This is a genomic window from Tamaricihabitans halophyticus (genome assembly GCF_004340875.1).
Classification (GTDB): Bacteria; Actinomycetota; Actinomycetes; order Mycobacteriales; family Pseudonocardiaceae; genus Tamaricihabitans; species Tamaricihabitans halophyticus.
In genome coordinates, this window is record NZ_SLXQ01000013.1 from 55,802 (window position 1) to 141,836 (window position 86,035).

Consider the following 86,035-nt stretch of genomic DNA (forward strand, 5'->3'; position numbering starts at 1 on the left):
CGGAACCGGGCGCGCATCGGGATCGCGTAGCTCCGGGCTCCAGCGAAGTCGATCTCGTTCGTCATCGGGCGTCTCCTCGGCCAGCAGCTCGTGCCATGAGCTTCCCATGCGCGCGGCCACCGTGGAGTGGATCAGTTGTGCGCCGGAATGTCGGTGGTCTCGGCCACGGCGCGCTCCTCCGCGACGGGATGGTCAGGTTTCCGTGGTTTGAGGAACAGCGCGGCGAGGACAGCCAGTCCCAGTGCGATACCGGCACTCAGGTAGGAAACGGTGGCCAGCCCGGCGGTGAAGGCACTTTCGGCCGCGCTGCGCAACGGTTCCGCCTGCGCGGCGGGCAGTGCGTCGGCCGCCGCCGCGGCTGACGGCATGCCCTGCTCGGCAGGCTCGGCCACCGAGCTGGGCATGCCCTACGAACAGCGCGATGAAGGTGGCGGGCTGGATCCCGTAGTTGGCCGCGCTTTTGATCGCGTAGACCGTCGGCAGGATCGCCAACAGCGAGAGCACGACGCTCGTCAGGTTCAGCCGTCCGGGAGCGGGATCACGGTACTCCGGGAGCAGGAACGGGCCGGCGAGGAGCACCAGTGTCATCACGGGCACGCCGAGCAGGAACACCGAGCCCCACCAGAACGATTCCAGCATGATGCCGCCAACCACTGGGCCGAGCGCGAGGCCGGCCATCAGCGTGGAGGACCAGATCGCGATCGCCAGCGCGCGCTGTTTGGTGTCCAGGAAGAGGTTCCGGATCAAGGCCAGGGTGGAGGGCATCACGGTGGCGCCGGCAACACCGAGTAGTGCCCTCGTGGCGATCAGCATCTCGGCGCTGGTGGAGAAAGTCGCGGCCACCGAAGCCACGGCGAACGCGGCGGCGCCGATCATCAGCAGCCGGCGGCGGCCGATCCGGTCGCCGAGGGCGCCCATGGTGACCAGGAAGCCGGCGATCATAAAGCCATAGATGTCCAGAATCCACAGCTGCTGGGTACTGCCGGCGCCGAGATCAGCGGTGATCACCGGGATCGCCAGGAACAGCATGGTGATATCGATGACCAGCAGTAGGCAGGGAAGCCCGAGAACGGCTAAGCCGAGCCATTCTCGGGCTCTTGCCCGTGGTGGGGCGGCAGCGTCTGCGGCTGGGTGCATGGGGTACTCCAAAGGAAACGTTCGCGGTGTCTGCTGTGGACTCCTCGACGGTCTACGGCTCGTACGGGTGTGCGGCACGGGCTACCCGCAGCGCGTTGGCCCACCAGCTCAGCTGGTCCAAAAAGGTTTTGGCCGCGCTTTCCAGTGACTCATCTGCGGCGGTTTCGCCGTGCTCGTCGAAGCGCTCCCAGAAATTGTCGAAGCTGATCGCCTGCCGGATGGTGGTCGCGTGCACTTCGGTGAACACCTGGCGTAGCTGCTCGACCGCGAACAGGCGGCCACCGATCCCGCCGTAGGACACGAAGCCGACGGGTTGGCATTGCACTCGTGGAAGTACCAGTCGATGGCCGTCTTCAGTGGCGCCGGGGAGCCGCGGTTGTACACTGGGGTGACCACGATGTCGGCGCCGGCGAGTCGCGGTTGTAGCGCCTTGACCGGCTCCGGCAGTGGTGCGTGCTCATCGTCACCGGCCAGAATCTCGAGTAGAGCGGCCTCGTTCAGAGCCAGCCGCGCAGGATGAGTAGCGCGGTGCCGGGATCGAAACCGGCGAGGCTGAGCCACAGCACGCTGCCGTAGTAGAGCGATGGCAGATAGACCAGGCAGACCTGCACGCCGAGTGCGATGAGCGCGGCGCGGCGAGCGATGTCCGCTGCGCCGGCGTGTGCTGCCGGTCCGCCACTATATGGCGAAGTATATCGATACAGGCGGTTGGGTGAGTTTGTGAAGTTCGACTCCGGTGCTCCGTGGCCGGGCTATACCGGTCGTACGGGCTGACGCAGGATGGTTTTCAGTTTTGCCGGCGCCGTGCGGCGTGGGTCGCTGAGGTAGATCTCGTGGTGGTCGCCGTTGAAGGTCAGGCCGTTGTCCGGGAGATAGGAGTTGTGCAATCGGTCCAGTGTCGGTGTTTCCTCGTCGTAGGAGCCGATATGCAGGATCTGTACGCAGGTTCCTTCGGTGATGGTGCGCAGTTGAACGTTGTCGAGCGCGGGATTGTCTTTCTTCGCGCGCGCGTTGTCGATCGCGGTTCGGACCATGTCTTCGGTGATCCAGTCCGGTTGGCTGAGCAACATGGTCCACTCCCACTGGTCCTTGCGGCGACTGTGGAACACCGTTGGGTCGTCCGCTCGCCATAGACCTTCGAGTGGGGCGACCACGAAGTCCCTGCCCAGGGTCTTCTTGCTGGCGAACTTGAGCGTGTAGGCAACGCCGTAGAGGGCTTCGACCGCGTTCGTGTAGGTGGCAGCGGTGTTCGGATTGCCGCGCCCATCGATCGCGAGGTACTGGAACTCGGGCACGTCGATGACCGTGAAGTCCTTCGAAGGGGGCGCGTAGAGCTCCTTGTGCGCCTTCTTGATGTCGTACTTGTCCATTGTGGATTCCTTGTTGAACGTGTCCAATGTGGCTTCGGTCCAGTTGATGTCGGCGACCAGCATGGCTTCGCTGTAGTCGAAGATCGCCGAGGCTGCTGGTGGTAGCGGTTGCTGAGCGACGCGGGTGGCGCGGACTTCGGTGAGTTGCTGGCGTAGCGCGCCGAGGCGGTTGGCGAGTCCGTGTGCGACTTCCGTGGCCGGCAGGATTGGGCTGTTCGCCATCGCGATGAGTACCCGTGCTCGCGCCGGGGTCAGGGCGGTGAGCGCGTCCCGGGTGGCCGTGGCGCAGAGTTCGCGCCCGGAACTGGTCACGGCGAATACCGCGCGGGATTTCTTGCCGGCGGGCGTACTGGTGGCTTCGATGAGCCCGCGTTTGGCCAGTTTGTCGAGTACGTAGTAGATCGAGGAGAAGCCGAGGGCCGTCCACGCGCGTACTCCGCGCTGCTCGATCACTCGCTCGAGGTCGTAGCCGTGCCGCGGTTGTTCGATGAGTAGCCCGAGCACGGTCATCTCGCCATCGGTCAGCTCTGCGGGCATCTGTTCATTCTAGCACTAGAATACTCGTGCGCCGGATTTTCTCCCCAGAGTGGATGGAACCGAGTGGCCGATCCGTGCGTCGAAGGTGAACGCAAGCGTTTTCCCCACGGGCCGATTTGGGCTGGTAGCTTGCGTAATGGCGGGGTCACGGTCTGTCACCCCTGCGGGGGATAGGAGGTAGGGCGGCTATGCCTGAAGGCGACGGCAGTGGTTTGCAGAACGTGTGGGACACGATCGGCGATTTTGTTGATCGGGTCAAAGATGGTTTCGGGCAGCCGGGCCCGGTCGGCGGGAAGTACGAGTACAGCGAAGAGCAGCTCGTCGCCATCGTTGCCAAACTCGACGAGCTGATCGACGCAATCTCGGACAGCGACGAGGACGTGCGAACTATGACGGCGATTCTGCCGCCCGGTGAGGACCCGGTTAGTAAGCGTGTTGCGCCGGAGATGAACCGTAACGGTGAAGACTATCGGCGTTCGCTGGATGAACAGGTGCGGTATGCGTGGCAACTTCGTGCCGCGTATCAGGGCGCGTTGAATGACTATCGGGGTGTGGAGTCCGACAACGCAGACACCATGCGTCAGGCTTCGCAGTCATCCGATGAGGAGATTTGAGCATGCGATCCCGGGCATGGCATGCCGTCGTACTGCTGAGCGCGGCTGCCGTGCTGCTCGCTGGGTGTGCGCAGCCGGAGGACGGTGAGGCCGTTCCAGCGGGTGGGACTCCCGCAGCGACCGAATCGAGTAGTGGGGAGTCGTCTCCGGGCGGGAATGAAGTGTTGCCGCATAGTGGTGCGCCCGCAGTGACGGATCCGATTGATGCGAGTCGGTTTGTCGGTGAGCCGTGTGAGTCGTTGACGTCGGATCAGGTCGGCCGTCTGGGACTGCCCGTTGAGGGAGATGAAAGTCCGGCGCCGTATGGGCGAAAATGTAGATGGTCTGATCCCGCTAAGGCGGCAAGCGCGTCTGTTGGGTTCCTCGATGATCTTCCGGACGGGATTAGTTCATTGTATGCCTCGCGGGAGCAGAATGAGGTATTCGAAGAACTTGAGCCGATTCAGGGGCATCCCGTGGTGGCGTTCGATTCGATTGACGTTCGGGATCGAGGATCTTGTGGGGTGGCACTGGGACTTAGTGATGAGTTGATGGCCCAGGTTGCGGTGAATACCTCGCGGGACAAGCGGGAGACGTCGGATCCGTGTGAGGCCGCGCATCGGGTGGCGACGATGGCGGTGGAAACGATGAAAAGGGGTTCGTGATGGCTGAAGAGATTCGCGGGGAGGCCACGGTTTCGGCGTCCGCGCTTTATCAGATGATGCACAGTGGTCCCGGCGTGGAGTCATTGGTGGCAGCGGGGGATTCCGCGACGCGGCAGAGCGAAGCACAGGCGCGGATCAACCGGTTGGCGAAGGAAGCCGCGGATCTGATCAGGGCAGGCTGGCAGGGGGACGCCGCGGACAACGCCCAACAGGCTGCCCACCCGCTGGAACTGGGCGCCATGGAAAGTTCCGAGGCGCTGATGAAGGCGCAAAAAGCGCATCAGACCCAGGGCGAGTCGTTCCTCGCTTCGCGCGACCGGATGGAGCCGGTGCCCGACAGCCCACCGGAAACCGGAGTCTGGGACTCGATGACCCCGTGGGACACGGACACCGAAAAAGCCGTATCGGAATACAACGAGAAGTCGCGGCGCAACGGCGAGATCTACCAGGCTTACGACACCGACAGCGGTTCCAATGTGCGGTCGATGCCACAGCAGTACCCGAAATTCCCCGAATTCAACGGCGAGATCGCCGTCCGGGACAACAAGTCCGGCCCGCAGGGGCAGACCGTCGCGCCACCCCCGGAAACCACTAGCCCCGGCACCACTACGACAGCCGGGTTCTCTAGCAGCCCGTCCGGCGGCACCCCCGGTGGGAGCCCGCCGGTGACGAGTGGGCCAGGTGCGCTGCCCACTGGTGGCGCGCCGAATGTGACCGGTGGTTCAGGGCCAAGCGGGCCACCGGTGACGAGTGGTCCTGGCCCGGGTGCGCCGGGTTCGGTGACGGGCGTGGGCCCGACGCAGGGCGCGAATCCCGCCGCTGCCGGCTACAACCCCAGCACGTCCCCCGGTGGCGGGCGAGTGCCCGGTATGGGTATGGCCCCGTTGATGGGCGGCGCCGCTGCCGGCATGGGTGGCGACACCGCGCGCGGTGGCCGCGCCTTCGGTGCGCGTGGCGGAGTCGCCGGTAGCCCAGGCAGCAGCGCAGCCGGGCGGTTGACCGGTGGAGGCGGCCCCGGGACGGGTGGCACGCCCGGCGCGGGCCCGAAGACCGGTGCCGGCCCCGGTGGTATGGCCGCGGCGGAGTCGGCGGCCAAAACCGGTGCGGCCGGTTCGAGCGGTCGGGGTGGTATGGCCGGTGGCCCCATGGCCGGCGGGCAGCGCGGCAGGGGTTCCGAGGACGAGGAGCACGAGCGCAAGACCTGGCTGATCGAGCCGGACAAGGAAGGCACCTTCGGCACGGACGAAATGACCGCACCACCGGTGATCGGCGAGGACCCCAACGCGCCGCGATGAGTATGCCGGAGGACAGTTCGTTGGCCGCGGTGCGGGAGCAATGGCAGGCACACGCCCGCCACGCGGCGTCCCGGCACGCCGAGATCGAGCAGTGCATGCATCGGCTGTGGCAACACGGCCCCGCCCGCGAAGCGCTACTCGGTGAAGGCGCTCGGGAAAAGCTGCTGAACCTGGCTACCGGAAACGCCCTCCACACCGAGGCGTTGACCGCGATGGGACGCGGCGATCTGGAAACCGGAAACGAACACCTCGAACGAGCCAAGGAATACCTGCGCGAGGCCGAACTGGACCGATAACAACCCCACTGGCCGCTGCCGAACCGCGATCGCTAGCTTTGAAACAGTGGTTCCACTGATTCGTGGCATTGTTGGATGAACGCGTCCGCACGCAGGGTTGGTTGGGCATCGCGCAACTGCACGATATCGATATCCAGGCCACCATGATCGCCGCTGAGCGGCCGGGTCACGAACTCCCGCTGCTCGTAACTACTGGTGATCTTGGTGCGCTGGCTCAGGACGGAATAGCCGAGCCCGCGTGCGACTAGGGCGCGAACCATTTCGAAACTGGTGGTGCGGAAGCGGACGGTCGGCTCGAGTCCCTCCGCGACGAAAAGACTCCGGAAGTACTCACCACCGGGCGGTAGATCAAACAGGATCATGGGTTCTGGCTGCAACTCCCGCAACGACAGTGCCGACCGTACGGTGAGCCGGTGGTCAGCGGGTAACAGCACATACGGCGGACTGTGCACCAGCCGGGTACGCACCAACTCCGCGCTGACCGCGAACAGCTCCGAGTCATAGTGATACAGCACGGCAAGATCCAGTTCGCCGCTGCGTAGCTGCTCTCGCAAGTACCCCTGCGAGCCCTCGACGAACGTCAGATCGACATCGGGATGCCGCTCGGCGAACGCCGCGATCACCGGTGGCAGCACGATGGGGGACAGCGTGCTGTAACAGCCGATCACCAAGCTGCCGGACATCGACTCGTGTGCTTCCCGTGCCGCGTTCTGCAGATCCGTCACCCCGGACAGCAATCGCCGCGCGTCGGCGAGCACGCGACGTCCGACTGGCGTGACGACAACCCCACGGGGTCGGCGCAGAAACAGCTGCACGCCAAGGTTTCGCTCCAGGATGGTGACCGTCGCCGATGTCGCATCGCCCTCGACCTCATACAGGACCGTGACGGAAGGCGTGTCTGATTCCCCTTCGCCATTGGAGAGCAACGCGCCGAGCAGGCTGACGCCAACGGCTACGAGAGCGACTGCCCCAAGGATCGGCAGATACTTGGGGCGGTATATCCGCAGTCGATCACTGACGGTCGGGTCGTTTCGATCCATGTCGGCCCCGTGCCCATTGGACGCCCAGGAAGTCGTCCGGATCATGGCCGGGATCGACGTCGTTCGGCGGTGTGCGGTGAACCAGAACGCTCAGTGCGGTGGTGGTGACGAGTGCGGCGAGCACGAACGCGACCCATTGGACTGTGGTCGCCGCGTTGACTGCGCCCATGGCTAGCCTCGCAAGGCTCCGGCGGCTCGCACCTCGCGGGCTGATGACAAGTACTCGCGCCGAGGCAGTCGGACGTTACTAGTCGACCTTGCGAGTTGATCGCTGCCGGCGAATTACACCAATGTGTTGCTGCAATTCTGCTGTACGTGCCCTGTTGGCGGGTGGGGAGCTGAATGCCCTGCTGCAGGTCAGGAGCTGCTTGTGGGCCCGGTGAGACTCGAACTCACACTGGCATGGACCTAAACCATGTGCCTCTGCCAATTGGGCTACGGGCCCGGCGCGACATCGCGCGAACGGCATTGAGTTTAGCTGGCCACCTCTGAGCTACGCGGAGCAGGCATCCCGGGCGACTGTGTGGTCGATTTCGCGGTGATCTACGGTAGGGCTGCGTCAGTAAGGACGCCTTTGCGAGGAGGACACGTGGCCCGCGACCCTGACACTATTCAGCGCGAGATCGAGCAGGCACGCGATTCGCTCGCCGCCACCGTGGACGAGCTGAGCGTGAAGGCCAACCCGAAGCGCCTTGCTGATGGCGCCAAGACCGCGGCGCGCACCAAGCTGGACGACCCCAAGGTGCGCTACCCGCTGATCGGCGGCGGCGTCTTGATCGCGCTGCTGCTCCTGCGCAAACTGCTGCGCTGACTGCCCACTCGGCCTTCAGCGCGCGCCATGCGCATTCGTGCCCGAGCACATCGTGATCCGCTGTGCTCGGGCCATACAGACCAATGAGGGGAGTCGCCCCTCGTTCAGCGGCTAGGGATTCGCCGCGTTTGCCTCGGCCGTAAGATCACCCTTCTGGGTCTCAAGGGCCGATGCGATGCCGTTCGCCGGCGGTTCGGTAGACGCCTGTTCCGGAACCGCCTCGGCCGTTTCCGCGCCGTTCACGGCCCCGTCCGCCTCATTCGCCGGCGTCTCGCCCGCCTCAGCTACCGCTGCGTCACTCTGGCTGACATCCGCGCCGTCCGGCTGCTCACCAAGCCCGTTGCCCGGCTCGGCATAGTCCGTCTCGGCGTAATCAGTCTCGGTGGCATCCGTACGCCCGATCCGGGCGTTGATGTACGCGGTGGTGAACTCGAGCGCGTCACCATTGAGCAGGTGCACCGCCGTGCGGCCCTCCTCGTTCGGCGCGACCTTCTCGATCAACTGGTCGGCCCGGTCCCGCGCGGCGATAATGCCCGGCGCTTGACCAGTCAGCTCCTGCCCCCCGCCAGTAACCGTCACCTTCCAATCGCCGCCGTCCGATGACACATAGTTCACGGTGATTGGTTCCACTGTCATCCAACCCCTCCCAGGCCATGCATATCCACAATGGTGCGACCCCACGGCGGGTTCTGCATGACGCGGTTAACCTGATCGTGCTGAGTGTCGCCTCCATCCGTACCTACCGCATCCGATAATCGATACAGATTCGTTCAGTTGTGGAACAACTCACGTTAACTGAGACGACAGGGCGCGCCAAGGTATCGGAGTTCGCCGGGGCGACTACGCTCCGTTGTTCTCCTGGGCAGGGTGGCTTCCCTGGACGGGCTCGACGTTCTCGTCCGAGCTCGCGACGAGCGGGCGCAATCCGTACCAGGCCAGTCGCATAACGTACTCGGCGGCATCCTCCGCGGTCACGCCCTCGGTCCGGACGTACCACCGGGACAGTCGTTCGCAGGCGCCCACGATGATCTCGGCGATCGCGTCCAGCGTCTGGCCGGGCACATGCGGCACGAACGTTTCCAGAAGCGCCCGGTCAAGCGTGGTCTGCTCGGTGCGGATCTCCTCGATCGCTTCTGCCGCCGCGCTACCGGCGAGCGCGCCTTCGTTGTTCAGTACCAGCTGCCAGGACAGTCGGTGTTCATCGGCGTAGCGAAAGAACGCGGTGAATCCACTGCGCAGCGCCATCTCCGGATCGGTGATCCCGGCGGCGGCATTTGCCACGCAGTCGAAAAGCTCCGCCTTGGCGCGCCGGATGCAGGCGACCAGCAGTCCCTCTTTGGAGCCGAAGTACTCGTAGATCATCGGTTTGGAGACGCCGACGCGCGCGGCGATGTCGTCCATCGAGGAAGCCACGAAACCCTGCTCGACGAACACTTCCTCGGCAATGGTGAGCATCTGTTGCTCGCGCTCGGCCCGTGGCATCCGCTTCTTGCGCGGCGCGCTCGTCGTCATGCGCCCAGTCTACCCGATCCCTACCGGAAGTAACCTACTCGTAGTAAGGTAATCGGTGAAAAGCCCGACGGCTACCGCTGAGTCGCAGTTGACCAGCTGGAACGCGAGGAGGACCGGCGTAATGAGCAAGCGGGAAACGGCTAAGGTCGTCATCGTTGGAACCGGGTTTTCCGGGCTCGGCATGGCCATCGCGCTCAAGAAGGACGGCCAGCACGACTTCGTGATTCTGGAGAAGGCAACCGATATCGGCGGTACCTGGCGGGACAACACCTATCCAGGGTGCGCATGTGATGTTCAGTCGCATATGTACTCGTTCTCCTTCGAGCAGAATCCGGAGTGGTCACGGTCGTTCTCGCCGCAGCAGGAGATCTGGGACTACATGCGGCGCGTCGTGGACAAGTACGACCTGCGCCGGCACATCCGCTTCGGCGTCGAGATGACCGGTGCGCGCTGGGACGAATCAGCTGGGCAGTGGCAGGTAGAGACCACATCCGGTGCCGAGTTCATCGGTCAGTTCCTGGTGTCCGGCGTCGGGGCACTGCATATTCCGAAGACGCCGGAGCTGCCGGGGTTGTCCGAGTTCTCCGGCCCGGTCTTTCATTCCGCGAACTGGGATCACGACGTTGACCTGCGCGGCAAGCGAGTCGCGGTGATCGGTACCGGCGCGAGTTCGATCCAGTTCGTCCCGCAGATCGCGCCGGACGTGCGCGAACTGCACCTGTTCCAGCGGACGCCGTCGTGGATCATGCCCAAACCGGATCACGAGATTCCGGAACGGATGAAGCGGATGTTCCGCTCGGTGCCGGGCGCACAGCGGGTCTACCGCAACCTGTTGTACTGGTTCCTCGAGTCGCGCGCGATCGGCTTCAACGGCCATCCGAAGCTGCAGAAACTCGGCGAGCAGGTCGCCAAGCGGCATCTGGCCAAGCAGGTCCCGGACCGGGCGATGCGGCGGGCGTTGACCCCGGACTACACCATGGGCTGTAAGCGGGTGCTGATCTCCAATGATTTCTACCCGGCGCTGAACAGAGACAACGTCGAGCTGGTCACCACCGGGATTCGCGAGGTGCGGCCGAACGGCGTGGTGAGCGCGGACGGCACGGAGCGCGAGGTGGACGCGATCATCCTGGGTACGGGCTTCCATGTCACCGATGCGTTCGACTACCTGGACATCACCGGCCTGGACGGACGGAAGCTCACCAAGCAGTGGCAGCAGGAGGGCATGCAGACCCATCTCGGGATCAACGTCGCGGGTTTCCCGAACCTGTTCTTCCTGCTCGGGCCGAACACCGGGCTGGGGCACAACTCGGTGGTCTTCATGATCGAAGCGCAGATTCGCTATGTGGCACAGGCACTCCGGCTGGTCGAGCGGCACCGGGCGCAAGCGCTTGATGTGCGTGAACGAGTGCAGGCAGGCTTCAACGAGGAGATCCAGCACAAGCTGATCAAGGGCGTATGGAGCCAGGGCGGCTGCACGAGCTGGTACCTGGACGCGATGGGGGTGAACCGCACCGTATGGCCGGGGTTCACCTGGCGGTACTGGCAGCGCACCCGCCGAATCAACGCCGCGGACTTCGAACTGCTCGGCGCCGCGTAACTGGGCGAAAGCGGCGCCGGGGGCTGGTTAGTCGTTCGCGGCGTGCGCGGCGGCAGGGGTGGCGAGATTACGAAGCTTGGCGATCAGCTGCACGGTCTCCAGCCCGCACAATTGGGCGAGGTTTTCCAGGGCGGCGATATCCAGCAGCACCTCGGTGTCCCCCCGAACGGGGTCCACCTGGGCCAGCCGGCCCTTGGCCCAGCGGTGCAGCGGCCACAGCTCCGGCTGTTGGTCCTGGACGATGATGGTGAGGTCGAGTCGAACCCGGTCGACGGGCGAGTCGCTGAACATCCGCTCGTGCACCCTGGCAAGCAGGTCGTGCGGCAGCTCGTCCAACGCGAGGCAAATCTCCACTAGCCGAGTGACCGAGCACTGTCGGGTGCCCAGCTCATAGGTCGCGAGCGTTTGCAGCGAGATATCGCTCTGTAGGTGCTGGTTGAGCTCCTTACGGGTCCAGCCCCTGCGCTTGCGCAGCTTGCGGATTTCTTCACCAAGAATCCGCTGGTAGGTCACCACGTCCATCTGCACGGCTCGTCGCCCTTCGGCCGGTCGTTCCACTGTGCGCTGAGCATCGGCCGGATGGGCCGGTGCCTGCTTGTGTAAGGAATGGCCGAGGTCCGATCCGATTACGCGGAACTGGTCAGCGAATTTTCGAGATTCTTGTGTACCGTCGCGGCCCCCGGCTGGCGCCGTACCGTCGCGGGCGGCGGTTTTCCCAGCTTGGCGGGGTTGTGCGCCACCCCAACGAGCGCGTGAAACGTGAGAAGTACTCGCTAACGGCAAGCCGAGGAGTGTTCTACATTACTCTACTCGCGTTCCGCCGTCTGGGGGAACGGTTTCGCGCGAGGGTGACCTAGCCAGGTCGCCAAGTGCGGCCACGACACACCTGTGTACCCACTGTGACCGCGTTCGGAAGAGAAAACGTTGGTGAGGGTGCGGTGGCCGGGCTACACCTGACCGCAATCTTTAGGGATCTTGCGGTCACTGAGCGCAGGATCGTGCCGGCCCGCCAGGGCCACGCAAGCGTTCGCGAGTTAGTTGACGCAGGGGACGCCGTCGGCGGTGATCTTGCCGGGGCCGCCGTTCGTCTCGCTGCTGTCCGACTCCTCCGGCGCCTGCGCGGGAGCCAGCCCGTTGAGGTCCAGCTGCTTCGCCCCGCTCAGTTGATCTGGGCCCTGGTAATCGGTACCGAGCAACACTGAGACGTGCCCGCTCGGCACGTTCGGGTCCGGCTCGGCGGTGGCCGGGCTGCCCAGCTGGCCAACTACCTGCTCGGCGTTGGCTTCCTCGCCGGGTGGATGGCGCACCACCGTGCTGGTGCGGGACTCCGCGTTCCCGGTGATACCGGTGCCGAAACCGTCGCTGGTGAGCGCCTCGGACACGGTGGCGGCGAGCGCGGTTTCCCCCGAGGCGTTGAAGACGTCCACCGTGATCGCGGAGTTGTCCGCGTCGGAATCCGACTGGCCGCCGCCGTTGTTGTCCGGTTTCGGTTCGCCAGTGAGCCCGCTGACGAACTCCTGCACCCGAGCCGGATCGACTTCCAGCGCTACCCCGTCCTCGGGCGTGTAGAGCTCCATGTTCTCGATCGGAATGGTGTCGAACTCGATCTGCCCACCGGTCAGGCCACGCATCCGCTGGGCGAAGCCCAGGATGTCCCAGCCCTGGTCGAGCACGACCGATTTCTTCATCGCCTCGATCAGCTCGTTCAGCTTGCCCTGGTCGGCCAGCGTGCCCGCGGACAGGATGCGTTGCGCCAGACCGGCCATGAATACCTGCTGGCGCACGATCCGGTCCAGATCGCCGCGCGGCAGGCCGTGCCGCTGCCGAACGAACGACAGTGCCTTCGCGCCGGAGATCGTCTGCACACCGGCCTGGAAGTTCGCCCCGGAGTACTCCTCCTGGACGGGCTCATTGAGACAGACCTCGACGCCGCCAACGGCCTTGGTGATCTCGCTGAAGCCGAGCAGGTTCACCTCGGCGTAGTGGTCGATGGTGGTCCCGGTGAGCTGCTCCACGGTCCCGATGAGGTTCTTCGCGCCCTCCTGGTTGCTGCGCACCTCGAGTTCCGAGGAGTCGGCGACACCCTCCTGCTGCAGTTCGTTTCGCGCGGTTGCCTTGGCCCGCGCATACGCGGAGTTGAGTTTGTGCTGGCCGTAGCCGGGGATGTCCACATAGGTGTCCCTCGGCAACGAGATCGCGGTGGCCTTGCTTCCGTCGTTCGGAATGTGTACGAGGATCAGGGTGTCGGTGTTCGTCTCGCCATCGGACACCCCGGCGCGCAGCTCGCGCAGAACCTTCTCCGGCAGCGGGTTGCCCTGTGCGTCGGTACGGCTGTCCATCCCGACGAGCAGGATGTCGATCGCGCCGTCGGCGGGCATCTCGCCGCCGCCCTCGGAGCCGATCACATCGGCCAGGGTCATTCCGTCGGTCAGGCCGTTCAGCGTGGCCCATGCGTAGCCGGTCACCGTCATGATCAGTGCCGAAACAAGCGCTAACGCGATCTTCGCGCCGCGAATGGGCCCCATTCCGCTACGTTTGCGCTTTTTGCCCGGTGGCGGGCGCCGGCCCCCGCCACCGCCCGTGGGCGGATCCGGCTCAACCGGGCGGACCGTCGCGCGCTGCTGCCGGTTCGGCTGCACCGGCCGGCCACCCGGCTGGGTCGGCGCGTCGGCGCCGCGTGGCGGATCCAGCCTGCCGCGCATCGCGCCCCGGGAACCCGGGTACTGGTTTGGGCTGCGCCGGGCGTCGTAGGGAGGGAGCTCACGACCGCGAGGTCCCTGCGGGCGTCCTGGCCCGTTGGGCCGGTACGGCCTGCGGGGTGGACCGTTCTCCACTCCCCGTCCTCCTCACCGCGTCTAGCCGGGTAGCGCGTGGCGGTAGCCAGCGCACGCTCAGTAGACGCACGGCCGTGCCGTGCGGTTGTCGTAGCGTGACACACGCTTTTGTGGCTGGGCCGGATGGCACCCTGATCGGTGTGGCGTATCCCGCATTCGCTTCACCTGACCGGAGCAGCTGCGCGAGTCCGCATACGGACCGTGTTTACCGTGATCGCGATGGCGGCTGCCAGTGCCAGAAGCCCCGGCATCCCGTGCACGGCGACCGTGGTGGCCCGTTCGACGGTGGTGTCGCCGGCCATCAGCATCGGCGGCAGGCAGGCGAGCGCGGTGAGTAGCCAGGTGCCCAGCCGGTCGGCGCGATAGCCGCGTACGGCGTGCAGCAAGAACCAGCCGAGCACCAGGTGAAGCACATTGGTCAGCGGTTGCGTGCTCAGTTCGGTCAGCGGCTCCGGCAGTACCACTTCGTTCAGCCCAGCGAGCGCGAAACCGAAAACGCCGAGCAGTCCGAAACCCACCCCAAGCACGGTGGCCAGCCTGGCGAACATCGAATCCACCGAGGGCACTGACCAACCGAACGCCCAGCGGAACCCGTCGCCGCGTTCGCTGCACCAGAAGGCGAGCAGCGCCGGTATCGCAAGCAGGGCGAGCGCGGTGAGCTGACGAGGCTGCAGCAGCCAGGACAGCCCGCCTAGCGCCGCGGCCGGCGCTTCCGGCAGGTGCACGGCGGCCACCGCGAGAATCACCACGGCGAGCAGCCCCAGATACAGCGTCATCGGCGTGGCGCGGGTAAACGAGATCACCCGCCAGACCGGAGTGGTACCGCTGAGCCGGGTCAGCGGGCCACGGAGCAGCAGCAGAACACCGAGCTGCGCGAGTCCAAGAAACAGCAGGGCGCTCGCCGAAACGCCAAGGGGCGGCACGAACTCGGTGGTCGGCAGCAGTGTGCTCGACTGTCCACTTGCGCGGATCAGCAGTGCGAGGCCGAGGCCGCCAACCAGGACGGCGCCGAGCAACGCCGGTCGGGGCAGCCGTTGGATCGCGCCGTCCGCGTAGCCAAACCCGAGTTGTTGGGCCAGCAGGGCAAGGGCCAGCCCAGCGAGGATGCCGCGCGACCCGTCCGCGGATACGCCCAGCCACCCGGCGAGCGGGCCGAACAGCAGCACGACGCCGGCCAGCACGAGCGGCACGGTCAGTGGCGCACGGGCATGCAGCCACGCCATCAGTGGAGTCGCCATCACGGTGAGCAGATAGCAGCCGAGTAACCAGAGTGGTTGCGCGGTGATCGCGGTCAGCCGTTCGGTCGTTGCCGCATCCACCCCGAGTAGCTCGAGCGAAACCGGCACCACCACCAGTGCGAGGATCAATGCGAGTACCGGCCGCAGCAGCCAGCTCATCCGGCCGGTCAGGTAGTGCAGGAAACCGCCACCGGTCGCATACACCGCCCGCCAACTGTGCAGATTCGCATGCCCGCCGGCGAAGAAGAACACCACGGCCAGCTGGCACAGCCAGGTCAGCGGCCACCACCACGTTGACCCGCCGCCCCGCCAGTTCGCAAAGATCACCACGGTCGTACCGAGCACGATGCCGACAAGACTGGCCACCCTGAGCAGCGCGAGGTAGCGATCGGCACTGGCCTGCTGGGCCGGGCTGAACTGCTGGGTGGGGATGGGCTGTTGGGCGGGGATGGACGGCACGTCAGCAGGCGGCCTGGAGGCCCGTGCGGGTTTTGCCGCGGTGCGCCCGCCGGAGCGGCCCCATGCGCCCAGCCGGACACCCAACAGCAGGCCAACCACGAGCAGGCCGAATACCCATGGTCCGATTGGTTCGCCGGTCGGTGGCCCCCAGCGCTGATGCCAGGAGTTGAGCACCATCCCCGCGGTGTACAGCGAGGCGACGGTATGACACAGCCGTTTGGTATCGCGCGGGTTGTCCTCGCAGCGGTAGTGCATATCGGTGGACAGCTGGGCGTCCAGCCGGTACCGCAGCTCCCCGCCCAGCGGTTCGCCCTTGGCCTGCGCATAGCGCAGTAGGTCATAACCGAGGTCGTGCGCCTGGCAGCCGACCCGGTAGTCCCAGCGGGTGTTGTCGTCGCCCCATGGCGCGGAGCAACCACCACCTACGTGCACGCCACGCTGGGTGCCGTCCGGCGCGGTCGCATGGGCGTAGCGGACCCCGGTTACCGCGCTGAAGTCGGCCGGCAGCGAGGCGAGTGGATCCACGTCCACCCGGGGATCCAGTAGCCGGTTCACGGTTTCCGCCGCCGCCACCACATCGGGGTCGCGAGGTGCCGTATCGGGCGGTGCTGTCGATCGGGAACTGACCAGACCGAAGCCCACCACGGTGATCGTGACCAGCGCCAACCACAGCACACGGGGCAGCGGCCGAGGTCGTCCCGGCCGTCTGCGTCGCGTGCCGTCCAATGTCGGCAGCTCAGCTGTACCTACGGTCATACGGTCGCCTGTGGAGCGTCGTGGAGTGTCAGCCCTTGCGTGGTACTGCGGCAAATCTACGTGCATCAGGCGGGTCTTGGGGGATCTCCGCGGCACGCGCCGCGAATGTCCGTTCCGGGTTTTCGGTGTTATTGGCGTTTTCGGCGCTTGTTGTCGCCGGGCTCCGTACGGTCGCACCGATCACCGGAACGCCGGGTCGGTCGACGGGCGGTCGGTATTGGGCGTGTACCGGTCAGCCGCACCGATGATGGCGCCGCGAGCGAACCCGCCCAGGGCAGCGGCCCGGACAGTCGTTCGGTTGGCTGACCCTTGCTCGGGTGAAAATGGTCGTTTCGGCAGCTCTGAGTGATGTCTACGGTCGGCTGTGTCACCTGTTTGTCCAGTTGACTAGCTGGCCAGTACTACCGGGGCTGTAACTCTATGGACGTTCGTCGTATCGAGGTGACCGCTCGCCGAGCAACAGCGCAGTCACGTCGGAAATACCCCAAGAATGAGATTCGAACCGCGGTTGAGGATTGACCGCAATGGGTAGTGGATTCCTTACGGATCCAGGGATACGGGTAGTCGGGGAGAACTGATGGGCATGCTGAGCGGCAAAGCCGTGGTGGTGACCGGCGCGGGGCGGGGACTTGGCCGCGCGTTCGCCCTCCATGCCGCGCAGGCTGGCGCGCACGTCGTCGTGAACGACGTGGACGGCGAGCTCGCCGAGGAGACCGCGGAGAGCATCGTCGCGCAGGACGGTACCGCGGTGGTCAGTGATCACAGTGTTGCCGATCCAGGGCAGGCGCGTGCGATCATGCGGCTGTGCCATGACGAGTTCGGCCGGTTGGACGGTTTGGTGAACAATGCCGGGCTGAACTACGAGGCGGTGTCCTGGCTGGATGATCCGGCGCGGATGCGCGATGTGGTCGAAGTGAACGTGCTCGGGGTGATGTACTGCGGGGTCGCCGCGGCGGAGCTGATGGCCACTTCGGGTGGCGGCAGCATCGTGAACATCTCGTCTGGAGCGTCACTCGGACAACGCAAGCTCGCCACGTACGCGGCGACCAAGGGCGCGGTGTCCTCATTGACCTACTCCTGGGCGCTAGACATGGAGGAGATCGGGATCCGGGTGAACGCGGTGTGCCCGCTCGCGCATACCCGGATGGTGTGGGCTTCGGAACGGTCGTTGCGCAATTGCCCACCGGAGCGCACTCCGGCGCGGATTGCCCCGGTGGTTCTGTTCCTACTCAGTGAGCGGTCGGCGGGTATCACCGGGCAGGTCGTGCGGTGCAACGGTCCACAGTTGCACATTATGGGTCAGCCGCATCTGAAGGCGCCCATCCTGGAACGCGACGTCTGGGACTCGGATTCCGTTGAGCGCGCCTTCGACGAGGTGTTCAGCGGTCATCTCGAACCGTATGGCCTGGAGAAGCGGATGCCGCCGAAGCTGCGCAAGTGGACGGAGCCGTTGCGCAGCGCGTAACCCGGGGGGAGAGCGCGGGACGCTGGCAAGTCCACTGCCAGCGTCCCGCATTCCTTCGTTCTGTCTAGCTATGGATAGCTAGGTGCTATTCCGGATACTCGCCCTGAGTCTGCGCGTTGAACTCATCCATCTTGACCTGCTTGGCCGGGTTCGTGCGCGGATCGTTGATATCCAGGACATCCAGTCCTTCTTGGATATCCGACGAGTAGATGTGGCCGTTGTAGTAGTACGCCGACCACGACCCGGCGGTTGCCGGCTGGCCGTCCGGGTCAGCGAACGGGCCGCGTTCCCAGAACCCGATCTGCTCGGGATTGGCCGAGTCGGTGAAATCCCATACGGCCACGCCGCCCTGATACCAGGCCTGGACCATGATGTCCTTGCCCTTGACGGGAAGCAGTGAACCGTTGTGCGCCACGCAGTTCTCCGAATCCTGCTGTACCCGGTCGATCTTGAAGTAGCTGCGGAATTCCAGCTGTGGCCCGGATTCGCCTTCGGTGATGTCGTAGATCCCGTCGGCTCCCCGGTTGGCGCCGATATCGGCACCGCATGCCGGGGCGCCACCGCCGCCCAGTTCGTCCGTGAACACGACCTTGGTTCCGGCGTTGTTGAATGTCGCGGAGTGCCAGAACGCGAAACTCTCGTCATCCTGGACCTGCTCGATCACCTTGGGCTTGGTTCGGTCACTGATATCCATCAGGATCCCGTCACCCATACAAGCGCCGGCCGCGAGGTCCTTACTCGGGTACACCGTGATGTCGTGGCAGCCCGTGGTCTGCGTGGTGTAGTTGTCCGGGAACTCGCCAGGCGTGCCAGGATGCCCGCCTTCCGGGAACAGCACCGGCTCGTCGAGCACCGAGGCCGACTCGGGATCGTCAAGTGGCACCTGGACGATGGAGATCAAGTCGTGTGGCGGGGTGCAGTTGGTGAACTCCGGTGCCGGACTGTAGGAGGACACATAGAGGTAGGCGTTCTCACCCGCGTCATCGGGCACCAGGGTGTGGGTATGCGAGCCGCATTTCGTCTGCACCGACTGCAGGTAACGCGGGTTGTGCTTATCGCTGATGTCGAAGATCTTGATGCCCTCCCAGGCGCCTTCGGCATCACGTGGCACCGGTTCGCTGTCGCAGCTGTCGCTGCTGCGGGTGACATCAGTGGAAAGGAACAGCAGATCACCGGTGACCGATACGTCATTCTGCGAGCCTGAGCAGTGCACCTGGCTGGCGATCCGCGGCTTGCGCGGCTTGGAAATATCGTAGATGACGAAGCCGTCGTAGTTGCCCGCGATCGCGTAATCACCGGTGAAGGCGAGGTCGGTACCGAAAGCCGCGGTGTTGTCGAAGGGTTCCTGTTTCGGAATATTCGCAAGTTGTCGCATATTCGGGCTGCTGATCACGTCCGAAGTCGACGCGGTCTCCTCGGTTTGCTGCGCGGCCGCGGGCATTCCGGCGAGCGCCGCGGTCGCGCCGATCGCGAGCGCGCCCAAGGCGGCGACCAGTATGCGGCGAGCCCGGCGCGAGCGGTAACCGGCCGTTGTGGTCATGCCTTCCTCCCTGCTCGGTGATTACTTACCAATAGCAGGAACTATTCACAAACAAAACGTCCGTAAGGGTGGTTTCCGTACAAACGTTGCCTTGTGGTCGGTATCCGGAATGTGGTGAGCTGGCTGGGAAAGCTAAACCTGCTGGTGGGGAGGCCGTGTCATGATTCGCCGGGCCGTCGGTGGTCTCTGCCTGGTGAGCTGCGTAGCGCTTGGCCTCACCGGTTGTACCGGTGGGGAGGACGAAGCCGCGTCGGCAGCGAACTCCGCGCCGGTGCTCGCGCCGCGGGGACCTGGCGAGCCGGCCGGCACCCTGTCGCCAGGCGAAGCCGACCGCGATGCGCCCGCGGTCACCGAACACGATGTGGCGTATATGCGGAAGATGATCCCGCATCACCAGCAGGCCGTCGAGATGTCCGAACTCGCGCCCGAGCAGGCTGGCAGTGCGTCGGTGCGCGAGTTGGCCAGCCGGATCGGCGAGACTCAGGGGCCGGAGATCGAGGGCATGCGGATCTGGCTACGCCAGAACGGCGAGGACGCGCCGCCAGCAGACCAACACCATGACCACCAGGGGCACGATGCGCACGGTGACATGCCTGACATGCCTGACATGCCTGACATGCCCGGCATGGCCAGTCCGGATCAGCTCCGCGCACTGGCCAACGCCTCGGGCGCGGAATTCGACCGCCTCTTCCTGCGGCTGATGATCACCCATCACGAGGGCGCGCTGACCATGGCACGCGAACTACACCGTGCCGGCACGGACCCACAGGCGGCCGATCTCGCGCGCGACGTGATCGCGGTACAGACCAAAGAGATCCAGGTGATGAAACGGATGCTGGCCGAGTAATCCGCGCAACGGCGGCCGCACGGTTCAGGTGCTGGTCACCTGACCGAGTCCGGTTTCCGCCAGAATCGTCGCGATACTCGCGATTTCCGCCTCGTTCAGGGGTAGCAGCGGGGTGGCGGTATCCGCGCGGGGAATCACTCCGCGCGTGGCCAGCGCTGCCTTGAAACCACCGAGAGCGCCCGCGGTGAAACCGATCCGGCCGGTATCCGCCACCGAGATGATGTCGAACAACCTGTGCAGTCGCCGCTGCTCGGTGCTGGCGCCCGCGGTGTTGCCAGCGCGGGCCGCATCGTAGAGCCGAACGTAGCCGTGCGGGTCGACATTGCCGAGCCCCGGCACGATGCCGTCCGCGCCAAGCGCGACCGCGGCATCGGCGAACAGTTCGGAACCGGTGAGCACATCGAACCGCAGCCCTTCGGTGTGCCGCAGGATGTCGCGGAACGCGGCCAGATCGCCACTGGAATCCTTGACGGCACAGGCAAGCCCGGCGTGCGCGAGTTCGGCGATCACCGTGGGGCTTAGCCGGGTGCCGACCGCGCTGGGAATATCGTAGGCAACCACCGGGAGATCGATCGCTGCGTTCAGCTGGCGGAAATGCTCGATGATTTCGCTGTCGTGCGGCCGAATATAGAACGGCGCGGTCGTCACCACCGCGTCCGCGCCCAGCTTCTCCGCCTGCCGGGCCTGCTCGATCACCCGCCGGGTTCCGGTGTCCACCGCGCCGGCGACGACCGGCACCGAGCCGGCCGTGGCACCGATGACCACCTCGAGCGCGGTCTGCCGCTGGGCGCTGTCCAGCAGGGCGACCTCGCCGGTCGAGCCGCCGATGAACAGCGCGTGCACTCCGGCACCAAGCTGGAACTCGACGAGTTTCTCCAGCGCCTGCCGGTGCACCGCGCCATCCGCGTCGAAGGGTGTGACCAGTGGCGGAATCACACCGTGGAGCTGCGGAGCCGAAGGTTGGGACACGGGTCGTTCTTCCTCTCGGTTGTCAGGACTGCTTGTTCGCGGCGGGTTCGTGGTTCAGCGCGGGCGCATCCGATGGCACCCGCAGCGCCCGGCCAAGCCGGGCAGGCAGGTTGAGGCCGATGATCAGCGCGACCGTGATGGTGAGCGTGCTGGCCAGTAGCGTCAGCGCGTTGCCAAGCCCGATCTGCTCACCGACGGCCGCGCCGAGCAGTGGCGCGACCGCGCCGCCAAGCGCGCCGACGTTGTAGCTGAAGCCGAGCCCGGCGGCACGCAGTCGGGTGGGGAAGTGATCACCGATGTACTTCGGCAGCAGCCCCGAGATGCCCTGACTGGTCAACTGCATCGCGAACAGCAGGATCCAGAGCAGCAGGATGTTGTCCGAGGACAGCGCGAAGACGGGGAAGACGAACGCGAGCGAGACGACAAGCCCGAGCACGTATGCCCGGCGCGTGCCCAACCGGTCGCCGAGAATGCCAGCCAGGCAGCAGCCCGCCGCATAACCGAGTCCCGCCCAGGTCAGCGCGGTGGATACGGAACCCTCGTCGAAGCCCAGCTCCGTCTTCAGGTAGGTCGGCAGCAGCGACTGGATCGGCCAGGAGTACAGGAACGCGCAGAAGACGGTCACCATGATCGCGAACATCACCGGCCACAGCTTGCCGCTGAGCTGGACGGCGAACAGGCAGAAGGCAATGATCGCGATGATCACCAGAGCGATCCCGAATCCGCCGGCGTTATCGCTGAAGATCAGGCCAAGCCCGCCGGCGAGCACCACGGACAGCGCGACGTTCGGCCACCTGCGCTTGGCTGAGAACAGCGCGGAGGAGGTGGTGACTTCCTTGCGCGCACCGACATCCCGAACCCATTCCTCGGCCTCGGGCAGCGCCCGGCGCAGGTACAGGGTCAGCGCGATCGGCACCAGTCCGACGTAGAACAGCCAGCGCCAGCCAAGGCTCGGCACGATCACTTCGTACGCGAGGGCGGCGACCACGGTGCCGATCGGGTAAGCGGAAAGCAGGAAGCCGGTTGCCCGGTTCCGCATCGATGTGGGCCAGGACTCCATCACGTAGGTGGCGCTCGAGCCGTACTCGCCGGCCATGCCGATGCCCACGATCGCGCGGAAGATGAACAGCGACCAGTAGCCCCACGCGAACCCGCACAGCGCGCTACCCACGGAGAAGGCAAGGATCGACAGGATCATGGCTGGCTTGCGGCCGTACCTGTCGCCGATCGCCCCGAGGATCAGCCCGCCAAGCCATCTGGAGGCGAAGGCCGCCGAGATCAGCGTGGCCGCCTGGGTGAGCCCGAGATCGAACTCCTCGGCGATCTCGGTGAGCACCAAGGTGATCAGAATGAAGTCGAACCCATCCAGCAGGTAGCCGAGCCACGCGGCGAGAAACGCTTTGCGCTGACCGCGGGAAAGCCGCCAAAAGGACGTCGGCTGCTGAGGTAGCGACGCTGCCATCCGTAAACCTCCATCACATAGGACATCCTATGTCCTCGGGTACAGTAGACCCACCGACCGGAACCGGCAAGACCCGGTTCGTCAGGCATATACACCGAGCGGGTCGGAAAGGAGCAGGGCATGACCACGCTGACCGCGGCTGAGCTGCGCGGGATCTGGGCAAGCGCACTGTTGCCGCTTGATCAGTCGGACGAGATCGACTACGCACGATTGGATGCCGCGCTCGCCGTGCAACTCGCGTCCGGAGTGCAGGGCATCTATACGAACGGCACCGCGGGGGAATTCCACACGCTGACCGAGGCCGAATACGACCGGCTGCACGAGCTGGTGACAGGGCGCTGCGCGGACGCGGGGGTGCCGGTGCAACTGGGTGCCAGCCAGCCGAGTGGGCAGCTGTCTCTCGACCGGATCCGGCGTGCCGCCCGGTTGCGACCGGCGGCCATCCAGGTGATCTTGCCGGACTGGCTACCGCTGCACGCGGACGAGGTCCGCGCCGCGGTACACGGGATGGCCGAGGCTGCCGACGGGGTGCCATTGGTGCTCTACCAGCCGCCCTACGCGAAAACCCAGGTCGATCCGGTGCTGTACGGCCGGCTAGCCACCGAGGTTCCCGCCCTGATCGGGATCAAGGTGCCTGGCGGCGATGACGACTGGTACGCGCGGATGGCCGAGCATGCCGGCGGCCTCGCGATCTTCGTTGCCGGGCACACTCTGGCCAGCGGATACGCCAGGGGAGCGGTTGGTTCCTATGCGAACGTGGCCTGCCTGCATCCTGCCGGGGCGGCCCGCTGGTACGGCCTGATGCGTACGGATCTCTCGGCCGCGTTGGCTGCCGAGGGCCGGCTACGGGCCTTCTTCGACGAGCACATCGCGCCGCTGGCGGCCGAGGGGTACTGCGACCCCGCCTTGGACAAGACGCTGGCCGCGATCGGTGACTGGGCGCCGATCGGTACCCGGGTTCGCTGGCCGCATCGCTCGGTCGACCCCGCGGTGGTCACCGGATTGCGGGCCGCGGCGACCAAAGCCATCCCAGAGTTTGTGGGGCGCTGAGTTCCTGGAGCCCTGATCAGGCGGGCCCTGATCAGACGGGCTTTGATCAGACAGGTATTGGACGCGGCGAGACTAGACTGCGGACAAGCCGGCCGGCGGATGTCCGGCCACGCGGCGGTTGACGAGGAGGATGAGCTGGTGAGCCCGCAGGTGTCCGGGGCGAGGGCCAATCAGCTCGCCCTACAGGAAGCGATCAAGGAACTGATCGTGGATCGCGGCTTGGCTCCCGGCACGCTGCTGCCGACCGAAGCGGAACTGATGACCGAGCTCGGGGTGAGCCGGCATCCGCTGCGTGAAGCGATCAAGGCACTGGAAGCCATCGGGATCGTGGAGATCCGGCACGGTTATGGCACCTATGTCGGTTCGCTCTCGCTCTCGGCGCTGCAAGCGGGCCTTGCGTTTCGCAGTGCGCGTTCCATGAAGGGCGATCTACGGGAGATCCGGAACCTGCTCGAGGTTCGCGAGGTGCTTGAGGCCGGGCTGGTTTCCCGCGTCCTGCGGTCCTACCCGGAACTGGATCTCGAGCGCTTGGCGGCGGCCGTTGTCGAAATGGAGTCCGCCGCGCGGAGTGGTGAGTACGCGCCGGACGCGGACTGGCGGTTCCACGAGACGCTGTACCAGTCCCTTGGCAATACGCTGGTACTCGATCTGCTGCGCGTGTTCTGGACGGTATTCAACGACCTGGACGGTGAGCTGCCCCGCGGTGAGGGCACCCCGGAGGTCACCGCGCGCTGGCACCGGGACATCTACGAGGCGCTGCGCGCGCGGGATGAGCACGCCCTGCGCGCCGCGATGGACGAACACTTCCGCGGTATCCGTGAACGGGTAGCTGGCTCCGTCGATCCTTAAGCCTGAGCCGTTCCCCGTCGAACATCTATCTAGAATGCCCTTCTAATATTAGACTCTAGTGACCGTACGGCGAGTTTGTACGGTTGCGAAGGGTGTGGGGCATGGCCGACGGTGCCGAACGTGCCCGGCTACGCTACGCCTGGCGTGCCCTTTCCGTGGTGAGCATGGCAAGTACGCTGACCGCGCTCGGCAACAGCTCGCTGAATGTGGCATTGCCCGTGGTGGTACGGCATTTCGAGGCGAGTGCCACCGCCGCGAGCTGGATGTTGCTGTCTTTCATGCTGGCCAGCACCGTGCTGATCGTGGTGTTCGGGCGATTGGCCGATATGTTTGGCCGGCGCACGATGTATCTGTGTGGCCTGGCGATCTATACCGGATCCAGCCTGCTGCTGGGGTTCGCGCCAACCGAATGGGTGTTCATCGGGTTGCGGGTGGCGCAGGCAGCCGGGACCGCGATGTTGCTGGCGAACAGCGCGGCCATGCTCACCGACGCCTTTCCGGCCAGCCATCTGGGTCGCGGCATGGGAATCTATATCGCTTCCTTCTCCGTGGCGCAGCTCGTGGGGCCCACCCTCGGCGGGTTTCTCACCTACCGGTTCGGTTGGGAGTGGCTCTTCTGGTACAACGTGCCAATCGGGCTGCTCTGTTTGCTCTGGGGCGCGCTGACGTTGCGCGAGTCGGGAAAGCGTAACCGTTCTGGCGGGGTCGATGTAGCTGGCAACCTACTCGTGGTGCTCTGTCTTGGCAGCCTACTCTTTGGGCTCTCCCAGGTAGGCGATCGAGGTTGGTCCGATCCAGTGGTATTTGGCGGCATCGCCGCGTTCGCCGTGCTGCTCCCGCTGTTCATTCTGGTTGAGCGGCGAAGCGGGCACCCGGTAGTGGATCTCGACCTGTTCCGGGACCGACCATTCGCATTTGGACTGCTCGCGTCGTTCCTGAACGCGGTAGCCCGGTTCGCCGTCGTGCTCCTGATCGCGTTGTTCTACCAGGCCGCGTTCGGAGACAATCCGTTCGAAGCTGGGGTCAAGGTGCTACCGCTCGCGGTGGCCGCGCTGCTCACCTCGGTGTGCTCCGGCCCGCTCCACGCCATCATGCGGCCGCGTACGCTCACTGTCGTCGGCACGATCGTGTCCACCACGGGCCTTGCCGTGCTGCTCGTGGTGATCTCGCCGACGGTGCCGTACTGGTTGGTTGCCGGCTCGCTTGTGTTGATTGGCATTGGTTCCGGGATGTTCATGCCGGCGAACGCCACCGCCCTGCTGCACGAGATGCCGGGGGAACGCCTAGGCATCACCAATGCGCTACGCCTGATGTTGCAGAGCTGTGGCGTGGTGGTGGGTACGGCGCTGGCGTTGTCCGTGGTGACCAGTCCACTCCCGGCCGAGCTACGCCGGCATGTGCTGGCCGGTACGGTGTCCAATGTGTCCGATGAGGCGGTGCGGCAACTTGTTACTGGTTACCAGCTCGCCTTGCTGTGTATGACGGCAATCGGAGTGCTCGCGGTGCTCGCTTGCGTGTTCGCGCGGCAGCGGCGGCCGGCGCACGAGAAGGCGGGCTAGCTTTCAGAAAACGGCTCAGCCTCGACCGGGTGCTTCGTCGCCGAGGAATACATCGGCAAGGTGGCGAGTTCCGTAGTCCGGATGCGGATAGGCGCCGCCGGTGTACGGCGCGTAGAGCGCCTGCTGCTCATAGAGATAGAGCGTGATCGGATTGGACACGTTCTTGACGATGTAGCGCTGGATCTCGTGGATCGCCTGCTCTCGCTCGTCCGCGTCCAACATTGGTCGCTGCTCGTCAATCATCCGATCCAGTTTGGGATCCGCGATGCCATACCAGTTCCGTGCACCCTCCGAGTGCCACTCGGTGCTCAGGAACTCGTCCGAGGACAGCATGGGCGTCTGCAGCCCGAAACCCATCTCGTAGTTCTTCTTTGCCCAGCTCTCCGTGAAGTAGGTCGCGTAGTCCTGCACGTCAAGCTCCACGTTGATCCCGACCTTGGCCAGGTCCTGCTGTACCCACTGGGCCTCCCGCACCACGGTCTCGCCATAGCCGTCCGTGACGATCATTTCGGCGCTGAAACCGTTCGGGTAGCCGGCTTCGGCCAGCAGCGCGCGTGCTTGCCGTGGATCATAGGGCTGCAGCCGGTCCACCTCCTCCGGCGGCAGGCCGCCAAACAGTTTCGGGGTGACCGCGGCCGAGGAACTACCACCCGGCCGTAGTGAGTTCAGCATGTTCTCACGGTCGATCGCCAATGCGATGGCGCGTCGAACGCGAAGGTCGTCGAACGGTTCCTTCTCCTGGTTCAAGTAGATCCGAACCGGCGAGAACGACAGCTCAGCAGCCAGTCGTGGGCGGGGTGTCTGGTTGCGCAGTAGATCGACCATTCGTTTGTCGAAGGACAGCGTGCTCAGGTAGTCGATCCTGGCGGTACGTAGCGCGGCCGCAGCGGCTCCCTGGTCCGGCACGATCGCGACGTGGATCCCGTCCAGATGCGGTTTGTCTTTCTCATAGTAGTTCGGGTGCGCGGAAAGGACCCTTTCCCGGTTACGTTCCCATTTGTCGAGCACGAAGGCGCCCGTGCCAATCGCCTGGGTGCCGAGGTCGAACTCGCCTCGGGTCCCCTCACACGGGAGCATCCACATGAAATGGTTCGCCATGTTCGTATCGAACTCGGCCTGCCGTTGGGAAAGATTGAAGATCACCGTGTAGTCATCCGGTGTTTCGATACTGTCCACTGTACTGATGAGGTTGACCTGGTGGCCGGGAAGTTCCCGGATGCGGTCCATAGTGCACCGGACATCCGCCGAGGTGAACTCCCTGCCGTTGACCGGAGGTACGTCATGGAACCGCACGCCCTCGCGCAGGTTGAACGTCCACCGCGCACCGCCGTTGGACTGCTGCCAGCTCTCCGCGAGATCGCCCTCCAGCTCGTGACTCGCGTACGGGATATCCGGACCGGTCTTGAAGTCGACCAGTTTGCTGTACGTCGAGCCGATCGCGATATGCGTGTTGTATGAGGACTGTTCGTGCGGGTCAAGTGAGCGAGCATCGGATGGCACGGCGTACCGGTAGATTCCACCCGGTTGCGGCGGACCACTCAACTGCTTGACTTCCTTGCCAGCTTCGCTATCGACGCTGACCCCGGAGAAACAGGCGGAGGTGAGCAACCCGACTACGAGCAAGGGCACGGTCCGGCTGGCCAGACGGGCGCGTTTGCGATGTGACATCGGTGCTCCTCAACGGATCTGTTTGGGATCGAAGAAGTCGCGCAGCGCGTCGCCGAGCAGATTGAACGCGAGCACCGCCACGGCGAGCATCCCGCCGGGGAAGACCACCATCCACGGCGCGATCTCCATATAGCGCGAACCATCGCTCAGCATCAGCCCCCAGGAGGGAGTGGGTGGCGGGGTGCCGACGCCGAGGAAACTCAGCGCGGATTCGGCGATCATCACGATCGCCAGCATCAGGCTCATCACCACGAGCATCGGCGCAAGCAGGTTTGGCAACCCGTGCGTGCGCAGGATGCGCAGCACACCACAACCGTTCGCCCGCGCCGCGGTCACGTACAGCTCTTCTCTGATCTGGAGCATCTGGCCACGCGCGACCCGGTTGAACGAAGGGATGACAAGCAGGCTGAGCGCGATGATCGTATTGCGTACGCTCGGTCCGAGTAGTGCGGCGACGAACAGCAGCAGCACGATGCCGGGGATCGCCATCAGGGTGTCCATCACGCGCTGCAGTACCGAGTCAATCCAGCGCCCGCCGAAGTAGCCCGAGAAGATGCCAATCACGCTGCCGAGCACACCGCCGGTCGCCAGCGTCGCGAGCGCGACGAGCAACGAGGTACGGGCGCCATAGAGCACCCTGCTGAACACATCGCGGCCGAGATCATCGGTGCCCAGCCAGAACTCACCGCTTGGCGGCAGTTGGATCGCATCCCGGTGCTGGGCGACCGGGTCGTACGGGGCGATCAGTGGCGCGAACAAGGCGGCGAGCACGAAGATGATGATCACGCCGAGTGCGATCGAGCCGAACGGCTGAGTGCGCGCGAACCGAAGTAGCCCTCGACCGAACGAGGTGAGCCGCCCAGTGCCGGCCGGCCGGTGATCGAGTGTGCTCATCTTGCTCACCCCTAGGTTCGCGCATAACGGATACGTGGATCGATCACGCCATAGCAGACGTCCACGATCAGATTGATCAGTACGAACACCGCGCCATAGACCACGACACAGCCGAGCACCACTGGATAGTCGCGCATCTGGACGGACTCGAAGATCAGCATGCCCATGCCTGGGATGCCAAAGATCGACTCCAGGATTACCGTGCCGCCCAGAATGTGACCGACCTGCAGGCCGAGAATGGAAAACACCGGAACCACGGAGTTACGCATCGCGTGCTTGCCGATCACCCGAAGTTCCGAAGCGCCTTTCGCGCGAACCGTGCGGATGAAGTTCGAATGCAACACTTCGAGTAACGAGGAGCGGAGCATTCGGGCGATGCTGGCCATTGTCGACGTACCGAGAGCGAGCGCTGGCAGGGCGAGATGCACCAGATTGCTTGACAGATCCTCGGTTGGTCCCTGGTAGACCAGCGGTGGTGACCAGGTGAACAGTAGCGCCAGGTAGGTCACCATCAGCAGGCCGAGCCAGAAGTTCGGGATGGATATCCCGGCCACCGAGACCAACCGGAGGCTCTGGTCGAGCCAGCTGTTGCGCCGGACGGCGGAAAGGACGCCGAGCGGGATACCCGCGAGCACGCCGAACAGCACGGCCATCGCGCCCAGTTGCAGTGTTATTGGCAGGCGCTCGCCGATCAGTGTGGTTACCTGTTCACCATCCTGAAAGGACTGTCCGAAGTCCCCGCGTACCGCATCGGCGAGGAAGGTGCCGAGCTGGGTGAACAGCGGCTGGTTCAGGCCGAGCTCCGCGGCCAGCCTGTCGACCTGCTCCTCGGTCACCCCTGGCGCATCGGCGAGCTGCAGGCGAACGACGTCACCGGGAATCAGCCGCAGCGCGAGGAAGACGAAGACCGTGACAAGGAAGACGACCAGCAGACCATAGAGCAGCCGGCGGATCACGTACTCAGTCATGACTCAGTACCTCCGCCGCGTCGTGCAGATGGCAGCTCACCGTGCGCTCGCCCATTGTGGACTCGACAGGAAACTTGTTGGTACAGGGTTCGAACGCGGCAGGGCAGCGCGGATGGAACCGGCAGCCGGATGGCGGCGCGCTGGGGCTCGGCGCTTCGCCTCTGGCCATGATCCGGTCCCAGCGCGGCGGTCGATGCGGATCGGCGCTCGCGATCGCGGCCGCCAAGCTCCGCGTGTAGGGATGTTGCGGCTCGGCGAGTAGTTCGTCCGCGGGTCCGTGTTCGACGAACTGGCCGAGGTACATCACGCAGATCCGGTCCGAGATATAGCGCACCACGTTGAGGTCGTGCGCGATGAACAGGTAGGCGAGTCCGAGCTCGCCTTGTAGCTCGCGGAGCAGGTTGAGCACCTGCGCCTGCACCGAGACGTCCAGCGCGCTGACCGCCTCGTCGCACACCAGCAGCTCCGGCTCGGTGGTCAGTGCCCTTGCGATGCCGATTCGTTGGGCCTGTCCGCCGGAGAACTGGTGCGGGTACTTGTCCAGATCGGAGGCGGCAAGCCCGACTCGCTCGAGTAGTTCCGCCGCCGTGCGGCGCGCCGCCTTACCGGTGGAGATCCGGTGTGCTTCGAGTGGTTCGGTGACGACCTGCGCGATAGTCATCCGCGGATCGCACGCGCTGAAGGGGTCCTGAAAGATGATCTGGAGCTTGCGCCGCAATCGCTTCAGCTCGGCGGGACGCTGCCTGGTCAACTCCGTACCGGCAAAGTGGATCTGCCCACTGGTTGGGTCGAGCAGGCGCAGCACGAGGCGCGCCACGGTCGATTTGCCCGACCCTGATTCGCCAACCAGACCGAGGGTTTCGCCGCGGCCGATCCGGAACGTGACCCCGTCGACCGCGTGCACTTTGCCCACCGTGCGGTTGAGCAAGCCTTTGGTGATCGGGAAGTGCTTCACCAGGTCGCGGACCTCGAGAAGCGGTTCCGGCGTGGCCGAGTTGCTGATCGCGGACATCAGGCGAGCTCCTGTTCTGGCTCAGCACGGCGCGATTCGGTCGGTGCTGGCGCGCGCAGCCAGCACCGACTAGACCGACCACCGTCCAGCCGGACTACCGGCGGCGGTTGGGTGCAGTCCTGCCAAGCGTGCCGACAGCGTGGTTGGAACCGGCAGCCGGGCGGCATCTCGTGCAGTGCCGGAACCGCACCGCCGATCGCGCCAAGCGGCTGTGACTTGTCCGTCTCCGGCGTCGGGATGGCGGTCAGCAGCGCCTCGGTGTAGGGGTGTTGCGGATCGGTGAGCAACTTTCCCGCGGGCCCCTGCTCGACGACCTGACCGGCGTAGCACACCACCACCCAGTCGGCCATCTCCGCGACCACGCCCATGTCGTGCGTTACCAGCACCAGGGCCATCTGGTACTGCCGTTGCAGATCCCTGATCAGCTCGAGCACCTGAGCCTCGATGGTGACGTCGAGTGCGGTGGTCGGCTCGTCCGCGATCAACAGACGCGGCGCGCAGGCCAGTGCGATCGCGATCATGACCCGTTGCCGCTGGCCACCGGAGAGCTCGTGGGGGTAGGCGCGAAGTCTGGTTCGCGCGTCCGGAATGCCGACCTGGCCAAGCAGCTCGACGGCGCGGTCGCGTGCTTCGGTCTTGCTGATCTTGCGGTGCAACCGGATCGCCTCGACGATCTGGTCGCCGATGGAGTAGAGCGGATCGAGTGAGGTCATCGGGTCCTGGAAGATCATCGCGATGTCCTCGCCACGGATACCACGCATCCGTGATTTGTCCACGGCGGATAGATCCTGGCCGTCCCAGACGATCTGGCCGTTGGCGATCCGGCCGCCATCGAGTAGCTGGAGCACCGCGAGGGCCGTGACGCTCTTACCCGATCCGGACTCACCGACGATCGCTACGGTCTGCTCGGCGGAAACCTCGAATCCGATGTCGTTGACGGCTTCCACCGTGCCGCGTGCGGTATCGAACTCCACCCGGAGATCCGCGACTCGAAGCAGCGGAACGGTTTGCTCGTGTTCGGCATTCGGCCACATTGGCCAGTCCTCGCCATCGTATCGGTGCCGCGGTAGTTGAGCCCGCCGCACTTCCTCAGACGTCTGACTCCGAAGGGTGCTGCTGACTAGAATCTGACTCTAGAACTGAGTGCTACAGTGACGCCGCTCACGCATACTGTCAAGAGTTCGCCGGGAGTTACCTTGCCTGGCGTCGTGGGCGAAAGAGGCCTTCCTGGCCAACGGTGGCGAGCAGCGTGCCAGATTGATCAATCATGCGACCAAGGCCGAGGCCTCGGCTGCCATGCGCGGAAGGGTTCGTGGTGGCATACCACAACCAGTCGCGCAGGCGGGGGACGCCATGGAACCACATGGCATGATCGAGGCTGGCCGCATCGCCCTGTGCGGTGCCGGTTTCTCTGCGGTGCTCGCGGACAGCCGCGCGGAGCAGCGAGATATCCGATAGATGGGCCAGCAGCGCGTGGTGTAACAGCGGATCGTCCGGTAGCCGCGCGGTGGGCCGCAGCCAGACGCCGGTGGCGCCAGAGGTCGCTGCGCGCAGTTCGATCGGTTGGCCGGGGCGCGCGGTAGGACCGGTGTGGAACGGAAACTCCGAGGGGCCCTCGGTGGGGGCTGCCGGTTTCGGACACGTCGTACTTGTCGTCGGGAGGTGCGTCGTCTCGTGGAACGCGGCGAAAGCGCTGAACACGACCGTGCCGTCCTGGGTGGCCTCGGCGTGTCTGATCGTGGACGGTCCGTCCGAGCGGAATCGGTGCACCGTGTAGTGCACGGGCACCAGCGGATCGCCGGGACGCAGGAAGTACGCGTGCAGCGAGCGGATGGTCAGCGCCGGCGGCACCGTGCGACCGCAGGCAACCAGTGCCTGACCGAGCAGTTGGCCGCCGAACAGTCGCTGGGTCGGCACCGGCTGATTCGGTCCGGTGAAGCTGTCAGTGGCGGTTTGCCGGACGTCCAGCACCGCAAGCAGCTCGTCCAATGCCGACTGTTCGGTGGCTTCGGCCGTCACGGGATTGCGGCCGGATGGCCGAGTTCGCGCAGCAGATCGGCCGAGTAGGCGATCCGCCCAGTCATTTCGGTCGCGGGCCGATAGCACAGCTCGAGCGCGGCATCGGCCATCACCGATGGCGGTTCCGACTCCGGATCGTTCTCGGTAGTGAGCTGGTGGAACACGGTGCCAGGGGTTGGCACAACCCGGTTTGGCGCGAGCGAGTTCACCGCGATGTCGGCGTTCTGCAGCTCGGCGGCCAGTCCACTGGTGAACCGCTCCAGTGCGGCCTTGCACATACCGTAAACCGTCCCGCCGCGCATCGCCCGTGGTTGGTACGGCTGGCGGGGATGACAGGCGGCGATCGAGGAGATATTCAGGATCCAGCCGTGACCTCGGGTTCGCATCGTGGGGATGACCAGCTGCGCCAAGTGGGTTGGCGCGGTCACCTGTACTTCGAACATCAGGGCGAACCTGCGCGCGCTGAACTCGGTGATGGGCGTGAAGTAGGTGACCGCCGCGTTGTTCACCAGGATGTCGATGGTGCCATGGCGATCAAGCACGGACTCGATCAAGTCCTGCCGGTCCATGGCATGGGCAAGATCCGCGCGATGCGCGGAGGCCGTACCGCCAGCCGCCTCGATCCGCGCGACGGTATCGCCGATCGTGCCAGGTAGCCGAGCGTCGGTCGCGTCCACGGTACGTGCCGAGACGGCCACGGCCGCGCCAGCCGAGGCGAACCGCTCGGCAATCGCCGTTCCGATCCCTCTACTTGCGCCGGTTACCAGCGCGACCTTTCCGTCCAGCTGCCCCATTGCCGCTCCTTGCTCTCGCGCTTGCCGAAGAGTCCATAAAGGATGTATCGCATGCGTAATTACTAGAACAATATTCTAGTAAGGCGGTCGGCGGAAGTGCTGATCGCGCGGATCCGCAGGTTGACAGCGGGCAGCGGAAGGCGCCAAGCTATTTTAGAAAACTGTTCTAAAACTGGCTGTGCCGAGACCGAGCCGGGAGTGCGGGATGAGCGGTATCGTGGCGGGTCGAGTAGTCATCGTGACCGGGGCGGCGCGCGGCATTGGCCGAGCGCACGCGCTGGAGTTCGCCCGGCAGGGCGCCAAGGTGGTAGTGAATGATCTTGGCGCCGAGGTGGATGGCAGCGGATCCTCGGATGGTCCCGCTGGCGAGGTCGTCGAGCGGATTCGCGCCGAGGGAGGTACGGCGATCGCCAATGGCGCTGACGTCACGGATTTCACCGAGGCGAAGAGCCTGGTGGACACGGCGGTCGACGAGTTCGGCGAGCTGCATGTGCTGGTGAACAACGCCGGGATCCTGCGGGATCGCATGCTGGTCAACATGACCGAGCAGGAATGGGACTCGGTGGTCCGGGTGCACCTGCGCGGAACCTTCGCCCCGCTGCGGCACGCCGCGGCGTACTGGCGGGCGAAGTCGAAGGCTGGCAAGCAGGTGGACGCCCGGATCATCAACACCACCTCGTCTTCGGGGATCTATGCCAATCCAGGGCAGGGCAACTACGGCGCGGCAAAGGCGGGGATCGCCGGGTTGACCGTCATAGCCGCCCGCGAACTCGGCCGCTACGGGACCACCTGCAACGCGATCGCGCCAGGTGCGCTGACCAGGATGACGGAGGGGTTGCGGCCGGATCGGGTCAAACCGGAGGCTGGGGAGTTCGATCCGGCCGCGCCGGACAACATCGCCCCGCTGGTGGTCTGGCTGGCCAGCGCGGAGGCAAAGGAGATCACCGGCAGGGTCTTCAATGTGCGCGGCGGTTCGATTAGCGTGGCTGAGGGCTGGCGCGCGGGCCCCGGGGTAGACAAGGAAGCGCGATGGGATCCGGCCGAACTCGGCGCCGTCATACCGGATCTGGTGGCCAAGGCGGTTCCGAACGCGCGGACCAATGGCGTGCCTGAAGGATGGGACGAGTGATATGGCGTTGAACCACGCGGCCGTCGGTGTCGAATCACAACCGCACGAGCGGACCTGGACAAGTGCCGACACCCTGCTCTACGCCGTGGCCGTAGGTGCCGGCGCGGATGATCCGGTTGGCGAACTCCCGTTCACCACGGAGAACTCCGACGGAGTCGCACAGCAGGTGCTGCCCACCTTCGCGGTGCTCGCCGCGCAGGCGCCACATGGCCTGGAACTCGGCGATTTCGATCGCGCCCGGCTGGTGCACGCGGAGCAGGAGTTCGAGCTACATCAGCCGTTGCCGCCGGCTGGTGGCGTCCGTACTACCGCACGTATCACCGGAATCCATGACAAGGGCTCGGCAGCGGTGGTTGCCACCGAGTCCAGGGCCGTCGATCCGGACACCGGTGCGCCGATGATGACCAGCCGCAGTTCGGTCTTCATCCATGGTGAGGGCGGTTTCGGTGGTGACCGGGGGCCCCGGCGGGAATGGCCAGAACCCGAGCGGGCCGCCGATATCGAGGTCAGCTGCGTCACCCGACCGGAACAGGCGCTGCTCTACCGGCTTTGCGGGGATCGCAACCCGTTGCACTCCGACCCGAAGTTCGCCGCTCGTGCCGGGTTCGACCGGCCGATCCTGCACGGGCTGTGTACCTACGGGATCACCGGTCGCCTGCTGCTGCACGCGCTCGCCGATTCCGATCCGGCGCGCTTCGCTGGAATGTCCGGCCGGTTCTCCAATCCGGTGTTTCCTGGGGAGACCCTGCGGGTCTCGATCTGGCAGGACGGGGCGACCAGCCGGTTTCGTACCAGTAAGGCGGACGGCACCGTGGTGATCGACCGTGGCGAGGTCACGGTCCGGGAGCCGTGACCACACCGCCGGAAGGCTGGCGGCTGCCTTCGGTAACCGCGCCCGAAGGCTGGTTACGCGTGGACTGTCATCTCCATACCGCGTTCTCCGGGGATGCCGTCACCACCATCGCCGAACTCGGTACCCGTGCCGTGGCGGAGGGTATCGACGTGCTCTGTGTGACCGACCATCACACCCTGGACGGCGCCTACGTGGCACACCAGGAAATGGCCGGAGTACGCATCATCATCGGCGAGGAGATCCGCACGCACGCCGGCGAGATCATCGGATTGTTCCTCACCGAGCGGGTTCCGTATGTGCTGCCGCTCGCGGATGCCGTCCGCCGGGTCAAGGATCAGGGCGGAATCGTCTACGCGCCGCATCCGTTTGACCCGAACCGGCGTGGACTCGGCCGGTCCGGAATGGACGAACTATGCGCGGCGGGCGCGCTCGATGTGGTCGAAGTCTGCAACGCCAAGGTCGTGGACGAGCAGGACAATCAACGCGCCATGCACTACGCGGCGGCGCGCGAACTCGCCATGGCCGCCGGTTCCGATGCGCATGACCAGGCGGGCATCGGCGGCGCCTACCTGCTGATGCCCGATTTCGACGGGCCGGCGGACTTCCTTCGCAAGCTGGCGGATGCGCGCATCACTGGGGAGTATCGGCCACACGATCCACTTGCCCGCTAACCAGCCACGCGTTCAGTCCAGCAGATCCTCGATGCTCAGCGGGTCCAGCCGCCGGATCAGCGCGATCGCCGCGGCGATCACCTTGTTGGCCTCGCGCTTGGCGTTGCACACGGCTATCTCACGCGCGGCCTCACCGATGATCGAGGTGAGTACCGCGACGGTGACCCGGTCGACCGGGTTCGTGCCAGCTCCGAGCAGTACCGCGTTCTGTCGAACCCAGTCCCGGTTGCGGCGGCGCCGGACCAGCTCGAACCCCGGCGGGCCATCGCCATCCATGAACAGGCGGGCGAGATCGCGACGTTGCCAGGAACACTCCAGGTAGGCCTTCGCCCCGGTGATGAACAGCTGCAGCGGCTCCTCGACGCCGTCCGCGCGAGCCTTGGCGACCGCGGTGCTCGCCTGCTCCTCGTGGGTGAGGTAATGGTCCTCCCACAAGGCAAGAAACAGCTCCGTCTTACCGCCGAAGTGGTGGTACAGGCTGCCCACGCTGGACTGGGCGCGCTCCACCACATCCGCCACGCTCGCCTCGGAGAAGCCCTGCTCGCTGAAGATCTCCCGCGCAGCCTGCAGCAGAACCCTGCGGGTCTCCGCCGTGCGGCTCCATTGCCAAGCGTTGCTTGGCTTGCCGCTTGCCTTACGTGCCATCAAAGCTCAGAGCTCCTCCCGCGCTGAACAGCGAACATCCCCTTCGTTGCTGAACGCAATTTTAGAATCCCGGGGAGCCACCGGACGGCCAGGGTCGATCCGGCGAGTCGGTGGCGCGCAGCCGAGGGAAACCGTCGGCCTTCCCTTGACAGCCTGGCATGCCGGCCCGCAAGCTGAATCAGTAGTAGAGCATCATTCTAGAAATGAAATCACACCTTGCTGCTTACCGGTATCCCAGGTGACCAGAGAGGACACCACAGATGGTCGATTTTTCGCTCAGCGACGAGGAACGGCAGATCCGGGACACGGTTCGATCGTTCATCGCGAATGAGGTGATGCCGCTCGAGTCGGAGGTGCTCCGGAACGAGCGAGCGGGTAAGCCCGCGGTGGATCCGGCTGTGGTCACCGAGCTTCGACAGAAGGCCCGGAAAGCGGGCTTCTGGGGCGTGAACACCCCCGAGGAGTACGGCGGCATGGAGCTGGGGCCGGTGATGTCGGCCATCCTCTCGATCGAGGTTGGCCGAACGTACGTGCCGTTCAGCTTCGGCGGTAGTGCGGACAACATCCTGTATGCGGGCAATGCCGAGCAGAAGCAGCGCTACCTGTTGCCGACGATCGCTGGTGAGCGACGATCATGTTTCGCGATCACCGAACCTGGCGCCGGCTCGGACGCGCGGAATATCCGCACTCGCGCGGTGCGGGACGGCGGCGATTGGGTGATCAACGGCGAGAAGACGTTCATCACGGGCGGCAACGAGGCCGATTTCGTGATGGTCTTCGCGGTCACCGACCCCGAGCGGGGCGCGGACGGCGGGGTCACCTGTTTTCTGGTCGATCGCGATATGGGCTGGAAGTCCGAGCCTATTCCGACCATGGGGCAATGGGGCCCTGCCGCACTGGTTTTCGACAACGTGCGAGTGCCGGAGAGCAATATCCTCGGCGAACTCGGCCAAGGTTTCCCACTCGCCATGCGGTGGATCGGCCAGGGCCGCTACCTGATCCCGGCTCGCGCGATCGGCGCTGCCGAGCGGATGCTGCAGATGGCGATCGACTATGCGAACATCCGGCAGTCGATGGGTCGGACGATCGGGGAGTATCAGGCGATTCAATGGCAGATCGCGGACTCCCAGGTGGATATCGAGGCAACGAAATGGCTCACCCTGCACGCGGCATGGCAGGTGCAGCAAGGTAGGGACGCGCGCCATGCCTCCTCGATCGCGAAACTGCACGGTGCGGGGATGGCGAATGACGTCGTGGACCGGGTGTTGCAGATCCACGGTGGGATGGGCTACACCAAGGAACTGCCGATCGAGCGGTGGTACCGCGAACTTCGCCTGTTGCGGATCTACGAGGGCACCGACGAGATCCAGCGCAGAACGATCGCGCGTAATCTACTGAAGGGATACGCCAAGCTTGGCGGGGTTGGCGAATGACGGGGCGGCGGCGCGCGGCCATCGCGGGAGTGGCCGAATCCGAGTTGGGCAAAACACCACATCTGACCGTGCTTGCCCAGCAGGTGCAGGCGAGTCGGGCGGCACTTGCCGAGGCCGGGCTCGGCAGGGACGATGTGGACGCGTTGTTCGTTGCTGGGAACTGGTCGTGGTCGCCGGCGGTCGCGCTGGCCGAGTATCTGGGTATCCGACCGGACTATCTGGACAGTACGAATATCGGCGGATCCTCGTTCGAGGCGCATATCGGCCACGCCGCGGCCGCGATCGAGGCCGGCATGATTGATGTGGCACTGATTACCTACGGTAGTACGCAACGCAGCGATCGTTCCCGAAACCAGCCACGACCAGCAACCCTGACCGAGCAGTACGACCGGCCGTTCGGCTTGCCACTGCCGGTTGGTGCCTACGCGCTGGCGGCCGCCAGGTACCAGCACGAGTACGGGGTCAGTGGCGCGCAGCTCGCCGAGGTAGCGGTGAGCACCAGGAAATGGGCCCAGCTGAACCCAGTGGCACTGCACCGGGATCCACTCACCGTGGACGAGGTGCTGGCGTCACCGATGATCTGCGAGCCATTGCACAAACTGGACTGCTGTCTGGTCACCGATGGCGGCGGGGCCGTGGTACTGGTTGCCGAGGACCGCTGGGCGGACCTTGCCACTCGACCGGTTCAGGTACTCGGTCACGGCGAAACCACGACGCACAGCACGATCACGAATATGCCCGACCTCACGGTCACTGGCGCGGCGCGCTCGGGGCCACGGGCCATGCGAGCGGCAGGGATCGACTTCGCCGACATCGACGTGCTGGAAATCTACGACTCGTTCACCATCACGGTGTTGCTTACCTTGGAATCACTGGGTTTCTGCAAGCCAGGTGAGGCGGCGGACCTGTTCACCGAGGGGCACGCCGCTCCTGGCGGCCGCACTCCGATCAACACCAACGGTGGCGGCCTTTCCTATACCCATCCCGGCATGTACGGCATCTTTCTGCTCATCGAGGCGACCAGGCAGCTACGGCACGATTACGCGGCGACCGACCCGCGCAGGCAGGTGACCGACGCGGAGGTCGCGCTGGTACATGGCACCGGTGGCGTGCTCTCGTCGACCTCGACCGTCCTACTCGGAAGGAGCTGACCACGTGGTACACATCGTCGTGGACCCGGAAAGCGAGCCATTCTGGGCAGGATTACTCGTGGGCGAGCTGCGGTTGCAGCGGTGTGCCGCATGTCAGCGGGCGATCTTCTATCCCCGATCGGTCTGCCCGCATTGCTTCGCGGCCGACCTGAGCTGGTTTACCGCGGCCGGCACTGGAACCGTGTACTCCGTTACCGTGCCGCATCGGGCGTTCGGTGAGTTCGCCGAGCAGGCGCCGTTCATCGTCGCACTGGTCGATGTGGACGAGGGAGTGCGGATGATGACGCGAGTTCTCGCCGAACCAGGCTCGGTGCAGATCGGGGATCGGGTACGTCTCGCCCCGAATAGCCTCGGCGGAGCCGAAACCGGCGAGCCGGGCAGCGTATACGCCTGTTTCGAGCCGGTGGGGTAGCGATGAGTGTTGTCGCACGCGCCTCCCGTGCCGAGTCGATCCGGGCACTGTTCAACCCAACGTCGATCGCGCTGGTTGGCGCGACCGATAAGTCTGGCTGGTCACTGAGTACTTTCGTGAACCTGCGGGACAACGGCTTCACTGGCCCGGTATATCTGGTAAATCCACGTGCCGAACAGGTGCACGGCCAGCAGGCGCATTCGTCGCTTTCGGCTATTGGCGCACCGGTTGATCTCGTGTACGTCATGGTGCCGACGGCGGCGGTGCTTTCCGTGCTGCGTGAGGGCGAGCGGCTGGGTATCCGCCAGTATGTGGTGCTGACCGCGGGCTTCGGGGAGATCGGCGCGGAAGGCGCGCGGCGGGAAGCCGAGGTCCACGACTTTGCGGTCGCGCACGGGCTTACCGTGCTCGGCCCGAACGGTAACGGCTTCATCAATGCCGCGGCATCGATCACGCCGTACGGACTGCCGATTCCGGCTCCGCTGCTTTCCGGCTCGGTAGGTGTCGTACTGCAGAGCGGTGCACTGGCCAGTGCGATCCTGACCTTTTCCCAAGCACGGAACATCGGCTTGAGCCTGCTCACCGCGATGGGTAACGAAACCGTGGTTTCGGTCAACGATGTGCTCGACTACCTGATCGATGATCCACGGACGAAAGTGATCGCGCTCTTTCTGGAATCGGTGCGTCATCCGGCGGAGTTCGCCGCCGCGGCACGGCGGGCCGCGGCCACCGGCAAGCCCATCGTGGTACTGAAGATCGGCTCGAGCAAGTTGGCTTCGCGCACCGCGCAGGCGCATACCGGCGCGCTGGTCGGCGATGACGCGGTCGTGGACGCGGCTTTTCGGCAACTTGGGGTGCTGCGGGTGCGCTCGCTCGAGGACCTGCTCGTGACCGCGGGTTTGCTCACCGAGCTTGCCCCGTTGCGCGGCACCAGGATCGGTGTTGTCAGTGCCTCCGGCGGAGCATCGGAGATCATCGCCGACCGGGCCGAAGAGGAAGGCCTGGATATCCCGGCCTTCGCCGAAACTACCCGTGCGGAACTGGACGCGATCCTGCCCGAGTTCGCCACGGCCCAGAACCCGCTGGACGTTACGGGCTACGTGGTCGTCGATCGCACGCTGCTGAGCAGAGCGATGGAGGTCGTATCGCGGGACCCCGGGATCGACCTCGTCGTGCTGGTCTCCGATCTACCGAGGGTGGAACCCGCGAACGTGGACCTGGCGATGCGGATGTACCAAGCAACCGTGGAACGAGTGCGGCAGGCGCCGGTACCCGTCGTGGTGGTCAGCAACGTACTCGTGGACGTCACCGCGTTTGGTCGTGGAGTGCAGCACGAAACAGGGTTCCCCTATGTGGCTGGCGGTATCGAACACGGGATGACCGCCATCGGGGCCGCGGCGCGCTGGTCCGCGGTGATATGGGACGAGGTACCTCGGCAGGTGCGGCCCGCGGAACCGGTTATCGCCGGGGAACCGAGCGGCATGTGGACCGAACAGCAAGCGGCCGCATTGCTCGCGGATAACGGAATCCCGGTTGTTCCCGCGCAACTAGCGACCGATTCGGACAGTGCGGTGGCCGCGGCGGAGGGTTTCGGCTATCCGGTGGTGCTGAAGGCGGTCGCGGATGGTTTGGGACACAAGAGTGATATCGGTGGTGTCCGGCTGGGACTGGCCAACCCGCGCGAGGTTCGGCAAGCTCACGACGACGTACGCGCGGCCCTACAGGCGCGCGGCGCCACCGGGATCGGCACCCTGATCCAGCCGCAGCGCTCCGGTGGTGTGGAACTGCTGGTTGGCGTGGTTCGGGACGACACATGGGGGTTGACGATGGCGGTCGGCCTCGGCGGTATGTGGGTGGAGGTGTTGCGGGACTCCGCGCTCTGCGTGCTCCCGGCAGGGCATGCCGAGGTGCGTGCGGCGGTCGAGCGGCTACGCGGTTTCGACGTGCTGCGTGGCGCGCGCGGCGGCGAACCGGCCGATGTGGACGCGATCGTCGATGTAGCGGTGCGGATCGGCGCGCTGGCCGAAGGAATCGGTGACCAGCTCGATTCACTCGAGGTCAATCCACTGCTGGTGCGCGGCTCCACGGTGGAAGCCTTGGACGCGCTGATTACCTGGCGGCCGGCCGTGGCGTGATCTGCTGGCCCGCTAAGAAGCCAGCGCGGTCCGCGCGGCGGCTGCCCCGGATACCGCGCTGGCTGCCGCCGCGATCCGGGTGGTCAGCAGCTCGTTCGGTACCCAGCCGTCCGCGCGGTCGGTCAGCCACTCCTGGTCCACAAAGCACCCGGGCAACACCGATGCTGGCGCGCGTCTGCGTAGTTTCGCGGCCAGCGTGGCATCCATTCCGGCGGCATGGCTGCGAGCCGTACCGATGCTGATGGCTTGCACCGCTAGTCCGGTCAACGTCGCTCGCGGTACCAGGTCCAGCCAGCCGAGTAGGGTGGCGCTCGCGGTGAGGTGATAGGTCGGTGTCACGGCGACAAGCGTCTCCGCGCCATCGAGGTATCGGTGTGTGCTGCGCACCCGGGGATGCGCGTCGTTGCCTGCCATGAGCGCGGAGTGCGGTACGTCGCGCAAGTAGATGGTCCGCACTCGGTGTCCGAAATCGGACAGGGTCCGGCAGGTTTGGGTGGTAATGGCTTCCAGCCGGGAAGGCCGCAGGGGACTACTGCTGAGCAGCACGATAGTGGACATGTGTCAGTTCCTCAGATCACCTGCCCGGCTGTCCGCAAGTAAACCCGGGCATGGTCACAGAATCGCGAAGAATTGGGATCGGAATGTGCGAACTATGGACAGGAACTGGCGGCAACACGGCAGAAGTCGACGTGCCGACGTCGGACGAGCCGCTGCGTGGTTGCCATTCGCCGAGTACAGCAGTTTGTCGGAAAGTGGTCAACGAGATGAATTCCCGTCTCAACGAGTGAACTCGACGGGGTGACTGTTTACAGTACCTCCGATGGCCGGGACAGAACCGAACGACAAGCATGCCACGGTGTCGCTGGCGACCGCCGTACGCACCTGGGCGGCGATCGCGCTGCAGACGTTTGGTGGGCCAGCTGGCCAGATCGCGGTGATGCAACGGGTACTCGTCGACGAGAAACGCTGGCTGGGCCAGCGTCGTTTCCTGCATGCGCTGAACTACTGCATGCTGCTGCCGGGCCCGGAGGCACAACAGCTGGCCGTCTACACGGGATGGTTGTTGAATGGAACCCTGGGCGGGGTGCTCGCCGGCACGCTGTTCGTGCTCCCGGGTGTGCTCGTCTTACTCGCGCTGTCCGTGGTCTACGTCGCTTATGGCGAGACGACGATCGTCACGGCGATGTTCGCCGGGCTCGCCCCCGCGGTCCTGGCGATCGTGGCGCAGGCCCTTGTCCGGCTGGCCAGACGCGCGCTCGCGCACCCCGCACTGTTGCTGATCGCGATCGCGGCGTTCCTGGCGCTGTTCGCCTTCGCTATACCCTTCCCGCTGGTTGTCGGCCTTGCCGCGCTCGCCGGTTGGTTGCTGCACCGCTGGTCGCCGCACGCGATCGGGACATCCGCGGGTGCCGTGGCCGATGACGGACCGGCCCCGCTCATCCCGGACGACGCGTTGCATCACGAGCGGCCGAGCTGGCGGCGTTCGCTGCGGGTAATCGGTATCGGACTGGTGTTATGGGCGACCCCGGTGGTCCTTGTCGCGAGCCTTACCGGTATCGGCAGCGTGTTCACCAGTCAGGGCTTGTTCTTCTCCGGGACCGCGGTGATCACCTTTGGCGGTGCCTACGCGGTGCTCGCCTTTGTCGCGCAACGCGCGGTCGAGGTCTACGGCTGGCTGACCGCCGGCGACATGGTGCGTGGCCTCTCGCTCGCGGAAACCACTCCCGGGCCGCTGATCATGGTCGTGCAGTTCGTGGCATTCCTCGGCGCGTTCCACAATCCTGGCGCGCTTGACCCATGGCTGGCCGGGGTCCTCGGCGCGCTGCTGACCACCTGGGTGACCTTCGTGCCGAGCTTTCTGTTCGTGTTGCTTGGCGCGCCCTATATCGAGCAGCTGCGGCGACATGCCGCGCTGAGCGCCGCGTTGACCGGGATCACCGCGGCGGTGGTCGGCGTGATCGCCAACCTCGCCGCGTACTTCGCGAACCACACCCTGTTTGGTGCGGTCACCGAGATCGCTTACGGGCCACTGCGACTGGCCATTCCCGAGCTCGCCAGCGCGCGACCGCTGGCGTTCGGTATCGCCGTGCTGGCCTTCGGCATGGTTTTCGGGCTGCGCTGGTCGATTCCGCGGGTACTGCTGCTGGCCGCCGGGTTGGGGCTGGTCGCCGGAATGGTCGGAATACCCGTCAATTAGTTGCACGGAATTAAATTCATTGCGCAAAAAAAGATTCCGGGAAACCGTGGCGTGGCTCGCAATCCTGGTTTATCGAGTTGGGTTTACACGCCACGTGGGCTCGGCTAATGTCGTCGGCATGACGCGCGATTCCATCCTCACTACCCGAGGATACGTGGACTTTGCCCGCGTCTGTTCGGCATTGTGTTCGTGCTAGCGCATCCGTATTACTGATTCCGCGCGTCCGATTGTCGACGCGAGATCGCCCGTATGTCACGACCCGCACCGGTAGAACGAGATTCCCTGGTGTGCGGTTGTCAACTGCTGCCTTGGTGGAGTCGTAGTGATTGTTTCCGGTGAAGACCGGCGGACGGATCGGCCGGTGGATGGACGTGCCGAGCTCGACAACCGAAGTCCCATCGCCGTCACGGAGGTTCGGCGCAGCCGCACGAAGTCACGCGGCGGAATACCGCGATGGTTGTTCAAAACGTTCAGCCCGATCGGCCTCATCGCGTTGTGGCAAGTACTGAGTTCGGTGGGCGTACTCGATCGCGCGACACTGGCCTCGCCGGCGCAGATATTCGATACGGCGCTGCAGATGTGGCAGCAGGGGCGACTGCAGGACGCGGTTGCCGTTTCGACTCAGCGGGTACTGGTCGGGTTGGCGCTTGGCCTGCTCGCCGCGGTTGTGCTCGCGACCCTCGCCGGGCTGTTTCGCCGGGGCGAGGACCTGATCGACGCGCCGATGCAGATGCTGCGTACCGTACCGGTGATCGGTCTGATTCCGCTGCTGATCATCTGGTTCGGTATTGGCGAGGAGCCGAAGGTCATCCTCATCGCGTTGGCCGTCACTTTCCCGCTGTATCTCAATATCTACGGCGGAATTCGCAATGTGGACGCCAACCTGATGGAAGCTGCTCGAACGCTTGGCCTCGGCTGGTTCGCCCAGGTGCGGCATGTGGTGCTGCCAGCCGCGATGCCGAGCGCACTGGTTGGCCTACGCTACTCGCTCGGTTCGGCGTGGCTGGCACTGGTATTCGGCGAAACGATCAACGCCACTTCCGGGATCGGCTACGAGATGAACACCGCGCGGGAGTTCTTCCAGACCGACGTCATCGTGGTCTGTCTGGTGCTTTACGCGGTACTCGGGTTGCTCGCTGACTTCATCGTGCGAACTCTGGAAAGGACGGTGCTGGCATGGCGACCAGCGTTTCGCGGGAGCTGACCGGATCGGACACGGGGCAGTACGAAAAACCAGCGATGGTACGGGGTTTGACCCGCCGGTTCGGCAGCCGTGCCGTGCTTGACGGGCTCGATCTGGACATCGAACCGGGCCAGTTCGTCGCCCTGCTCGGAACGAGCGGGTGCGGCAAGAGCACACTGCTGCGGATTCTCGCCGACCTGGACGGGGAGATCACCGGAACCGTCCGGGTGGCCACCCGCAGGGCGGTGTCCTTTCAGGCACCGAGACTGCTGCCGTGGAAACGCGTCTGGCGCAATATCGTGCTCGGTCTGCCAGGTAAGGCCGATCGTGCCCGCGCCGAGCAGGCACTGGCCGAAGTCGGCTTGAGTCACCGGGTGGATGTCTGGCCGAAGGTGCTCTCCGGTGGGGAGGCACAGCGCGCCGCGCTTGCCCGTGCGCTCGTGCGGGCGCCGGATCTGTTGCTCCTCGACGAGCCGTTCTCCGCACTCGACGCGCTGACCAGATTGAAGGTGCAGGCACTCGTCGCCGAACTCTGGCAGCAACACCGCTGTGCCGTACTGCTTGTCACGCACGATGTGGACGAAGCACTCCGGCTTGCCGACCGGGTGCTCGTCCTGCGTGACGGCAGGATCGCCTACGACCAGCCAGTTGAAGCCGCACGGCCAAGGGCGACCGACACCCCGGATTTTCTTGCGCACCGTACCGAACTACTGAGCTGGCTGGGCGTACCCGCCGGCGACTCCGCAACCACCTGACGCTGAGGTAATGGATATGTCTATCGAGTTCATCGGAATGATCGGGGCACAGCACGTGTCCGAGATCCACCGGGCGAGCGGCCCCGCGGTCGACGGTGACTTTCTCGCGCGTTTCGCGAAGGCGCACGAGGACGCCGGTTTCGACCGGGTACTCATCGGCCACGGGTCGAGCAGTCCGGACGGTACCCAGCTGGCCGCCCATGCCGCGGCGCACACCGAACGGCTTGGCTTCCTGATCGCGCACCGGCCGGGGTTCGTCGCACCGACACTGGCCGCCCGAACCTTCGCGACGCTTGATCAGCTTTCCGGGGGTCGGATCGCGGTGCATGTGATCACCGGTGGCAGCGATACCGAGCAGCGCAGGGATGGTGACTACCTCACCAAGGAGGACCGGTACGCCCGCACCGACGAGTACCTGGACGTACTAACCCGCGCGTGGACCGAAACCGGACCGGTCTCGCACGAGGGCGCGTACTACCGCTTCGAGGGGTTCAGCACCAAGGTGCATCCGATGCAGCAGCCGCGGATCCCGCTGTACTTCGGCGGATCATCGGCTTCCGCGTACCGGGTCGGCGGTAAGCACGCGGATGTGTTCGCGCTGTGGGGCGAACCGCTGGCACAGACCGCCGAGCAGATCGTGGCGGTACGGGAAGCAGCGGCGGCGGCAGGCAGGTCGGATATCCGTATCAGTGTGTCCTTCCGGCCGATCCTCGGCCGGACCGAAGAGGAAGCTTGGGAGCGCGCGCATCGCGTGCTCGCCGAGATCAACGCCGCCAGTGGTGGTCACGGGTCGTTCACCGGGCCGCTCGGTCAGGAACGAAGTGGACCAGCGGTGAGCAATGTCGGCTCGCAACGCCTGCTGCAGGCGGCGGCGAGCGGTGAACTGCACGACCGTGCGTTGTGGACACCGACGGCCGCGGCGACGAATGCCGCGGGGAACTCCACGGCGCTGGTCGGAACTCCGGAGAAGGTTGCTGCCGCGTTACTGGACTATGTGGACATCGGCGTAAGCACCCTGCTCATCCGCGGTTACGACCCGCTGGATGATGCCATTGACTACGGCAAGGAGCTCATCCCGTTGGTCCGCCAGGAAGTTGCCCGCCGCGAAGCCAGCGCCAATGCCGCGCGGTCGGCGTAACGGGGGTCAGGATGCATCAACCACTAGCGCGGCGAACCTTCCTCGGTTTACTCGGTGCCTCGGCCGTCGCGCTGACCGCCTGCGGCGACAGCACCGTCGCCGCCGACGGCAGCGTCAATCTGTCCGAAGTAGAGCTCACGGTTGGTGATCAGGCACGGCAGCAACGAGCACTGATGGAGGCGGCAGGGGAGCTGGAGGACATCGAGTTCCAGCTGGACTGGGCGGACTTCGCGGCTGCCGCACCGTTGCTGGAAGCGCTGACCTCCGGTGCTATCGATCTTGGTATCGCGGGGGACGCGCCAACCTTGAACGCGCTCGCTTCCGGTGCCAACATCAAGATTGTCTCCGCGATCCGCTCGCCAAGCCAGGGTGGCCTCGCGCTGCTACTACCGCGCGATTCCGGCATCAAGCGGGTCGCGGATCTGCGCGGACGCACCGTCTCGCCCACGACGCAGGGCAGTATCGGGCACTATCTGCTGCTCGCCGCGCTCGACGAGGCGGGCGTTGCCGCCGACGATGTCCGGATCAGCTTTCTCGAGCCGGTCAACGCGAACGCGGCGCTACGCTCCGGCGCGATCGACGCGTGGTCCACATGGGACCCGTATACCGCCTCGGCAGAGGTGGAGCAGGGCGCTACGGTGCTGCGCGACTCGCAGGGCCTCACCCATGGGTTGACCTTTTTGGACGCTTACCAGGAGGCGCTGGACGACCCGGGCAAACGCGCGGCGATCAGGGACTTCGTCGAACGGTACAACCGGTCACTGCGGTGGGCACTGGACAATCACGACGAATACACCCGGTTGTACGCGGAGCTCACCGGCCGACCGGAGAGTGTGGCCAGCGCGGTCACCGAGCGCGCGAAACGCACCGGTGAACCGGTGACCGACCAGGTAGTGCGCCAGTTACAGGAGGTGGCGGACAACTACCGCGGGTTCGGTGTGCTACGCCAGCCGCTGACCATTCGCGAGCATGTGGTGAGCGAGCTCTGATGGCGGAATGGATACCTGAGCGCTCACCGAGGGGCACCGTCGTGCTGTTGCCCGGCAGGGGCGAGCACCCTGGGGTCTATGCCAGGTTCGGCCGCCGGATCGCGCTGGACGGCTACCGGGTACTCGTGCCGGACCCCGGCGAGTGGGACCCGGCAGCCTGGTACGGCGGCGAGCATCGCGGCGCGCGCATCCTCATTGGCGCCGATACCGGCGCGCTTGCTGCCTGGTCCGTGGCGTTGACCGTGGAACTGGATGGGCTGGTGCTCGCCGGTACGCCGTTGTCGGCGCCAGTGGTGCCCGTTGACCAGGTGGACGAGCTGGCCGCGCGTACCTCCTGCCCAGTGCATCGGGAACTGCTCAGCGCCGATGCCGAGTTCCGCTGGGGTGCGCTGGCCGAGGATGCCGGCGCCGCGCCGGAGCGGCTTCCCTCGGTGCCAACTCTGCTGCTGCACGGCGAGCTGGACCAGATCACGCCGAGTGATCCGGTGCGTAAGCTTGCGGCGCGGCTGCCGCAGGCTTCGCTTGCTCTCGTCAAGGGCGGAGTGCACGATATTCTCAATGATCAGTTTCACCGGAGCGTCGCGGCACGGATCGTGCTGTTCTGCGAGGAGATCGGTCAGGGCGCCATGATCATGCCGCTGCCGGACGTGGATCGGGGCGGCCGTACTCGGCGCGCCGCACTGGTGCAGGTGTCGACGAAGGTGGACTACGCCGTGCGGGCACTCATCGCGTTGGCCCGCACCGAGGACGAGCAGTTGACCTGTGAACAGATCGCGCGCCGGACGTCGATACCGCTGAATTCCCTGGTGAACCTCATGGTGGAGCTACGCCGTGCGGGGGTGGTGGCCAGTCAGCGCGGCTGCGAGGGCGGCTACTGGCTGGCCAGGGAGCCGGCGACGGTGTCCGTTGCTGAGCTCGTCCGCGTCGTTCACGGCTCGTTGATCAGCGGCCCGGCAGGGGGAGTAGGGAGCGGGCTCTGGCGACGGCTCGAGATGACCATCGGCGAGCTACTGGACAATACGACGATCGCGACGATCGCCGCCGACGATGCTGCCCCGAACGGGGTTTCAACCAGCACGCGAGTAGGAGTAACACAGCGATGACCGGACACGACGCCTTCCACCCCGACCTGCCCTCGTTGCGCTCGCGATTGCACCATGTGCGCGGCGAGGAGCTCGACGGAAATACCGCGCAGACCGAGGGCATGCGCAGGTTGGCCGCGGTCAGTGGGGAGCGGGTTGGCTCGGAACGGATCTGGATGGGCGAAACGCATGTCGCTCCGGATACGGCCTCGGACAACCATCATCACGGTGAATCGGAGACCGCGATCTATGTGGTCAGTGGGCATCCCGAGTTCGTATTCCACGACGGCGACCAGGAAGTGCGGATCAAGACCGCGCCGGGGGACTATATTTTCGTGCCGCCCTACGTGCCGCACCGCGAAGAGAACCCGGATCCGAACGAGAAGGCGGTAGTGGTCATCTCGCGCAGTACCCAGGAGGCGATCGTGGTCAACCTGCCCGAACTGTACGCGCTGTAAGCGGCTGGGTTGTGCTGAACCAGGACATTCGGCGCGCGTCAGCAGGCAGCTGCACCAGCCCGCAGTTGCCAGCGAGTGCGCAGTTCCTCGGTGGCGCGTTCGCCAGCACGGACGGTCGCGGCGCAGTGCTCGCGTAGCTGCTCGGCTCGCGCGTCGTCCGCACGGAACATTGCCCGTAGCCGGCCGCTGATTTCGTCGCTGGCGTGTCGCATGGTGGGTCACCATCCCTGGATTGTTTGTTGGTCAACGGGGCGGTACCGGCTCGGCCGGATTGAGCAGTGCTTCGATGATCGAGCGGCCGGCGGGCGCTAACTCGTCCTTATCGGACTCTTGTGAAACGGCCAGATCCTGACTGGTCGGTTCCGGGACGAGCGGTTGAACCGACGGTATTTCGGGTTCCGGTTCAGTCGCACGCTCGAGCAGGTCCGGGCTTGGCAGCTCGTCCACGTCGACATCCGGCCATGGTTCGCCGGTCAGCGTCACGTTCCGTTGATGCGCGTCGTCGCCACCGCCTCCTCGGGCGCCAGCGGCGCCACCCGGCAGGAAGGGCGCGAAACCCGCCTGCTGGTTCGCGCCGCCGGGCATGGCCGGCATCCCGGTCGACAGTGGACGGCGCATACCCATCAGATCCGTCGGCCCGGCACCGGTACGCGCCCCGGGAGCGGGGTTCACTTCCTGGCGAGCCACCCGCGTTGCCACCCAGCGCCGCGGGTGCCATCGCGCCGGTGCTCAGCGTGCCCGGGTTCGGTACACCCGTTGCCGGTGAACCCATCGTTGGCGTGCCGGGTGCGCCGTGGCCCGCACCGGGTTGCCCCGCTGGACTCGCTTCGGCAGGGTTCGTATCGCCTGGCGCCGGCGCGACCTCGGGTCCACCGTGTCCGGCAGGTGATTGCGACGGTTCGGCGCCGTCCGGCCGGAACTCGTTGAGTGCGGTACGCAACTCGTCCCAGGTGTTTCGCAACTGCTGTTCCGTGGCGTCGCTGGCGGCATGGAAGGCGTCCAGCCGTGCTTCGAAGATCGGCGCGAACACGTTGCTGAGCCAGTCCTGGATATCCGCGTCAAGCTGCCCGACCAGTTCTGGATCGGTACGGCAGGCGCGGGGGTTGATCTGCAATCCTGCCAGCTTCGCCAGCTCGATCAGCTCGGCGTCGGTGGGCGGCGCATCGCTACTCGCCCGATCCACCAGTGTGGCCACCTGGTCGGCGGACAGACCGGCGATATCCTCCAGCGCCAACGCGCGCACCGTTCTGGCGTTGCGGATGATGGCCTGTTCCGCGGTGTTCACCACCGCCTCGATGGTGCTGGTGAGTTGGTCGATCCGTGCTCCCGCGTCGGTATTGGCCGACATGAGCCCGGCGAGCCGATGAGCTGCCTGATTCGCGGCCGCGCCGTGCCACACACCGAACAGATCCTCGGCGGTATGGGCCACCTCGGTGCCCGCCTCGCCGAGCTCGGTCCGTGCCGCACGGAGCGTCTCGGCATCGGTGCGAAGTTTGTCGAAGGCGATCTCGCGGTATTTGGCGGCCGGTTCCGCGATGCCGTGCTGGTAGTCGAAGGGTGTGCCGGTGTGCCGCGCGTACAGCGGGCCAAATCTGGCGAAGAACCGCAGGCCGTCCTCGGCGAGGTCCATGATGGTAGCGGCGCTGCCCGCGCCGGTCGATCCTTCGCTGAACAACCGTGTTTCCAGCTCCGTGAGCTGCTGCTCCGCGCTCATCATGCCGTGCTCGCTTCCTCGTGGAACAGCGCGCTGATATCGGCCGCGATCCGCTCGTCCATGTCCTGGTAGGCGCGCAGCGCGCTTTCCACATCGGTGCTCATCGTCGCGACGGACTGTTCGAACTCCCGCAGCTTTGCGGGGATCAGTTCCGTCACGACCTCGCGGTAGAGCTCGGCGAGGTCATCCTGTTCAGTACCGCCAAAGTCTCCTGGTCCGAGTGCGTCGGTCGTGGGCGGTGCCGTCCGGTCGCGCATGGCTTCGATCGGCCCGCGCATCCGCTGGCAGACCGAGACGATCTCCTCGGAGGACAATGCGAATCCAGTCACCGTCATCTCCCTCGAACCGATCTCGACGTATCCGAACGTGTTGTCTGGTGAGATGAGCAGGCATGTGGGCGGGTTTCCTTACGGCCCATTACGGAGGTCTTACCTGGCGATTCCCGCTGGTCAGAGGCCTCGGAACTCGGTCAAGCTCGGGGCCGTTGGGTGGGTATGGCAGACGATCGAGCGCGGGACCGGCTGCGGCGGTTTCCCGGGGTGCGTACCGTGTCCCGCCGAATCCAGCCAGGTGAGCCTGCCCGGTTCGAGCTCAGCTACGTGCGGCAGGGAACGCCGGGTGCCACGCCATTGCTGATCATTCCCGGCGGCCCGGGCCTCGCCGCAGTGTTGCCGTATCGCGGCGTGCGCCAGCTCGCCGCGGAGGCCGGGTTTGACGTGGTGATGGTCGAACACCGGGGTGTCGGGCTTTCCCGCACCGATCCGGCTGGCGCGGATCTACCGATGTCCGCGATGACTATCGAGGCGGTGGTCGCGGACCTGGTCACGGTGCTTGACGACTGCGATATCCAGCGTGCCGTGGTGTATGGCTCGTCCTACGGCGGCTACCTGGCTCAGGTGTTCGGTGCCTGGCACCCGGAGCGGGTGCACGCGATGGTCCTGGATTCCACCTCAGCGGTCGCGGCTGACGACGTGGAGGTCCGCGACTACCTGCGTCGACTGTTCTGGTATGGCAGCGAACCGGATACCGCCACGCTCGCCGAGAAGTTGCGTGCGCTTGTCGCCGATGGCCTGGTCAGCGCGGAGGACACCGGGGCGGTGGTGCCGACCGTCTACGAGTTCGGTGGCGCACCGTTGCTTGAGCGGTTGCTGGACGCGGTTCGCGCCGGCCGGGACCGACCATGGCGATGGGTGGCTGGCCTCGGCGCGAGGGAACTCGATGGTGGGCATCCGAATTTCATGGAGTTTGATCTTGCCGGGGCGATCTACTACCGGGAACTGCGCGCGGTTGATCCGGATGGCGGACCGCTTGATCCGCAGCTCCAGTACGCGCGCCGTGCGGACAGATTCCCCGCGTTCGTGGGTGAACCGGTGGATCTGCTTGCCGCGTACCCGAATTTCGACTGGCCGACCGTAGTGCTCTCCGGCGCTCGGGATATGCGTTCAGCCCGGCCAAGTGCGCGCAAACTCGCCGCGCGGCTCCCGGACGGCCTACTGGTTGGCTTCGCGAACTCGGCGCACAGTTTCCTTGATTTCCACCCCAACGCCGCGATCCTCGCAGCCCGCTCGACCGCGAACGGTTGCCACCACCGGTTGCCGGCGCTGACCGATCGAATCGAACGGATGCGTAAACCCGTGCGGTCGCGGTTGTTCACGCCCATGCTGACCGGTTGGCTGCTCGCGGAGCACGGGTTGGCCGCGGTCAATCCCGGCTAGGTTCGTGCCGGTGGTGCTGGAGCCACCCGGGACTGAAGATTCAGAAGATCCGACGATGGTCCGTGATGACTGCGGCGCACCGATTGACGTCGGCGAACTCGGCGATACCGGCCAGGTACACCTGGCCGACCGAGCCCCACGCGGATTCCAGCTTCAGCAGATCCGGCCAAGCTATCAGCTCGATCGCGTCAATTTGGCCGCCAGGCGAGCTACCATCCGGGTGTACATAGGCCTTGGCCGCGTCTACCCGTGACTGGGTGTATTGGATGAGGCCGGGCTGGTCGCGGAACTTTTCGCCATGCGCAGCGAATCGCGCCTCGAACTCGGCGTCGTCGAGCCCGGCTCGCCGGCTGATCGAGACGGTGATCTTGGCCGTGCCGACCGGCAACAAACCCCGATCAAGTAGCTCGCGCTCCCGACAGAGCAAAGTGATCGTACTGGACAGGTCAGCCATGCCCGGTTCATCGGGACGCAGTTTCTCCAGATACGCGGGGCTCTGCAGCAGTTGTTCGACTGCGGCTTCGTTGTCGAACCAGATTTCGCCAACGCCGTCGTAGTCCAGGGGTGCCAGACCGTCTACCGTCGGATTGATCCGATGGTTCTGACAGTACCGATTGATCGTGCCATTGGCCTGAACCGAGCACAGTCGGCCCAACTCGCCGTGGATCGCGTGCCAATGGTAATGAAACCGCTCGGCAGGCAGCTCTGGGTTGCGTGAGACGAGTTCTATCAGTTTGACGCCGGGAGCGTAGGACATGGTCAGTTTCGCCATTCTCTTCAGCTCGCCGCACATCCGACGGACGGCGACGCGATGCGGGTATGGGGCCGACACGCTACCCGCCGAACGCAACCAATAACTCGTCCTACGGCTTGCGCGCTGGCTCTTCTTCCGGTTGAGTCGCGCAGGTATCCGTGCTACAGGACTGTTTGCGCCAGCGTTGGATGATCGCGAAACTGAGCAATGCCAAGGAAATCAAAGCAAGGAATGGTTGGATTGGCGCCCAGATGCTCAGCGCGCCGGAGGTACCTAGCACGATCAGGATGATCTTGTTGCAGACCGGGCAGCCGACCGCGAACACCGCGAGCAGCACGGCGCCCAGTGGTGTCCGATGTGTACGGTCCGGTAGCGCCGTGGCGCCAGGTAGTGCGAACCACGCCGCGGTGAGGAGGATAGTGGCGGCGAGTACGGGGTATTCCCACCAGCGGACCGGAACCTCGCGCGAGAACAGGGGCGTGTCGATGATGTCGGTGGGTACGCCGACCACCAACAGGGTGAGCACGCCGGCCAAGGCGGCGCGATAAGGCCAAGCGATTCGAGCCAGCATCGACGCCTCGCTGTCTTCGGGTCCCGGTCAGTTGCCGACACCATGCTACTATGCATCATAGTAGAGTAATGCGACCGCAAGATCCCTAAAGATTGCGATCCCGGGGCGCCGACGACCACGGTAAACTCGCTAACCTTTAAGAACGCGGTCACACCCAGTCACCGCAGATTGCGGTCAGGTATGTCCGCGTCGTCCGTGGTCCGGACGCGGTTTGGCAGCAGCACGGCCGCGACGATGAACAGCAGTGCGCCGCCGCCAGCCTTCGTCCAGCCCTGGTGGAGGTGCTCGAAGCCGCTTTCCGAAAGCCCTTGCTGGAGCATGAACAGTCCGGTGACAACCAGCCCGATCAGCCCGGCGAAGCCCACCAGCAGTCGCCCTTTGCTCGCCGCTCCGATGAGCGCGAGTACGGTTGCGATCATGAGTGGCATGGCCAACGATCCGATGAAACCGGCTGTGTCTGGGCCCAGCCCGTTCCACAGCTGGCTGAGCGGAATATCCATGCCCTCCCGCCGGCCGATCCACCGGCCAAACGCGCTCAACACCAACGCGATCCCGCCGGCGAGCGTGCAGACCACGGCGGATACGTAGCGAACCATTCTCGCCGCCGCGTCGTCAGCTGTCCTGGGGGTAGAGCGCGCGGGCCGCGGCTCGGCGGCGGTGGCGGTTACCGAGCACGTCCGTACTGTCCAGGAACTGGTCGACATTGCCCACCACGGGCAGCGCACGCACGGTGTCCTCGCTGATGGATTCGCGCAGCGCGTGCGTGAACCGTTCGGCGTGCAGGGTCCGGAAGGGCCGGTCGTGGTACGGGCGGGTACGCGTGTCGATGTTGGCCGTGAGGCCGAGGTCATTGTGCATCGCGGCGATCGTTTCGTACGCCGTGGCAAGGTGGCCCACGCGGTCGTACCAGCCGGTCGCGCGCAGCGCGGCGGTGAAGACGGGCGTCAGCGTCGTGGCGCAGGGCAGCCGCGCGAAAGCACTGCCGAGCCACTTGCCGTACGGCGGATACGTGCGTGCCAGCAGAAAGCACAATCGGGTCAGGTCGCGAACCAGACGGGCGGCCACGATCGCCGAACCGAGCTCGTCGCCGACCTGGCCGCACCGGCCGGTGAAGGCCTCTTCCTGGCTGATCCGCTGCCACTGACAGGCGAGCAGGTAACGCCACAGATCGTCGGGGTACCAGGAGAGGCGGTGCCGGGCGGAGTTGAGTCGCCCCAGCCCGTCGTGGAAGACCTCACCCGCGGTGACCTCGGCCAGGGTCTGGGTGGGGGTGGCAAGCCAGTCGAAGACCGTGATGTCGGCGAGTGGATCGAAGCCGAGGTGGTTGGTGAACCAGCCGTCCAGGTCAGCGACGACGACGCCGTGCCGCAACCGTCCCGTGGTTGCCCGCATCTGCCGATTGCCGCCAGCGGTGCGCGGTTCGAGATTCGTCGGATATCCCAGGAAAGTGCGTGGCAGATGATCGGCCAGCAGCTCGGTGATCGCGGCGCCATGTCGGTCGAAGTCCCGCTTGTTCAGGAACAGCTGCACGCGCGGAGCCCAGTCGTGGTCAGTGGACTGCGCGGTGTCGAAACCGAGCACTTCCGAGCCCGTACCGATCAGCGCGGCCGTGTGTACCAGGCCAGGCAGCTGGTCCTGCAACAGCGGGGCGACGGCATCCAGGTAGAAGCGGTGCGCAAGCCGCAGGCCGGGGATGAACTCGGTAGCCATGTGGGGATGCTGGCATCCGGGACCACGTACGGCGACCGAATATCGCCCAGCAACGCCGCGAGCTGTGTGACGCGAGCTCGAGGGATTTTGTGATCGCCGGTTGTTGCGAGATCGGTGGAGCTTCCCTGATCACGCTGGTCTAGTCAGGGCCCCACAAGCAGGAGAGCGAGAACGACAGCGAGCGGTCGGGGAGGGTCCACGCCAGCTCGCGGTCGTACATCGCCCGCTACGGTTGTATGCGGTTGCGGCGTCGGATGAGCCAGATGGTCGCGGCGGTGCCACCGAGTAGCGCCACGCCGCCTGCTCCGGCGAGTACCGGTACTAGCGGGAATGAGTTGGTGGTGGGTGCTTCGGCGATGTTGGCGGTGTTCTGGGTGTCTCGCTGTTCGCCGAACACGTCCTCGGCTTCCGTGCCACCGTTGCTGGCGTATTCGGGGCCGTTTTCGGGTTCGCCGGTGACGGTTAGTTCCAGCTCGATGTCGACCAGCGTGGGTGGTGGGTTGTTGCCGCCGCCTTGGCCGAGTTTGACCCCGATGTAGTACCAGTCGGCGACGGAATGGTGGCGCTCGCTACCTTCCCGGTTGAGGTAGCGCACTGGGGGTGTGGCGAGCGGGCCGAGAGTGGTCGCGTTTCCGGTGTAGGCGTCGGTGTTACCGCCGTCCATCAGTGGTGTGTACCGGTTGGGTGTGTACAGGTCGGTTTTGATGTTGGCGATGCGCGCGTCGTCGTTGTCGGCGAAGTTGACTTGGTAGGCGAGTCCTTGGCCCCAGTCGAGGTTTACGCGGTAGAAGACGTACTCGCCGTGGGCGAGGGAGTCCTGGTAGGCGCCGGAGTCGTCCAGTGTCGCGGCGGAGCTGAATGAGCCGCCACCGATCACGGGTTGTGCCTGGCCGTTCTGTTCCCGGAGTTCGACGTTGCTGGTCTCGGCTGGTTCGCCCTTGCTACCGGTTACCGGTGGTTCGATGCCGATCTGCATTTCGACGGGCAGTTCGGTTTGCTGCGCGGTGCCCGAGTCGCGGAGCACGTACATGGTGTAGGTGCCGGCTTCTTGGCAACCGCCGCTCATACTCCCACTGGTGGTGTCGAGGGCGAACTGTGCGGTCAGCGGCTCGCCGTCTTGCCCCATGCTCGCGGTCGTCCGTACTCCTCCTTCGTCGACGCATTCCGCGCCGGATGGGGAGATCACGTTGATCCCGAGCGCGTCCACATCGGCGATGCCGCCTTCGCCGCGGGCGAGTGGCACGGTGGCACTGAAGTAGCCAGTGCCACCCTCGGGGATGTCCACCGCGTAGTGCTTGCGCTGTTGTGGCCCGAGGCTGTCCACGTACTGGCCGGGTCCGATTTCCGGTGCGCCTGCTGGTTCCTGGGTACCAGTTACCGATTCACCGGCTGGTTGGTAGTTGCGTAGTGCGACGCTGGTGATGCGGGGTAGGGCCTGTTCGAGTGCTTCGGCGTCGGGCGCGCGGGTGTAGGTGCCGCCGGTGGTTTCGGCGATGCAGTTGAGTTGTTCGCTGGCCTCGTCGTCGACGCCGAAGCCGACGGCGTGCACGACCGTGTTGATGCCTTCCTCGGCGAGTTCGTCGGCGACGTCGCAGGGGTCGGGTGGTGCGCAGGTGTCGAGTCCGTCGGAAACGAGCACGATGGCGCGTTGCTTGTCGTCGGGTAGTTGGTCGGCTGCGGTGCGCAGGGAGTGTCCGATGGGGGTGTAGCCACTGGGTTGGATGCCGTCCACCGCGGTGGTGATGGCTTGGCGGTCCAGTTGTTTCACGTCTTGCAACACGGAGACGTCTTGGCAGCCGGCTTCTTTCTCGGCGGGTGTTTCGCCGGTTTCGGTGCCGTAGGTGGTCAGGCCAAGTCGGGCGTCGTCGGGCAGCATGTCGACCAGTGAGTGCACCGAGTTCTTCGCGGCCGCCATCTTGGTGCCACCGCTGGGGTCGTTGTCTTTCATGGAACCCGAACCGTCCAGGACCAACATCGTTGGCGCGTACTCGACCTGCACCCGCGGAGCCTGCTCGTTCCCGGATGGCTGTGCTGCTGCCGGGGCCGCGAGCAAAGCACTGGCGACGGACACGGCGGCCAGCGCGGCTAGCTTGTTTCGCCACCTGCTCATTGGTTCTCCCTAAACCGTCGTATTTCCCATTCGACTGGGCGGAGCCGGCCGCCGATTCGGAACGTCGAAGGACATACGCGTAGCAATAAGAACCATGCGCACCAGTAGAACCACGCGGAGCAGTAGAACCGCTGTGCCGCGGACTGCGCCGTCCCATTGGGCAACCAGGACGCTAGCGCCGTGACATGGTCGTGCGGGCTGCGAGTAACGCACTGAACTGCGATCAAGTCGAGAAGGCCCGTTGTCGAGCAGCTGGCTGCCGCCGGCTACGCAATGGTCAATGTGGAGGTTGACCAACGGTTCGCCGCTAGTCGCACCCCGGTCGACGATCCATGAGCGCGTCGGGCGAAAAGCGCACTCGACGGGGTTACGGATCGGCCTGTCGCGGTATTGCCCAACACTGGCGGAAGTTTGCCCAACCGTGTGTTTACCGATGTTCTCAGCCTACCGAGTCTGTGGCTGCCACATTCCTATCCCGGTTGTCCGCAGCATGCGCCGGACGAGCACCTACCAGTAGCGCCCGCTCGGCGGGCTTGTCTTTGGCTCCTACACCGATCGGCATGGACGAAAGAAGGCGTTGGTACTCACCATCTGGATCATGCTCGTCGGCACCGCCTTGTTGGCGGCGATGCCTACCTATGCGCACATCGGGTTTCTCGCCCCGGTGGGCGTGATCCTCGCGAGGCTGATTCAGGGTTTCGCCGCGGGCGGCGGATTCGGCGCGGCGACGTCGTTCTTGATCGTGAAGAACGAGCGTCGCAAAGGATTGCTCGGCAGTTTCCAGTTCGCCAGCCAGGGCCTGGCAACGCTACTGACCGCTGGATCCGCGGCCCTGCTGACCGCATTGCTGTCCGACGACCAGATGAGCTCGTTGGGTTGGCGCCTGCTATTCGTGTTCGGACTATTCATCGGCCCTGTCTGCTACTACATCCGCCGCCACGTCGAGGACACCCCAGTCCCGACAGGATCCGCTGAATCCGCGGGACGCTCGCCGATCCTGAATGTGTTCCGCGAGAAGTGGGCGGACTGCTGATCGCGGGGTGAGGCCTTGGTCGTCTCGACCGCGTTGAACTATTACCTGCAGTACTTGCCCACCTACGGGTCAACGAGTTGGGCCTGGATGAGTCGCTGTCGTACCTGGCCCTGATGATCACGGGCGTGATCCTCACCGTCGGCGCCCCTTTCGTCGGCATGCTTGCTGACAAGCTGGGGCGCTTGAAGGTCATGCTGCCCGCCGCGACACTGATCGGCGCGGCGGTCGTCCCGCTGTTCGGATGGGCCACCGCAGGTCGGTCTTTTACCGTACTGCTGGTAGGCATGGCGCTTCTTGGTCTACTCAAGGCCCGCTACTTCGGAGCGCTGCCTTCGGTGATGGCGGACACGTTCCCGGCACGTACCAGGGCAACGGGCTTGTCATTCAGCTACAACACCACGGTCAGCATCTTCGGCGGGTTGACGCCGATGATCGCGACCTCACTGATCGCGCTCACCAATTCATCGATAGCACCGGGCTACTACATCCTGGCCACCGCATGCGTGAGCATTGTCGCCCTGCTAGCCGGGAATCGACGGCGCGGTTTCCGTTGAACTCGGGCCAGTCGCGGTATGGCAGCTCGTGACGTCCACGGCGTAGGCGGTGCCGCCACGTCGCTTGCTGTAGGTAACGGTCCAGAGCAGACCACAATAGACGGTCAGCCCGGTGACAAAAGGATTCCAAACCCAAAAGCGCAGGTCAGCGATAATACTGACCTGCGCTTGGATGGTGCGCCAACAGGGACTCGAACCCCGAACCCGCTGGTTAAGAGCCAGCTGCTCTGCCAATTGAGCTATTGGCGCGCACTGCACCGGTTACTCACCGGGCGAACGAGAAGAACGTTAGCACAGTGGCTCAGAGGCCTTGTGCAGGGGCCCGGTCGCCGGTAACGAACGTGCGTCGACATTGCCGGGTGCGTGCTGGACAATCGGTGCCGTCCGGCACACTTGGAGCTCGGTAGTCACACTGAGGGGACAATCGAGCATGTCGGGGCTGCGTTTTCTGGCCCGCCACCGGGGCGGCGCCAACAAGCGGGACAGGATCACTGGATCAGCGCGGGCGGCGAGTGTCGCCGGCCTAGCCGCGCTCACGCTGACCGTGGTGACGGCCCTGGCCGGCTGTACGCCGTCTCCCGCGGAACAGGTCGCGAACACCGGGCAGCAGGGCTCGGCGAAGCCGAGTGCGCCAAGCAAGCCGATCTCGATGAAGTTGAACCCTTCGGACGGCGCGAACGACGTGGAACCGGGTAAGCCCATCACGGTCACCGCCGAGCACGGCAAGCTCAGCAAGGTCACCCTGACCGGCGAGGATGGCACCCCCGTCAAGGGCAAGATCGTCGATGACGGGGCGCGGTGGGTTTCCGGCGAACCGCTCGGCTTCGGCAAGGGTTACACCGCCAAGGCCGTGGGCACTGGCTCGGACGGCGAGCGCGCGGTGGAGAGCTCCAGTTTCCGCACCGCGACCCCGCAGGGGACCGCGACGGTGTCCGTGCAGCCAACCGACGGTGAGACCGTAGGTGTCGGCCAGCCGTTGATCTTCACGTTCAGCACGAATATTCCGGACAAGGAAGCCGCGGAGGAGGCTCTGCGGGTGAGCACCGATCCGGTGACCGATGGCGCGTTCTACTGGTTCGACGATGCCACCGTGCACTGGCGGCCCAAGGAGTACTGGACGTCCGGAACCAATGTGGACATCAACGCCGCCATCTACGGTAAGGACCTTGGCGGCGGCATCTATGGCGGGGACGACCAGCGGGCCAAGGTGCAGATCGGCGACCGCGTCGTCGTGATCGCCGATGGCGCGAGTTACCAGATGTCGGTGTCGATCAACGGCAAACAGGTGCGCAAGATGCCGATCTCGATGGGCAAACCTGGCTATGACACGCCACACGGCACCTACGTCGCGATGAGCGAGCACCAGGGCTACACCATGGACTCGACGACCTACGGGGTCGCCGAGGACGCTCCGGAGGGCTATCGAATCTGGGTGGAGATCGCTACCCGCATGTCCTACAGCGGCATCTTCTACCATTCGGCTCCGTGGTCAGTGGCTCAGCAGGGAAGCGAGCATTCCAGCCACGGCTGCATCAACCTGTCGTCCGAGGACGCGCGCTGGTTGCAAGGTGTATCCAACAAGGGCGATGTGATCATCGTGCGGAACACCGACGGTCCCAAGCTGGAGCCGACCGATGGCTGGGGTGACTGGCAGATCCCGTGGGAGCAGTGGCTATCCGGCGGGAAGCGAAACGGCTGAATCGATAGCAGGCACCGGTAGCGCGCGGGGTTGGTGACATCCCGTGACCGCGTTCTTTCAGGTTAGCGGTCACGGGGTCCGCTCCCGTTGCGTCGCGTACTCGTTCGTCTGGGTGGACACAATAGACATAAAAATCCCCCGTATCGACTGGATACGGGGGATGCTTGTATGGGGTGAGTGACGGGACTTGAACCCGCGACATCCTGGACCACAACCAGGTGCTCTACCTGCTGAGCTACACCCACCATGCGCTGCCGCGCTAGCGCGGCAGCCGCTGGACGATATCTTAGCCTTCCCGGAAATCCCGGTGCGCACCGGGCTCGGTTTGCCGGGCTGGCCGCACCGATCGCGTCACGCGGGCGGGTTGGTGATCTCGGCCGCGGCCGCCCTTGCCTCGTCACTGCTCGGCCCCGGCTGCGGTACGAAGGCCACCCGCCGGTAGTAGCTCAGCTCGCTGATCGACTCCTGGATGTCGGCGAGCGCCCGGTGCGCGAGCCCCTTCTCCGGCTTCGCGTAGTAGATCCGCGGGTACCAGCGCCGGACGAGCTCCTTGATCGAGGAGACGTCCACCATCCGGTAATGCAGATGCGCGTCCAGCGCCGGCATATCGCGGGCGATGAACCCTCGGTCGGTCGCGATCGAATTACCCGCGAGCGGGGCGGACATCGGCTCTGGCACGTATTCCCGCACGTAGTCGAGCACTAGTTGCTCGGCTTCGGCGAGGGACAGGGTGGAGCTGCGCACCTCGTCAGTGAGCCCGGACTTGCCGTGCATCTGGCTAACGATCTCGGGCATGCCGGCCAGCGCTGCATCGTCGGCATGGATAACCAGATCGACACCGTCGCCAAGGATGTTCAGATCGGCATCGGTCACCAGCGCGGCGATCTCGATAAGCGCGTCCTTGCCGAGATCGAGCCCGGTCATCTCGCAGTCGATCCATACCAAGCGGTCATTCACCCGGGAGAGCTTAACCAACTCGGCGGCCAATGTTGGCCACTACGGGCACACGTCCGCGAGCCGTGGCGCGTGATAGGACGACGCCGGAGCCGTTCAGCGGCGATGTCCTTCCGCGTGGTACGTCGCGGACATCACCGCATCGCGCAGGGCGGCGCGGAGCCTGCCCACGTCGAGCGGGTTGAGTACGGCTGCTTCGCCTGGCGGCGCGATGAGCACCACTCTGCCGTTCGCCGCCGATACCGTGAGGCCGCGTTTGCGCCCGGCCATGTCTTGACAGTTGACCAACCACTCGTCCTGCGTGTGCACCCCGACCTCCACGGTTCCGTCAGTTCTCCTGGCGTTGGTTGTGGGACGGGTTACCCCGGATCGGCTTACGTGGCTTCTCCTGCAATTTGCGGAAAATCCTTCTGACCAGACGGTCGGGGGTGTGCGAGGACGTGCCGCGCACCCCCGGTGGTGGTTACCGTCTGGCGTTTACCGGCGCCGTCTCCGTCGCCGGCGTGACCGGGTGCGCAACGTTCTCCCGGACGGCGTTAGCGGCAGGAGCGTTCGGCCGCCGCGGAGCTGGCCGCGCGATCAGCGTGAACGCGATCAGGGCCGCGATCGCCAAACCGGCCATCACCAGCGCCATCGGCAGCGCCGAGGACTGCCCGCCGAGGCCGACCAGTGGCGCGGCCAGGCCACCGACCACGAACTGCAGCACGCCGAGTAGCGCCGAGGCACTGCCGGCCGTCTTCGGGTTCGCGCCGAGCACCAGTGCCGTCGCGTTCGGCATCACGAATCCGTTCCCGGAGATCAGCAGGAACAGTGGCGGCAGCAGTCCGGCCAGACCAGCGCCGCTGACCGCGGCGATCACGAGCCCGATGCCGCCGATGCTGGCCAGGATCAGCCCGGTCCGCAACAGCCCGCGTTCGGAGAACCGGCCGACGATCCGGCCGTTGATCTGCCCGAAGGCGACAAGGCCGATCGAGTTCAGCCCGAAGACCAGGCTGTACGCCTGCGGGCTGAGGCCGTAGAGGTCCTGCAGCACGAACGAGGAACCGGAGATGTAGGCGAAGATCGATGCGAACATCAATCCGCAGGCCAGGCCGTAGCCAATGAACATCCGGTCGGTGAGCAGGCCGCCGAAGACCCGTAGTGTCCCACCGATCCGGGCGGGTGCCCGCCGCGCGGTTGGCAGCGTTTCCGGAAGGCCGAAGGCCACGACGGCGAACAGGATCGCGCCGAACGCGGCGAGTATGACGAACACGCCACGCCAGGTGGTGAACTGCAGTACCTGACCGCCGATCACCGGCGCGAGGATCGGCGCAAGCCCAGTGACCAGCATCAGGTTCGAGAAGAACCTGGTCATGGCCTTACCGGAGAAGAGGTCACGTACCGCCGCCCTGGCGATCACGATTCCGGCGGCGGCGCCGATCGCCTGGAGCGCGCGGAACAGCATCAGCGTTTCCACCGTCGGCGCGACCGCGCACCCGATGGACAATGCGGTGTAGATCGCGAGCCCGACGAGCAGCGGCTTGCGCCGGCCGAGTGAGTCGCTGAGCGGGCCGGCGATGATCTGGCCGAGTGCGATACCGATCACGCATGCGGTCAGGGTGAGCTGGACCGAGGATGCGCTGGTGGACAAATCGCCGGCGATTGTGGGCAGCGCCGGCAGATACATGTCGATGGACAGTGGTCCAAGCGCGGTCAGCCCGCCGAGGATGAGGGCGAACCGCAGCTTGCGTCGTCGAGAAACTCCGTTCGTAGTTGGCTGTGTGGACGTAATGGTCGTCGTCATCCCGCTCCCACGGTTGCACCGTGTCGTTGTTCGCACGGGCCGGCGGGGCTCACCTCGCGGGTCCGCGCATTCCTTTCCCATTGGGTTTCATCGCCGTGAGTGGGTAACAAGTTAGCCAGAGCAACTATTTCGATTGTGGTCTTTCGCACGTGGGCGTCGCCCGGTTGGGCGGGCCACGAGGCTCTTCGTGGCGGCATGCCGCTGGGTGGGGTAGTGCGGTTGAGCCGTTTGGCTGATAGAAATACGTGTCCGCGGTCACAGTGACGTGACCGAGTTTCGCTGCTGCGATCGCGGGCAACTACAGCCCGTGCTCGATCACTACGGATGCGTGTTCAGTTCGGGCTGCCGTTCCCGTAACCACCATGGAGCTGGTGAACATGACATCCTCGCAGTACCTCGCGAGGCGGGCCTTCTTGGCTCGTGTGGGGATTCTCGGCGCGGCGGTTGGTGCCGGCGGTCTGCTGCCGCGAGCGGCGCTCGCGCAACCCGGAAATCCACTCGACGACGTGGTCGCGCTGCTGCGGCCGGTGCTGGCGAAGCTGGCTACCGACACGATGAACGGCCTCGTCGTATTCGTCTGCCCAGGGCCGGACGAATACTCGAAGGCACAGGGCACGCCGCGCGGCGATCCCGGCGCGCTGGAGGCGGATGCCGCGCGATTCCTGACCGAGGCGCTGGACAATTTCGTGCCGTTCCCCGATGAACTGGCCAGACCGGTCACCGCCGCGCTCACCACTGGTCTGGCGGACGCCGGCATCGAACTGCCCGGCCTCGACGCCTTGCCGAACGAAGTAGCCACCTTGGACAAGGCACTGGGCTCGCTGTTGCGCAACGATGCCACGATCCCGCTTTCGCTGCTGATCGCCGGATTGCTCAATCTGGTGGCGACCACGGTCAACCCCGCCGCGGTGAACGGTCCGTTTGTCTCGCCGTTCGCTCGACTGTCCTTCGACGAGAAGGCACGGGCCTTCGAGGTTATCGAAACGCCGCTGGCCAGCCTAGTGTCGACATTGGACGTTCAGTTGCCGCAGCCGCTCAGCGAGTCGGTATCCGGACTGCTCAAGTTCGTTGGTGGCGCACTGCTCGAGTTCGCCGCGTTCGGTTCGTACGGCGAGTACGCGGTCTTCGACCGCGAGACCAAACAGCTCACCGGCAGGCCGGTCGGCTGGCAGCTCACCGGTTACCAGCCGGACGGACCTGTCGAGGGCTGGGACGAGTTCATTGGCTACTACCAGGATCGCACGGAGGTGCAGGACTGATGCGCGATGTCATCGTGATCGGCGCGGGTGGTGGCGGCCCAGTGGTTGCCAAGGAGCTCGCCGCCAAGGGACTGGACGTGCTACTGCTGGAGGCTGGTCCCCGACACGAAAACCCACGCGAACAGTGGACGTCGTTCGAGGACGATGCGAACAACCCGCTTACCGGGTACTTCCGGCTCGGGCCGACTGATCGTTCGCGTCCGGCGTGGTTTCGCGAGTGGTCGCAGAACTCGTTCGTCTGGCAGCTGTCCGGGGTCGGCGGGACGACTCAGCACTTCTACGGCAACTACCCGCGAGCCTATCCGGGCGTGTTCAACGATTACTCGGGCGCCGACGCCGGCGAGTACGACAAAGCACACCGGTTCCCGTTCGGCTACGGGGAGATGGTCCCTTACTTTGAATGGGTAGAGACGACCGCACCGGTTATGACCGCGGCCATGGGGCGTAAGGAGGAGCGGTTCTTCCGTGGCTGCGAGACCCTCGACCTTCCGGTGCAAACCACAAAGACCACGCGCGGGCCGTCCTACCGTCCACAAGAGAACGCGATTCTCCAGCCGGGCGGCACCGCGGGACGAACCAGTGACCGGAACCTGCTGAACTACCCGCAGGCAACCGGGTGCACCTTCTGCGGTTACTGCTTCCAGGGCTGTATGCGGCCAGTCGGCGGGCCGCGAAACCAGTACGCCAAGCGTTCCACGGACAACAGCTACGTGCCGATGGCGCTGACCGCGAACGTATGGGCGACCGAAGGCAGGGCGGCCACGCTGATCGCCGATGCCTACGTGACGCAAGTACACGCCGAGAACAGGGCGGGCAAGCTGACCGCGACCGGCGTGACCTGGCGGGAGAACGCCTCCGGCACCGAACACCGGGAAGACGCGAAGGTCGTGGTGATGGCCGGTGGCTGTACGGAGAACCCACGGTTGTGGCTGAACAGTGGTCTGCCGAACCCGAATGGCTGGGTCGGCCGCGGATACACCGACCACTTCTTCGACTGGGTTTTCGGGGTGTTCGACGAATCGGTTGGCAACCCGAAGGGCGTTGGTTCCGCCGCACGCCTCGATTTCCCTCCCTACGGTGGCCTGGAGAACGTCGGGCTACCGCCCGCGCTACACGCGTTCGCGATGAACCTTTCGGACAGCGGTATTCGCGGGCAGTACGCCAACGGCAGGGGGATGACCGGCGAATGGGACGGGCCAGCCGGCCGGGTACTTGGTCCCGAGCTCAAGGACATGGTCAGCGGCGGGCTGGAGAACATCCTGAGCGTGCTGGTGATCACCGACGACGACGTGGAGGCGGATAACCGGGTCACGCGTTCGGCGCTGCCCGCGGATGAGAACGGTCCGATCCCGAAGGTGCACTTCAGGGCACGCCAGCGAACCGCGCGAACGCTGCGCAACCGGGAGTTCATGGCGCGCAAAGCGACCGAACTACTGCGCGGTGCCGGCGCGCGCGAGGTGTACCGGATCGACTGGGCTCCGCTGATCCTGCACGTGCAGTCCTCGATGCGGATGGGTGAATCCGAAAAGGACTCGGTGGTGGACGCGACCGGCCAGTCGCGCGCGGTGCGCGGGCTGTACATCGCGGACAACTCGGCGCTGGCCAACGGCTTGGGTAGCCCGAACCCGACGCTGACCACACAGGCGCTCGCCACCAGGACAGCGGAGCGAATCTTCCAGGAGCACTTCGGTGGCCTCCCGTGGGTGCGTACCGAATCGCCGGTGGTGTCCACGGACCCTCGGGTGAGCACCCGGCTGGCCGAACTCGGTCTCTGACTCCTGCCGCGCGGTGGTCGTGACGGCGTTATACCTGAGGTGTCGATAGTTCGCGCGGGTCACCGGTTGGTTATGCTCGGTGGTTATGAGCGAGCAGACCGCGTCCGTGCTCGCCCGCGCGGCTGACCTCACGGCGGCAGGCGACGCGGCATCCGCCATCCGGCTGCTGCGTGGTCTGCTGGACATCGAGGACGCCAACGCCGAGGTATGGTGCCGGCTGGCCGCCGCGCAGCTGGAGATCGAAGAGCCCACGGCCGCGCTGCGGTCCGCCGGCCAGGCACTGCGGCGTACCACGGCTGCCGACCGGACCGGCCAGGCGTGGGCGCACCGGCTACGCAGTCTCGCGCTCGTCGAGCTGGGCCGGCGTGGCGAGGCGATCAGCGCGGCCCGCGAAGCGGTACGCACCGAGCCGCGGAACTGGCGCACGCATATCACCCTCGCCGACTGCTTGCTCACCGACGAGCGCACCGTTGCCGATGCCCTCCGCGCGGCGCAACAGGCCGTGCGGCTGGCGCCGGAGCACTCGCGGCCGTACGAAGTGCTCGGCGAGGCCGCGGAACGGTTCGGTGATCCGGAAGGCGCGGAAGACGCCTATCAGACGGCGCGTGCGCTCGACCCGCAAAGCGAGCTAGCCATCGAAGGGTTGACCCGGCTGCGCGCCGATCAGCCACCACCGAGGGCACCCGACCGTCCGGCGCGAGTGGCCCAGTCACTGCCGCCGGGCCCACGGGCCGATACTCATCGTGCCTTCGGCGGACTGCTCCGGCGCCTCGGCGCATGGCTGGCCGGCGGTTCCATGCTGCTGATGCTCGCCGGAATGCCGAACCCCACCAGGCTGCTCGCCTGGTTCGGGCTCGGACTGCTCCTGGTCTGTCTGCTCGTCGCGGGCGGGGCGTTGCGGGCATTTCCCGGGGTAAGCCGATGGCGGCCGAAATACTGGTGGCAGGGCAGCGTGCTGCTGATGATCGGCGCCGGCACGCTTGCCGGGGCATTGCTCCTGCTGGCGAGCTGGACTACGTTGCTAGCTCTCGATCTCGCCGCGACCCGACTGCTCACCCTCGCGTTGTGCTGCGCCGCGGCCACCGGCGTGATCGGCTACCTGACGGGTCCACATCGGACGAGACGATCGGGCAGGAAGGGCTGAGCGATGCCGCAACCGTTCGGCGCGTACCAATCGGAGATCTACCTGAACGGGCTGAACGGAGTGGTTCCGGACTTCACTACGGACGGCACCGCGCTCGAGGCCATGGCCAGGGAGGTGCTGCGGCCAGAGCCGTACGGCTACGCCGCTGGCGGAGCCGGCTCGGGCGCGACCATGCGGGCGAACCGGGAAGCCTTCGACCATTGGCGGATCGTGCCTCGGATGTTGACCGATGCCACCGATCGGCAGCTGGCCACCACCGTGCTGGGTACCGAGTTGCCCGCGCCCGTGCTGCTCGCGCCCATCGGCGTCCAGTCGATCCTGCACGAGGAAGGTGAACTGGCCACCGCACGCGCGGCGGCCGCACTCGGGGTGCCCATGGTGCTGTCCACCGCGTCCTCGTATTCCCTCGAGGACGTCGCCAAGGCGAGCGGAGCCGGGCCGAGATGGTTCCAGCTGTACTGGCCGAATGATCCCGAGGTGGCGGCCAGCCTGCTGCAGCGGGCGAAGCGGGCCGGCTACAGCGCATTGGTGGTCACCCTGGACACCTGGACGCTCGCCTGGCGGCCGTCCGATCTCGACCAGGCCTTCCTACCGTTCATTCGCGGCACTGGAATCGCGAACGCGCTCACCGATCCGGCCTTTCGCGCACTGCTCGAACGGACGCCGGAGGAGGACCCGCAGGCAGCGATCCTGCGCTGGGTTGGCATGTTCACCGGCACGGACAAACGCTGGGACCAACTGCCATTCCTGCGCGAGCACTGGGATGGGCCGATTCTGCTCAAGGGCATTCAACACGTGGACGACGCGCGCCGCGCGGTGGAGGCGGGCATGGACGGCGTCGTGGTCTCCAACCACGGCGGCCGTCAGGTGGACGGCGCGGTCGCCTCGCTGGACGTGCTGCCTTCGATCGTTCGAGCCATCGGGGAGCGCGCCACCGTCCTGTTTGACTCGGGTATCCGTAGCGGTGCCGATGTGGTCAAAGCGCTGTCCCTTGGCGCCAACGCGGTCCTCCTCGGCCGCCCCTTTGCCTACGGATTGGCGGCTGGTGGTGAATCCGGGGTCCGGCATGTGCTCCGCAGCCTGCTCGCGGACCTCGATCTGACCATGGCGCTGTCCGGAAACGCGAGGCTGGCCGGGCTCAACCCCGATGTGCTGACCCGGAGCCTGTGACCGCAACATCCCTCAACATTGCGGTCACAGCTCGCGCACCAGCTGGAGTAGCTGGTCGGTACGGGCACCGGGAGCGCTCCTGGTGAGCAGTTCGGCGATGGCGAACAGGTCGAGGGCTTCGGCGATCCGTTCCCAGTTGGCCGGCGCGCCGGTCAGCTCGCGGTAGTTGTCCCGGAAGCGCTCCCGGTACTGGGGTGGATAGTCAGCGGCGAAGCGCAGCATATTTCCGGCATCCACCAACCCATTGCCACTGTGGCTGAATTCCCAGTCCAGCACGGCGCTGACCCGCCAGTGCCCGCCGCGCCGCTCGGCTAGCAGATTCTTCGGGTTGAAATCGGAGTGCACCAGCTGAGCGCGATCCACCTCCCCGGCGAGTTCCGGAGCCAAGCGCTTGGCCACGGCGACCAATCTCGCGCGTTCGCGCGCATCGAGCAGCCGCGCGCAGTTCGGCTCCGCGAGACATCGTTCGACGAACCTGACCAGATCCGTTGGAACCTCCATTGTGGAGCGCCGAAGCGAGCCGTCGGCGAACCAGCCGGGGCCAGCGAACCCGATCGAACCGATCGCCGCGAGCGTGGCCGCGATGTCCTCGCCAAGCTGCCCGGCCGCCCGATCATCCACTGTGGGCAACAACTCGGCGAGCGTGGCGCCGGTCATGAACCGGGAGACAAGGACCGCGCTGCCGGCGGCCGAGCCATCCGGATCAATCGCGATCGGCTCGGGTACCGGGACGACGCCGGCCAGTCGGGTGGCGAGGGCGGCCTCGACCTCGCTGCGGTTGGCCTCCGGGTACTGGCGAAGCACGTACCGGTGCCCGGATTCGGTGTGCAGCAAACGGTTGTGGTTGCGAAACCCTCCGGACAACCACCGCACCGCGGTGACCTTCAGGCCAATGCCACGCAACCAGTTCCACAGCTGCGCGCCCAGCTCGTCACTTGGCGTCGGCATAGCACTCCACGATCGCGATCTCCAGCGGGAAGCGAACTTTCGTCCCGGGAAAAACGAGCTCGGTAGCGATCCGCGCGGATTGTCGCAACAGTGCACGGACGGTGTCGGCCTGCTCGGTGGGGCAGTGCACGAGTACCTCATCGTGCAGGTAGAACACGACGTGCGCGCCCGGTGCCTGCTCGGCGAGTTTGCCCCGCAAGGTGGCGAGCAGCACCAGTGCCCATTCGGCGGCGGTTGCCTGCACCACGAAATTTCTGGTGAACCGCCCCCATTCGCGGGCGATTCGCCTGGTACGTCGCTCAGCCGCGGCGTCCTCGGTGCTCATTCCGGTCGCCGCGCGCCACTGCTCGCTCGGTGGCGGACTGGTCCTGCCCAGTTGCGAACGCACCAGTTCGCCCCGCTCGCCGGCCAGCGCCGCGGATTCCACGTAGTCGACGGCCAATGGAAAGCGTTTGCGCAACGTGGCGAGCAGTGGCCCGGCCTCGCCCGAGGTGCCGCCGTACATCGCCGAAAGCATCGCGATCTTCGCCCGCGCCCGGTCGCCGGCGAAGCTGTCGGCCGCGAGGTTTTCGTACAGATCCGCGGAGCCGGACACCTGGGCGAGCCGATCGTCTTTGGCGAGCGCGGCGAGCACCCTCGGTTCCAACTGCGCCGCGTCGGCCACCACCAGGCGATGCCCCGCATCCGCACGGACCGCGGTCCGCAGCTCCTTCGGCAGTTGCAGCGCCGCGCCACCACGACTTGCCCACCGGCCGGAGACAACCCCGCCGACCACGTAGACCGGGCGGAACCGGCCGCCGGAAACCCAGGTCTGCAACCAATGCCAGCCATGCGCGGCGTACAACCTGGCGAGCTCCTTGTACTCGAGCAGGTCGGGTATCGCCGGATGGTCGATCTCGCGCAGTACCCAGGCGCGTGTCGAGGGCACATCGATGCCCGCCGAGGTGAACGCGCGCACCACGCTGGCCGGGTGGTCGGGATTGATCGGGCGCCCGCCGAACGCCACACTGATCCGCTCGGCGAGTTCGGCGAGCTTGCGTGGACGTTCACCCGCGCTCGGCCGCGGCCCGAGTAGCCGTTCCAACAGCGCAAGGTGCACATCGGTACGCCATGGCAGACCTTCCTCGGCCATCTCGACGGCGGCCAGCGCCCCCGCCGATTCCGCAGCTGCCAGCAGGCGTAATCGCTGTGGTTGGGCGGCCTCGGCGATCGCCCGTTGCTGGGCCAGATACACCTCGGTGGCCGCCCGCAGCGGCTCTACGCCTTTCGGTATGGGTTGTCCGGTCGGCTCGAAAAGGCCCGGTTGGTCGGGCTGATGCGGCAGTGCCGGCTCGGCATCCGGCGGCTCGGGAAGGCCATGCAGCCGAGCCCAGGCGGCCGGTAGCCGATGCGGCGCCGCGTGCCTGCCGGCGTGCCCGAGAAGCAGCGCCTCGGTGAGCGCCAGATCGTGACAGCGGCCGAGCCGGATACCCGCACGGTAGAGCGCAGGGTACAGCTGTTCGGCTGCGGGGATGACCCAACGGGGTTGGTGCGCGTGTTCCAGCTCGGCGATTCGAGCGGGGTCGACCCCCTGCTCCACGGGGTCGACCCATTCGGGCGAGTTGTTCGGCAGCGGAGCACCGTCGGCGACCCCGCGGAGTCGGAAGGTGCCCTCCGCGTCCGGGATCAACACGATTCGCACCAGGCAATTCTGCCTCGCACGGCCGACAGTTCGTATCGACAGCGAGCCATACTGGCTAGTAGGTTACTGGGCACTAGCTCGCGACGGCAGCGTGACATGGAGGTCAGCATGCTGAAGGCCGCGTCCATAGTGCCGGGTGCGATGGAGCATATGTCCGAGCTCTTCCGCAAGCTCGCGGTCCTGCAGCGTTCTGGGGTGTTCTCGATGGCCCGGCCGGACGAGGGGCTACGGGCATTACGCGCGGTTCGCCAGCTCGGTCCGGTCGCCGGCGCGGTGCAGACCTCCGCGCGCCGCGCGCCGCGCGATATCGCGCTGCACGACGAGCGCGGCGAGTTGACCTACCAGCAGCTCGACCTCAAATCGAACGCGCTTGCCCGCGCGCTCGCCGCGCGCGGCGTCGGCTGTGGCACGGTGATCGCCGCGCTGTGCCGGGACCACAGAGGACTGGTCCTCACCATGCTCGCCTCCGGCAAGCTCGGTGCCCGGTTGCTGCTGATGAACACGGGTTTCGGCGGTGGGCAGCTCGCCGATGTGGCGCGCAGGGAAGGCGTGCGGGCGCTGGTGTACGACGAGGAGTTCACCCAGCTGCTCGCCGAGGTCGACGGCACCGTTGATCGATACCTCGCCTGGGTCGACGATGACTCCGCGGCCGCGACCACGGATACCGAGAAGCTGGACGAGTTGATCGCCAGCACCGCGGATCGCCCAGTGCCGATCCCGGCGAAGCCGGGCGGTTTCGTGTTGCTGACCAGCGGCACTACCGGAAGCCCCAAGGGTGCCCCACGGCCGAAGCTGTCCGGGCTGGACTCGGCGCAGTTTCTGGATCGCATTCCGCTGCGCACCGGCATGCGGACTTACGTAGCCGCGCCGCTGTTCCACGGCACCGGGCTGTCGATCTTCATCCTGTCCCTCGCGCTTGGCTCGCAGGTGATCCTGCGGCGCAGATTCGACCCGGAGTCCGCGTTGCGTTTGATCGCCGAGCGGCGTTGTACGACGCTGGTCGTAGTGCCGACCATGTTGCAGCGCATGGTTGACCTTGGGGCGGATGTGCTCGGCCGCTACGACACGTCCTCGCTCGAGGTCGTGTTCGCCGCTGGCTCGGCGATCTCGCCGGATCTCGGGAACCGGGTGCTGGATACCTTCGGTGAGGTGCTGTACAACTTCTACGGTTCGACCGAGGTCGCCTGCCTCGCGGTGGCTACCCCAAGCGACTGGCGGACGGCCCCGGGTACCGCCGGTCGCCCGCCGGTCGGCTGCCGGTTGGCCTTGTACGACGATGCTGGCCAGCCGATCACCGAGCCCAATGTCACCGGCCGGATATTTGGCGGGAGCGCGCTGGCTTTCCAGGGCTACACGGATGGTCGGAACAAGGAACGCATCGATGGCCTGCTCTCCAGCGGGGATGTTGGGCATTTCGATGAGCGCGGCCTGCTCTTCGTGGATGGCCGCGACGACGAGATGATCGTCTCTGGCGGGGAGAACGTCTTTCCCGCCGAGGTGGAGAACCTGATCGCGGAACGGCCCGATGTACTGGAAGCCGCGGTGATCGGCGTGCCGGATCCGGATTTCGGCCAACGATTGAAAGCCTTCGTCGTGCCAGCCGAAGGCGCGCAGCTGGCCGCCGCGGATATTACGGATGAGGTGAAGGCGAAGCTGGCCAGATACAAGGCGCCGCGCGATGTGGTATTCCTTGCCGAGCTGCCGCGAAACGCGACGGGCAAACTACTGCGCAACAAGTTGGCCGATTCTGGTTGATAGCTCGGCGTGCTGGGTCACCCGGTGCCAGCTTGCTGCCCCGCGTACGGTGCGGCATTCATTCCCACTTGATACCGAAGACGCCGGGACCGAAGTCCAGCGCTACCGCGTGTGCGCCATTGGCCGGGTCGATGGCCAGTTCATGCCATTCCGTGGTCTCGTCGGAGCTGCCCCTTTGGTATTGCCAGCAGCTTTTCGGAGTTCGCTCGGTAGCGAACCGTACTTCGAGTAGATACTCCCGGATTTTGCGCCGGAACTCCCGCCAGTTCGTGTTCTGGCAGGTGGGAAAGGGTGGTCCGGTATTGCTCAGCGAATACTCGATGAGAAACGTTTCGTGCTGGTTTATTTCACGGTCGAATAGTAGTTCGGCGGCAACCAAACCATGCTGTTCGTCCGTTGCCATCTTACCTACCCGGCAATTACGTAGCGCCTGCAATCTGGGTGGCGGGCTGGCCGGATCGTCCTGATTGAACACCAGTAGCCAACTGCGCTGGCCATCCGCGTTGGCCTGGAACACCGCGCGGGTCGTGAGGCTGCGCTGACCGCCGTCAGCGGCGATCTCGCAGCTGTCGTGCAGGCCGATCAGGTCCAGTTGCTGGGGTTCGGCGAGCGCGTTCGGTGCGCCAATGCGCCGCAGCAGAGCGTCGAGTGCCGGACGGTCGAACCGCAGGGTGCTGTTGGGCGGCGCCGGCTCGGCTGACCGGCTGGCCGAACCGCGCGGCCGAGGTGCTTTCACCAGGCCGAGCAGGGAGCCGGGGGAGACCCCGAGGATCTTCTCCAGTTCGCCGAGCGCGGCCAGCGAGCCACTGCGCTCGGGCTGCCGCTTCCCCGATTGCCAGTAGCTCAGCGCGGTGACGCTAATCGGAAATCCGCGTGACCTGAGCCGAGCTTGAATTCGATCGAGGCTGAGCCCACTTTTGGAAATTGCACTTCGCAAGGCGGCCGCGAAATCCTGGTTCCCCGGGATCCCGGACGTCGAGTCGTCCGCAGTCGGCCCTGCCATCCGTGCTGACCCCAGCAATCTGACGTAACCCGCGTCGGTATAACGAGTGAGCTGACTGTACCACCGGGACATGGTCTTTTAATGCCAAGCACGGCTCGGTCTTCGCGTTCCTCGGTACAGCTCAATGGTTCTGCTCCATTCGGCCTAGTTCTGGTAACTGGCAAATGTTGCTCAATTACTTACCGGTGAACTTGTATGGCTGTTATCGAGTGACCGGAAAACGGGAAGGTAACCATGCTGACCAGTCGAAGGAATCGAAGCCGGCTGTTCGCGGGCATCGGCGCGATCAGCGCGATGGCGACAGCCACGGCTGTGCTGGCGACCCCAGCGCAGGCTACCGGCGAGATCGAGATGGCCAACAGCGAAACCGCGGTGGCGGACAGCTACCTGGTTGTCCTCAAGGACGGCGCCACCGGGGCAGGGACGCGGATCGGTGCGCTGGCAGACGGCCTGGCCGAGCGCTACGACGCCAATGTGTCCAAGGTCTTCGGCAGCGCACTGAATGGGTTCTCCATCCAGGCCAGCGAGGCCGAAGCCAAGCGGCTGGCCGCGGACGGCGCGGTGCAGTCGGTGAGCCAGAACCAGCGGTTCCACGTTGCCGACGAGCAAGCGAACCCACCTTCCTGGGGTCTTGACCGGGTGGATCAGGCAGACCTACCGCTCGACCAGAGCTACACCTACAACACCAAGGCGGACAACGTCACGGCGTACGTGCTGGACACCGGCGTGGACGCCAGCCACGAGACGTTCGAAGGCAGGGCGAGCGGCGGCTTCGACGCCATCGACAACGACGACGACCCCGCCGATGAACATGGTCACGGCACGCATGTCGCCGGCACCGTGGGTGGCGCCGAGTACGGCATCGCCAAGGGCGTGCAGATCGTTCCGGTTCGGGTACTCGACGCGCAGGGCTCTGGCACGACGGAACAGATCGTGGCCGGCATCGACTGGATGACCCAGAACGCGCAGGGGCCGTCGGTGGCCAATATGAGCCTCGGTGGGCCGGTGGATGAGGCGCTCGATGAGGCGGTGCGTGGTGCCGTCGCGGGCGGCGTCACATTCGCGCTCGCTGCTGGTAACGAGTCGCAGGACGCCGCCAACGTCTCGCCAGCCCGCGTGGAAGAGGCGGTCACCGTCGCGGCCAGCACCCAGGATGATGGTCAGGCCAGCTTCTCCAACTTCGGTTCGGTCGTGGACCTGTACGCGCCAGGCGAGGACATCGTGTCCGCTTCGCTGGGCGGCGGGGAAGAGTCCAACAGCGGCACGTCCATGGCTTCGCCGCACGTCGCTGGCGCGGCCGCGCTGTACCTGGCGGACAACCCCGATGCCGACCCGGCACAGGTGTCCGAGGCACTGACCTCGTCGGCGGCCGCTGACAAGATCACGAATGCCTCGCCGGATACCGCCAACCTGCTGCTGCAGACCATCGGGCAGTAGGCGATGGCTTCGTCGGTGATCCGGCCGGAGCCATCCGGGCCAGCCGGCCCGGCCAACTGAATATCGTCGGTACCCCTCCTGACGGGTGGCCCAGCGTGGTGGTGTGACGCATCCCCGCTGGGCCACCCGTGTCACGTGAGCACGAGGCGCGGACCGCAAGATCCTTGACGATCGCGGTGGCGAGCGTGGTTGCTTCCGCTTCACTTGATCGCGAAGCTGACCCCATGGGCGCGATCTATCTTGTTCGGCATGGGCAGGCCTCGTTCGGCGCGGCGGACTACGACAACCTCTCGGAGCTCGGCGTACGGCAGTCCGCGATCATCGGAGCCACACTTCGCGACCGTGGGGAACGGTTCGACCGGGTGCTCAGCGGGACGCTGCGCCGGCAGCGCGACACCGCCGCCGGAGCGCTCGCCGCGGCCGGCTGGGCACGGTCCTACGCGACGGATGCCCGCTGGAACGAGTACGACCACATCGGACTTGCCGGAAACGCGGGCGACGGCAGTGCGAGCCGCGACCGGCAGGCGGCGAACCGGCAGTATCAGCGCAAGCTGGAGGAAGCCATCGAGCAATGGGTAGCCGCGGGCGAATCCGCCGCTTACCCGGAAAGCTGGGTGGGCTTTCAGGCACGGGTTCGCGCGGCCTTTGACGAGCTCGCGGAAAACCTCGGCAGGGGTGGTCGGGCGCTGGTTTTCACCTCGGGCGGGGTGATCGCGGCACTGTGCGCCGGCCTGCTCGGCGGCGCAGGGCAGGCGTTCATCACCCTGAACCGGGTCGCCGTCAATGGCGCGTTCACCACGCTGGTGACCGGTCGCTCCGGGATCAGCATGGTGTCGTACAACGAGCACGCGCATTTCACCGGCAACTCCGCCGACCTGCTCAGCTATCGCTAGCCGAGTAGTACATAGCCGAGCCCGGCTAGGCCGAGCAGTACGACGAGCAGCGTGGCCGCGCCCGGTAGCAAGCCGTCACCCACCGGTCGGGACAGCCGGAACCGACGTACGCTCCGCCGGTACCTCGCCCCGGCGAGCACCCCAACCAACACCGCGAGCGGAATACATCCAACGGCGATCACGGCCGCGACGACTCCGTTGACATACGCGACGAGCCGGCTCAACGCGACCGCCGCGACGAGCAGGGCCAGGCAGGAACGTACCCAGGCGAGCGCCGTGCGCTCGGCCTGTAGCCCCGGATCGGGCGTCCCAGCCAGCTCAGACATCAGCGCAACACCAAGACGACCGCGCCAACCCCGGCCACGGCAAGGCCAACCCCGAACACCGCGGCCATCCGCAGCGGCGGCAGCGCCCTGCCGAGCCTTATCGCGCGTTCGGTAGCGGCCCAACGGACGAACGCGCCGACCGCCGAGAGCACGCCCAGCACCAGCAGGCCGACCGCGAGCGCCCGCTCCAACGGGCCGACCGGCAGCAACGCGCGGATCCCGACGCCGCCGGCCATCAGCGCCAACCCGGTACGCAGCCACGCGAGGAAGGTGCGTTCGTTGGCCATCGAGAAGCGGGGATCGGGATCGGCTCCCACGCCGTACACGCGTCGCGGCCAGCGAGCCCGATCGGGTCGCTTGTGGTCGGCATGTTGGGGATCTGTTGGCACGCCTTCACGATAATCAGCGGGCGACTTCCCGCCAGCGACACGCGGGAGATGCCCAGTTTGTCCATTGCGACACGTGGTACGCGGCAAAATCCAGCCGAGGGGATGTTCTTGCTAGCCCATCCGTGGGATAGCGTGGGCCCGCTTGAGTCCAGTTGCGTCACAGATCCCGAGGGGGTTGCTCCCTCAGCTGGGTAGCGCGCCGGAAGTGCACCGCGGAGTTGCCGGAAATGCGGCAGCCCAAGGGGAGGCAGTGGAGTGAGCCAGAGCGACATGATCGAGCGCACGCGTATCGAGCCGGCGCGGCCGCGGCGACGTCCGTGGCTGGCGCTCGTCGCGGTGTGTATCGGTATCGGCATGGTCGGCCTGGATGGCACCGCGGTGACCATCGCCTCGCCGCATATCGCCGAGACCACTGGCGCGAGCCTCGGTGATCTGCAATGGGTCGCGAATGCCTACCTCATCGCACTGGCCGCTGGACTGTTGCCGGCTGGCCGGCTCGCCGACCGGATCGGCCGGCGTCGCACCTTCACCATCGGGGTCGTCGGTTTCGGCGTCACCTCGCTGGCCATCGCGTTATCCACCGATGTCACGGTGCTGATCCTGTTCCGGGCGTTGCAGGGCATCGCCGGCGCGCTGTTGCATCCCGCCGCCTTGGCGCTGGTGCGCTCGGTGTTTCCACCCGGCAGGCTGGGGGCCGCGCTCGGGGTGTGGGGTGGCGCGAACGCGCTGGCCATCGGCCTCGGCCCGGTGGTCGCCGGGGTGATCATCCAGGCGTCCGGCTGGCCGGCGGTCTTCCTGCTGAACGTGCCGATCGCCGCGCTTACCGTGGTATTGATCTACCTCGCCGTCGGCGAGTCGAAGGGGCCCGGCGGTGGCCTGCTCGGCCCGTTGCTGCAGCTGATCCGCATCCGCGCGGTGATCGTGCCAGCCTCGGTGCTGATCCTGAGCTCCTTCGCGGTATTCGGGCTGCTGTTCCTGCTCACGCTCTACCTGCAGAACGTGCACGAGTTCGCCGCGATCACCGCCGGTCTGTGGTTGCTCACGCCGATCGCCGTGGTCGCGATCAGCGCGCCGTTGAGCGGGATGCTTACCCAACGCTATGGGCCGCGCTGGCCGGTTATCGCCGGTGTCGTGCTGATGGTCGCCGGACTGCTTGGTCTGGCGCAGCTCACCACCGATTCCGGGTTCGGTGAGCTGGTGCGCCCCGCGCTGCTCGTCGGATTCGGCACCGGAATGTGCGCGGTGGCGGCCACGCAGTCGATCATGGGGGCGGCGCCGGATTCGATGACCGGGATGGCCTCGGCCATCCAGCAGACCGCCAGCCAGATCGGCGGCATCCTGGGTATCGGGTTGATGGGCTGGATGATGACGACACGGGTCAACTCGACACTGCCCGATCGCATCACCGAAGCCGGTCTTTCCCAGGGCCTCGGCACGGAGCTGCGGATGGGCGTCTCCGAAGTGACCCAGGGCGTCGTGCCAGAGACCAGCGCGCCGGACTCCGGACCGATCGCCGGCGCGGTGCGGGCCGTGGTGCAGATCGTCTTCGTCGACGGGATGGGTGTGGCGTTCTTGCTTGCCACCGCGGTGATCGCGCTTGGTGTGCCGCTGGCCATGATGCTGCGCCGCCGGGTGGTCGAGTCGGCCGAGGAACCGCTGGGCACCGAGAAGGGCGAGCCCGAGCCGGAGACGCCATAACCGGTTCGGCGGCTCAAACCGCCTGTTCCAGGTCGGTGAGGGCGGTGTCCAGATGGGTCAGGATGCGCTGCAGACTGGGTAGTGAACGCCGACAGCCGAGCACGCCGAATTCGATACTGCCCGCGTAGCTGGTCAACGTGATGTTCAGCGCCTGACCGTCCAGCAACAGGGACATCGGGTAGATGCCCTCCAACCGTGCCCCGTTGAGGTACTGCGTGCTGCGCGGACCAGGCACGTTCGAGATGATCAGATTGAACGGTGGTTTGGTCCGCTCGGGCACGCCGGGGATCATCGCCCAGCTCAGTGGGGCGATCACCAGGCCACTGAAGAGCAGGAACTGTAGCGGCGTGAGCTCGGTCGCAAGCTGCTTACCCCGGCGCATCGATTCGTGTATTCGCCGCAGTCGCTGCGCGGGGTCGGGCTCCTCGGTGGCGAGATCGCAGAGTCCGGTGCCGATCGAGTTCCCGCCGACCTCGCCGCGAGCGCTGTAGCTCGGTGCGCGCATGGAGATCGGCACCATCGCGATCAGCGGGTCTTCCGGTAGCGCTGCCTGTTCGGTGAGGTACTGGCGCAGCGCTCCCGAGCACATCGCGAGTACGACGTCGTTCACCGATACTCGCGCGGCCTTGCTGACCGTGCGCAGCCGCTCGCCAGGCCAGGACTGCGCGGCAAACCGGCGGGCGCCGCCGATACCGACGTTCAGGATGCTTTTCGGGGCCTGCATCGGCAAGGTCGCGGTGTGCTCGCGCAGCACCTCGGTAGCCACCCGCAGGCCCGCTGGCGCGGTTCGGGTGAACTCGCCGAGCATGCTTGCCGCGGTTCTGGCGAGCGTGATCGGGTGCGCGCCGACCCCGGATTTGGTGCCTTGCTGGCCGTCCGCGGAAATCCACATTGGCGGGCGGCCACGCTCGGCCGGGTCGGTGGACAGCGAATCGCGCAGCTGCCGAATGGCGGTCACTCCGTCGGCGAGCGCATGGTGCACTTTGCTGTAGATCGCGAACCGGTCGTCCGAAAGGCCCTCGACGAGGTGCATCTCCCACAGTGGCCGGTGCCGGTCGAGCAGGCTGCCGTGCAAGCGGGAGGCAAGGGCAAGCAGCTCGCGTACCCTGCCTGGCCGGGGCAGCGCCGACAGTCGCACGTGATACTCCAGGTCGAGGGTGCTGTCCTCGGCCCATGCCCAGCTACCCAACGCTGGCAGCGGCCGTTGTGGTCGGCGCCGGAACAACCGCTTGACGTCCGGATAGCCGAGCATCTCCTGGTAGACCTCACTGAGGTAGTCCGGGCCGGCTCCCTCCGGTTTGCGGAACAGCTGCAGCCCACCGACGTGCATCGGGTGCTCCCGGGACTCGCCAAGCAAGAACACCGATTCGGTGGGTGGCATGAGTTCCATGGGCGCGCTCCTGGATTGTCGGGGCAGCAGCGTAGCGAGTGTACGTAGTCACCCGATGTGCTCATATCACCCAGCTATCCGGTCCATTATGGACCGTTCTGGTGCGCCGGTCGCGGGGTTCGCGATTTTTGTTAGGCTTACCTTAGTTGAGAGGGAGGTCCTGATGGCGGAGGCGCGTAAGACGCGGCAGGCGATACTGACCGTATTGCGTACCGAGCGGCTGAGTCCACATATGGTGCGCGTGGTGTTCGGCGGACCGGGATTCGGCGAGTTCGAGCCGAACGGGTTTACCGATGCCTATGTGAAACTGGTCTTTCCGTGTGCTGGGGTGCGCTATCCGGAGCCCTTCGATATCTCCGTGGTGCGGGCCGAGTATCCGCGCGAACAGTGGCCGACGACGCGGACCTACACCGTCCGCTACCACGACGCGGTGAACCAGGAGCTCGCGATCGACTTCGTATGGCATGGCGATAGCGGTCTCGCTGGTCCGTGGGCGGCCGCGGCCCAACCAGGCGATCAGCTGGTCGTCCTCGGGCCGGGTGGTGCCTACGCTCCTGATCCGACCGCGGACTGGCATCTGTTCGTCGGCGACGAGAGCGCGCTACCGGCGATCGGCGCCGCGCTGGAACGCCTCGCGACCGAGGCGCCCTCGGCTCGCGGGCAGGTGGTGCTCGAGGTGGCCGACGCGGCCGAAGAGCAGAAACTGGTCGCGCCGCCGGGCTGTTCGGTGACCTGGCTGCATCGCGGCGCAGACCCCGATGCGCTGCCAGCGGCGGTGCGCGCGCTCGAGTTTCCCGCCGGGCAGCAGCCGCAGGCTTTCGTGCACGGCGAGGCGGGCTTTGTCCGCGCGTTGCGGCGGCATCTGCTGAACGAGCGCGGGATGTCCAAGGAGGCGTTGTCGCTTTCCGGGTACTGGCGCAAAGGCAAGAACGAGGACGGCTGGCAGGCGGAAAAGGCCGCCGAGCGAGCCGCGGAACAGGCCGCGCGAGGCTAGGTTTCATCAGCCCGTTCCGCCCGAGCTATCTCGCTTATTGGGAAGCGTGTCTTGATATTTGGGCGCGCATGGCTCGCGCATGTCTAGGGTGGCGGTTATGTACCTGCATGGCCACCATGATTCGGTGCTGCGGTCGCACCGTTGGCGAACAGCGCGGAACTCGGCCGGGTATCTACTCGATCGATTGCGGCCGGGATGTCAGGTGCTGGACGTGGGCTGCGGTCCCGGCACGATCACCGCGGATATCGCCGAACTCGTCAATCCGGGTGCGGTGACGGCGATCGACCCCGAAGCCGAGGTGTTGGCCGAGGCGGCGGAGGCCGCGGCGCAACGTGGCGTGGCCAATATCGAGTTCGCGGTCGCGGATGTGTACCAGCTGGCCTACCCGGACGACTCCTTTGACGTCGTGCACGCGCACCAGGTGCTGCAGCATCTGCCCGATCCGGTCACGGCGCTGCGGGAGATGCGTAGGGTCTGCCGCCCCACGGGGGTGGTCGCGGTGCGCGACGCCGACTACGCCGCGATGACCTGGTTTCCGGAACATGCCGCGCTGGATGAATGGCTGGCCATGTACCGCGCGGTGGCGCGCTCGACTGGCGGCGAGCCGGATGCTGGGCGGCGGTTGCGCGGCTGGGCCGAACGGGCGGGTTTTGCGCAAGTCCGTTGTAGTGCCTCGGTCTGGTGCTATGCGACGGCGGAGGAGCTGGCCTGGTGGAGCGATCTCTGGGCGGAGCGGGTGACCCGATCCTCACTTGCCGGGAAGGCGGTGGCCGGCGGTGTCGCCAGCGAAGCTGATCTGGCCAGGATCGAGACCGGCTGGCGGGAGTGGGCGGCGGCCGAGGACGCGTGGTTCAGCGTGTTGCACGGCGAGGTACTCGCTTCGCCGTGAGCATCGCGGTATCCGTCAGTGACCGGATTGGCCTATATACTGCGATCGAACTGTCGGAACTGCGTTTCGCCTGACGGAACGCGTGGGCCAGAGGAGTCGCCGCGGATGGAGATCGCCGCCGCTGATGTGATCGTGACCTGCCCGGGGCGTAACTATGTGACGCTGCGGATAACCACCTCGGACGGCACGACGGGGATCGGTGACGCGACGCTGAACGGCCGTGAGCTCGCCGTTGTCGCCTACCTGCGGGAGCATGTGGTTCCGCTGCTGATCGGTAGGGATTCCGGGCAGATCAACGACATCTGGCAGTACCTGTACCGCGGCGCGTACTGGCGGCGCGGGCCGGTGACGATGACCGCGATCGCCGCGGTGGACTGTGCGCTCTGGGACATCCTCGGCAAGCGGGCCGGTATGCCGGTGCACCAGCTGCTCGGTGGCAAGGCGCGGGACGGCGTGCTGATCTACGGGCACGCCAGCGGGCAGGATGTCGACGAGCTACTCGAGGACGTGGCCAGCTACCTCGACAAGGGCTATCAAGCGGTACGCGTGCAGGCCGCCGTTCCCGGGCTGGACAGCACCTACGGCCTGCACCATCCCGGTACCGGCGCCACCTACGAGCCCGCGGACGCCCGGCTACCTACCGAGAACCGTTGGCACACCCCGGCATATCTGGATTTCGCGCCGGAGATGATGCGTGCGGTGCGGGAGCGCTTCGGCTACGACTTTCACCTGCTGCACGACGTGCATCATCGACTCTCCCCGCTGGAGGCCGCCCAGTTGGGCAGATCTCTCGAGCCGTACCGGATGTTCTGGATCGAGGATCCGACGCCGGCGGAGGATCAAGAGGCGTTCCGGACGATCCGGCAGCACACCACCACGCCCATCGCCGTTGGCGAAGTGTTCAACACCATCTGGGACTGCCAGCAGCTGATCACCAACCGGTTGATCGACTACATCCGGACGTCGGTTTCGCATACGGGCGGGATCTCGCATCTGCGTAAGGTTTTCGACCTCGCCGCGCTCTATGGCGTGCGAACCGGTTCGCACGGCGCGGGGGACCTGTCCCCGGTTTCCTTCGCCGCCGCGCTGCAGCTCGATGTCACCGTGCCGAACTTCGGGATCCAGGAGTACATGGGACATCTCGAACCGGCCAGTGAGGTGTTCCGTACCAACTACGAGTTCCGGGACGGTCGGATGTATCCGGGCGATGCGCCAGGGCTCGGGGTGGAGATCGACGAGGAAGCGGCCGCGAAGTACCCCTACCAGCCCAAGTACCTACCGGTGAATCGGTTGCTCGACGGCACGATGCACGACTGGTGAGGGGGCCCGGTATGGCACGCGTTCTCGCCATTGGTGAGTGCATGATCGAGCTGACCCATGTGGACTCGAACACGCTGGCGCTCGGGTATGCCGGCGATACCTTCAACACGGCCGTGTACCTGGCTCGGCTCACCGAGCCGGCAGCGGTACGGATCGCTTATCTGACCAGGGTCGGCGACGAAGGGTACAGCGCGGCGATGCTGGCCGCGATGACGGCGGAGGGGATCGACACCAGCCAGATCCAGCGAACTCCAGAAGCCCAGCCCGGTCTGTACCTGGTACGCACCGATGCCGCTGGCGAACGCAGTTTCACCTACTATCGTGCGCATTCCCCCGCGCGAGCGCTGTTCGACGGAACCAGAGCGATCGAGTTCGCCGCACTGTCCGAATGCGACGTCTGCTACCTTTCGGCGATCACCTTGCAGCTGCTCGGCGAGGCGGCACGGGAGCGGCTACTCGCCGAGCTGGCCAGTGCGCGGGCGCGCGGCGCGCGGATCGTGTTCGACGGGAACTACCGGCCGGCTGGCTGGCCGGACCCGGATACCGCGCGCGCCGCGTTGAACGCGATCTGGCCGACCGTTTCGGTGGCACTGCCGACCTTCGACGATGAACGCGAACTGCATGGCGACGCCGGGCCGGCGGATACGGTTGCTCGGCTGCGCGCGCACGGCGTGCCGGAGATCGTGGTCAAGGACGGTGCCCGAGGGGCTCTGGTGTGGACACCCAACGGTGAAATCGAGGTGCCCGCGGAACGGGTGGCTGAGCCAGTGGATTCCACCGCCGCGGGCGATGCCTTCAACGCGGGTTATCTCGCCGCCCGGCTAACCGGTTCGGCACCACCCGAGGCGGCCGCCGCCGGGCATGCGATCGCCGCGCGGGTGATCCAGCAGCCGGGCGCCATCCTGCCGGACACGTTGCTACCGCGCCGGTCGGCGCACTAGCCGCCCGGGCCGCTACCACTTCATCGCCCGGTCCAGTTCCCTTGCCAGGATCGGCGACATCGTCTTCAGGTACGTGGCGCTGAGGTGATTGTTGTCCATGTACACGTAGACGTTGCCGATCACCGGAGGACACGTGCGCTCTTCGCAGACGTAGTCGCTCATATCGATGAATCGCACGTTGTCCGGCACGTCCGGCATCGCCGCGTACGGCGGTTTCGGTGCGAGCACGGCGTCGCGTTGCGCGGCACAGCCGGGATCGTCCGCGCCGCGCTGATCGACGCAGTCCACTGGTTCGAACTCGAATCGCGGATTGTCCCGCATGCCGATCACCGGAATACCCGCCGCGTCCAGTTTGCGCCACTGTTCGACGAATCCCGGTGGGGTGTGCTCGGTGAGCCCTTCCCGAACCTCCCTCGTGGCCATGGTGAATACCGCATCCGGCTGCATATCGATGATTTCCTCGGCCGCGGCGGCATTCCAGTCGATACAGCCCTGACTGCCGCGGACCACTTCGGACCGAGTGGAGAACGGGCAGGCGCTGCGCAGCATCTCGACCAGCTGCCAGTTGCGTTCCTCGGCGATCGGGCGTAGCGCGGCAAGGTACTGCCTGCTGTGTGATTCGCCGACGACCACAATGCGTTTGCTCGGTTCGCCCGCTGTCGCACTGCGACAGAGGTTCAGTTCAGGGTTGCGCTCCGAGGGGGTGCAGTCGGTGCTCAGGCTGGACCAGTCGCTGGTGAGCGCGACCGGTGATGGCGCGAAGGACCCGTCATTCTCCGGTGTCTGCACGCTGCCGGTTCGGGCGATCGCGCCGGGATAGTCGGGGCTGTCCACCGCCTCGGCATAGGAACTGGCGCGCTCGTTGCCGAGCCATTGCCAGCTGGCGGCGATGAGGAGGACGGGGATGAGGGTGAGGATGCCGAAGCGGTAGGCGCCCCAGCGGGTGGTGGTGCCGATGG

At 65.8% G+C, this 86,035-nt stretch carries 81 protein-coding genes, 3 tRNA genes and 2 pseudogenes (1 of these 86 only partly in view); 41 read left to right on the top strand and 45 right to left on the bottom strand.

Going from position 1 to position 86,035, the window contains the following annotated elements; all coding sequences use genetic code 11:
- The 5 genes and pseudogenes from EV191_RS23485 to EV191_RS23500 form a co-directional block, all read right to left on the bottom strand.
- Window positions 1-65: the 5' end (the start) of an o-succinylbenzoate synthase gene (locus EV191_RS23485; RefSeq protein WP_132879477.1), read on the bottom strand. It extends 922 nt beyond the left edge of the window; the window shows 65 of its 987 coding nt (coding positions 1-65); its start codon is at window positions 63-65; its stop codon lies off the left edge, out of view.
- A 340-nt stretch (window positions 66-405) separates the two neighbouring features.
- A pseudogene (locus EV191_RS23490) lies at window positions 406-1,137 on the bottom strand (MFS transporter); the annotation flags it as partial.
- Window positions 1,138-1,189: 52 nt separating this feature from the next.
- Window positions 1,190-1,462 carry an NADPH-dependent FMN reductase gene (locus tag EV191_RS30650; protein ID WP_243659189.1) on the bottom strand — a complete coding sequence of 91 codons (273 nt, stop codon included), beginning with the start codon at window positions 1,460-1,462 and terminating at the stop codon, window positions 1,190-1,192.
- A pseudogene (locus EV191_RS30655) lies at window positions 1,462-1,644 on the bottom strand (NADPH-dependent FMN reductase); the annotation flags it as partial. The gene EV191_RS30650 and the pseudogene EV191_RS30655, both read right to left, overlap by 1 nt.
- 245 nt (window positions 1,645-1,889) lie before the next feature.
- Window positions 1,890-3,044 (bottom strand): GyrI-like domain-containing protein, encoded by a 1,155-nt coding sequence (locus EV191_RS23500; RefSeq protein ID WP_132879480.1) that lies wholly within the window; start codon window positions 3,042-3,044, stop codon window positions 1,890-1,892.
- Between the two features lie 188 nt (window positions 3,045-3,232).
- Between EV191_RS23500 and EV191_RS23505 the strand changes: the two genes are divergently transcribed.
- From EV191_RS23505 to EV191_RS23520, 4 genes are read left to right on the top strand one after another with little or no spacing between them, the layout of a single operon-like run.
- Entirely contained in the window at window positions 3,233-3,658 is a 426-nt protein-coding gene (locus EV191_RS23505) for a PE domain-containing protein (RefSeq protein WP_132879481.1), read from the top strand.
- A gap of 2 nt (window positions 3,659-3,660) precedes the next feature.
- Window positions 3,661-4,302, top strand: a complete 642-nt coding sequence (locus EV191_RS23510; RefSeq protein WP_132879483.1) for a DUF3558 domain-containing protein — start codon at window positions 3,661-3,663, stop codon at window positions 4,300-4,302.
- Window positions 4,302-5,597 carry a hypothetical protein gene (locus tag EV191_RS23515; RefSeq protein ID WP_132879484.1) on the top strand — a complete coding sequence of 432 codons (1,296 nt, stop codon included), beginning with the start codon at window positions 4,302-4,304 and terminating at the stop codon, window positions 5,595-5,597. Before EV191_RS23510 ends, EV191_RS23515 begins: the two co-directional genes overlap by 1 nt.
- On the top strand, window positions 5,594-5,893 hold the full coding sequence (locus tag EV191_RS23520; RefSeq protein ID WP_132879486.1) for a hypothetical protein: 300 nt from the start codon (window positions 5,594-5,596) through the stop codon (window positions 5,891-5,893). The genes EV191_RS23515 and EV191_RS23520 overlap by 4 nt, the downstream gene beginning before the upstream one ends.
- Before the next feature lie 32 nt (window positions 5,894-5,925).
- Here the strand turns inward: EV191_RS23520 and EV191_RS23525 are convergent, their stop codons facing one another.
- The 3 genes from EV191_RS23525 to EV191_RS23530 all read right to left on the bottom strand — a co-directional run bounded on the left by EV191_RS23525 (window position 5,926) and on the right by EV191_RS23530 (window position 7,378).
- On the bottom strand, window positions 5,926-6,933 hold the full coding sequence (locus EV191_RS23525) for a LysR substrate-binding domain-containing protein (protein ID WP_165913069.1): 1,008 nt from the start codon (window positions 6,931-6,933) through the stop codon (window positions 5,926-5,928).
- Window positions 6,905-7,102 carry a hypothetical protein gene (locus EV191_RS30190; RefSeq protein WP_165913070.1) on the bottom strand — a complete coding sequence of 66 codons (198 nt, stop codon included), beginning with the start codon at window positions 7,100-7,102 and terminating at the stop codon, window positions 6,905-6,907. Before EV191_RS30190 ends, EV191_RS23525 begins: the two co-directional genes overlap by 29 nt.
- A 202-nt stretch (window positions 7,103-7,304) precedes the next feature.
- A tRNA-Leu gene (locus EV191_RS23530) sits at window positions 7,305-7,378 on the bottom strand.
- A gap of 144 nt (window positions 7,379-7,522) precedes the next feature.
- On the opposite strand from EV191_RS23530, the gene EV191_RS23535 reads away from it, so the two are divergent.
- Window positions 7,523-7,744: a DUF3618 domain-containing protein gene (locus EV191_RS23535; RefSeq protein ID WP_132879489.1), complete on the top strand. Its 222-nt coding sequence runs from the start codon at window positions 7,523-7,525 to the stop codon at window positions 7,742-7,744.
- 111 nt (window positions 7,745-7,855) lie between these two features.
- Here the strand turns inward: EV191_RS23535 and EV191_RS30660 are convergent, their stop codons facing one another.
- On the bottom strand, window positions 7,856-8,380 hold the full coding sequence (locus tag EV191_RS30660; protein ID WP_243659179.1) for a hypothetical protein: 525 nt from the start codon (window positions 8,378-8,380) through the stop codon (window positions 7,856-7,858).
- A gap of 204 nt (window positions 8,381-8,584) precedes the next feature.
- Window positions 8,585-9,256, bottom strand: a complete 672-nt coding sequence (locus EV191_RS23545; protein ID WP_132879491.1) for a TetR/AcrR family transcriptional regulator — start codon at window positions 9,254-9,256, stop codon at window positions 8,585-8,587.
- 121 nt (window positions 9,257-9,377) lie between these two features.
- Here EV191_RS23545 and EV191_RS23550 point away from each other — a divergent pair, with 121 nt between their 5' ends.
- Window positions 9,378-10,853, top strand: coding sequence for a flavin-containing monooxygenase (locus EV191_RS23550; RefSeq protein WP_132879492.1), 1,476 nt, complete (start codon window positions 9,378-9,380; stop codon window positions 10,851-10,853).
- 27 nt (window positions 10,854-10,880) lie between these two features.
- Here the strand turns inward: EV191_RS23550 and EV191_RS23555 are convergent, their stop codons facing one another.
- The 3 genes from EV191_RS23555 to EV191_RS23565 form a co-directional block, all read right to left on the bottom strand.
- Window positions 10,881-11,381: a helix-turn-helix domain-containing protein gene (locus EV191_RS23555; RefSeq protein WP_207894633.1), complete on the bottom strand. Its 501-nt coding sequence runs from the start codon at window positions 11,379-11,381 to the stop codon at window positions 10,881-10,883.
- Window positions 11,382-11,887: 506 nt separating this feature from the next.
- Window positions 11,888-13,555 carry an LCP family glycopolymer transferase gene (locus tag EV191_RS23560; RefSeq protein ID WP_132879495.1) on the bottom strand — a complete coding sequence of 556 codons (1,668 nt, stop codon included), beginning with the start codon at window positions 13,553-13,555 and terminating at the stop codon, window positions 11,888-11,890.
- A gap of 293 nt (window positions 13,556-13,848) precedes the next feature.
- Entirely contained in the window at window positions 13,849-16,140 is a 2,292-nt protein-coding gene (locus EV191_RS23565) for a phospholipase A2 (RefSeq protein WP_165913071.1), read from the bottom strand.
- A gap of 577 nt (window positions 16,141-16,717) precedes the next feature.
- Between EV191_RS23565 and EV191_RS23570 the strand changes: the two genes are divergently transcribed.
- On the top strand, window positions 16,718-17,605 hold the full coding sequence (locus EV191_RS23570) for an SDR family NAD(P)-dependent oxidoreductase (protein ID WP_424565496.1): 888 nt from the start codon (window positions 16,718-16,720) through the stop codon (window positions 17,603-17,605).
- 85 nt (window positions 17,606-17,690) lie between these two features.
- On the opposite strand, the gene EV191_RS23575 is transcribed toward EV191_RS23570, so the two are convergent.
- Window positions 17,691-19,145, bottom strand: a complete 1,455-nt coding sequence (locus EV191_RS23575) for an LVIVD repeat-containing protein (RefSeq protein WP_132879500.1) — start codon at window positions 19,143-19,145, stop codon at window positions 17,691-17,693.
- A 160-nt stretch (window positions 19,146-19,305) separates the two neighbouring features.
- Between EV191_RS23575 and EV191_RS23580 the strand changes: the two genes are divergently transcribed.
- On the top strand, window positions 19,306-19,992 hold the full coding sequence (locus EV191_RS23580; protein WP_132879501.1) for a DUF305 domain-containing protein: 687 nt from the start codon (window positions 19,306-19,308) through the stop codon (window positions 19,990-19,992).
- 24 nt (window positions 19,993-20,016) lie between these two features.
- Here EV191_RS23580 and EV191_RS23585 read toward each other — a convergent pair whose 3' ends face one another.
- The gene (locus EV191_RS23585) at window positions 20,017-20,961 is read right to left on the bottom strand and encodes a dihydrodipicolinate synthase family protein (protein ID WP_132879503.1); all 945 of its coding nucleotides are present in this window, start codon (window positions 20,959-20,961) and stop codon (window positions 20,017-20,019) included.
- Between the two features lie 22 nt (window positions 20,962-20,983).
- Entirely contained in the window at window positions 20,984-22,423 is a 1,440-nt protein-coding gene (locus EV191_RS23590) for a sialate:H+ symport family MFS transporter (protein WP_132879504.1), read from the bottom strand.
- 120 nt (window positions 22,424-22,543) lie between these two features.
- Between EV191_RS23590 and EV191_RS23595 the strand changes: the two genes are divergently transcribed.
- From EV191_RS23595 to EV191_RS23605, 3 genes are all read left to right on the top strand, one after another.
- Window positions 22,544-23,473, top strand: coding sequence for a dihydrodipicolinate synthase family protein (locus EV191_RS23595; RefSeq protein WP_132879506.1), 930 nt, complete (start codon window positions 22,544-22,546; stop codon window positions 23,471-23,473).
- Between the two features lie 99 nt (window positions 23,474-23,572).
- Window positions 23,573-24,322: a FadR/GntR family transcriptional regulator gene (locus tag EV191_RS23600; RefSeq protein WP_132879507.1), complete on the top strand. Its 750-nt coding sequence runs from the start codon at window positions 23,573-23,575 to the stop codon at window positions 24,320-24,322.
- Window positions 24,323-24,423: 101 nt separating this feature from the next.
- Window positions 24,424-25,881, top strand: coding sequence for a DHA2 family efflux MFS transporter permease subunit (locus EV191_RS23605; RefSeq protein ID WP_132879509.1), 1,458 nt, complete (start codon window positions 24,424-24,426; stop codon window positions 25,879-25,881).
- Window positions 25,882-25,896: 15 nt separating this feature from the next.
- Here EV191_RS23605 and EV191_RS23610 read toward each other — a convergent pair whose 3' ends face one another.
- From EV191_RS23610 to EV191_RS23635, 7 genes are all read right to left on the bottom strand, one after another.
- A complete protein-coding gene (locus EV191_RS23610; protein ID WP_132879510.1) occupies window positions 25,897-27,549 on the bottom strand; it encodes an ABC transporter substrate-binding protein in 1,653 nt (550 codons plus the stop codon).
- A gap of 9 nt (window positions 27,550-27,558) precedes the next feature.
- Entirely contained in the window at window positions 27,559-28,443 is an 885-nt protein-coding gene (locus tag EV191_RS23615; protein WP_132879512.1) for an ABC transporter permease, read from the bottom strand.
- An 11-nt stretch (window positions 28,444-28,454) separates the two neighbouring features.
- Window positions 28,455-29,411, bottom strand: a complete 957-nt coding sequence (locus EV191_RS23620; protein ID WP_132879513.1) for an ABC transporter permease — start codon at window positions 29,409-29,411, stop codon at window positions 28,455-28,457.
- The gene (locus EV191_RS30385) at window positions 29,404-30,423 is read right to left on the bottom strand and encodes an ABC transporter ATP-binding protein (protein WP_207894634.1); all 1,020 of its coding nucleotides are present in this window, start codon (window positions 30,421-30,423) and stop codon (window positions 29,404-29,406) included. The genes EV191_RS23620 and EV191_RS30385 overlap by 8 nt, the downstream gene beginning before the upstream one ends.
- Window positions 30,423-31,457, bottom strand: a complete 1,035-nt coding sequence (locus EV191_RS30390; RefSeq protein WP_207894635.1) for an ABC transporter ATP-binding protein — start codon at window positions 31,455-31,457, stop codon at window positions 30,423-30,425. The genes EV191_RS30385 and EV191_RS30390 overlap by 1 nt, the downstream gene beginning before the upstream one ends.
- Window positions 31,458-31,614: 157 nt before the next feature.
- The gene (locus EV191_RS23630) at window positions 31,615-32,442 is read right to left on the bottom strand and encodes an acyl-CoA thioesterase (protein ID WP_165913072.1); all 828 of its coding nucleotides are present in this window, start codon (window positions 32,440-32,442) and stop codon (window positions 31,615-31,617) included.
- Window positions 32,439-33,236, bottom strand: coding sequence for an SDR family NAD(P)-dependent oxidoreductase (locus EV191_RS23635; protein WP_132879517.1), 798 nt, complete (start codon window positions 33,234-33,236; stop codon window positions 32,439-32,441). Before EV191_RS23635 ends, EV191_RS23630 begins: the two co-directional genes overlap by 4 nt.
- Before the next feature lie 205 nt (window positions 33,237-33,441).
- Between EV191_RS23635 and EV191_RS23640 the strand changes: the two genes are divergently transcribed.
- From EV191_RS23640 to EV191_RS23650, 3 genes are read left to right on the top strand one after another with little or no spacing between them, the layout of a single operon-like run.
- Window positions 33,442-34,365 carry an SDR family oxidoreductase gene (locus EV191_RS23640; RefSeq protein WP_132879518.1) on the top strand — a complete coding sequence of 308 codons (924 nt, stop codon included), beginning with the start codon at window positions 33,442-33,444 and terminating at the stop codon, window positions 34,363-34,365.
- Between the two features lies 1 nt (window position 34,366).
- Entirely contained in the window at window positions 34,367-35,218 is an 852-nt protein-coding gene (locus EV191_RS23645; protein WP_132879520.1) for a MaoC/PaaZ C-terminal domain-containing protein, read from the top strand.
- On the top strand, window positions 35,215-35,889 hold the full coding sequence (locus tag EV191_RS23650; protein ID WP_132879521.1) for a PHP domain-containing protein: 675 nt from the start codon (window positions 35,215-35,217) through the stop codon (window positions 35,887-35,889). The genes EV191_RS23645 and EV191_RS23650 overlap by 4 nt, the downstream gene beginning before the upstream one ends.
- A 12-nt stretch (window positions 35,890-35,901) precedes the next feature.
- Here EV191_RS23650 and EV191_RS23655 read toward each other — a convergent pair whose 3' ends face one another.
- On the bottom strand, window positions 35,902-36,534 hold the full coding sequence (locus tag EV191_RS23655; protein ID WP_132879523.1) for a TetR/AcrR family transcriptional regulator: 633 nt from the start codon (window positions 36,532-36,534) through the stop codon (window positions 35,902-35,904).
- A 260-nt stretch (window positions 36,535-36,794) separates the two neighbouring features.
- Between EV191_RS23655 and EV191_RS23660 the strand changes: the two genes are divergently transcribed.
- From EV191_RS23660 to EV191_RS23675, 4 genes are read left to right on the top strand one after another with little or no spacing between them, the layout of a single operon-like run.
- Window positions 36,795-37,967, top strand: a complete 1,173-nt coding sequence (locus EV191_RS23660; protein ID WP_132879524.1) for an acyl-CoA dehydrogenase family protein — start codon at window positions 36,795-36,797, stop codon at window positions 37,965-37,967.
- Complete coding sequence (locus tag EV191_RS23665; RefSeq protein WP_132879526.1) at window positions 37,964-39,118, top strand: acetyl-CoA acetyltransferase; 1,155 nt, start codon at window positions 37,964-37,966, stop codon at window positions 39,116-39,118. Before EV191_RS23660 ends, EV191_RS23665 begins: the two co-directional genes overlap by 4 nt.
- Before the next feature lie 4 nt (window positions 39,119-39,122).
- A complete protein-coding gene (locus EV191_RS23670) occupies window positions 39,123-39,530 on the top strand; it encodes a Zn-ribbon domain-containing OB-fold protein (protein ID WP_207894636.1) in 408 nt (135 codons plus the stop codon).
- A 2-nt stretch (window positions 39,531-39,532) separates the two neighbouring features.
- A complete protein-coding gene (locus EV191_RS23675) occupies window positions 39,533-41,665 on the top strand; it encodes an acetate--CoA ligase family protein (RefSeq protein WP_132879529.1) in 2,133 nt (710 codons plus the stop codon).
- 12 nt (window positions 41,666-41,677) lie between these two features.
- Here EV191_RS23675 and EV191_RS23680 read toward each other — a convergent pair whose 3' ends face one another.
- Window positions 41,678-42,223: an NADPH-dependent FMN reductase gene (locus EV191_RS23680; RefSeq protein WP_132879530.1), complete on the bottom strand. Its 546-nt coding sequence runs from the start codon at window positions 42,221-42,223 to the stop codon at window positions 41,678-41,680.
- 262 nt (window positions 42,224-42,485) lie between these two features.
- Here EV191_RS23680 and chrA point away from each other — a divergent pair, with 262 nt between their 5' ends.
- The 7 genes from chrA to EV191_RS23715 all read left to right on the top strand — a co-directional run bounded on the left by chrA (window position 42,486) and on the right by EV191_RS23715 (window position 49,467).
- Window positions 42,486-43,862 carry a chromate efflux transporter gene (gene chrA, locus EV191_RS23685; protein ID WP_132879532.1) on the top strand — a complete coding sequence of 459 codons (1,377 nt, stop codon included), beginning with the start codon at window positions 42,486-42,488 and terminating at the stop codon, window positions 43,860-43,862.
- A 322-nt stretch (window positions 43,863-44,184) separates the two neighbouring features.
- Window positions 44,185-45,066 (top strand): ABC transporter permease, encoded by an 882-nt coding sequence (locus EV191_RS23690; protein WP_243659180.1) that lies wholly within the window; start codon window positions 44,185-44,187, stop codon window positions 45,064-45,066.
- Window positions 45,039-45,800: an ABC transporter ATP-binding protein gene (locus tag EV191_RS23695; protein WP_132879534.1), complete on the top strand. Its 762-nt coding sequence runs from the start codon at window positions 45,039-45,041 to the stop codon at window positions 45,798-45,800. The genes EV191_RS23690 and EV191_RS23695 overlap by 28 nt, the downstream gene beginning before the upstream one ends.
- 16 nt (window positions 45,801-45,816) lie before the next feature.
- Window positions 45,817-46,938 carry an LLM class flavin-dependent oxidoreductase gene (locus tag EV191_RS23700; protein WP_132879535.1) on the top strand — a complete coding sequence of 374 codons (1,122 nt, stop codon included), beginning with the start codon at window positions 45,817-45,819 and terminating at the stop codon, window positions 46,936-46,938.
- 11 nt (window positions 46,939-46,949) lie between these two features.
- Window positions 46,950-47,927, top strand: coding sequence for an ABC transporter substrate-binding protein (locus EV191_RS23705; RefSeq protein WP_132879537.1), 978 nt, complete (start codon window positions 46,950-46,952; stop codon window positions 47,925-47,927).
- Window positions 47,927-49,030 carry an Rrf2 family transcriptional regulator gene (locus EV191_RS23710; protein WP_132879538.1) on the top strand — a complete coding sequence of 368 codons (1,104 nt, stop codon included), beginning with the start codon at window positions 47,927-47,929 and terminating at the stop codon, window positions 49,028-49,030. The genes EV191_RS23705 and EV191_RS23710 overlap by 1 nt, the downstream gene beginning before the upstream one ends.
- Window positions 49,027-49,467, top strand: coding sequence for a cupin domain-containing protein (locus EV191_RS23715; RefSeq protein WP_132879540.1), 441 nt, complete (start codon window positions 49,027-49,029; stop codon window positions 49,465-49,467). Before EV191_RS23710 ends, EV191_RS23715 begins: the two co-directional genes overlap by 4 nt.
- A gap of 38 nt (window positions 49,468-49,505) precedes the next feature.
- On the opposite strand, the gene EV191_RS30195 is transcribed toward EV191_RS23715, so the two are convergent.
- The 3 genes from EV191_RS30195 to EV191_RS23725 form a co-directional block, all read right to left on the bottom strand.
- Window positions 49,506-49,679, bottom strand: a complete 174-nt coding sequence (locus EV191_RS30195) for a hypothetical protein (protein WP_165913073.1) — start codon at window positions 49,677-49,679, stop codon at window positions 49,506-49,508.
- Between the two features lie 191 nt (window positions 49,680-49,870).
- Entirely contained in the window at window positions 49,871-51,184 is a 1,314-nt protein-coding gene (locus EV191_RS23720) for a hypothetical protein (protein WP_132879541.1), read from the bottom strand.
- Window positions 51,181-51,510, bottom strand: coding sequence for a hypothetical protein (locus tag EV191_RS23725; protein ID WP_132879543.1), 330 nt, complete (start codon window positions 51,508-51,510; stop codon window positions 51,181-51,183). Before EV191_RS23725 ends, EV191_RS23720 begins: the two co-directional genes overlap by 4 nt.
- 165 nt (window positions 51,511-51,675) lie before the next feature.
- Between EV191_RS23725 and EV191_RS23730 the strand changes: the two genes are divergently transcribed.
- The gene (locus EV191_RS23730) at window positions 51,676-52,896 is read left to right on the top strand and encodes an alpha/beta fold hydrolase (RefSeq protein ID WP_132879544.1); all 1,221 of its coding nucleotides are present in this window, start codon (window positions 51,676-51,678) and stop codon (window positions 52,894-52,896) included.
- A 40-nt stretch (window positions 52,897-52,936) separates the two neighbouring features.
- On the opposite strand, the gene EV191_RS23735 is transcribed toward EV191_RS23730, so the two are convergent.
- The 5 genes from EV191_RS23735 to EV191_RS23755 form a co-directional block, all read right to left on the bottom strand.
- A complete protein-coding gene (locus EV191_RS23735; RefSeq protein WP_165913074.1) occupies window positions 52,937-53,668 on the bottom strand; it encodes an EthD domain-containing protein in 732 nt (243 codons plus the stop codon).
- 91 nt (window positions 53,669-53,759) lie between these two features.
- On the bottom strand, window positions 53,760-54,221 hold the full coding sequence (locus EV191_RS23740) for a hypothetical protein (RefSeq protein WP_132879547.1): 462 nt from the start codon (window positions 54,219-54,221) through the stop codon (window positions 53,760-53,762).
- Window positions 54,222-54,379: 158 nt separating this feature from the next.
- Entirely contained in the window at window positions 54,380-54,817 is a 438-nt protein-coding gene (locus EV191_RS23745) for a hypothetical protein (RefSeq protein ID WP_132879549.1), read from the bottom strand.
- Window positions 54,818-54,833: 16 nt separating this feature from the next.
- Complete coding sequence (locus tag EV191_RS23750) at window positions 54,834-55,931, bottom strand: DUF4037 domain-containing protein (protein WP_132879550.1); 1,098 nt, start codon at window positions 55,929-55,931, stop codon at window positions 54,834-54,836.
- Between the two features lie 226 nt (window positions 55,932-56,157).
- On the bottom strand, window positions 56,158-58,041 hold the full coding sequence (locus tag EV191_RS23755) for a vWA domain-containing protein (protein ID WP_132879552.1): 1,884 nt from the start codon (window positions 58,039-58,041) through the stop codon (window positions 56,158-56,160).
- A 577-nt stretch (window positions 58,042-58,618) separates the two neighbouring features.
- Here EV191_RS23755 and EV191_RS30665 point away from each other — a divergent pair.
- Both EV191_RS30665 and EV191_RS30670 read left to right on the top strand, forming a co-directional pair.
- Window positions 58,619-59,074, top strand: a complete 456-nt coding sequence (locus EV191_RS30665; RefSeq protein WP_243659181.1) for an MFS transporter — start codon at window positions 58,619-58,621, stop codon at window positions 59,072-59,074.
- Between the two features lie 77 nt (window positions 59,075-59,151).
- Window positions 59,152-59,628, top strand: coding sequence for an MFS transporter (locus tag EV191_RS30670; protein WP_243659182.1), 477 nt, complete (start codon window positions 59,152-59,154; stop codon window positions 59,626-59,628).
- Between the two features lie 173 nt (window positions 59,629-59,801).
- Here EV191_RS30670 and EV191_RS23765 read toward each other — a convergent pair.
- Window positions 59,802-59,877: transfer RNA gene (locus EV191_RS23765), tRNA-Lys, on the bottom strand.
- A 181-nt stretch (window positions 59,878-60,058) separates the two neighbouring features.
- Between EV191_RS23765 and EV191_RS23770 the strand changes: the two genes are divergently transcribed.
- The gene (locus EV191_RS23770; protein ID WP_132879553.1) at window positions 60,059-61,327 is read left to right on the top strand and encodes a L,D-transpeptidase; all 1,269 of its coding nucleotides are present in this window, start codon (window positions 60,059-60,061) and stop codon (window positions 61,325-61,327) included.
- A 169-nt stretch (window positions 61,328-61,496) separates the two neighbouring features.
- Here the strand turns inward: EV191_RS23770 and EV191_RS23775 are convergent.
- The 4 genes from EV191_RS23775 to EV191_RS23790 all read right to left on the bottom strand — a co-directional run bounded on the left by EV191_RS23775 (window position 61,497) and on the right by EV191_RS23790 (window position 64,064).
- Window positions 61,497-61,572 (bottom strand) — tRNA-His (locus EV191_RS23775).
- Window positions 61,573-61,678: 106 nt separating this feature from the next.
- Window positions 61,679-62,284, bottom strand: a complete 606-nt coding sequence (gene orn / locus EV191_RS23780) for an oligoribonuclease (protein WP_132879555.1) — start codon at window positions 62,282-62,284, stop codon at window positions 61,679-61,681.
- Window positions 62,285-62,377: 93 nt separating this feature from the next.
- Entirely contained in the window at window positions 62,378-62,590 is a 213-nt protein-coding gene (locus EV191_RS23785; RefSeq protein ID WP_132879556.1) for a hypothetical protein, read from the bottom strand.
- Window positions 62,591-62,744: 154 nt separating this feature from the next.
- Window positions 62,745-64,064: a Bcr/CflA family multidrug efflux MFS transporter gene (locus tag EV191_RS23790; RefSeq protein WP_132879558.1), complete on the bottom strand. Its 1,320-nt coding sequence runs from the start codon at window positions 64,062-64,064 to the stop codon at window positions 62,745-62,747.
- A 377-nt stretch (window positions 64,065-64,441) separates the two neighbouring features.
- Here EV191_RS23790 and EV191_RS23795 point away from each other — a divergent pair, with 377 nt between their 5' ends.
- The 4 genes from EV191_RS23795 (at window position 64,442) to EV191_RS23810 (ending at window position 69,412) form a co-directional block, all read left to right on the top strand.
- Window positions 64,442-65,323, top strand: coding sequence for a hypothetical protein (locus EV191_RS23795; protein ID WP_132879559.1), 882 nt, complete (start codon window positions 64,442-64,444; stop codon window positions 65,321-65,323).
- Window positions 65,323-67,098, top strand: coding sequence for a GMC oxidoreductase (locus EV191_RS23800; RefSeq protein ID WP_132879561.1), 1,776 nt, complete (start codon window positions 65,323-65,325; stop codon window positions 67,096-67,098). Before EV191_RS23795 ends, EV191_RS23800 begins: the two co-directional genes overlap by 1 nt.
- Before the next feature lie 85 nt (window positions 67,099-67,183).
- Window positions 67,184-68,242: a tetratricopeptide repeat protein gene (locus tag EV191_RS23805; RefSeq protein ID WP_132879562.1), complete on the top strand. Its 1,059-nt coding sequence runs from the start codon at window positions 67,184-67,186 to the stop codon at window positions 68,240-68,242.
- A gap of 3 nt (window positions 68,243-68,245) precedes the next feature.
- Entirely contained in the window at window positions 68,246-69,412 is a 1,167-nt protein-coding gene (locus EV191_RS23810; RefSeq protein ID WP_132879564.1) for a lactate 2-monooxygenase, read from the top strand.
- A gap of 24 nt (window positions 69,413-69,436) precedes the next feature.
- Here the strand turns inward: EV191_RS23810 and EV191_RS23815 are convergent, their stop codons facing one another.
- Window positions 69,437-70,360, bottom strand: coding sequence for a phosphotransferase family protein (locus EV191_RS23815; RefSeq protein ID WP_132879565.1), 924 nt, complete (start codon window positions 70,358-70,360; stop codon window positions 69,437-69,439).
- The gene (locus EV191_RS23820; protein WP_132879567.1) at window positions 70,344-72,041 is read right to left on the bottom strand and encodes a bifunctional 3'-5' exonuclease/DNA polymerase; all 1,698 of its coding nucleotides are present in this window, start codon (window positions 72,039-72,041) and stop codon (window positions 70,344-70,346) included. Before EV191_RS23820 ends, EV191_RS23815 begins: the two co-directional genes overlap by 17 nt.
- Window positions 72,042-72,191: 150 nt before the next feature.
- Here EV191_RS23820 and EV191_RS23825 point away from each other — a divergent pair, with 150 nt between their 5' ends.
- On the top strand, window positions 72,192-73,796 hold the full coding sequence (locus EV191_RS23825; RefSeq protein WP_424565498.1) for an acyl-CoA synthetase: 1,605 nt from the start codon (window positions 72,192-72,194) through the stop codon (window positions 73,794-73,796).
- Between the two features lie 58 nt (window positions 73,797-73,854).
- On the opposite strand, the gene EV191_RS23830 is transcribed toward EV191_RS23825, so the two are convergent.
- Window positions 73,855-74,799: a hypothetical protein gene (locus tag EV191_RS23830; RefSeq protein WP_132879570.1), complete on the bottom strand. Its 945-nt coding sequence runs from the start codon at window positions 74,797-74,799 to the stop codon at window positions 73,855-73,857.
- A gap of 234 nt (window positions 74,800-75,033) precedes the next feature.
- Between EV191_RS23830 and EV191_RS23835 the strand changes: the two genes are divergently transcribed.
- Together EV191_RS23835 and EV191_RS23840 are read left to right on the top strand one after the other, a co-directional pair.
- Window positions 75,034-76,236, top strand: a complete 1,203-nt coding sequence (locus EV191_RS23835) for a S8 family peptidase (protein WP_132879571.1) — start codon at window positions 75,034-75,036, stop codon at window positions 76,234-76,236.
- 224 nt (window positions 76,237-76,460) lie between these two features.
- Window positions 76,461-77,129 (top strand): histidine phosphatase family protein, encoded by a 669-nt coding sequence (locus EV191_RS23840; protein WP_132879573.1) that lies wholly within the window; start codon window positions 76,461-76,463, stop codon window positions 77,127-77,129.
- Here the strand turns inward: EV191_RS23840 and EV191_RS23845 are convergent.
- Together EV191_RS23845 and EV191_RS23850 are read right to left on the bottom strand one after the other, a co-directional pair.
- Window positions 77,126-77,455 (bottom strand): DUF202 domain-containing protein, encoded by a 330-nt coding sequence (locus tag EV191_RS23845; RefSeq protein WP_132879575.1) that lies wholly within the window; start codon window positions 77,453-77,455, stop codon window positions 77,126-77,128. The genes EV191_RS23840 and EV191_RS23845 overlap by 4 nt on opposite strands.
- A complete protein-coding gene (locus EV191_RS23850) occupies window positions 77,455-77,844 on the bottom strand; it encodes a YidH family protein (protein WP_243659183.1) in 390 nt (129 codons plus the stop codon). Before EV191_RS23850 ends, EV191_RS23845 begins: the two co-directional genes overlap by 1 nt.
- Window positions 77,845-78,099: 255 nt before the next feature.
- Here EV191_RS23850 and EV191_RS23855 point away from each other — a divergent pair, with 255 nt between their 5' ends.
- A complete protein-coding gene (locus tag EV191_RS23855; RefSeq protein WP_243659184.1) occupies window positions 78,100-79,542 on the top strand; it encodes an MFS transporter in 1,443 nt (480 codons plus the stop codon).
- Between the two features lie 13 nt (window positions 79,543-79,555).
- Here the strand turns inward: EV191_RS23855 and EV191_RS23860 are convergent, their stop codons facing one another.
- Window positions 79,556-80,932, bottom strand: a complete 1,377-nt coding sequence (locus EV191_RS23860; RefSeq protein WP_132879576.1) for a WS/DGAT/MGAT family O-acyltransferase — start codon at window positions 80,930-80,932, stop codon at window positions 79,556-79,558.
- A gap of 163 nt (window positions 80,933-81,095) precedes the next feature.
- Here EV191_RS23860 and EV191_RS23865 point away from each other — a divergent pair, with 163 nt between their 5' ends.
- The 4 genes from EV191_RS23865 to EV191_RS23880 all read left to right on the top strand — a co-directional run bounded on the left by EV191_RS23865 (window position 81,096) and on the right by EV191_RS23880 (window position 85,076).
- Complete coding sequence (locus tag EV191_RS23865) at window positions 81,096-81,926, top strand: siderophore-interacting protein (RefSeq protein WP_132879578.1); 831 nt, start codon at window positions 81,096-81,098, stop codon at window positions 81,924-81,926.
- 97 nt (window positions 81,927-82,023) lie between these two features.
- On the top strand, window positions 82,024-82,815 hold the full coding sequence (locus tag EV191_RS23870; protein ID WP_243659185.1) for a class I SAM-dependent methyltransferase: 792 nt from the start codon (window positions 82,024-82,026) through the stop codon (window positions 82,813-82,815).
- Window positions 82,816-82,920: 105 nt separating this feature from the next.
- Window positions 82,921-84,135: a D-mannonate dehydratase ManD gene (gene manD, locus EV191_RS23875; RefSeq protein WP_132879581.1), complete on the top strand. Its 1,215-nt coding sequence runs from the start codon at window positions 82,921-82,923 to the stop codon at window positions 84,133-84,135.
- A gap of 11 nt (window positions 84,136-84,146) precedes the next feature.
- On the top strand, window positions 84,147-85,076 hold the full coding sequence (locus tag EV191_RS23880; RefSeq protein ID WP_132879582.1) for a sugar kinase: 930 nt from the start codon (window positions 84,147-84,149) through the stop codon (window positions 85,074-85,076).
- A gap of 12 nt (window positions 85,077-85,088) precedes the next feature.
- Here EV191_RS23880 and EV191_RS30200 read toward each other — a convergent pair.
- On the bottom strand, window positions 85,089-86,035 hold a 947-nt coding region (locus EV191_RS30200; protein WP_279388454.1), incomplete at its 5' end, for an SGNH hydrolase domain-containing protein.

Bases quoted from the DNA above. Each gene is read 5' to 3' on its own strand.
- EV191_RS23770 (WP_132879553.1), top strand. From the start codon at position 60,059: ATGTCGGGGCTGCGTTTTCTGGCCCGCCACCGGGGCGGCGCCAACAAG.
- EV191_RS23700 (WP_132879535.1), top strand. From the start codon at position 45,817: ATGTCTATCGAGTTCATCGGAATGATCGGGGCACAGCACGTGTCCGAG.
- EV191_RS23575 (WP_132879500.1), bottom strand. From the start codon at position 19,145: ATGACCACAACGGCCGGTTACCGCTCGCGCCGGGCTCGCCGCATACTG.
- EV191_RS23755 (WP_132879552.1), bottom strand. From the start codon at position 58,041: ATGAGCAGGTGGCGAAACAAGCTAGCCGCGCTGGCCGCCGTGTCCGTC.
- EV191_RS23705 (WP_132879537.1), top strand. From the start codon at position 46,950: ATGCATCAACCACTAGCGCGGCGAACCTTCCTCGGTTTACTCGGTGCC.
- EV191_RS23750 (WP_132879550.1), bottom strand. From the start codon at position 55,931: ATGGCTACCGAGTTCATCCCCGGCCTGCGGCTTGCGCACCGCTTCTAC.
- EV191_RS23520 (WP_132879486.1), top strand. From the start codon at position 5,594: ATGAGTATGCCGGAGGACAGTTCGTTGGCCGCGGTGCGGGAGCAATGG.
- EV191_RS23745 (WP_132879549.1), bottom strand. From the start codon at position 54,817: ATGGTTCGCTACGTATCCGCCGTGGTCTGCACGCTCGCCGGCGGGATC.
- EV191_RS23830 (WP_132879570.1), bottom strand. From the start codon at position 74,799: ATGGCAGGGCCGACTGCGGACGACTCGACGTCCGGGATCCCGGGGAAC.
- EV191_RS23500 (WP_132879480.1), bottom strand. From the start codon at position 3,044: ATGCCCGCAGAGCTGACCGATGGCGAGATGACCGTGCTCGGGCTACTC.
- chrA (WP_132879532.1), top strand. From the start codon at position 42,486: ATGGCCGGGACAGAACCGAACGACAAGCATGCCACGGTGTCGCTGGCG.
- EV191_RS30390 (WP_207894635.1), bottom strand. From the start codon at position 31,457: ATGTGGCCGAATGCCGAACACGAGCAAACCGTTCCGCTGCTTCGAGTC.
- EV191_RS23840 (WP_132879573.1), top strand. From the start codon at position 76,461: ATGGGCGCGATCTATCTTGTTCGGCATGGGCAGGCCTCGTTCGGCGCG.
- EV191_RS23510 (WP_132879483.1), top strand. From the start codon at position 3,661: ATGCGATCCCGGGCATGGCATGCCGTCGTACTGCTGAGCGCGGCTGCC.
- EV191_RS23860 (WP_132879576.1), bottom strand. From the start codon at position 80,932: ATGGAACTCATGCCACCCACCGAATCGGTGTTCTTGCTTGGCGAGTCC.
- EV191_RS23815 (WP_132879565.1), bottom strand. From the start codon at position 70,360: ATGCCGACGCCAAGTGACGAGCTGGGCGCGCAGCTGTGGAACTGGTTG.
- EV191_RS23710 (WP_132879538.1), top strand. From the start codon at position 47,927: ATGGCGGAATGGATACCTGAGCGCTCACCGAGGGGCACCGTCGTGCTG.
- EV191_RS23790 (WP_132879558.1), bottom strand. From the start codon at position 64,064: ATGACGACGACCATTACGTCCACACAGCCAACTACGAACGGAGTTTCT.
- EV191_RS23615 (WP_132879512.1), bottom strand. From the start codon at position 28,443: ATGAGCACACTCGATCACCGGCCGGCCGGCACTGGGCGGCTCACCTCG.
- EV191_RS23825 (WP_424565498.1), top strand. From the start codon at position 72,192: ATGTCCGAGCTCTTCCGCAAGCTCGCGGTCCTGCAGCGTTCTGGGGTG.
- EV191_RS30190 (WP_165913070.1), bottom strand. From the start codon at position 7,102: ATGGGCGCAGTCAACGCGGCGACCACAGTCCAATGGGTCGCGTTCGTG.
- EV191_RS23865 (WP_132879578.1), top strand. From the start codon at position 81,096: ATGGCGGAGGCGCGTAAGACGCGGCAGGCGATACTGACCGTATTGCGT.
- EV191_RS30660 (WP_243659179.1), bottom strand. From the start codon at position 8,380: ATGACAGTGGAACCAATCACCGTGAACTATGTGTCATCGGACGGCGGC.
- EV191_RS23660 (WP_132879524.1), top strand. From the start codon at position 36,795: ATGGTCGATTTTTCGCTCAGCGACGAGGAACGGCAGATCCGGGACACG.
- EV191_RS23805 (WP_132879562.1), top strand. From the start codon at position 67,184: ATGAGCGAGCAGACCGCGTCCGTGCTCGCCCGCGCGGCTGACCTCACG.
- EV191_RS23560 (WP_132879495.1), bottom strand. From the start codon at position 13,555: ATGCGCGGCAGGCTGGATCCGCCACGCGGCGCCGACGCGCCGACCCAG.
- EV191_RS23680 (WP_132879530.1), bottom strand. From the start codon at position 42,223: ATGTCCACTATCGTGCTGCTCAGCAGTAGTCCCCTGCGGCCTTCCCGG.
- EV191_RS23880 (WP_132879582.1), top strand. From the start codon at position 84,147: ATGGCACGCGTTCTCGCCATTGGTGAGTGCATGATCGAGCTGACCCAT.
- EV191_RS23715 (WP_132879540.1), top strand. From the start codon at position 49,027: ATGACCGGACACGACGCCTTCCACCCCGACCTGCCCTCGTTGCGCTCG.
- EV191_RS23580 (WP_132879501.1), top strand. From the start codon at position 19,306: ATGATTCGCCGGGCCGTCGGTGGTCTCTGCCTGGTGAGCTGCGTAGCG.
- EV191_RS23740 (WP_132879547.1), bottom strand. From the start codon at position 54,221: ATGCTGGCTCGAATCGCTTGGCCTTATCGCGCCGCCTTGGCCGGCGTG.
- EV191_RS23810 (WP_132879564.1), top strand. From the start codon at position 68,246: ATGCCGCAACCGTTCGGCGCGTACCAATCGGAGATCTACCTGAACGGG.
- EV191_RS23835 (WP_132879571.1), top strand. From the start codon at position 75,034: ATGCTGACCAGTCGAAGGAATCGAAGCCGGCTGTTCGCGGGCATCGGC.
- EV191_RS23845 (WP_132879575.1), bottom strand. From the start codon at position 77,455: ATGTCTGAGCTGGCTGGGACGCCCGATCCGGGGCTACAGGCCGAGCGC.
- EV191_RS23545 (WP_132879491.1), bottom strand. From the start codon at position 9,256: ATGACGACGAGCGCGCCGCGCAAGAAGCGGATGCCACGGGCCGAGCGC.
- EV191_RS23640 (WP_132879518.1), top strand. From the start codon at position 33,442: ATGAGCGGTATCGTGGCGGGTCGAGTAGTCATCGTGACCGGGGCGGCG.
- EV191_RS23695 (WP_132879534.1), top strand. From the start codon at position 45,039: ATGGCGACCAGCGTTTCGCGGGAGCTGACCGGATCGGACACGGGGCAG.
- EV191_RS23645 (WP_132879520.1), top strand. From the start codon at position 34,367: ATGGCGTTGAACCACGCGGCCGTCGGTGTCGAATCACAACCGCACGAG.
- EV191_RS23515 (WP_132879484.1), top strand. From the start codon at position 4,302: ATGGCTGAAGAGATTCGCGGGGAGGCCACGGTTTCGGCGTCCGCGCTT.
- EV191_RS23720 (WP_132879541.1), bottom strand. From the start codon at position 51,184: ATGATGAGCGCGGAGCAGCAGCTCACGGAGCTGGAAACACGGTTGTTC.
- EV191_RS23595 (WP_132879506.1), top strand. From the start codon at position 22,544: ATGACCACGCTGACCGCGGCTGAGCTGCGCGGGATCTGGGCAAGCGCA.
- EV191_RS23570 (WP_424565496.1), top strand. From the start codon at position 16,718: ATGGGCATGCTGAGCGGCAAAGCCGTGGTGGTGACCGGCGCGGGGCGG.
- EV191_RS23600 (WP_132879507.1), top strand. From the start codon at position 23,573: ATGTCCGGCCACGCGGCGGTTGACGAGGAGGATGAGCTGGTGAGCCCG.
- EV191_RS30195 (WP_165913073.1), bottom strand. From the start codon at position 49,679: ATGCGACACGCCAGCGACGAAATCAGCGGCCGGCTACGGGCAATGTTC.
- manD (WP_132879581.1), top strand. From the start codon at position 82,921: ATGGAGATCGCCGCCGCTGATGTGATCGTGACCTGCCCGGGGCGTAAC.
- EV191_RS23590 (WP_132879504.1), bottom strand. From the start codon at position 22,423: ATGGCAGCGTCGCTACCTCAGCAGCCGACGTCCTTTTGGCGGCTTTCC.
- EV191_RS23605 (WP_132879509.1), top strand. From the start codon at position 24,424: ATGGCCGACGGTGCCGAACGTGCCCGGCTACGCTACGCCTGGCGTGCC.
- EV191_RS23800 (WP_132879561.1), top strand. From the start codon at position 65,323: ATGCGCGATGTCATCGTGATCGGCGCGGGTGGTGGCGGCCCAGTGGTT.
- EV191_RS23735 (WP_165913074.1), bottom strand. From the start codon at position 53,668: ATGGCGAAACTGACCATGTCCTACGCTCCCGGCGTCAAACTGATAGAA.
- EV191_RS30385 (WP_207894634.1), bottom strand. From the start codon at position 30,423: ATGTCCGCGATCAGCAACTCGGCCACGCCGGAACCGCTTCTCGAGGTC.
- EV191_RS23505 (WP_132879481.1), top strand. From the start codon at position 3,233: ATGCCTGAAGGCGACGGCAGTGGTTTGCAGAACGTGTGGGACACGATC.
- EV191_RS23610 (WP_132879510.1), bottom strand. From the start codon at position 27,549: ATGTCACATCGCAAACGCGCCCGTCTGGCCAGCCGGACCGTGCCCTTG.
- EV191_RS23870 (WP_243659185.1), top strand. From the start codon at position 82,024: ATGTACCTGCATGGCCACCATGATTCGGTGCTGCGGTCGCACCGTTGG.
- EV191_RS23795 (WP_132879559.1), top strand. From the start codon at position 64,442: ATGACATCCTCGCAGTACCTCGCGAGGCGGGCCTTCTTGGCTCGTGTG.
- EV191_RS23675 (WP_132879529.1), top strand. From the start codon at position 39,533: ATGAGTGTTGTCGCACGCGCCTCCCGTGCCGAGTCGATCCGGGCACTG.
- EV191_RS23730 (WP_132879544.1), top strand. From the start codon at position 51,676: ATGGCAGACGATCGAGCGCGGGACCGGCTGCGGCGGTTTCCCGGGGTG.
- EV191_RS23565 (WP_165913071.1), bottom strand. From the start codon at position 16,140: ATGACCGTAGGTACAGCTGAGCTGCCGACATTGGACGGCACGCGACGC.
- EV191_RS23665 (WP_132879526.1), top strand. From the start codon at position 37,964: ATGACGGGGCGGCGGCGCGCGGCCATCGCGGGAGTGGCCGAATCCGAG.
- EV191_RS23635 (WP_132879517.1), bottom strand. From the start codon at position 33,236: ATGGGGCAGCTGGACGGAAAGGTCGCGCTGGTAACCGGCGCAAGTAGA.
- EV191_RS23525 (WP_165913069.1), bottom strand. From the start codon at position 6,933: ATGGATCGAAACGACCCGACCGTCAGTGATCGACTGCGGATATACCGC.
- EV191_RS23550 (WP_132879492.1), top strand. From the start codon at position 9,378: ATGAGCAAGCGGGAAACGGCTAAGGTCGTCATCGTTGGAACCGGGTTT.
- EV191_RS23620 (WP_132879513.1), bottom strand. From the start codon at position 29,411: ATGACTGAGTACGTGATCCGCCGGCTGCTCTATGGTCTGCTGGTCGTC.
- EV191_RS23655 (WP_132879523.1), bottom strand. From the start codon at position 36,534: ATGGCACGTAAGGCAAGCGGCAAGCCAAGCAACGCTTGGCAATGGAGC.